We start from the raw sequence: 114,161 nt of genomic DNA on the forward strand, positions 1-114,161 counted from the left end.
CGCTCACGGGCGCTACGGGGTTCTTTAAAACATCGTTAACCGTGAAAGCGCGAAGCAGAGCTTACCGCGTGCGACACTGCGGATCCAACGCTAGGCTTGGATAGTTCCCCAATCAGCCAGTCACGTTGCACGATTCCCCGCCGGCAGGATTTACTATGCTTCCAGTCATCCTTGTCCTTACCCTCATTGCCGTCGTCGTCTACGCGTACGGGTCCGGGCTCTTCAGCCGAGATCTGGTGCTTCGCAAGTTGACGCGCATCCCGGTCCTAATAACCGCTTTTGCCGTTCTGGCGCTCTCGACGGTTTATGGGTTCCGTGATGATCCGGAGATCGCGGACCTTCAAACATCCGCGCTAAATCATGCGGCTGATGTCGAAGCGACGGCAGCGATCCCACAGCCGGTTCTGCCGGAGCCGCTCCATCCGAAAGAAGCTGCCACAGCTTGCGTTGAGCATGCTCTCAACGAAGCACGCACTACGGATGACCTCGTCGCCGAAAGCTGGTTGTCGTCGGTTGAAGGCTTCCTTGAGACGGCTCCGGGAGAGGTTACCGTTCAATTCGCCGTTGGACCAAGAGTTGGTTCTTCGAAGGGCCGTCAATGCAGATCCGAGGCACGCCTTACCTGTGCCGTCACCGGCCGGGATGTTAGACCGATTACGCCCGTACACATGACGGGAGCCCAAATCGCCTGCTGAGCGATACGTCCCGAAGGCAAGCCGAAAAGATGCGAAGCACGAAGGGGGCGTCGCGTTGCGACAGTCCCGCGAGATGTGCAGGGATGCGCGCCACGAACACTCTCATGACGTGATGAAGATTACGAAGTCGCCCGGAATCGTTCAAAAGCCGTAAGCCGCTGAGTGTAGGGCTCCACGTCCCGGCGATAGATCTCCTGCCGCAGGAACTTCATCTCCGCCTCATACGCGTCTTCGCCAATCTCGATGAACCAGGACTTGGGGCGACCGTCTTTGCCATCGCACCAGCGGTACCCGCGCTTCTTGAGCGCATCCTTCATCTCGAAGGGAGAGCCTTCCGCCCAGACTCGTACCAGCGTCTTGCGGGCAGAGGTTAGCAGATGGGACATGGCACAACCTGCATCATCCGTGAGGGGAGAGGCCAGCACCTCCAGAAGGGCATGGCAGTCCTCGACGGCGCGATGACCCTGATGAAACCAGCCGCACTGAGACAGGAGGTAGCCGAGTTTCGAGCCCTCAAAGCCGAAGTCCGACCAGGACACCTCCGCATGCGAGCAGGCCCATGCCTTCAGCGAAAAGCCCTGCGCCAGGCCCTCACAGAAGGGGCGGTCGAAGCGGGCGTTGTGGGCGATCACCAGATGGGCCGGTCGGATGAACGTTTCGACGGCTTCGAGATCGATCATCTGGCCGTTCACCATGTCAGGCGTGATCCCGGTCAGACGCGTGATCTCGGGCGTGATCGGGATTGAGGGTTCGCGCAAGGCGTTGAAGGTGCCGACGACGTCGCCGATGCGACCGTCTTCATCATACGAGAACGCCACCATGCCGATCTCGATAACCTCGTCCCGGGTGTGGTCGAGACCCGTGGTTTCAGTGTCGACGATGACAGCGAGCTTTTCGCCTGGGACCGCGATGCGGGACGTGACTACAGGACGAGGCAGAAGGCGGCGCAGGACACGGTACTGCCCGCTTGCCTCCAGGGCATCGGCGGCCGCCTCAAAGTTGGCAGGCTTCAGGCAAAAGGCCCGCTTTTGTCCGTGAGGCTTTACCTGGATACCGGAGGTGGCTGGCTTCTGGAATGGCAGCGCCGTCTCATCCGATCCAAGAAACAGATCCGCCTGTCCTTGCATTCAGTCCCACTCCTGCAGCACCCGTTGTGCTGTGATTTTGATGAATGCTGGAAACCGTAGAATGGAACTGGTCTCCGTTAGGTTAAGGAGGCCAAACGAGACCTGCCAACATGAACGGAGAGCTGCTCGGATGATTGGGATCGGGTGTCTGGCGCCTCTGGTATTGTTCGTGCTGGGAGCGCTTGTCGGTCATTTTGCGAAGGGCTCTTCTGGTGCGCCCCGGGGCGCTGGCATCGGATTCGCTTCGGGAGTGGCGGTGTTGGGTTTCTTCGGGTGGCTTCTTGGCAAGACGAGGAAGCGGTGAGCCGCTCATGCTGTGCATCAACGCGATCTTATGCAGTTCACCTGCATGGACGTTGCCGGTACAGCACTGATGGCGCTTCACACGAGGTGCTGATCCAGGATGTCCACTTGGCGAGACGAGAAGAACCGAAAGGCACGCGCCCGGCTTGAGAGACGTCTCTCCGAGTTATTCCCGGCGTGTGCCGTCTCACACGCTCCGGCAGCCGCTGATGCCACAAACACAGCGCAGGGCTGTCGAGTCGTATTGGCGGCACCGCCCGCTCTTGGCAGACCGGCTGGCGCGGGCCGTTGCTGCGAGAAGCGGACAGCCCGCAGGGTGCAGCGGCGTCTCGGGACCGACAATGACACCGGTTTTGCCGCTGTCCTTCCGGGTGCCGCCGGCGCCCTACAGAGGGGCCGCCTATGCGCGTGGGCCCAGCCGTTTCTGTGTCTGTGGGCAGCCTGTCCATCGGCCCGGCTGGCACTGCAAGGCTGGCAAACACCGACCCGGTTCACCCTATTCTCTGCCTCCAAGAAGACAGGAAGCCTGCCCTAGCCACACCCATCGGTTATTAGAGGTTGCCCAAAGCGAAAAATGGCCTCGGCATCGGGACGCCGAATTGGTGACATGGGGGTGACACGGAGCCAAGCCTTGGAGCGCGTCTTTTAGAATGTCTAACAATTTCAGTGGATTAGATTGGATGAGGGCCTGGATTCGAACCAAGACTAACGGAGTCAGAGTCGGCCGGTCTAGCTCCCATGCACGGCTTTGGCAGTGTTCCCATTGCCCTTGTAGTGGCCTATTCGAAACGGGCCAGTAGCTATCGTCGGTACAGCGCGATGGCTGCGTTACCCGATTGTTGCCCGAAATGAAAAAACCGCCCCATTTTGAGGCGGTTTTTCGAAGCTTTTCAAAGATTTGCTGAAAGCCGTTACTTAATCTTGGCTTCCTTGAACTCGACGTGCTTCTTCGCGACCGGATCGTACTTCTTGAGCGACAGCTTGTCGGTCATCGTGCGGGAGTTCTTCTTGGTGACGTAGAAATAGCCCGTGTCGGCGGTGGAGACGAGCTTCACTTTGATCGTTGCGGCTTTGGCCATAGGTTGAGACCTCTTGTTCGGTTTGAACGCGCTCGGTTGGCCCTATGGCGTGGCCGAAACGCAAAGGCCGGGCGAACCCGGCCGGAAAATCGTGATGTTCCCATGCCCGATTACGCCGGTTTCGTCAAGGGTTTCAGAGGACAGGGATGACATCTTTTCCGTCATGGTCCGGCTTGTCCCGGCCATCCACGTCCCAGGCCGTCGGTCGAAAGACGTGGATCCCCGGATCAAAGTCCGGGGATGACGCCGCAGCTAAAGAAGCTCCCGCACGAAATGGCCGCGCTTCTGGTAGAAGAAGGGCACCGGAAGCATAGGGCTGAAACCGGCTGCAATCCGGGCTTCCAGCTCGCCCAGGAGCACTCCCGTAATGGGCGGCAGGTCCAGCTTCCTGGCCTCGGCGACGGTGACCCAGGCGAGCTCCACGAGCTCGGAATCAGGCCCCACGACACCTTCGACCTCATGGGCGATGGCAGTGCGATCGACGGCAAAGAACCGGGTGTCGAAGCGCTTCACGCGCTTCGGGGGCGTGATGGCCCGGCCGATGAAGTGCAGAACCTCAAGGTCGGGAAACACGCCATGCTCCCGAAAGGCCTCCCAGGGAGTGCCGGCGGGTACCAAATCCGGGCTGCCATAATCCTTGGTGCCGAGCATCAGGCCGGTTTCCTCGAAAGTCTCGCGGATGGCGGCGAGGGCCAATGCGCGGCTGCGCTGGACGGAGGGGCGGGTAACCCGGGTCATGAGGGCCTGTTCCGCGCGCGGATGCAGGGAGCCGGCCGCCGTCATCGAGCGATCTCCTGCCTCGATCCGACCGCCGGGAAACACGAACTTGCCGGGCATGAACTTGTGTCCCTCATGGCGCATGCCCATGAGGACCTTCGGGTGCTTAGCCCTCCGGTCGATGATGATGAGGGTCGAAGCGTCGACAGGACGAAGGGCGGGGGCGCTCGCCTTACGCTCCCCGGCGACCAGCGTATCCATCCTGGACAGTGTTTGAGCGTCCGTCACCCGCGTTCTCCGTCTCTGCTTTTTTCTTCTCTCGGGCTGCGCCGAAGCCGTGCATTCCTAGCGCGTATTGAAGCCCCACGACAGCGCCTTTGACCGGTTGGAGCAAAGCCAGAGATAAGACCAGGGTCAGGAGAGGCCAGATCGCCAAATGTGCCCAGAGCGGCATCTCCATCTTCGTCTCGGTCATCAGGATTCCGTAGCCAATCAAATGGCCGACAATCGTGATCACGATATAAGGCGGAAGGTCATCGGCCCGGTGATGGTAGAGTTCCGTGCCGCAAGCGTCGCAGCGATCCACGACCTTGAGGTATCGCCCGAAGAGGCGGCCCTTGTCGCAAGCCGGGCAATGACCGAGGAAGCCTCGCTTCACGGCAGGCAGAGTGGTCACTTCCTCCGCTTTCGCCGGAGAGGCCGTTCGCATCGTCAGGGGCATTTTCGTTTCCTATCAGCCGCGGCTGCGGCGCTTCACCTTCACACGCGTGGGAGCACGACGGTCCGACGCCGCCTTGGCGGCCTTCTTGGCACCGCGCGGCGGACGCTTTGTTCCCTTCTTTCCGCCACCAGCCTTGCCGGTGAAGCGGCCCTTGGTGAGCAGCTCGAACCGCAGCGCACCTGCGACGGGGGCGGCCTCGACCAGCTTCACCTCCACCTTGTCGCCGAGGCGGTAGGTTTCGCCCGTGTAGTCGCCGCGCATGGAATGGGTCTTCTCATCGAAGCGATAGAAATCGTCGCCGATGGTCGCCGCCGGAACGAAACCATCCGCGCCGGTCTCGTTCAGTTTGATGAAGAGACCCGCCTTCGTTACTCCCGAAATCTGTCCATCGAATGTGGCCCCGATCCGGTCTGCGAGGAAGTGCGCGATCAGGCGGTCGATTGTCTCACGCTCGGCCGCCATCGCGCGCCGCTCGGCTGCCGAGATCTTGGCGCTGATCTCGATGAGCTCCGCGCGGGTGGTGTCGGGCGAAAGCCCGTCCTTCCCAAGCTTCAGGGCAGTAATGAGCGCGCGATGGACGATGAGATCCGCGTAGCGGCGGATGGGAGACGTGAAGTGGGCATAGCGTTTCAGGTTCAAGCCGAAATGCCCGTAATTCTCCGCCGAGTATTCCGCCTGCGACTGCGAGCGCAGCACCACCTCGTTGATGAAGAGCTGATGCTCGGTGCCATCGACGCTGCGAAGGATCCGATTGAACAGTTCCGGCTTCAGCGCTCCTTGCGTCGGCAACTTCAGGCCGATGGAGGCGAGCACTTCGCTTAAAGCGCGCATCTTCTCGAGCGAGGGCTCGTCATGGACGCGGTAGATCAGGTCGGATTGCGCTTTCTCCAGCGCTTCCGCCGCCGCCACATTGGCGAGGATCATGAACTCCTCGATGAGCCTGTGCGCCTCGAGCCGCTCCGGCACGAACACACGGTCCACGGTGCCGTCGGGTTTCAGCACGATTTTGCGCTCAGGAAGATCGAGATAGAGCGGCTCGCGGATATCGCGCGCCTTCTTCACGCAGGCATAGGCCGCCCAGAGAGGCTTCAGGATCGAGTCGAGGATCGGGGCGGTCACATCATCGGTGCGGCCGTCGATGGCGGTCTGAGCTTGGCTGTAGGAGAGTTTCGCCGCCGAGCGCATCATGACCCGGTGGAAGGAGTGGCTCTTCTTTCGGCCGTCAGGGCCGATCACCATCCGAACGGCGAGGGCAGGGCGGGGCACATGCGGACGCAGCGAGCAGAGATCGTTCGAGATCTTTTCCGGCAGCATGGGCACGACACGGTCGGGGAAATAGACCGAGTTGCCGCGCTCCTGCGCCTCGCGGTCCATGGCGGAGTCGGGGCGCACATAGGCCGCCACATCCGCGATCGCCACGGTGATGATGAAGCCGCCTTCATTGCCCGGATTCTCGTCCCTCACCGCATGGACGGCATCGTCGTGATCCTTGGCGTCCGGCGGGTCGATGGTGACGAGAGGCACCTCGCGCCAATCCTCGCGGCCCACCATGGAGGCATGTTCCGCCCGCTCCGCCTCGTCGATCACGGGTTTGGGGAATTCCTTCGGGATATTGTGGGTGTGGATCGCGATCAGGCTCACGGCCTTCTCGGATTTGACGGAGCCCAACCGCTCCTTCACCTTCGCATGAGGCAGACCGAAACGCCCGTGTTTGACGATGGATGCCGCGATCAGGTCGCCATCCTGCGCCCCGGCCTCGTCGCCGGGATTGATCTGGAGCTCCTGCTCGCGGGCCTTCTTGTCAACAGGGATCAGGCGTCCGCCGCCGTCGGGCAGGGGGCGGAAGATGCCGAGCACCTGGGCCTGCTTCTTGGCGAGGATCTTCGTCACCCGGCCCACATAGCGATGAATATCACCGGCTTTGAGGGGATCGACCCGCAGCAGCGCCCGGTCGCCGACGCCCGCCACCGGCATGCCAGGGCGCGGCTTGCGGGCGGGCAGGATGATGATGGTGGGGATCGCGCCGTGCTCTTCCTCGTCCCATTCAGTCGGAACGGCAATCAGCTCGCCGTCACGGTCGCGCTTGATGATGTCGGCCATCACCATCGGCGGCAGCTGACCTGCCTTGTGGACGCGCTTGCCCCTGCGGTCAACGACGCCCTCGATCTCCAAGTCTTTCAGCATCTGCTTGAGCCAGATGCGGTCGCCGCCTTTGATGTTGAAGGCCTGCGCGATCTCGCGCTTGCCCACCTTGCCGGGGGACTTGGCGATGAAGGCGACAAGATCCTCCCGGGACGGGAGAGCGGAGGATGTCTGAGCTTTGGAACGTTTGGCCAAGGGAAAAACTCGTTGAGTTCGTCAGGTCTTGTCGCATGCAAGCTTGGCCGCGGCTAGTCCGGGCAGCCCGCCTGTGGAATGACGCTTGAGGCGCGGCATTGATCCATCGAAACGGTAGGAGCCGTTCCGGGCAAAAAAAAAGGCTCCATTGCGGAGCCTTGTGAGGGACCGGCCCGTGGGGGCAGAATGGGCCGGTGATGCCTATCAACGGCTGGGTTCGAGGTTGGTTCCCAACTTTTTTGAAAAATTTTCAAAAAAAGTTCATGGGGCACGGCGGGGGATTTTGACGAGGGCCGGCCTTGAGGCACCTGCGCAGCAGGGTGGCTGAGATGGCGATGGCTATAAGGGTTTCAGCGATAGTGGTGGGATGCTCATAGCTGCGAACAAGGCGGCAATTCCTGACGATCCAGGTGAAGGTCCTCTCGACGACCCACAGGCCCGCGCAGCACCTATAAAGCGTCGGCTCTTGATCCGGCGCTTCATGACGCACGACAAGAACACGAAGAAGCAGCTTGGCGGATGCTGGTGATGCAGTCGTCGAGGGGTTTTTATTTTTCAATAACAGATGTCGGCTTGAATGACCAACTGACGAGAATAGTATTCGCCCCCGATCGGATCGTTTCTTGGCCGCTGATGGAACCTGACGCGGAGATCGGTTTGTTGGAGAAATCAAGATCGGATTTGTCGTTGCTCGCCAGAATCTTGATCCTGCCGTTATCGCGAGCTGATGGGCCAGATAGACCGGACATTTTCAAAGTAGTGTTAACTTCAGATAAGAAGCGAATATGGATATCGTAAGTTTCTTTCTTCGTGTTGATGGTTACCTTCGTGCCGCAAAAGTCGTTGTTTTCGTATGTTTTCTTCTGGATAGGTAAGTCGACGTCTGCAGTCACTTCACCACGGATATCGTACCAGCCTTTAACCGAATCCAATTCTCTGCCGTTGAACCGGTCTCGAACCTGAATGTGGCCGGCTTTGACGCAGCCATGTTGATTCTGCACATCGGCAGTAACGGGCGTGTTCAATTGAACGAACCTGGTGAGTTCGGGCTTCACGGCAATTGCTGGCTGCTTGTAGTTTCGGCCGTTGTTCGCCAAGGCGGCCGAGGTCGCGCAATCCTGCATCTGCTGCTCGCATTCTGGCTTGTCGCCACAGGATTCAAATTTCTTGGCGCAGACCATGACGGCATTGCCGATATTGCTCATGTCGGCTTTGCTCAGGCCGCTTTGCTTCATCATTGCGTCAGCGGCTTCATTCTGCGCTTTGACATCTTCGTTCAACATGCCGTCGTATTCGATCCCGGTTAAGGGAATTTCGACATGTGCTTCGCGATTGTAATCGTGGTCCCGCCAAGTGGGTTGGTATTTGCCCTGCGGGACTTTTCTAGGATCGTCATAATGCCCGGTAACCTTGACCGTTACCTCCAAAATCCCTGCCTTCGGCCAGTCTTTGGCCGTGGCGGACACAGAAACGAAGCTGATGAAAGCGACACTCAGAATAGCCGGGACCGCACGCCGCATAAGCTTTCCTTCATGGAATGACAGGCACAACCAAGGCTGAGCAATCTAAATGAAATAACATATTATTCAATGTTTTTCGCTTTAGGGCATGCAGGGCGCTACAGCCTGGAATAATCCGCAGGCGTCAATCGCACTTCGCTGCGTCCTCACGAACGAAACCACTGGCGAAAGCCAGTGATGACAAACTACCTGTTGGGAAGCGCGCCAATAAAAAATGGCGCCGAGAAGCTCCGCGCCATTGGTATCCATCCTGTTGGGAAGTAAGCTTCAGATATCCAGGTCCGCCTCGTCGGCGAAGACGGCACGTTCCTGGATGAAGGCGAAGCGGGCTTCGGGCTTGTTGCCCATCAGGCGCTCCACGGCATCGTTTGCCTCAGGTTTGTCGTCCGCCTCCACGATGACCTTCAGAAGCAGACGCTTCTTCGGGTCCATCGTGGTTTCCTTCAACTGGCCCGGCAGCATTTCGCCAAGACCTTTGAAGCGGCTGATCTCGACCTTGCCGCTACCCTTGAACACCGTCTTTTGCAGCCGATCGCGATCCGCCTCGTCGCGGGCATAGGCGGACTTTGCGCCCTGTGACAGCCGATAGAGCGGCGGCACGGCGAGATAGAGGTGCCCGCCGTCAATGAGCTTCGGCATCTGTCGGTAGAAGAAGGTGATGAGGAGTGTCGCGATGTGTGCGCCGTCCACGTCCGCGTCGGTCATGATGATGATCTTCTCATAGCGAAGATCGGCATCACGATACTGCGAACCCGTGCCACAGCCGAGGGCCTGGACGAGATCGGAAATCTGCTGGTTCTGGTGCAGCTTGTCGCGACCGGCGGAGGCCACGTTCAGGATTTTTCCTCGCAACGGAAGCACGGCTTGCGTGGCGCGATCACGCGCCTGCTTCGCCGAGCCGCCGGCCGAGTCACCCTCCACGAGGAAGAGCTCGGAGCCTTTGGCACCGGCATTTGAGCAATCCGCCAGCTTTCCGGGCAGGCGCAGCTTGCGGGTCGCCGTCTTGCGGGCGACTTCCTTTTCCTGGCGGCGGCGCAGGCGCTCCTCGGCGCGGTCGATCACCCAGTCGAGCAGCTTGTTGGCCTGTTGCGGGGAGGCGGCGAGCCAGTGGTCGAAGGTGTCGCGGATGCCGTTTTCAACGATGCGGCCAGCCTCGACGGTGGCGAGCTTGTCCTTGGTCTGGCCCTGGAATTCCGGCTCGCGAATGAAGACCGAGAGCATGGAGGCGCAGGTGGCCATCACGTCGTCGGTGGTAACCGCCGACATGCGCTTTGACTGACCCACGCGCTCGGCATGGTCGCGAAGACCACGCAGCAGCGCGATGCGCAAGCCGTTCTCGTGCGTACCGCCTTCCGGCGTCGGCACAGTGTTACAATACGAGGTAGAGAACCCGTCCTCGTTCGCCATCCAGGCGACCGCCCATTCCAGCGAGCCGTGGCTGCCGGGCTTGGTGATCTTGCCGGAGAAGATCTGGTCCGTGACCAGCTCCTTCCCGTCGATATCGTGGAGCAGGTAATCCTTCAGGCCGTTCGGGAACTTGAAGGTCGCCTCGGCCGGAACGTTCTCGATGCCCTCGATGAGCGAAGGCGCGCATTTCCAACGGATTTCGACGCCGCCGAACAGATAGGCCTTCGAGCGCGCCATCTTGAACAGGCGGCGAGGCTGGAAATGGGCATCCTTGCCGAAGATCTGATGATCGGGCTTGAAGCGCACCTTGGTGCCGCGCCGGTTGAGCACGCGGCCCACGGTCTCGAGCTTGCCCTGTGGGATGCCTCGGGAGAAGACCTGCCGATAGAGCTGCTGGCCGCGCGCGACCTCGACCTCAAGCGTTTCGGACAGCGCGTTCACCACCGACACGCCGACGCCGTGCAGGCCGCCGGAGGTCTCGTAGACCTTCGAGTCGAACTTACCGCCCGCGTGCAGGGTGGTCATGATGACTTCGAGCGCCGACTTCTTCGGAAACTTCGGATGAGGATCGACCGGAATACCGCGGCCGTTGTCGGTCACGGACAACCAGCCGCCTTCCTCCAGCTCCACCTCGATGAAGGTCGCGTGGCCCGCGACCGCCTCGTCCATGGAGTTGTCGATCACCTCGGCAAAGAGGTGATGCAGGGCCTTCTCGTCCGTGCCGCCGATATACATGCCCGGACGGCGGCGGACAGGCTCCAGCCCCTCCAGCACCTCGATGGCGGACGCGTCATAGCCGGCTTCGCCCGGCGTGCCTTGCTGCGGGGCAGGCGCGGCGCGGGAGGCTTTCACGGCAGCCGTTCTGGCCGTAGCAGGCGCCGCACGCTTGGCAGCCGCGCCCCCGAAGAGATCGTCATTATCCATTGGGACCTTGGTCCGTTTCGATGATTCGCGCTTGTTTACACTATTTCTCATTCCGTTTTTATACGAGAACAAAACGGAAACGTGAAGGCGGCTTGGGGTCACAAGCCACGAAAAGTGAGGCCAGGAAACCCCCGTTTGGACAGTATCCAAACTGTCTCTAAAGGATGTCTTTCTTCTGTCATCAGGAACTGTTTAATTCCCATTCACGTTGGCTGGTTAAGCATAAGCTTAACGGAGATCGAGGGCGACGATGCGCACGACTTTAGGACCGGCACGGAAACTCCACCTGGACCGCGCGGCGCGCACTGCCGGAGAAGCCTTCGCCTTCGACGAGCCCGACACCACCCCGGCCGTGAAGAGTGGCACCTTCGGGTCGAGCCTGCTGTGGCTCTCCATCGCTGCCGTCGCCATCCTGGGTCTCGGTTTCGCCTTCTAACTATCCTCGTCCCGCACAGTCTTGGGCTTGCCCGAAAACAGGCGGATCAGCTTGTCTTCGAGCACTCTGCCAAAGGTCAGAAGGACGAGGGTCATGACAGTGCCCGCGATGGTGATGAACCAAGCGCCGAGACCTGCGGTCACACCGAGAGCCGCCGCAATCCAGACCGTCGAGGCGGTGGTCAGCCCCTGAACCTCCATCCCGTCCTTCCCACGCAGGATCGCTCCCGCGCCGAGAAAGCCAAGACCGGTGAGTATGCCCTGGACCACGCGGCTGACCGCATCCTGCGCGAAGTGAAGCCCCTCATAGACCGAGCCTGAGAGGATCACGATGGCCGAGCCGAGGGCTACGAGGCCCAGCGTGCGCATGCCGATGGGCTTGTTGTGGATGTCCCGGTTGAGCCCGACCGCCATGCCCGCGATCGCCGCCACGCAGAGGCGCACGGCAATCTCAACCTGATCGGCATGGTCAATCAGGATCCAGGACAGCCACTCTCCCATTTATTCGGCCGCCTTTGCAGCCTTCTTGGCCGTAGTCTTAGCGGCTGCCTTCTTGGCGGCAGGCTTCTTTGCCGCCGTCTTCTTGGCAACCGTCTTGGTTGCGGCCTTCGCAGGGGCCTTTTTCGTGGCGGCCTTCTTGGCCGGAGCCTTGCGGCCGCGGGCGGACTTCTTCGACGGAGCGGCCGCGCGACGGGCTTTCAGCAGCTCGATGGCCTCATCCAGCGTCACCGCTTCCGCAGCCATGTTGCGTGGCAGGGTGGCGTTGGTCTCGCCGTCGGTCACATAGGGCCCGAAACGTCCCGCCTTCACCACGATGGGCTTGCCCGATTCCGGATCGTCGCCCAGCGGGCGTCCCGGATCGGCTGCGCCTCGACGCGCGCCCCCGCCGCCGCTTTCCTTCGTGACGATGAGATCAATGGCGCGGTTCGCGCCGATCTCCAGCACATCGTCACCCGGGCCGAGATTGGCGTAGGTCTTACCGTGCTGGACGTAGGGTCCGTAGCGACCGATGCTGGCGAAGATCGGCTCGCCGGTCTCCGGGTGCGTGGCTACCTGGCGTGGGAGCGAGAGGAGCTTGAGCGCCTTCTCGAGATCCACCTGCGCGGGTGTCAGACCTTTCGGCAGGGAGGAGCGCTTGGGCTTCTCGCCTTCGCCGAGCTGCACGAAGGGGCCGAAGCGGCCGTCGCGCAGGGTGACCTGCTCGCCCGTGTCGGGGTCGACGCCCAGCACCTTCACGCCAGGCTGGCCACCGTTCTCGGATGAGCCTTCACCGTCGCCCTCGGCGCCGGTCGCGGCGAGCTGGCGGGTGTATTTGCACTCAGGATAGTTCGAGCAGCCGATGAACGCACCGAACTTGCCGAGCTTGAGCGAGAGCTGGCCCGTACCGCAGGTCGGGCAGGTGCGCGGATTCGAGCCGTCGCCCTTGTCTGGGAAGATGTGGGGCCCAAGCAGCTCGTTGAGCCCTTCCAGAACTTCAGCCGTGCGCAGCTCCTTCGTCTCGCCGATAGCGGCGGAGAAGTCGCGCCAGAAATCGCGCATCACCTGCTTCCAGTCGATCTCGTTGTTCGAGACGCGGTCGAGCTGCTCTTCGAGGTCCGCCGTGAAATCGTATTCCACGTAGCGGCGAAAGAAGCTCTCCAGGAACGCCGTGACGATGCGGCCCTTGTCCTCGGGAACAAGACGCTTCTTCTCGATGCGCACGTATTCGCGATCGCGCAGCGTCTGCAGCACGGCGGCATAGGTTGAAGGGCGTCCGATGCCGAGTTCTTCCATGCGCTTCACGAGCGAGGCTTCCGAATAGCGCGGCGGCGGCTCGGTGAAGTGCTGAGACGCGTTGATGCGGCGGCGCTCGAGCGGGTCGCCAGCCTTCATGGGGGGCAGGCGGCCCTCGTCCTCGTCAGCCTCGTCGTCCTTGCCCTCGTTGTAGAGCGTGAGGAAGCCGTCGAACTTGATCACCTGACCGGTGGCGCGAAGGTCGAGCTTGCGCGGGCCGACCTGGGCAGTGATGTCGGCGGTGGTACGCTCGAGCTCGGCCGATTCCATCTGGCTCGCCACGGTACGGGTCCAGATGAGGTCGTAGAGACGGGCCTGCTCGGGCTCCAGATACTTCGCCACGTATTTCGGCAGGCGGCTCATATCCGTGGGGCGGATGGCCTCGTGCGCTTCCTGCGCGTTCTTCGCCTTGGTCGAATATTTGCGCGGAACGGACGGGACATATTGGTCACCGTATTCCTTGCCGATCACGCGGCGGGCGGCCTGCACGGCTTCGGGCGCCATGTCGACGCCGTCAGTACGCATATAGGTGATGAGACCCACCGTCTCGCCACCGATATCGACGCCTTCATAGAGACGCTGTGCGATGCGCATGGTCTGCGCGGGCGCGAGGCCCAGCTTGCGCGAGGCCTCCTGCTGCAGGGTCGAGGTGGTGAAGGGCGGATAGGGGTGGCGCTTGGCGGGCTTCGCCTCAATGTTCGCCACCGAGAAGGTCGCCAGCTCCAGGTCCTTCTTGAAGGCCTCGGCGTCCTTGCCATTGCCGATGTCGAGACGCTGGATCTTCTTGCCGTCTGCGCCAACGAGGCGCGCGTCGAACACCGCGCCGCTCTTCGTCGCGAGCGTCGCGATGAGCGACCAGTATTCGCGCGGCTTGAAGGTTTCGATCTCAAGCTCGCGGTCGCAGACGAGGCGAAGCGCCACCGACTGCACGCGGCCGGCCGAGCGCGCGCCGGGGAGTTTCCGCCAGAGAACGGGAGAAAGGGTGAAGCCCACGAGATAGTCGAGGGCGCGGCGGGCCATGTAGGCATCGACCAGCGCTTGGTCGATCTCGCGCGGCTGGCGCAAAGCCGTCTGCACCGCATCCTTGGTGATGGCGTTGAAAGTCACGCGCTCGACGGGCAGGTCCTTCAGGGCGCGCTTTTCACGCAAAGCCTCGACGACGTGCCAGGAAATCGCCTCGCCCTCGCGATCCGGGTCGGTGGCAAGGATCAGCTTTTCGGCTCCCTTGATCGCCTTGGCGATCTCGGAGACCCGCTTCGATCCCTTGTCCTCGAGCGTCCAAATCATGCGGAAATCGGCATCCGGGTCGACCGAGCCGTCCTTGGCGGGCAGATCGCGGATATGCCCGAAGGAGGCCAGGACCTCGTAATCCTTGCCGAGATATTTGTTGATCGTCTTGGCCTTCGCAGGCGACTCGACGACGACGACTTTCATGAGCGACTTTCCCGTAGATGGCCGCGAGCAGATGCTCTTAATGTCAAGGTAGGAGGCGGTCAGCCCCTCTGACAGCCAAGGCGCGATAAGTGGTGGATCACGGCGGACAAGTCAAATCGGTTGTTCCGCCTAGACCGTTATATGGTGACGAAAGCCCTATCCAGCAAGGGCTTCAGGGCGTCACCCAGATCGTTTGCCCCGATGATCCGGGCTGGCTGGGCCAGCCGGGTGCGGGCGTAGATTTCAGTGATTTGGGGCGGCGCAGAGCAGGCGAGCGCCGCTGCCGCCGCCAGGGTAAACAGGCATTCGGCGATGAATCGGGCCTTGGCTTCTGCCTCGGGAGACTGGAGGGCGAGAACGATGTCCCTGGCCGCCTCTGAGGCTCCCGGCAGGTCGCCTGCATCGGCCATCAGACGCTCCAGGACCGAGGCCGCCAGCTCCGGCTCCCGACTTTCCACCCGCAGGAGATCGAGGGCGATCACGTTGCCCGAGCCCTCCCAGATCGCGTTGACCGGTGCTTCCCGGTAAAGCCGGGGCAGAGGGCTCTCCTCGACATAGCCGTTGCCGCCGAGGCTCTCCAAGGCCTCATAGAGAAGCCGGGGGGCGGCTTTGCAGATGCCGAACTTGGCAGCAGGCGTCATCAGTCGGGCATAGGCCGCCTCTTGCACATCTTGGGAAGCCAAGTCGAAGCTGCGAGCGGTGCGTAGAGCCAGCGCCGTCATAGCCTCGTTTTCGAGAGCGAGATCGGCCAGCACCATCCGCATGGCGGGCTGATCGATGAGCTTCTTCTGAAAGACGCTGCGGTGATGGGCGTGATGCATGGCAAGCGTCAGCCCCATCCGCACGAGCCCGGCGGAGGCCACCGCGCAATCAAGGCGGGTGAGCTGCACCATATTGATGATGGTACGAACCCCGGCTCCTTCCTCACCGATCCGCCAACTGAGGGCCTCCACGAATTCGACCTCGGAGGAAGCATTGGAGCGATTGCCCAGCTTGTCCTTCAGTCGCTGCAGGCGGAGCCCGTTGAGGGAGCCGTCAGGCCGGAAGCGGGGTACGAGAAAGCAGGTGAGACCACCCGGCGCCTGGGCGAGGACCAGGAAGGCGTCGCACATGGGGGCGGACATGAACCATTTGTGTCCTGTGAGCGCATACTCATCTCCGCCTGTCGGCACAGCGCGGGTGCTGTTGGCACGCACATCCGTCCCGCCCTGCTTTTCCGTCATCCCCATGCCGAGGGTGACGGAGCATTTCTCCCAAGACGGAAGAAAACGGGAATCGTAATCCCGCCAGCGGATCTTCGGCAGCCACTCCTTCAGCCGGTTGGGCGAGGTTGCGAGCGCTGCCACCGAGGCGTGCGTCATCGTGATGGGGCAGACATGGCCACTTTCGACGCCTGCCACGGTGTAGACCCGGGCAGCGCGCGCCACATGCTCATGACCTGATTTCGGCTCGTCCCATGTCGAGCAATGAAGGCCGTCCGCCATGCTGGCCCGCATGAGCGCATGATAGGCGGGGTGGAATTCCACCGCGTCGATTCGATAGCCCCGCGCATCGTGCGTACGCAGCGTCGGCGGGTTCTCGTTGGCGAGCCGCCCGAGATCGAGCCGCTCCGCGCTGCCCCAGGCCTCGCCGAAGGCGAGCAGCCCTTCGGCCTCGGGATCCACGCCGTTGCTCTTAAGAGCATCCAACAGAGGCTGGTCGCCCGCGATCAGGTTCACATCGCCGAAGGGGGGCGTCTGATTGAAGATCTCATGGGTCTGGAATGCGGTCATGACCATCGACCCCCGGCAGTTCATCTTAAGCCTTAAATCTAGGGTGAAAATGCATCTCGCGAAGAGAGGCAGCTTGCTGCCCCTCGGCAGACCGCCTATAGCGATGGCTTTAAGATGACAGAAACCCCCCGATCCGTTTTTCCCCACCGGCATCTCCTCGGAATCGAGGGGCTGTCTCCTTTGGATATTCAGGCGCTGCTCGACCTCGCTGATCAGCAGGTCGAGGTGAGCCGCCAGATCGAGAAGCGCAAGACGACCCTCCGGGGACGCACGCAGATCAATCTCTTCTTCGAGCCCTCCACCCGCACACAGTCGTCCTTCGAGATCGCCGGCAAGCGCCTTGGTGCCGATGTGATGAACATGGCGGTGGCGTCCTCGTCGGTGAAAAAGGGCGAGACGCTCATCGACACGGCGGCGACGCTGAACGCCATGCGCCCCGATATCATCGTCGTGCGCCACCACGCTGCGGGCGCGGTCCACCTCCTCGCGCAGAAGGTCGATTGCGCAGTGGTGAACGCGGGTGACGGTGCGCACGAGCATCCGACCCAGGCGCTTCTCGATGCGCTCACCATCCGCCGCAACAAGGGACGGATCGAGGGCCTCACCGTCGCGATCTGCGGTGACATCCTGCATTCGCGGGTGGCCCGCTCCAACATGATCCTGCTTGCCGCCATGGGCGCGCAGGTGCGTCTCGTCGCGCCGACGAATCTCCTGCCGCCGGGCATCGCACGCCTTGGCTTTCCGACTTTCACCGATATGCGCAAAGGTCTGGAGGGGGCGGATATCGTGATGATGTTGCGCCTGCAGCGCGAGCGCATGAACGGCTCCTTCGTGCCCTCCGTGAAGGAGTATTTCCGGTTTTATGGTCTCGATCAGGAAAAGCTCTCTTACGCCAAGCCGGATGCGCTCGTGATGCATCCGGGTCCGATGAACCGCGGCGTGGAGATTTCTTCCGACGTGGCGGATGGGGCGCAATCGCTGATCCGTGAGCAGGTCGAGATGGGCGTGGCCGTCCGCATGGCGGTTCTCGAGGCTCTCGCGAGCCATCTGCCGAACGGGTGAGACGCGCGATGAGCACGAAACCTCTTCTCTTCAAGAACGCACGCCTCGTCGATCCCGATACGGGGCGCGAGGACAAGGGCGGCCTTCTGGTCCGCGACGGCGTGATCCAGGATCTCGGCCCGCAGCTGACGCAGGCCGTCGATGCAGACATCATCGATTGCGGCGGGCAGGTGCTCGCTCCTGGCCTCATCGACATGCGCGCCTTCATCGGCGAGCCCGGCGGGCCCTATCGCGAGACGCTGAAAAGCGCCGGTGAGGCGGCGGCCGCCGGCGGCGTGACGACTGTCGTCTCCATGCCGGATACGAGCCCGGTTCTCGACGATCCGGCGGTCATCGACTTCATCGTGCGCCGGGCACGCGACACCTCCATTGTCAACATCCTTCCCGCTGCCGCTCTCACCAAGGGGCTGAAGGGCGAGGAGATGGCTGAGATCGGGCGGCTGAAGGAGGCTGGCGCGATTGCCTTCACCGATGGCGTGCGCTCCGTCACCAATGCGCAGGTGATGCGCCGTACGCTCACCTATGCCCGCGATTTCGATGCGCTGATCGTCCATCACGTGGAAGACCCTGACCTCGTCGGTCAGGGCGTGATGAATGAAGGTGAGTTCGCCTCGCGCCTCGGGCTTTCCGGCATTCCGCGCGAGGCCGAGACGATCATGCTGGAGCGCGACATGCGCCTCGTGCGTCTGACGGGCGGGCGCTACCACGCTGCCATGATCTCCTGCGCCGATTCGGCGGAGATCGTGCGGAGCGCAAAGGCCAAGGGGCTTCCGGTCACCTGCGGCGTCTCCATCAATCACTTGTCGCTCAACGAGAACGACATCGGCGATTACCGCACATTCCTGAAGCTCTCGCCACCGTTGCGGCACGAGGACGACCGGCAGGCGATGATCGAGGCACTGAATGACGGGACCGTCGACGTGATCGTTTCGGATCACAATCCACAGGATGTGGAGAACAAGCGGCTGCCCTTCGCGGAGGCCGCTGACGGGGCGGTTGGGCTCGAAACGCTGCTCTCGGCAGCTATGCGTCTCGTTCATTCGGACCGCGTTTCACTGCCGAAGCTCCTGCGCGCCCTGTCCATGAAACCCGCGGAAATCCTGGGGTTGCCGGCCGGGCGGCTGAAAATCGGCGCGCCTGCCGACCTGGTTCTGTTCGATCCAGATGCGCCTTACGTGCTCGACAAGCGCCAGCTGAAATCCCTGTCCAAGAACACACCTTTCGATGAAGCCCGTCTGGAAGGACAGGTGACGATCACGATGGTTGCGGGCAGGATCGTGTTCGACCGCCGTTCGATGTGACGAGAAGCGAATGCCTGAAGAAATGAACCTGCTCTATCTGCTCGGAGCCCTGGCCTTCGGCTATCTCCTGGGCTCCATCCCCTTCGGCGTGATCTTCACCCGCATGGCGGGCTTGGGCGACATTCGTAATGTCGGCTCCGGCAATATCGGCGCGACCAACGTTTTGCGCACCGGTCGCAAGGGACTCGCCGCTGCGACCCTTCTGGGCGATGCGCTCAAAGGGACCGCTGCCGTCCTCATCGCGGCCCGCTGGGGCGATCAGTTCGCGATACTCGCCGCACTCGGCGCCTTCCTCGGCCATCTCTTCCCGATCTGGCTCAAGTTCAAGGGCGGCAAAGGTGTTGCCACCTTCATCGGCGTGCTGATCGGCCTGAAGTGGATTGCTGCGCTGATTTTTGCCGCCATTTGGCTCGGCAGCGCCTTCGCCACCCGCTACTCGTCTCTCTCGGCCCTGATCGCCAGCGCCGCGACACCGGTGGTCCTGTGGCTCCTGGGTGAGCCGGAGATGGCTGCCATGGTTGTGATCCTCGTGGCGCTGCTCTGGTGGAAGCACAGTGCCAATATCAGCCGCCTGCTTGCCGGAACCGAAGGCAAGATCGGCCAGAAGGGCTAAGGCAGTGAACCTGACGGACGAGCAGCGTCTCGACTGGCTCCGGCTGATTCGTTCGGAGAATGTGGGACCGCGCACGTTCCGCGCTCTCATCAACCAGTTCGGCGGTGCGTCTGCGGCCCTTGAGGCCTTGCCCGATCTCGCTCGCCGTGGTGGTCGCCTGATGCTCAAGGTCACGAGCCGCGCGGAGGCCGAGAAGGAAATGGCCGCCGCTGCGCGCCTCGGCGTGCGCTTCATCGCCATGGGCGAGCCGGACTACCCGAAGACCCTGCAGGCCATTGACACCGCGCCGCCGCTGATCGCGGTGCGCGGCTCCACGGAGGTGCTGGCACGGCCTGCCATCGCCATGGTCGGCTCCCGCAATGCTTCCGCAGCTGGACTTACCTTCACCGAGCGCCTGTCGCGTCAGCTGGGCGAGGCAGGTTATGTGGTGGTTTCGGGGCTTGCCCGAGGCATCGATACCCGTGCCCACAAGGCCACGCTGGAGACAGGCACAATCGCTGTTCTCGCAGGCGGCCACGACAAGGTCTACCCCTCCGAGAACGAACCCCTGCTGCGCACCATCGTCGAGCAGGGCGGGGCCGTGATCTCCGAAATGCCCATGGGCTGGGAGCCGCGTGGGCGCGATTTTCCGCGCCGCAACCGCATCGTCTCCGGTCTGTCCTATGGTGTCGTTGTCGTGGAGGCTGCGCGCCGCTCCGGCTCGCTGATCACCGCGCGCTTTGCTCTGGAGCAGGGGCGGGAGGTCTTTGCCGTTCCAGGCTCGCCGCTCGATCCTCGGGCCGAGGGTACGAACGATCTCATTCGCGAGGGCGCAACGCTCTGTGCAGGCTTGGAGCATGTGACAAGCGTGCTGGAGCCGCTGATTGCCTCTGGTCCTCGCCTCGACACGGGAGCGGAGGAACCTCAGCACCTGTTAGGCACCGAGGAGCTGTGGGACGAGCTGGACCTGCCGGAGGTTCCCCGAGCGCCCTTGGGCTCTGTTCTGCCGAGTGCAGGCATCGATGACGAGCGGATGGATTCCGCGTCTGGCCTGATTGAGCTTCTTGGGCCATCCCCGATCGCGATAAACGATCTGGTGCGCCAGTCCGGCCTGTCGATCCGCGCCGTGCAGATGACCCTGCTCGAACTTGAGATCGCTGGGCGACTGGAGCGCCACGGTGGTAATGCCGTGTCCTTGATCTCAGGGCGCTGATCAGCGCTTGCGTTGTTTGGCCTGCAGAACGCGCGCCGCCTCGAGACGGGCCATATCGAGAAGGTAGGCCAAGAGATCGAGCCTCGTCTGCCGGGCGAGATAGGACAGCTCCGCCGTAAACTCAGCGATATATTGCGCTGCCTCGGTCGCGCTCATGCCTTTTTTGTCCGAGTTGGAAGCCTGATCGGCAACCTCCTGGTCGTTGGGCGATAGAGCGGAGAGCACGCGGCGCGGGGCTTTGGACATGAAGATGAAGCTGTGTCTCTGTTTCAATAGAGACTAATTAGCAGTGCAACCAAAAATAAAACAAGAGCAGATTGGCTAACCTTAGGTTGTAAATTCCCGCAAGACCATCAACCCAAAAGGGTGATCAGGAGTGGCATGGAGCCCAGAGCGAGCAGCGTCTGGAGGGTGAGAATCTCGGCCATGAGAGACGCATTGCCGCCCATCTGGCGCGCCAGCACGTAAGCCGCAGCGGCCGAGGGGACGGAGGACGCAATGATCGTGACGATCAGGTCGTCGCCGCTCACGCCCGCAAAGCTCGCAAAGAGCATGGCCATGACGGGCATCAGGAAGAGCTTGAGCCCGGCCGTCAGCACATGAGGCAATCCGGGCCTGGCGAGGCGGCGGATATCGAGGCCCGCTCCTACGATCAGGAGACCTGCTGCAAGGGCGGCGCGCCCCATGAGCTCGATATAGGCGGAGATCGGCTTAGGAAGAGGCGGAACGATCAGGTTGAGCACCAGACCAATGGCACAGGACCAGATGAAGGGATTGGTCCCGAAGGAACGCAGGATTTCCTTCGGGCTCTGCCGCGGCCTGCCTGCAAAGCGGATGAATACGTAGAAGGCGAGCAGGTTCAGAAGCGGCACCATGGCTGCAATGGCCACTGCGATCAGGGCGATGCCGCGCTGCCCGAAGAGGCTTCCCGCCACGGCAAGGGCAACGAAAGTGTTCCAGCGCGTCGCTCCTTGAAAGATCGAGGTGAAGCTCGGGCCGTCGATCCCGGCATAGCGCACAAGCAGGGGCCTGAGCGCCAGCATGAGACCTGCCATGAGCAGGATGGATCCGACGAGCGCACCTCCGACGCCGAGAACCGGCACGGATGCGAGATCCGCGCGGGCGAGTGTGTCGATGATCAATGCCGGAAAGAAGAGCACGTAAGTCGCTCGCTCAAGTCCGGTCCATTGCTGCTCGCTCACGAAGTTCGTGGTGCGACACAGCCAACCGGTCGCGATGATCAAGAAGGTCGGGATAAGGCTGGCGAAGACGGCGGACATGCGAGGTGCGCTTGATGGGCCGGCTTCAAACCCGGCAAAAGGAAGGGTACAAGCCGCTTAAGGCTTCTCGCCAAGGTCGACAAGCGCCGGATATGCTCGCATGGACATGGAGCGCTCACGCTCCACTTAATCTTTCCCGTCCTGCCCGAGGCCCCATGATCCAAGTGACGAACAGCATCGCGCTCGATGAAACGGAGCTTCAGGAGAGCTTCATTCGCGCCTCGGGGCCTGGCGGACAAAATGTCAACAAGGTGGAGTCCGCCGTTCAGCTGCGCTTCGACGTGCGCAACTCGCCGTCTCTGCCGGAGGATGTGAAGGCGCGGCTGGAGCGGATTGCAGGCAAGCGGCTGACGAACGAGGGCGTGCTCATCATCACGGCGCAACGCTTCCGCACGCAGGAGCGCAATCGCGAGGATGCAGTGACCCGGCTCATCGAGCTGATCCGTCAGGCCACCGAGCGTCCGAAGCCCCGTAGGCCGACGCGCCCGACGCTCGCCTCGAAGAAGCGCAGGCTGGAGGCGAAGGGCCGGCGCTCGGAGATCAAGAAGGGACGCAGCGCGAAGCCCGGCTTCGACTAAGATCGGATTCTGCCCTCAGCCCTGCAGGACGATGCCGCGAAAACCAAGCAGGTCGGCAAAGATCGCAAGAATGACGCCTGAGCCGACGAGGATCAGGCCCGTCATGAAGATCCAGATGGAACGATTGTAGCGCTTGAGCTGCAAAGAGGAGACCAGCAGCAGATCCGCCAGGGACTTGATCTGCAGGGCCAGCCCTAATGTGATCAGGATGACGGAAACGAGGTCCGAGGGGGTCCATTCTCCAGGCAGTGCGGACCAGCGGCTGAAAAAGCCCAACGAGAAGCCGACAACGACACCAATGGCGGTAATCGAGCCGTTCCGGAACGTGGCTTCGATGAGCTCCCGCTCATCCGCCTTCGAGACTTCTAACGGGTCACTGGCCATGCCTAAGCCTGCCTCTCGCCAGAGACAGCACTCTGACGCTGGATTAAGGCATAGTTTGTGTGAGGCTCGTGAACTCTTTTGGGCGGCCCCTAAGCCTCAGGCGGGTAGGTGTGTTCGCCGCCACGGAAGTCCGAAATCGTATAGCAGCCGCCTCGCTCACTGACTGTGTCAGGAGCGATGACTGCTTTGCCATAGCCTCCCGGAATGTCGAGCACATAGGTCGGCTGGCAAAGCCCCGAGATGCGTCCCCGCAGACCCGCTACGAGCGTGCGACCTTCCTCAAGAGACACGCGGAAATGGCTCGTTCCGGGGGCGAGGTCCGGGTGGTGCAGGTAATAGGGTTTGATGCGCGTTTCGACCAAGGCGCGCATGAGGGCGGCCAGCGTCTCCGGATCATCGTTGATGCCCTTCAGCAGCACCGATTGGCCAAGCATCACGATCCCTGAATCCACAAGCCGCGCGCATGCTTTACGCGCCACAGGAGTCAGCTCGCGCGGATGGTTGGCGTGGAGGGCCACGTAAGTGGTCTTGCCGCTCGCCTTCAGAGCGGCGATCAGCGACCCGTCGATCCGCTCCGGCTCCACCACGGGAACGCGCGTATGGAAGCGGACGATCTTCACGTGATCGATGACGGCAAGGCGCTGCATCAGCTCGGAGAGGCGGCGGGGAGAGAGCACCAACGGATCGCCTCCGGTGAGGATCACCTCCCAGATCTCCGAATGCTCGGCGATATAGGCAAAGGCCCTGTCGAGGGCATCAGGTGTGAGCGTGCCGAGGCCCTGGGGTCCCACCATCTCGCGGCGGAAACAGAAGCGGCAATAGACCGGGCAGACATGCACGGCCTTCAGCAGCACCCGGTCGGGATAGCGATGCACGATACCCTCGACCGGCGAATGCGCCAGATCGCCGATAGGGTCCTCGCGTTCCTGGGGCGTGGTCGCCAATTCGGCCGTTTGGGGCACGAATTGCAGAGCAATCGGATCGCTGGGATCGGCCTTGTCGATGAGATCAGCCATAGCGGGGCTGATCGCGATGGCATAGCGCCCGGCGACGCGCTCGATTCCAGCCAAGCCCTCAGGGGCGATCAGCCCGTTGTCGACGAGCTCCCTCGGGGTACGAAGCGTGCTCAATGGCCTGTCTCCGGCACGGGAGCCCAGATCACCTGATCGATGCGCGATGCCCCTGTGGCGAGCATGACGAGGCGGTCGAAGCCCAACGCAATGCCGCTGGCCTCGGGCATGCGCGCGAGCGCTGCCAGAAAATCCTCGTCCAGGGGATAGCTTTCTCCATAAACACGCATCTTTTCCGCCATTTCCGCCCCGAACCGGCGGCGTTGTTCCTGAGCGTCGGTCAACTCGCCGAAGGCGTTCGCCAGCTCCACGCCGCAGGCATAGAGCTCGAACCGCTCGGCCACTCGCGGATCGCGGGCCGTTGGCCGGGCGAGCGCTGCCTCGGCCACCGGGTATTCGTCGAGGATCGTGGCACGCCCGAGGCCGAGACGCGGCTCGACCCGTTCCACGATGACGCGGCTGAATAGGTCGGACCAGGTGTCGTCCTCAGCCACCCGCATGCCGGCTTGGCGAAGGCTCTCGGCCAGATGATCCCGGTCCGTTTCGCCGCTCCGGTCGATGGCGGCGAGAAGATCAATGCCTGCGAAGCGCTGAAAGGCCTCCGCCACGCTCAGGCGCTCCGGCTCCTGGAAGGGATCGGTCTGCCGGTCGCGATAGGTGAGGGTCTTCGTACCTGCCGTCTCGGCGGCAAGCGCCAGCAGAGCGGCGCAGTCCTTCATCAGGGTCTCGTAGCTTTCCCCAACCCGGTACCATTCGAGCATCGTGAATTCCGGGTGGTGCAGGGGGCCGCGCTCCCTGTTGCGGTAGACGTGGGCAAAGCAGGCAATCCGGGTTTCGCCCGCGGCCAAGAGCTTCTTGCAGGCGAATTCCGGGGAGGTGTGAAGGTAAAGCGGAGTCCGCGTCCCGCCGAGACCAATCGCCTCGGTGGTAAAGGCGTGCAGGTGCGCCTCGTTGCCGGGGGAAGTCTGGAGCGTGGCGGTATCCACCTCCACGAAGTCATGTCCCGCGAAGAAGCTCCGGAAAGCCGCTTGGATCCGGTTGCGGCCTAGCAGAAAAGGCCGCCGGTCGGCATGGACATGCGGCGTCCACCAGGGCGAGGGGGCGGGCATGGTGTTTTCCATTCCAAAAGCTTCCTGACAGGTGAGACTGGCGATTTGCGCCAAGATAGGCTAGTTGCGGCAGCGAAACCGAATTTCGGCGTCGCCGGGGCTGGGCTGCCTGGCCCTCGCGACGCGTCCTATCTGTCACAAGGAACGCTTCCCGTGAAGGTCATCGCCTCTACGCTCCGCAAAGGCAATGTCGTCGACATCGACGGCAAGCTCTATGTCGTGCTCACAGCCCAGAATATCCACCCCGGCAAGGGCACACCGGTCACCCAGCTCGACATGCGCCGCATCTCGGACGGCGTGAAGGTCTCCGAGCGCTACCGCACGACCGAGCAGGTCGAGCGCGCCTTCGTGGAAGACCGCGAGCACACCTTCCTCTACGAGGATGGCGAGGGCTTCCACTTCATGAACCCCGAGACCTACGAGCAGGTCGCGGTTCCGGAAGACATCATCGGTGACCAGAAGGCCTACCTGCAGGAAGGCATGGCCGTGATGCTCTCGACCCACAACGGCGTTCCGATCGCCATCGAGCTGCCTGCCCGCGTCACCCTGGAGATCACCGAGACCGAGCCGGTGGTGAAGGGCCAGACGGCCTCCTCCTCCTACAAGCCCGCCATGCTCTCCAATGGAGTGCGCACCTTGGTGCCCCCGCACATCACGGCCGGCACGCGCGTCGTGATCATGACTGAGGACGGCTCTTACGTGGAGCGCGCGAAGGACTAAGGTCCTCTGAATAGTACGCACCAGCCCTCATCCTGAGGAGGCCTTCAGGCCGTCTTGGAGGATGAGGGGATCTCCAGCGCTCTCTGGACCCGCCTTCGAGACGCAGCCGCCGGCTGCTCCTCAGGATAGGTCGAGTCTCTCAAGTGCCGCAGGGATGCGAACACCCCTTGATGGGCAGGGAATTTCGGTGGAGGCTCACCGCATTCCCTGCCTTTTCCTTATCCGGAGCAGAATCGTCTCATGAGCAGCGGCCCCGTCAACCCCATCAATCCCCTCGTCGCTGATGTCGGCAGCCCTCCGATCCCGGAGGCGCAGAGCTGGACCAAGCGCTATGACGGAGCTTATGGGCCGCTGATCAATCTCTCCCAGGCCGTTCCGGGCAATGCTCCGCATGCGAGTTTCCTGGAGCGTCTCGCTTCCGTGGCGGGTGAGGCCACGACCTCCCAGTACGGTCCCATCAGCGGCGATGCCACTTTGCGGCAGTCCTATGCGGAGGAGATGTCGCGCCTCTACGAAGGCCGGATCGAGGCCGCCGACACGGCGATCACCGCCGGATGCAACATGGCCTTCTTCGCCGCCATGATGTTGCTCGCCCATCGCGGCGAGGCGGTGCTGCTGTCGACCCCCTGGTATTTCAATCACCAGATGACCCTCGACATGCTGGGCATCGAGCCGCGCCCGCTGCCGTGCCGGTCGGAGAATGGATTCGTGCCGCGCATCGAGGATGCGGCGACGCTGATCGACGAGAAGGTGCGCGCCATCGTTCTCGTGACGCCGAACAACCCGACCGGCGCGGTCTATCCGGCTCATGTCATCGAAGGTTTTGCGGATCTGTGCCGTAAACGCGGCATTTACCTCGTGATCGACGAGACTTACCGGGACTTCCTGCCGCAGGGCATGAACCGCGCGCACGGACTTTTTACGGGCGAAGAGTGGCGCAAGAACGTGATTCAGCTCTACTCCTTCTCGAAATCCTATGCGATTCCGGGGCATCGCATGGGAGCCATCACGGCGGATGCGGGTCTCATCGAGCAGATCGCGAAGATTCTCGACTGTATTCAGATCTGTGCGCCACGCACCGCTCAAGCTGTTCTACCCTGGGCCATCGAGGCCCTCCGCGACTGGCGGGAGGAGAACCGCGCCGAGATCAACCGGCGTGCACAGGTTTTTCAAGCGGCGCTGGCGCCGCTCCCTGAGTGGCGTATCGAGTCGATCGGCGCCTATTTCGCCTATCTGCGACATCCTTTCGCGGGGGCAAAGGCACAGGCTGTCGCCGAGAAATTGGCGACTGGGCGTGGTGTTTTGTGCTTGCCCGGCAGCTATTTCGGCCCTGGTCAGGAAGGGCATCTGCGCGTGGCTGTCGCCAATGTGGGCGCCGATGTTCTGGCGATGCTCACAGAGAGGCTGAAGGGCGTGACGCTCTAATGCTTCTGTAGGGCTATCCTCATAATCTGCGCTGCAACCCTTGGCAGAAGCAGGGAGCGGTTGTTACTCTAAACGTAACACCGGCATTCTGCGAGAATGCCCAAGGATTTAAGTTTTGACCGTGAAAGCCGATGCGACGACCGAAGTGAGAGATCGACGCGCGGACCCATCCCCTGGGGCCGGGGGCGGCTCGTCTTGGCTTTCCGGAAATACCGATACATTGCCGCGAAAGGACGTGAAGCGCCGCGCAACGCGGAGCTACGCGGCGCTCGATCTCGGCACCAACAATTGCCGGCTTCTGATCGCGGAGCCTGCGCATCACGGCTTTCGCGTCACCGATGCGTTCTCGCGGATCGTTCGCCTCGGTGAAGGTCTCGGTCTCGGCAATTCCCTGAGCGACGATGCCATCGAACGCACAATCGATGCGCTTCGCGTATGCCGCGACAAGATGATCGCCAAGGATGTGATCCGCGCACGGCTCGTCGCAACCGAAGCCTGTCGGCTGGCCAAGAACGGACCCTCCTTCATCGAGCGTGTGCGCAGCGATCTCGACCTCGACCTTGAAATCGTCGACCGCAAGACGGAAGCCTATCTGGCGGTGACAGGCTGCGCGGCGCTCGCGGACCCTAAAGCCCAATCCGTGATCGTGTTCGATATCGGCGGCGGCTCCACGGAGATCGCCTGGCTCGACGGCCAGGCTCCGCACGCCTTCGCCGATCCCTGCAAGCGCATCCGCGCCTGGGATTCACTGCCCGTGGGCGTCGTGACCCTGGCCGAGCGCCATGGCGGCGTGAATGTGACGCCCGAGAGCTTCCAGGGCATGGTCGAAGAAGTGTCCGAACTCCTCATGGATTTCGCCCTTATGGCGGCTGAGGCTGGCAGAGCGAACCATTTCCATCTGCTCGGCACCTCGGGAACCGTGACCACGGTCGGCGGCATTCACTTGGGTCTGGCCCGCTACGACCGCCGCAGGGTCGATGGGATGTGGATGCGCAACGGTGAGATCTCGACAGTGATGCATCGCCTGCTGCATTCCAATTTTCAGCAGCGGGCGGAAAATCCGTGCATCGGCAAGGAACGGGCCGATCTGGTCCTGGCCGGCTGCGCCATTCTCGAAGCGATCCGCCGGGCTTTCCCCTCGGATCGCCTGCGTATCGCGGACCGGGGTCTGCGCGAAGGAATTCTGATGAACATGATGAGAGAGGACAGCGTGTGGCGGGAGGGAAGCCAACGGTGAGCACCAAGTCCGGCTCGGGCGTCCGCAACCTCAAGCAGCGCGTGAAAACGGCCAACAAGCGGTCCCTCTCTTCACAGAAATGGCTTGAGCGCCAGCTCAACGATCCTTACGTGGCCCGGGCCAAGCGCGAAGGCTATCGCTCCCGCGCGGCCTTCAAACTGCTCGAGATCGACGAGAAATACCACATCCTCAAGCCCGGCCAGCGTATCGTGGACCTGGGCGCCGCCCCTGGCGGCTGGTCTCAGATCGCGGCCAAGAAGGTGGGGCCGAAAGGCAAGGTCGTCGGCATCGATCTTCTCCCCATCGATCCCATGGCGGGCGTGGAGTTCATCCAGCTCGACTTCTTGGACGAGAGCGCCCCAGGCAAGCTCATCGAGATGCTCGGCGGGCCCGCAGATGTGGTGATGTCCGACATGGCGGCCAACACGACCGGCCACAAGAAGACCGACCACTTACGCATCATCGGCCTCGCGGAAGCGGCGATCTACTTCGCCCGCGAGATCTTGGCCCCGGGCGGCGTTTTCGTCGCCAAGGTGTTCCAGGGCGGCACGGAGAACCAGCTTCTCAACGATCTCAAGCGCGACTTCGCCGTGGTGCGCCATGTGAAGCCTGCGGCAAGCCGGGCCGACTCAGCGGAACTCTATGTGCTGGCGACCGGTTTTCGGGGTGCGACAGACCGGACATCTTAAGTGCCACGCGCGCGGCGTGGCCTTTGCACCATTGAAAGACCACGCCCATGACCCCGCACAAGATCGGTATTATCGGCCTCGGCAAGATAGCGCAGGATCAGCACCTGCCGGTGATCCGGGCCAATTCCAATTTCGAGCTTCTGGCGGTCTCGAGCCAGCGTGGCATCGCACCAGAAGACGCAAGATACAGCTTCCAGGATTACCGCGATCTCCTGGGGCTCAAGGATGTCGAAGCGGTGGCGATCTGCACGCCGCCGCAGGTGCGCCATCATATTGCTCGCGAGGCGCTGCTGGCCGGAAAGAGCGTGCTTCTGGAAAAGCCACCTGCAGCCACGTTGAGCGAGTTGGAGGACCTGCGCCAGCTTGCGCACAAAGTGGGCAAAACGCTCTTCACTACTTGGCATTCGCAATACAACAAGGCCGTCGAGGAGGCGAAGAAGGCGCTCGCCGGCTGGTCGATCAAGCGCCTTCAGGTGACCTGGAAGGAAGACGTGCGCCATTGGCATCCAGGCCAGCAGTGGATCTGGGCGGCTGGCGGCTTCGGAGTGTTCGATCCAGGCATCAATGCGCTCTCCATCGTCACGCGCATCATGCCGGAGCCTGTCTTCATCAAGGCGGCCAATCTGGAGTTCCCCGCGAATAGGGATGCGCCGATTGCAGCCACCCTGCAGTTCCAAACCGGTCACACGGACGGCAACCTCCAGGCCGTCTTCGACTGGCGTCAGACGGGTCCGCAGAGCTGGGACATCGAGGTGGAGACCGAGGCAGGCTTTGCCCTCAAGCTCGCGCACGGCGGCTCTTGCCTCGAAATCGACGGACGCCTCGTGGTGAAGGAGGAGCCCGCCGAGTACCAAGGCATCTACCGCCGGTTCGACGCGCTCCTCACCATCGGCCGCTCCGAGGTCGACGACGCCCCGTTCCGCCTTGTGGCGGATGCCTTCATGGTCGGCAAGCGTGTGCAGGTGGAGGCGTTCGAGGAGTAATCCCAGCGTCATCCCGGACGAGGCGCAGCGAAGATCCGGGATCGTTCTGCTTTCTCGCTCCGCCCGTCATCACCGGCCTTGTGCCGGTGATCCACGCCTTTGTGGCTCGACGGTTGCAAAGACGTGGATGGCCAGGTCAGATCCCCGGATCACGTCCGGGGACGGCCATGACGTAGAGAATGGTCATTAGGCCAAGTGCTTCTTCAAAAAGCCCACCGTTCGGCTCCAGGCGAGATCAGCGGCCTCCTTGTCATAGCGAGCGGCGTTCGTATCGTTGTTGAAAGCGTGGTTGGCGCCCTCGTAGACATGAATCTCGTATGTCTTGCCTGCCTGCTTCAGGGCCGCCTCATAGGCCGGAATGCCGGCGTTGATGCGCTCATCGAGCCCGCCGTAATGCAGCATGAGCGCGGCCTGGATCTTGGGCGCATCCTCAGCCTTCGGCTGGCCGCCGTAATAGGCGACGCCCGCGTTGAGGTTGGGTTCGTTGACCGCGAGGTTGTTCACCGCGCCGCCACCCCAGCAGAAGCCCACCGCGCCGACCTTGCCGTTGCTGTCGGGGCGGCCCTTCAGATAAGCCACGGCCGCCTTGCCGTAGGAGATCACATCGGGCTGCTTCAGCTGGCCGATCATCTCGCGGCCCTTGTCCTCGTCGGTGGGCGTGCCGCCCATGGGCGAGAGATAGTCGAGGCCGAGCGCCAGGAAGCCTTCCGTGGCCATGCGGCGTGTGACATCCTTGATGTGCGGGTTGAGACCCCGGTTCTCGTGAATGACGATCACCGTCGGCAGCTTGCCGGACGTATCCTTCGGCTTCACGAGATAGCCCTTGAGACCCTGCGCGCCGGGAATGTCGACGGTTTCCGCCGTGATCCGCGGGTCGCTCTCCTGCACCGTCTGCGCCATGGCGTAGTTGTTCTGCAGGATCGGCAGAAGGGCGCTTGCGGCGGCCGTGCTTCCGGCAAGCGCGGCGAGCTTGTCGAGGAAGGAGCGGCGGCTCATGCCTCCATGAGTAAAGTCGTCGTAGAGGTCGATGATGCGTTGATCCATGGTGGCCTCCTGGTCCGAAGCCTAGAATGGTAACGCAGTCCTATCGGCGTTCTACCTCTTCACCGAGATTTGTAGTCCCGTCGCCCAAGCCTGTGGAGGGAGGTTTCTTTTCTACCGCCTGATGCCCTGACATTTCAGCGCCTGCACTCGGCTCGAGTCTCGCGAAGATAAAACCCGAGAGGGCGGAGACGATGGCCACGGCCCAGAAGGCAGGGCCGAAATCCCCGGCATCGACGGCGGTTCGGCCGTTCCAATGGGCTGCCGCTTCCACCACGTAGGCGCCGAAGGCCACGCCCATGCTGAGTGCCACCTGCTGGGCTGCGCTCGACAGGCTCGTCGCATGGCTCATGTCACGCTTTGAGACCTCCGCATAGGCGATGGCGGCGAGGCTCGTGAACTGGAGAGAGCGGAAGCAGCCGCCGATCAGCAGAATGAGCATGATCAGCCAATGAGGCGTCGAGGGCGTGAAGAACCCGTTGAAGCCCACGAAGGCCGCTCCGATGAAGGCATTGACCACGAGCACCCTTCGGAAACCGAACCGCTCCAGGATACGCTTGGCCATGGTCTTCATGAACAGCGCGCCGACAGCCGCGATGAAGGTGAGAGACCCTGATGCGACGGGACTGAGACCAAAGCCGATCTGGAGCATCAGCGGCAGGAGGAAGGGGATCGCGCCGATGCCGATCCGGAAGAGAGAACCGCCGAGAACGCTGATGCGGAAGGTCGGCGCTTTGAGGAGATTGAGCTGCAGTACCGGATGGGGCGTCCGCCGCGCATGCCAGACATAAGCCGCCACGCAGAGGGTGCCGATGACGACGCAGCCGAGGGAGACCTCTTCCGGGATGAGATGGCGCCCGCCTGAGGCTAGGCCAAGCATGAGGAGGGCGAGCCCGATGCCCGACAACAGGAAACCGGCGATGTCGAGGGGCGGGGTGTCTTCTTCCCGAATGTTCGGGATGAAGATCGTGGCAAGCACGATGCCGAGAATGCCGAACGGGATGTTGATGAAGAAGATCCAGCGCCAGTGAAAATAGGTGGTGATGAAGCCGCCGAGCGGCGGGCCGACCACCGGACCGATGAGGGCCGGGATGGTCAGGGTCGCAAGCGCCTGGACCACTTCGTTACGGGGCACGCTGCGCAAGAGCACGAGACGCCCGACCGGCACCATCATGGCCCCGCCCATGCCCTGCACGAAGCGGGCGATCACGAAGCCTTCGAGCGAGTTCGCCCCGGCGCAGGCCAGAGAGCCTCCCATGAACACGCCGATGGCGGCGGTGAAGATGGTGCGCGAGCCGTATTTGTCCGCCACCCAGCCGGAGATCGGGATGAAGATGGCAAGGCTCACCAGATAGGAGGTCAGGGCAAGCTTCAGCGCGATGGGGTCGGTCCTCAAGTCCTGCGCGATCATCGGAAGCGAGGTCGAAATAACCGTCGAATCCATGTTCTCCATGAAAAGAGCGGTGGCGATGATGAGGGGGAGAAGGCGGACCTGGCGCATGACCGGTGGGACTTAGCGCCGTCCCTTGCCATTAGCAAAATATTTTGCCCTCACAAGCAGGAGAGGGGCTAAGCCCTGCCTTTCCAATTGCACCACCGATTTTTCCTCCCCTATGGGGAGGAGGGTGTGCGTCGGCGCTCATTGCACGGCACATCTTCTGTGAATGCGCCTCTCGCCCCTTTGCGAAAGCGAAAGCCCGTGCTACGGACCCGTGCCAACTCGACAAAGCGTTATCGCTTCATCCGCCGCGCACACCTGAAGGAGTTGGCCATGGCCTCAATCGTTACGGATCGAATCATCGAAGGACTGACCTTCGACGACGTGTTGCTGCGGCCCGGACGTTCCGAGGTTCTGCCCGGCGATGTGGATGTCGCCACCCGGCTGACCCGCACCATCCATCTGAACATGCCGATCATCGCTTCCGCCATGGACACGGTAACGGAAGCACGCATGGCCATCGCCATGGCCCAGAACGGCGGCCTCGGCGTGATTCACCGCAATCTCGAGCCCGAGGCCCAGGCCGAGCAGGTGCGGCTCGTGAAGCGCTATGAATCGGGCATGGTGATGAACCCCATCACCATCTATCCGGACGAGACGCTGGCCGATGCGCTGGCCATGATGAAGCATCATGGCATCTCCGGCATTCCGGTGGTCGAGCGCGGACCCAACAACACCAAGGGCAAGCTCGTCGGCATCCTGACCAATCGTGACGTGCGCTTTGCCAATAATCCAAACCAGCTCGTCTCCGAGCTGATGACGAAGGACCGGCTCATCACCGTCCGCGAGGGTGTGAGCCAGGACGAGGCTCGGCGCCTGCTCCATCAATTCCGCATCGAGAAGCTCCTGGTCGTCGATGACCACTTCCGCTGCATCGGCCTCATCACCGTGAAGGACATCGAGAAGCAGGTGGCCTATCCGAATGCGGCCAAGGACGCTCAGGGCCGTCTTCTCGCCGCCGCCGCCACCACGACCGGCGAGAGTGGCTTCGAGCGCGCTGAACGCCTCATCGATGCCGGCTGCGACGTGGTCGTGGTCGATACCGCTCACGGCCATTCCGTGAAGGTTCTGGAGAGCGTTACCCGCGTGAAGAAGCTCTCGAATGCCGTCCAGGTCGTCGCCGGTAACGTGGCAACCCGTGAAGGCGCCCAGGCGCTCATCGATGCCGGCGCGGATGCAGTGAAGGTCGGTATCGGCCCAGGTTCCATCTGCACCACCCGCATCGTTGCGGGCGTCGGCGTGCCCCAGCTCACGGCCATCATGGAGGCGGTCGAGGCGGCGCATGCGGCGGACATTCCGGTGATCGCCGACGGCGGCATCAAGTTCTCGGGCGATCTCGCCAAGGCGCTGGCCGCCGGCGCTTCCTGCGCCATGGTGGGCTCGCTGCTCGCGGGCACCGACGAGACCCCCGGCGAGGTGTTCCTCTACCAGGGTCGTTCCTACAAGGCCTATCGCGGCATGGGCTCGGTGGGTGCCATGGCCCGCGGCTCGGCGGACCGCTACTTCCAGGCGGAAGTGCGCGATACCCTCAAACTCGTGCCGGAGGGCGTCGAGGGCCAAGTGGCCTATAAGGGCTCGGTCTCGGGCGTGCTCCACCAGCTCACCGGTGGCCTTCGTGCCTCCATGGGCTATGTGGGTGGGGCGAATCTGCAGGAGTTCCGCGAGAAGGCCCAGTTCATCCGCATCTCCAGCGCAGGTCTTCGCGAGAGCCACGTCCATGACGTGGCGATCACCCGCGAGAGCCCTAACTACCCGACACGTAGTTAAGGTTCGCACGAGTTCTCGCCCATGAGTATCGCTGCCGTTCTCGTGCCCGTCTTCGTGCAAGTCGGGGTCACCTTCGTTCTGCTTCTTATGATGGGGCGCTCGCGGATCGCGAGCCTTCGTTCAGGCGAGGTGAGAATGGGCGATATCGCTCTGGGCGAGCGCAACTGGCCCAAGCGCACTCTGCAGTTCCAGAACGCGTTTCACAACCAGTCCGAAGTGCCGGTGTTGTTCTATGTGCTGGTGGTTCTGGCGCTCATCACCCGCAAGGCCGATATGCTCTTCGTCGTGATGTCCTGGATGTTCGTGACGAGCCGCTTGGTTCACGCGGCCATCCACACGACATCCAATAAGGTGATCTGGCGCTTTCAGGCGTTCGCCGTCGGCGTGCTGATCCTCGCCGTCATGTGGATCATCTTCGGTATTCGCGTCTTCTCTTCGGAAGTGGGTATCTAAAGGCGGGAGGGGCGCACTCGCCCATTCCGCTCTTTTCGATTAGTACTTCTTGCCGCTTTCGAGCTGGGTCTTGGCGTCAGTCATCTTGCGCGGGGGCGGGGCCGGGTCGGCAGCCGGGGCCGTGGCGCAAGCGGCAATGGCGAGGGTGAGGCTGAGGGCCACGAGGCGAGGGAGAATCGACATTGTTCTGGAAGCTCCAAGGGAAGAATCGTGCGGAACTGCACGCGCTTCTCGAATCCACTTCCGAACGAGTCGGAAAATAGGAAAAAATGCGCCGTTTCTGCGGCCAAGCTTAAGTGTGCTTTTTCGATGACACCTGCAGCCCGCATCTCCGCCGCCATCGAGGTCCTCGGTGACATCGAAGCCCGCCGTCGCCCGGCTGCGGACGCCCTCAAGGATTGGGGGCTCTCGCACCGCTTTGCCGGCTCGAAGGACCGGGCTGCCATCGCGAGCCTCGTCTATGATGCCCTGCGCCGCAAAGCCTCCGCCACCTGGATCATGGGAGAGGTAACGCCCCGCGCCACGGTGCTTGGTATGCTGCGGCTCCAGCGCGGCATGACGCCTGATGCCATCGCGGCTCTCTGCTCGGGCGAGCGCTTTGCACCTGAGCCTCTGTCGGATACCGAGCGTCAGAGGCTGGAAGCTGCCAGTCTCGATGGGGCTCCCGCCCATGTGGACGGTGATTTTCCGGAATGGATCGAGCCTTCGCTTCAGCGGGTCTTCGGCGATGATCTGACGCCTGAGATGCAGGCACTCACGACCCGCGCGCCGCTGGATCTGCGGGTGAACACCCTGAAGGTGTCCTCTCGCGAGGAGGCGCACGATGCTCTGCCGCATCTCGGCGCTGTCGAGACGCCTCTCTCGCCCTTAGGCCTTCGCATCGCGCCTAGCGAGGACGGGCGCGGGCCTGCCGTTCAGTCCGAGCCCGAGTTTATCAAGGGCTGGATCGAGATCCAGGACGAGGGCTCGCAGCTGGCTGCACTTCTCTCGGCCGTAAAGCCCGGTGAGCAGGTGCTCGATCTCTGCGCAGGCGGCGGCGGCAAGACTCTGGCATTGGCTGCCATGATGGAGAACCACGGGCAAATCTATGCCACCGATGGCGATGCGCGGCGGCTTGCTCCCATCCATGATCGCCTGGCCCGTGCGGGCGTGCGCAATGTTCAGGTTCGCACCCCGCGCGGTGGGGCCGACGCGGTATCCGATCTCAAAGGGCGGATCGACTGCGTGCTGGTGGACGCGCCCTGCACCGGTGTTGGCACCTGGCGACGGAATCCTGATGCGAAATGGCGCCTGCGCCCTGGCAGCGTGGAGGTGCGCCGCAAGGAGCAGGCAACCGTTCTCGACCGTGCCGCAGCCTTGGTGAGGCCCGGCGGGCGCATCGTCTACATCACCTGTTCGATCCTGCCGGAGGAGAACGACGAGGCTATCGACGGCCTTCTCCAGCGCGATTCCGGCTTCGAGGTCGTGAAGGCGAATGAGCTGCTGGCCGCAGCGGGGCTGCCGAACTTGCGACCCTTCGTGCGCGTCACGAAGAACGGGCTTCAGCTGACACCGAAGACAACAGGCACGGACGGCTTCTTCGTCTCCTGCCTGAAGCGCCGTTAAATGCAAACCGTAGTTTGGGAGTAAAACCTAAAACCCGGCGTCCGCTGGCGCCGGCTGATGGGTCGGCTTACTGACGGCAGAAACAGGTGGAGCTGTCGTGTTCGAGACAGAAACCCGCATTCCGCCCGCCGTATCGAGGGCATTGATGGAGGCCGTGTGCCCTGAGTAAGCCTTGCGCAGGAAGGCCTCGTCCTCTTCAAGCGCGCCGCATCTTAAATGTTTGACTGCTCGCTTTACTTCTGCGGTTTTTAGCCTCTCCCGATTAACCCTGCTTTCCCAATGGGAACATCCGAGCTTTCGGGTGATGAATTCGCGGATCTCGGGGAGAGCGCCTTGGCTGAGCGCCTCAATCTTTTGCAAAGACAGTCCCTCAGAGATGCCCCCGCCTGGAAACAAGAGCCCAAGAATCGAGAAAAGAGCTATAAACGCATAACGCCCCATGGCAGCCCCATGAAAAGGCATGACACTTCGGCAGGGATGAGGGTAAAGCACCAGATACGATCCCGCACCGAGACATGCCCTCCTACTTGTAGTGATATAAAATGGCCCAGACGCACGACAAGATTCTGATCATCGATTTTGGTTCTCAAGTAACACAGCTGATAGCCCGTCGGGTTCGTGAGGACGGCGTCTATTCAGAGGTAGTTCCGTTTCAGAAGGCGGCTGAGGCCATCCGGACCATGAAGCCGAAGGGTGTGATCCTCTCCGGCGGCCCGGAATCGGTGACGACCGATACATCGCCTCGTGCTCCCAAAGAGCTGTTCGAGACAGACCTTCCGATCTTCGGCATCTGTTACGGCCAGCAGACCATGGCGGCACAGCTGGGCGGTGAGGTCGAGGGCGGGCATCATTCCGAGTTCGGTCGCGCGGAAATCGAGGTTTTCACCGAGAGCCCGCTCTTCCAGGGCGTGTGGCAGGTCGGCAAGAAATATCCCGTCTGGATGAGCCATGGCGATCGGGTCACCAGGCTCCCTGAAGGCTTCCAGGTGCTGGCGGCATCAGAGAATGCGCCCTTCGCCGTTGTCGCTGACGAGGAGCACAAGTTCTATGGCGTCCAGTTCCACCCGGAGGTGGTGCACACGCCTCAAGGCGCTCAGCTCATCCGCAATTTCGTTCGCGACATCGCGGGCTGCAAGGGCGACTGGACCATGAAGGCCTTCCGTGAAGAGGCCATCGAGCGCATCCGCGCCCAGGTGGGCACGGGCCGCGTGATCTGCGGCCTCTCCGGCGGCGTCGACTCCGCCGTCGCAGCGGTGCTCATCCACGAGGCCATCGGCGACCAGCTTACCTGCGTCTTCGTCGATCACGGCCTGCTGCGCGCCTCAGAGGCCGAGCAGGTGGTGACACTCTTCCGCGACCACTACAACATCCCGCTCGTTCATGTGCAGGCGCAGGATCTCTTCATCGGCGCGCTGGAAGGCGTGTCTGACCCGGAGGTGAAGCGCAAGACCATCGGCAAGCTCTTCATCGACGTGTTCGACGAGGAAGCGAAAAAAATCGGTGGCGCCGACTTCCTCGCTCAAGGCACGCTGTATCCCGACGTCATCGAGAGCGTGTCCTTCACCGGCGGACCTTCGGTCACCATCAAGAGCCATCACAACGTAGGCGGTCTGCCCGAGCGCATGAAGATGAAGCTCGTGGAACCCTTACGCGAGCTGTTCAAGGACGAGGTGCGCGTGCTCGGGCGCGAGCTTGGCCTGCCGGACGCTTTCGTCGGCCGCCATCCGTTCCCTGGTCCCGGCCTTGCGATCCGCGTGCCGGGCGAGATCACCCGTGAGAAGCTCGATATCCTGCGCAAGGCTGATGCGATCTATCTCGAAGAGATCCGCAACGCCGGTCTCTACGACGAGATCTGGCAGGCTTTCGCTGTGCTGCTCCCGGTCAAGACGGTCGGCGTCATGGGTGATGCTCGTACCTACGATCATGTCTGTGCGCTTCGCGCCGTCACCTCGATCGACGGCATGACGGCTGATTTCTATCCCTTCGATATGAAGTTCCTCGGCCGCGTTGCCACCCGCATCATCAATGAGGTGAAGGGCATCAACCGCGTGACCTACGACATCACGTCGAAGCCGCCGGGCACCATCGAGTGGGAGTGAGAGAATGGCGTCGAAGCCAGTTGCTACTCTCTACGGTATCAAGAACTGCGACACGATGAAGAAGGCGCGCGCTTGGCTCGATGCCAACGGCGTCGCCTACTCGTTTCACGACTACAAGACCCAAGGCATCGATCGCGCGCGGCTCGAGGGCTGGGCTCTCAATGTGGGTTGGGAGACGCTTCTCAACCGAGCCGGCATGACGTTCCGCAAGCTGCCGGAAGCGGACAGGATCCATCTCGACGAAGGCAAGGCTATCGCGCTCATGCTCGATCAGCCTTCGATGATCAAGCGTCCTGTCCTCGACCTCGATGGTCGTCTCATCGTCGGGTTCAAAGCGGATCAATACGAAGAGGCGGTTCGGTAAGGCCGAAAGCTCCAATACATTTGCGCTGCTTTGTCATGGCAGTCCCTGGACTTGATCCGGAGACCGCCGTCCACGCTTGTTCGCATCGCCAATGACACCCTCTCGCCATCCCTGGGCTCGTCCCGGGGATCCACGTCTTTTTGCAGCGATATTTCCAAGGCGTGGATGCCCGCAACGAGTGCAGGCATGACGGCAAGGGCGTCAGATACCCCACTCTCTCACTCCTCCGGTCTTCTGATCACGCCCTGGGTCACGCGGTCGTGCCCGATCAGTTCCGGCGGGTTGGTCCAGTCGATTTCTTGCGGCTTGCGGTCGTGCCGGTAGATCATCCAGTGGCCTTGTTCGTCCTGGTAGACGCCGTAGATCAGCTGGCCGCGCGAAGTGATCGCGAGGATCCGGGTCAGGCCGCGCACCACGATCCAGGTGACGCCGAGCACGGTTGCGGGAATGGCGACGAGCCAGAGGGCCTGGATGAGTTCGGGCCAAGTGTGAAATTTCGAGAGCCAATCGGCCACGATGCTGCAGGGCTGGTCCATCGCAACAACTCCCTTCGAGATGAAGCGACCACCAGCACTGCTGGTGGTCGGGGAGTTGAGAAGCCGTCAGGGACGACCGCGTTGCCCTTTAGGCTTTCGCCCTGGACATGCGGCAACACCTCCCCGACCATAACGGTAGGGAAGGCATCGTTTAGCGGCGGATGCTTGCGCCGCCCTGAAGGGGTTCTCACGCCCCGGAGCCGGATGCGTCCGGCTCCGGTGATAAGATAACACGTGAAGGCGGTGCAGGGTCAATGCACTTGCCGCGTTCGAGCCGCATCCTCCACCGTCATGCCCGCACTCGTTGCGGGCATCCACGCCTTTGGAAGCGCTGTGTGTCCAAGACGTAGATCCCCGGCACAAGGCCGGGGAGACGGCGGGCGTGGCGGCTGAGGCAGCAGCTGAGCGAGAGCGCCTTCCGCACAAAACAAAAGGCGGGCCAAGGCCCGCCTTTCTCGTTTGTAGCATGATCCGCCTTACTGGATCTTCGGCGGGTCGCCGAAGTTCAGGTTGGGCAGGCCGCCGTCGCCAGGGCCGCCGAGGCCGGGGACGAGAAGCTCGTCGAGCTTCTTCTGCACCGCAGCCGGATCAACGGCCGGGCCAGCGGCCTTGTAGTGCATCACGATGTTCGGGAAGAGCACGACGATGGCCACCATGATCAGCTGGATCACCACGAAGGGAATGGCGCCCCAGTAGATCTGACCCGTGGTCACCGGCTCCATCCTCTTGCCCGTCACGCGGTCGGTATAGGCCGTTTTTGGAGCCACCGAGCGCAGGAAGAATAGGGCAAAGCCGAAGGGCGGGTGCATGAACGAGGTCTGCATGTTCACGCCCAGGATCACGCCGAACCAGATCAGGTCGATGCCCAGCTTCTCCGCCGCGGGGCCGAGCAGCGGCACCACGATGAAGGCCAGCTCGAAGAAGTCGAGGAAGAAGGCCAGCAGGAAGACCAGGATATTCACAACAATCAGGAAGCCCACCTGACCGCCGGGAAGCGAGGTCAGCAGGTGCTCCACCCACACGTGCCCGTTCACGCCGTAGAAGGTGAGCGAGAACACGCGCGCGCCGATCAGGATGAAGAGAACGAAGGCGGAGAGTTTCGCCGTCGCTTCCGTCGCCTGGCGGACGATGGTGAAGTTGAAGCGGTTCGGGTTGTTGTCGAGCTTGCGCTTGATCGCGGCAAGGATCACCGAGCCGAGCGCGCCCATGGCGCCGCCTTCCGTCGGAGTCGCAAGGCCGATGAAGATGGTGCCGAGCACGAGGAAGATGAGCAGCAGCGGAGGCACCATGACGAAGGTAACCTGCTGCGCCATGTTGGACATGAGGCGAAGGCCCGTGAAGCGCTCCACGATGCCGACGACCAGCGCGTAGACCGCACCGGCGAGGACCATTTCCATCGTCAACGCGAGGCCCTCGTAGCCCTGCTGGTGAAGGATGACGTAGAGGCCGATGAGCACGGCAACGAGAACCGCCGAGATCACGATGCGCTTGGCGCCGAGCATCTTGTTCATGAGGGCGCAGATGAGGGCCACGACGGTCGCCACGCAGATTGTGAGAATGACGAAGTCCGCACCGCCCTTCGTGTCCGTCTGCGACAGGACATAGTAGCCGACGAGACCGGAGAAGAGCACCAGGATGCCGAGCTGCCAGACACCGCGCGAGCCGTTGGGCTCACGATAGCCGATGGCGTCCAGCGGAAGGCCTGGAGCTGACTTCGGGTCGATGATCGACATCAGCAGCACGTAACCGGCATAGAGGCCGGAGAGGATAAGGCCTGGGAGGAACGCGCCCTCGTACATGTCGCCGACCGAGCGGCCAAGCTGGTCCGCCATGACGATGAGAACGAGCGACGGCGGGATGATCTGGGCCAGCGTACCCGAGGCCGCGATGACGCCCGAAGCCAGACGCCGGTCGTAGCCGTAGCGCAGCATGATCGGCAGGGAGATCAGGCCCATCGAGATCACTGACGCGGCCACGACGCCGGTGGTGGCGGCGAGCAGTGCGCCCACGAAGATCACCGCATAGGCCAGACCCCCGCGAATGGGGCCGAAGAGCTGGCCGATGGTATCGAGAAGGTCTTCCGCCATTCCCGACCGTTCAAGGACGTAGCCCATAAAGGTGAAGAACGGAATCGCGAGCAGCACCTCGTTCGACATGGTGCCGTAGATACGGTCCGGCAGCGCCTGCAGCAGGGGCCAGGAGAGATTGATGTTCTCAGGAGCCAGAGGAGCAAGCTCTACCGCAATAAAGAAGAACAGCAGGCCGTTCGCCGCCAGCGAGAAGGCGACCGGGTAACCGAGGAGAAGGAAGACAACCAGCGCCGCGAACATGATCGGCGCGAGGTTCTGGGCAATCAATGCAGCCATGGACGAAGAACTCCGAAAATCAGATCAGGGCGAGAGGCTTAGCGGATGCCGTCGCCAGGGGGCTCGCCGCCCTTGGTGGTGCTTGTATCGGCCAGCTCTGCGATCAGACGCTCCGCTTCAACCTCGGCCGCACCATGCGCACCGACGTGATCATGCTCGTCGGCCAACTGGCCCTGCATGATGGCCACGCGCTTGATGAGTTCGCTCAGCCATTGGAAGGCCAGGGAGATGAAGCCCAACAGGATCAGGCCCTTCGCCGGCCAGATCAGCAGGCCGCCGGCATTGGAGGAGACCTCGCCGGACGCATAGGACTTCTCGAAGTAGGGAACGGAGAGCCACAGCATCAGCGCCACGAACGGGAAGAGGAAGAGCAGGTGGCCCATCAGGTCGATCCGATCACGCCCGCGCTTCGTCAGGCGGCTGGAGATGATGTCGATCCGGATATGCTCGTTGGCCCTCAGCGTCCAGGCAGCGCAAAGCATGAACACGGCACCGAACAGGTACCATTGCAGCTCGAGCCAGGCATTGGACGAGACGCCGAAGATACGGCGGATGATGGCATTGACGGCGGAGACGACGATGGCCACCACGATGGCCCAGGCCGCGACTTTGCCGATGCGTTCGTTGATCGAGTCGATGACACGAGATAGCTTGATGAGCGCCGTCACCTGTCCGTCTCCCCCTTGAAAACCGTTGTTGGTCGGATCTGACGGCTAGCTACCGAGTTTCAAAACCCTTCGCCATGCCGCCTTAGTCTATAGCGACGTTTGCCTGGGTCACTACCCGGGAAATTTTCGTGCTGCAAGATACCGCAATGTTAAAAGTTTAGGCAGTTCAGGCTCTTGCCAACAGTCTGAAACTTGCCGCATGGGAAGCCGAGCTTCGAGGTGCCGTTCCATCCTTTCGACCGGCCTCCGAGTGGCCAGCGAGGAGATGCGTAGCTATAGTTTCCTATTTCCTTGGGAGAATGAACGTGACGCTGCTTGTTCTGGGCCTGATCCTGTTTCTCGGAATCCATTCCTTCACCATGGCGCGCAAAAGCCGCTCAGGGCTCATCGGACGGATCGGCGAGGGGCCCTACAAAGGACTCTATTCGCTTCTGTCGCTTGCCGGAATCGCGTTGATCTCCATCGGCTACGGACAGTACCGGGCCAATGGCTATATCCCTGTCTGGGATCCGCCGGTCTGGACCCGGCATATCTCGCTTCTTCTCGTGCTCATCGCCTTCATCTGCGTCGTGGCGGCTTATCTCCCGGGGCACATCAAGTATCGCCTGAAGCATCCCATGCTGGCGGGCGTGAAGATCTGGGCCTTCGCGCATCTGATCGCCAATGGGGATCTCGGCTCCATCCTGCTCTTCGGCTCAATCCTTGCTTGGGCGGTGGTCGCGCGCATCAGCGTGAAGCGCCGGGACGTGGCGGCCCAGCATGGCGGGACGGCCGCGCCTGCAGGCTGGCGCAACGACATCCTGGCCGTGGTGATCGGCACTGCTGTCTACCTAGCCTTCGTTTTCTGGCTCCATCCGCTGCTGATCGGCGTATCCGTCCTGCCCACAAGAGCGTGAAACCTCTCGCCTTAGGCGGGGGGGTATGCTAGGCGACCCACTTCTATTGAAGGAGGCGGCCCACGGGCCGCATGAGGGACGATGGCCACGAACCAGAACGACGAGTTCATTCGCGAAGTCGATGAGGAATACCGCCGCGACCAGCTGGCGAAGATTTGGGCCCGGTATAATGGCCTCATCATTGCCGTCGTCGTCCTCATCGTCGGTGGCATTGGCGGCTGGCGCTATTGGGAACACGTGCAGGAGACCCGCGCACAGGCTGCCGCCGCGCGCTACGAGGCGGCTCTGAAGCTCTCCGACGAAAACAAGACCCAGGAGGCCGACGCTGCCCTTGAGGCTCTCGCTAAGGAAGGTGACACCGGCTACAGCCTGCTCGCCCGCTTCCGTGTCGCTGCCGAGCGCGGCCAGCAGAATGCGGAGCAGGGTGCTGCGGCCTATGATGCCCTGGCGAACGATTCCGGGATTGCGCCGCTCTGGCGCGACTTGGCCCGTCTGCGCGCCGCATGGCTGCGCCTCGACACCGTCGATCCCGCCAAGATCCGCCAAGCCCTCGAACCCATGGCCGCACCCTCGAATGCATGGCGCCATTCGGCTCGGGAACTCTTGGGGTTGTCGGGCCTTAAGGCAGGCGACATGGATTATGCCGGGCGCTGGTTCGACCAGATCGCGGCTGACCGTGAGACGCCTCCCGCCCTGAGGCAGCGGCTTGCCGTTTACACCGCTCTCGTGGCGGGCGGGCCTGTTCAAGTCACTCAGTAAAGGCGGAGCACCAGGGACATGACGCCTACCGTCGCCATTGTCGGGCGGCCGAATGTCGGCAAGTCGACTCTCTTCAATCGTCTCGTAGGCAAGAAGCTCGCCCTCGTCGACGACCGTCCGGGCGTGACCCGCGACCGGCGCGAAGGCGAGGCGCGTCTCGGCGATCTTGAGTTTCGCATCATCGACACCGCAGGACTGGAGGAGGCGACGGAAGAGTCGCTGCTCGGCCGGATGCGCGCGCAGACGGAAGCGGCCATTGAGGATGCGGATGTCATCCTCTTCGTGGTCGATGCCCGCGTAGGCGTATTGCCTGCCGACCGGCCCTTCGCCGAGATGGTGCGCCGCTCCGGCAAGCCCGTGATCCTCATTGCCAACAAGGCCGAGGGCGGTGCGGGCATGGCCGGCGCCTATGACGCCTTCTCGCTTGGCCTCGGCGAGCCGGTTCCGCTCTCCGCCGAGCACGGCGAGGGCATGGCCGATCTCTTTGAGGCCCTGATGCCTCTCTTCCCCGAGCCTGATGAGGAAGAGGAGGAGGAAGACCTCAACAAGCCGCTTCAGGTCGCCATCGTCGGCCGTCCGAACGCAGGCAAGTCGACGCTGATCAACCGCATGGTGGGTGAGGATCGCCTGCTCACGGGGCCTGAAGCCGGTATCACCCGCGACTCGATCTCCCTCGACTGGGATTGGCGCGGCCGCCCGGTGAAGCTGTTCGACACGGCGGGCCTGCGCAAGCGCGCCCGTGTTGAGGACAAGCTCGAAAAGCTCTCCGTCGCGGACGCCCTCCGCGCCGTGCGCTTTGCCGAAGTGGTGGTGGTGCTGCTCGATGCCACGATCCCGTTCGAGAAACAGGACCTCTCCATCGTCGATCTGGTGGAGCAGGAGGGCCGCGCCCTCGTGATCGGCCTCAACAAGTGGGATCTGGTGGCCGACAAGCCTGGCCTGCTGTCCGAGTTGAAGGAAAAGGCGTCCCGCCTGCTGCCGCAGGTGAAGGGCGCGCCCGTGGTGCCGCTCTCAGGTCTTGCCGGCAGCGGCATCGATCCGCTCATGAAGGCGGTGTTCCAGGTCTATGAAACCTGGAACCGGCGCATCTCGACCGCGAAGCTCAACCAGTGGCTTCAGGAAGCGATTGATGCCAACCCGCCACCCGCCGTCTCTGGCCGCCGCATCAAGATCCGCTACATGACCCAGGTGAAATCGCGCCCGCCGCATTTCGCCATCTTCGGCAACCAGCTCGACGCACTGCCGAAGAGCTACACTCGCTACCTCATCAATAACATTCGCGAGGCCTTCGACCTGCCCGGCGTCCCGATCCGCGTGTCGCTGCGCATGGGACAGAACCCGTACGACAAGGAACGGAAGTAGGGCGCTTCTTTCCGGTGATCTTCACGTCATGGCCGCACTTGTTGCGGCCGTCCACATCCTCATCCCTTCATGCACCAAAGGCGTGGATTCCCGAGACGAGCCCGGTCATGACGCGCTACCAGGCATTCAAGCCGCCGTTTCCATTTCGAACACCGTGTCATGGAACTGCATGAGCGTCGAGCGGTGGCCGATGCTGAGGATAGTGGGTTTCCACTCGGCTTCCCGCAGAAGCGTATAGACCTGCCGCTCGGTGTCTTCGTCGAGCGCGGAGGTCGCCTCGTCGAGGAAGATCGTGCGGGGTTTGGCCAGTAGCACGCGGGCAAAGCCGAGGCGCTGCTGCTCACCGCCGGAGAGGCGCTGGCTCCATTGGTCGAGCTCGTCGAGACGCTCGACGAGATGGCCGAGGCGCACCGCTTCGAGAACACGGACGATCTCCGCATCGCCTGTCGAGGGTGCTGCCGGATAGAACGCCGCCTGACGCAGAGTGCCGAGAGGGATGTAAGGCTTTTGTGGCACGAAGAGCACTTCACCTTCAGGGAAGGAGACCTGGCCTTTCGCGTGAGGCCAGATGCCTGCCACGGCGCGCAGCATGGTGCTCTTGCCGGCACCTGACGGTCCCTTGATGAGAACTGCTTCGCCGGAGGCTGCCTCCATGTGCAGATTGGTCGTGATTATGCGCTGATTGGGAAGTGAGAGTTCGAGATCGCGCACGATGAAAGCCTCGCCCTTGCGCTCTGCCTCGATGGAGGAGATGGCCGTTGCCTTCAGAGCATCGAGCTGATTGCGGAAGCTCTTGAGGCGCTCAGTCGTTGCGCGCCATTGCGCGATCTGCCCATAGCTCGTGATGAAGAAGTTCAGGCAGGCCTGCACGGCTCCGCAAGCCGCTGCGATCTGCATCACTTGCGCAAACCCGATCTGTCCGTAGAAATAGCGGGGTGATGCAAGCAGAAATGGCAGGATAATGCTGAACTGGCTATGTGCATGGGCAAAGAGGCCAATAGCGCGCTCGCGGCGCATGATGCCCCAGAAGTTCTGCACCACCTTTGCCCAACGCTCGTCGATGACCGCCGCTTCACGCTCCTCGCCACGATAGAACGCGATGGTCTCCGCATTCTCGCGCAGACGCACGAGGCTGTAGCGGAAATCGCTTTCCAGGTTCTGGTTCCTGGTATGGTGCTTCGCGAGCGGATGGCCGATGAGATGCGTGAACCAGCTCGCGAGAAACGTGTAACCGAACACTGCAAAGACCATGTAACCGGCAATCGAGTGACCCGCGATAGTGACCGTGCCGCTCAACGACCAGAGAATGGTGGCGAAGGCGACAAGGCTCACCGCCACATCGAGGAAGCCGACGACGAGATTGATCGTCTGCCCGGCGAAAAGGCCGAGATCTTCCACGATCCGCTGATCGGGATTGGTGGCTGGCGCATCACCGATCTGCAGGCGGTAATAGGCACGGTTATCAAGCCAGTCCTTGGTATAGCGGCGTACGAGCCAGTCGCGCCACCGCAGTTTCAGGCTCTCCGCAACCCAGTGGGAATAGACGAGCGTGGTGACGAAGCTGCCGGCGATCAGAGCGAAGATGCCGACCTGCCTGAAGAACTCCCTTATTTCATGATGCTCGATGGCGGAATAAAAGCTCGCATACCAGTTGTTCTGCTGCACGCAGATCCAGATGGTGGTGAACTTGATGGCGAGCAGCAGTGCGAACATGCGCCGCGCGTAAGATTTTTCTTCCGATTGCCAATAGGGACGGGCGATCTTCCAGACATCACGGAAGAAGGCGTTACGCCCCGTTAGGTGAAAAAGGAGAGCAGCCAGCCGCCCTCGTTGCGCCGCAGGTGCCGACGCTACCGCTTGGATAAACATGGTCTGCCCCGCGCAACCCGCAGCGCCAGAACTCTTTTAGGCCCCGTCCGCGGCGTGTTGCTTCAGACCTTATCCGGACGCCGCATTTGCGTGGTTGCCCAGACAAGGCTTTGTATGTTCTTTGAATATAGTCCTGTCATAAGAAGTCGTTCTTTCAAGAATTCGCCGGCGAGACAAAGTCTTGATGAAGAAGACCACTATCGTTTCCAATATGAACTTCTGCTGAAGCGGCTAGTGTAATATTGCAACACGTGCTTGGCTTGCGGAGTAAAATGGCGTTTTTAGCATTGTCCGGGCATGATGCGGATGCGAGCCGGAGGCCGAAAGGAGGGCAAATGAAGCTGCTTCTTGTGGGGGCGACAGGACTCGTGGGTCGCAACGTTCTTAATCGGGCGCTCGCCGATCCACGCATTTACGGTGTTGTCACCCCTGTGCGGCGCCGTCTGCCAGAGCATCCGAAACTGATCGCACCGATCGTCAATTTCGAGCATTTACCTGAAGGTGCAGAATGGTGGCGAGTTGATGCTGTTATCTGCACTCTTGGGACGACCATAAGGATGGCCAGGTCCCAAGAGGCATTCCGGCGTGTCGATCACGATTATCCGCTCGCCGTCGCTCGTCTGGCCAAGCAACACGGCACGCCGACTTTCGTTCTTAACTCGGCGATGGGGGCGGATGCCTCTTCGCGCTTTTTCTACAATCGCGTGAAGGGCGAAGTGGAGCGGGACCTCGCCACTATCGGCTTCCAGTCCCTGACCTTCGTGCGTCCGGGACTGATCGGCGGGAAACGAGACGAATTTCGCCTCGGTGAAAAGCTGGCTTCGGTTGCTCTCGGGATCCTGAAACCGGTTCTGCCGCGTAGTCTGCGCATCAATCCGGCCACGAAGATTGCCGAGGCTTTGGTGGAAGCTGCCGTCGTGCCGCGTCCTGGCACGCACGTCGTAACCTCTGCAGAACTCGCGTAACCCTCAGCAAGCGTCCTCGACCAGAGGCAGCTCTCCTTAGGCTGGCGGCTGCGGCTCGATGATCTTGCCGTCCTGCGTGAAGTCGTAGATCTTGCCCGTCTCGGTCCACGAGGGCAAGGCGAGCTTGACGATATGAGGCGCGAGATCCTCGGGCGTCTTCAGTGTCAGCGGATCCTCGCCCGGCATGGCGGCGCGGCGCATGGAGGTGCGCAGAGGCCCGGGGTTGATGAGCATGGCCCGGATCGGTGTGGTCACCGTCTCGGCGGCATAAGTACGCACGAGCGCTTCGAGGGCAGCCTTCGATACAGAATAGACACCCCAATAGGCCTTGTGCTTATGAGCCGCGCCGGAGGTCACGAAGATCGCGCGTCCGGCATCGGAGGCGCGCAGCAGCGGGTCGAAAGAGCGAAGCAGGCGGTAATTCGCCGTCACGTTAACGGTCATCACCTCGTCCCAGACCGGCTGATCGATGTGGGCGATCGGCGCGAGCTCGCCGAGCTGGCCCGCATTGCCGAGGAGGATGTCGAGCTTGCCCCAGCGCTCGTAGATCGCAGCTCCCAGGCGGTCGATAGCGTCGAGGTCCTTGAGGTTCACCGGCACGAGGGTTGCGGACGAGCCCTTGGCACGGATCTCGTCATCCAGGCTCTCAAGCGCACCCTGCGTACGGGCGAGCGCTATGATGTGCGCGCCTGCTTCCGCGAGGGCCAAAGCCGCCGCTCGGCCAATGCCGCGCGATGCACCGGTAACGACCGCGACGCGGTTGAGAAGGGGCTTGTCCATGAGGCGTCCTTAGTCGGCTTCGGCCAGCAGGGCGAGGCGACGCGGCGTGGCAACGGAAAGATCCGTCAGCGGTGTCGGGTAATCGCCCGTGAAGCAATGGTCTGTGAATTGCGGCTGAGCCGGGTTGCGGCCCTTCTCGCCCATGGCGCGGTAGACGCCTTCGATGGAGAGAAAGGCCAGCGAATCCGCGCCGATGTACTGGCGCATCTGCTCCAAGTCGTGGGTCGCGGCGAGCAGCTTCTCCTTCTCCGGCGTGTCGATGCCGTAGAAGTCGGGATGGGTGATCGGCGGGCTGGAGATGCGGAAATGCACCTCCTTCGCCCCGGCCTCGCGCATCATGCGCACGATCTTCACCGAGGTGGTGCCACGCACGAGGCTGTCGTCCACGAGCACGATCCGCTTGCCGGCAATCGCAGAACGGTTGGCAGAGTGCTTCATGCGTACGCCGAGCTCGCGCACCGACTGCGTCGGCTGGATGAAGGTACGGCCGACATAATGGTTGCGGATGATGCCGAGCTCATAGGGAAGCCCGCAGGTCTGCGCGAAGCCGAGCGCAGCCGGGACGCCGGAATCCGGCACGGGAATGACCACATCCGCATCGGCGGGCGACTCCAGGGCAAGCTCGCGCCCCATGCCTTTGCGGACCTCGTAGACGCTGCGGCCGTTCACGACGGAATCGGGACGGGCGAAGTAGATGTATTCGAAGATGTCGGGGCGGGGAGACTGCTCCGGCGCGAACCGGAAGGATTCGATGCCCTCGTCCGAGATCACCACGCATTCGCCGTTCTCGATGTCACGGACGAAACGGGCGCCGATGATATCCAGCGCGCAGGTCTCGGAGGCGAGAATGTAGCGGCCGTCGAGCTCGCCCAGCACCAGCGGGCGGATGCCCAGCGGGTCGCGGGCGCCGATCAGCTTCTTGTTGGTTAGCGCCACGAGCGCATAGGCGCCTTCGATCTTCTGGATGGCCTCCACGAAGCGATCCACCACCTTATCCTTGCGGCTGCGGGCCACGAGGTGGACGATCACTTCCGTATCCGTGGTGGACTGGCAGATCGCGCCGTCACGGATCAGGTTGCGGCGAAGGGTGAGGCCGTTGGTCAGGTTGCCGTTATGGGCCACCGCGAAGCCGCCGCCGTCGAGTTCAGCGAACAGGGGCTGCACGTTGCGCAACACGGTCTCGCCGGTGGTCGAGTAGCGCACATGGCCGATGGCGGAGAGGCCTTCGAGACGCTCGATGGTTGCACGGTCGGAGAAGCTGTCGCCCACGAGGCCCAGTTTGCGCTCGGAATGGAACACATCGCCATTGAAGGACACGATGCCTGCGGCCTCCTGGCCGCGGTGCTGCAGGGCGTGGAGCCCCAGGGCAGTAATAGCAGCTGCATCCGGATGACCGTAGATGCCGAAGACACCGCATTCTTCACGCAGGGTATCGCCGTCGAGGTCGAGGTCCACCTTCTTAGGGGTGACCTGCCACGTCTCAGACCTGGAAGACATCATGATTTCCTTGGGATCCGCGCCCCCACCGGCGCTGGCCCTATGTAATCGCCTTAAGGCTAAACGCCAATGGGTTTTCCTGTCGCTCTTCGAAAGTGTGAACAGGAGGGAGGATCAGCCCCGACGCTGCGGGGGCTGCGGCTGCGGGGCAGGGGCGGCCGGAGCCGGAGTTGTGCCGCCGCGCTGCGGATCGGGCTCGGCCGGCTCGGCGGGCTCGCCCTCCGGTGTGGGCTTCTTGAGCTTCTGAATGAGCGCCTCGGCATTCTCCGGCAGCATGGCGATGATGCTGTCGCGGGTATTCTCCATGGCCGGGCGGGTGCGGGAGGCGGTCGCCCATTCGGGCTCCTTGCCCTGGAGCAGCCAGCCCAGGAAGGCCCAGCCGATCACGCATATCAGGAAGCCGCGGGCCGCACCGAAGAACAGGCCCAGCGTCCGATCGAGGGCGCCGATGCGGGAATCGAGGATCAGGTCGGAGATCTGGACCGTAATGATCGACACGATGATCAGGGTGATGACGAAAATGCCGCCGATGGCGGCGACCAGCGCCACCGTGCCGCTGCTGATATATTGCTGCGCGATGGGCAGGGCAGTAGGGTGCAGATACCACGCCGCAGCGGCGGCCACGACCCAGGCCACGATGGCCAGAACCTCGCGGGTGAAGCCGCGTACGGCAGCCAGGAGGGCCGAGATCAGGACGATTCCGATGACAACGAGGTCCAGGACAGAAAAGGGCATGAGCCGAGCCTACGCAGAAACAGGGACAGGGGCCGCATTCGCGGATTGAGGCCAGGCTGTATAGCCTTAAGAGACGCTCTCGTCACCCCTGCCTGAAGAGCCGTGAAGATGGTGCTGAGGAGCGGCTAATAAAAAACCCCGGCGAATGCCGCCGGGGCCGAGGGAGAGACAGGAGCTCTCTTCTTTAGATGAAGACGAAGTCGTCAGCCTGGACGTAGGTGCCCGGCTTCAGCTTGGCGATCGCAAAGCCCTTGCTGCCGCCCGAGCCGTCGAGGTCGAGATACACGAACCCGGTCTTGCTGTCGTAGGTGACAAAGTCATAGGTGTCCTTGGCATGCCCTTTGGCGAAGAACTTGCTCTCCATCTTGCCCTTGTCGAACACCTTGTCGAGGCTGAAGAAGCCCTTCTGCTTGCCGGCACGGGTGCCTTCGAGCGACTCGTAGACCTCTTCCTTGGCGACCTTAACCTTGTAGGCCTTGAGGGCCAACAGGCTGATCTGGATGGTGTCATCGACCGAGGTGAAGTCGGCAATGTGGTCGAAATGGCCCTTCTTGATAGGGTTATCGAACACGAAGGTGTCCTGGCCGGCACCGCCGTGAAGGAAGTCCTTGCCATAGCCGCCGGCGAGCACGTCATTGCCGCCCATGCCGTAGAGCCTGTCGTTGCCGGAGAAGCCTTTGATCATGTCGGCGCCGGCCTTGCCGACAAGCCTGTCGTTCTTTGCCGTGCCGTTCACCAACTCGGACGCATCGGCGACATTGATGGTCAGGGTCTCCTGGAAAACGTTGTTGTCCGAATCTTTGACCTCAATGGTGACCTGATGCGAGCTCGCCGTCAGATAGTCCAGCAGGGCGCCGTCCTTCACCACGAGCCTGCCGTCGACGATCTCGAAACGCCTCCGGCGTCATCGGTGAGCGTGAAGGTGAAAGTCTCATTCAGATCAGAATCGATTGCGGAAAGCACGCCGATTTCCGCGCCTGCCGCAGCATGCTCGATAACGGAGGCGTTCGACAGGGAGATGTCGGTCGGGGCCGTGTTGTCGGTGACCGAGATCGTGAAGGAGGCGTCGCTGATGACCGTTCCCACGTCTCCCGTTGCGGAGATCGAGAGCGCGAATTCCTTGAGCTCGGCGGTCTCGAAGTCGAAAAGGGTGTTGCCGCCGGTCTTCACAACCAGCTCATGGAGGCCCGTGGTCGTGTTGAGCCTGATCTCGAAGCGCTCGCTCAGGCTGTCGGCCAGGGTGAAGGTGAAGGTCTCGTTCTCCGTGCCCCCATCAACGCTCAGTGTGCCAATGACCGTACCGGCTGATGCGTTCTCAATGACAGTCAAGTTCGAGAGTAGGATCGTTGCCATTTATTCCTCTGTGGATTCGAGGGCCAATCGCCGCATCTACCGATGAGGTACACCGATAGAGCTATGGCATAGGTGGTATAAGATAACCCGCAGAGATCAATTAGGCTGGACGGTCTAGGTGGCTTGGCCGAGGGTGGAGGTTCGTTAAGAGGCCTTGCGTCGACGCGCGGCGATTCCCGCAACAAGATCAGTGATATGGCCGATCGAAGAGGTCGCCAGAGGGAGCTTCTCCGGCTTGTTCTTGTCCAGGCGCGGGGCTGGGGAGACGGCACTGGAAAAGCCGAGTTTTGCTGCTTCCTTTAGGCGTGCTTGCTCCTGAGCCACGGGACGTATCGCGCCGGAGAGACCCATTTCGCCGAAATAGACCGTATCGGGCGGAAGCGGATTGCCGGACAGGGACGAGACGAGCGCCGCAGCTGCTGCTAGATCGGCGGCGGGTTCCGTAATTCGTAAGCCACCAGCCACATTCAGATAGACGTCATGCATGCCGAGTTTCAGGCCGCCATGGGCCTCCAGCACGGCGAGCACCATGGACAGGCGATTCTGGTCCCAGCCCACCACGGCGCGGCGCGGCGTGCCGAGAGACGAGGGGGCAACGAGCGCCTGGATTTCCACGAGAAGCGGGCGCGTGCCTTCCATGCCGGCAAAGACCGCCGTCCCAGGTGTCGCCATATCGCGTCCCGCAAGGAAAAGCTCGGAGGGGTTCGGAACCTCGCGCAAGCCTTGGTCCGACATCTCGAACACGCCGATCTCGTCGGTGGGACCGAAGCGGTTTTTCACCGCGCGCAGGATGCGGAAGTGGTGGCCCGTGTCGCCCTCGAAGGACACGACCGCATCGACCATGTGCTCGACGACGCGCGGGCCTGCGATCTGCCCGTCCTTAGTGACGTGGCCGACGAGAATGACGGCAGTGCCGGTCGTCTTCGCGAAACGGATCAGCGCCTGTGCCGAGCCGCGCACCTGCGTGACCGTGCCGGGCGCCGATTCCACCGTCTCGGTCCACATGGTCTGGATCGAGTCGATGATGGCGAGCGCCGGCGGGCGTCCCTGGCTCAAGGTCGCGATGATGTCTTCCACATTCGTCTCGGAGGCGAGTTCCACTGGAGCCTGGCCGAGGCCAAGACGTTCCGCGCGCAGACGCACCTGCGCCACCGCCTCTTCACCCGAGATATAGACCACGCGCTCGCCGCGATTGGCGAGCGCGGCGGAGGCCTGCATCAGAAGCGTCGACTTGCCGATGCCGGGATCTCCGCCGAGCAGGATGATGGAGCCGCGCACGAAACCGCCGCCGGTGACACGGTCCAATTCTGTGATGCCGGAGGGGGTGCGCGGAGCCTCCTTGGTTTCGCCGGAGAGACCTTCGAGCGGGAAGATGCGGCCCTTCGCACGGGATGGGCGCGTGGCGACAGGGCCCGACATGGGGCTTGCGGAGCCTGCTTCCTCGACGATGCTGTTCCAGCCGCCGCACGCCTCGCACTTCCCTTTCCAGCGATTATAGACCGCGCCGCATTCCTGGCAGACGAAAGAGGGGTGACGCTTGGCCATCAGCCCTGCTTTCCGCGATAGCTGCGCGCATAACGCCGGCCCAGATTGGTGAGGATCTCGTAGCCGATGGTGCCGGCCCGGCGACCGACTTCATCAAGGTCAAGAGAGCCGCCGATCATCGTCACGGTGTCGCCGCGCTGGATGTCCTTTTCTGGCACATCGGTGACGTCCACGGTGATCAGGTCCATCGAGACGTTGCCCGCAAACGGGCAGAGGCGTCCGGCCACCACAACCATGCCGGCCAGTAGCTCCTCGCCGCTCTTGCCACGCGCGCTTGCGGAGCGCGGATAGCCATCCGCGTAGCCGACGGAGAGTGTAGCGATGCGGCGACGTCCGAGCGCGAGCCAGCGCGCGTTGTAGCCGACTGTGCCATTCTCCTCGACCCAACGCAGCTGCACGATACGCGCTTCAAGGTTCACGACAGCGCTCATCGGGTTGTCATGATCGGGCGTCGGGTTGCCGCCATAGAGCGCGTAACCTGGACGTACGAGATCGAAATGCGGCTTCTCCTTCAGGAAGATCCCGGAGGAGTTGGCGAGCGATGCACGCACGCCGGGAAGCGTCTCGCGAACGGCCTTGAAGGATTCGATCTGGCGGATGTTGAGCGGGTTGTCGCTTTCTTCCGCGCTCACGAAATGGCTCATGAGAAGCGCGACTTCGAAATCCGTACATTCCGCACGATCCTTCAGCGTCAGACCGTGCGCGACGGTGAGACCGAGGCGGTTCATGCCGGTATCGACATGGATGGCAGCCTCACGCTTCTGGCCTTGAGAGCGGCAGAACGCCGCCCATTCCTCGATCTCTTCGAAGGAGCCGAGAACGGGGCGCAGCTTATGCTCCACGTAAACCGGAGAAGTGCCGGGAAACAGACCGTTGAGCACGTAGATCGTGGCATCGGGCCCAACAGCGCGCACGCGGATCGCTTCGCTCAAATGCGCAACGAAGAACGTGCGGCATCCAGCCCGCGCCAAAGCAGGCACGGCCTGCTCGATGCCGGTGCCGTAGGCATCCGCCTTGACGACGGCGGCGGCTTCCGCGCCGCCTGCGTTGTCGCGCAACGTGCGCCAGTTGGAGGCGAGCGCCGAGAGGTCGATGTGGAGGAGGCCGCCGGCCGTCTCCTTAGGAATACGGCTGGCGGTGCTGGTCTGTTCAGTCTTGGTCAATCGCCGATCCGATCGGGAAGTTTGTCTTCGTCTGCGAGGTTGGTGAAGCGGGTGATGTCGGCCTGGAAGGCCAGCTGCACGGTGCCCGTGGGACCGTGACGCTGCTTGCCGATGATGACCTCGGCCTTGCCGTGGACCTGATCCATTTCCGCCTGCCACTTGAAGTATTCTTCGGTGCCGGGTTTCGGCTCCTTGTTCTTTAGATAATACTCCTCGCGGTAAACGAACATAACCACGTCGGCGTCCTGCTCGATCGAGCCCGATTCACGAAGGTCGGCGAGCTGCGGCCTCTTGTCGTCGCGCGCTTCCACCTGACGGGAAAGCTGGGAAAGCGCGATCAGCGGAACCGCAAGCTCCTTAGCGAGCGCCTTCAAGCCGGTGGTGATCTCTGTCAGCTCCTGCACGCGATTCTCGCCCTTTTTCGACGAGCCGGAGAGCAGCTGCAGGTAGTCGACGATGAGAAGGTCGAGGCCGCGCTGGCGCTTGAGACGCCGTGCGCGGGCGGTGAGCTGCGCGATGGAGATGCCGCCGGTCTGGTCGATATAGAAAGGAATCGACTGCATCTCGCGGGCAGCTTCGGTGATCTTGTAGAAATCGTCCTCGCGCATATCGCCGCGACGGATCTTGTAAGAAGGGACGCCCGCTTGCTCCGCGATGACACGGGTGGCGAGCTGCTCCGCCGACATTTCCAGCGAGAAGAAGCCGACGATACCACCGTTCACGGTTTTCAACGAACCGTCCTGCTGCTTCTCCGCCTTGTAGGCCTTGGCGATGTTGAATGCGATGTTCGTCACGAGAGAGGTCTTACCCATCGCCGGTCGGCCCGCGAGGATGATCAAGTCGGAGGGCTGAAGGCCACCGAGAGACTTGTCGAGATCGATGAGTCCCGTCGAGATGCCTGACAGCGCGCCCTCACGCTTGTAGGCGGCGGCGGCCATGTCGATGGCGGCAGTGAGCGCATCGGAAAAGCGTTGGAAGCCCCCATCGGTGCGGCCCGTCTCGGCAATGGCGTAAAGACGCCGCTCCGCCTCCTCGATCTGGTCGCGCGGCGAGCTATCGACAGGGGCGTCGAAGGCGGTGTTGACGAGGTCCTCGCCGATATTGATGAGGCTGCGACGGATCGCGAGGTCGTAGATTGTGCGGCCGTAATCCTCGGCGTTGATGACCGTGGTGGCCTCAGCCGCGAGGCGGGCGAGATATTGCGAGACAGTGACGCCGCCCAGGTCCTGGTCGCCCAGGAAGGTCTTCATCGTGATCGGGGTCGCGACCTTGCCGGCTTTGATGAGACTGGTGGCGACCTCATAGATGCGGCGGTGGAGATCCTCAATGAAGTGCTCCGGCTCGAGGAAGTCGGAGACACGGTAATAGGCGTCGTTGTTGACCAGGATCGCACCCAGCAAGGCTTGCTCGGCCTCAAGGTTGCTGGGAGGAGTACGAAACTGCGGCTCGGCACTCTCGAGGCGGGCGATCAGGGCATTGGCGGTGGCCATCTGGCGCTCCGGGAACTAGATTGAGGTTTAGAGGCTCTTAGACCGCAATTGGTGTCCTAACCGTTGCTGATCAGGGACAGGCTGAGACTTCGAGCCGGCTGTCCTCGCTGTCCTCGATTCTCACAAGCCGATGTCTTTTCGCCGTCTCCTCGGCTTGACTCCTGGACAAGTCGAAAGGCCAACGAGAAAGCGCTCCCCATCGAATCGATGGGGAGCGCCCATTTTGGAACAAAACATGAACCGGAGCAAGGCTCAGGTTCGCGCTAAGTCTTAGAGCTCCACGTCGCCGGCGTCGGCCAGAGCAGCGCCGACTTCAAGGCCGAGGTCATCAAGGCTGGTCTCTTCGCGGGCGGTGACCGCTTCGCCGCGAGCCTGACGCTCAGCTTCCTCAGGGCTGCGGGCGATGTTGGCCGTCACCGTGACCTCGACCTCCGGATGGAGGGCGACCGGCACGGTGTGCAGGCCGAGGGTCTTGATCGGAGCGTTGAGAACGATCTGGTTGCGATCAACCGTGAAGCCACCCTGGGTCATGACTTCGGCGAGGTCGCGGGTCGAGACCGAACCGTAGAGCACGCCCGTCTCGCCAGACTGGCGGAGGAGAACGAAGCTCTGGCCGTTCAGCTTCTCGGCCACGGCCTCGGCTTCCTTGCGGCGCTCAAGGTTGCGGGCCTCGAGCTGGGCGCGCTGCTGCTCGAAGTGCTTCTTGTTGCCCTCGGTGGCGCGCAGAGCCTTGCCGCGCGGCAGGAGGAAGTTGCGGGCATAGCCCGAGCGAACCTTAACGGTTTCGCCCATCTGGCCGAGCTTTGCGACGCGCTCGAGAAGGATCACTTCCATCGGTTTTCTCCTTTAATGTTCGTGATCAGGTTGAAGGGGTTGGCGGTTGGTTCGACCTGTTGCCGCCAAAGCGTCGGCGAAGGCCAAAAATCGTGTCGGCAAGACCGAACAGGGACAGGGCCGCGACCATGATGCCCTGTGTCAGGAAGAGCAGCACGTAAAGACCTGCCAGAATGAAGCCGCGCCCCGGCTTGCCCTGGGTGCGCTCATGAATGGCGGCGAGGCCCTGCAGGGTGAACGCCATGAGGAAGGCGCCGAAGATCGCGTAGCCGAGGGCGCCGATGAAGCCGTCGAACTGGACAAGGACGAAAGCCAGAACCGGAGCCAGCAGAGCGGAGCGCGGCATCGCGAGTTCCGGCATCGGAGGCCAGGGGCGCGGCAGGCGCTTGGAAATGGAGACGACCTTCGCCGCGAGCCAGAGATAAAAGGCCAGGAACATCGTGAAGCCGAACGCGGACAACGCAGGCGTGGCAGTAGCGAAGGTATCTATCATGGCTTCGCGGGCCTCTTGGCTGGCTTGCTCGGGGGCTTCGAAGAACATATCCACAAAGGCTTCCGAGATCTGGCGCGCCTTGGCCTGGAAGGCGCTGTAATCGCCGTCGGACGAGATGATGCCAGTAGCCACGATGGTGAGAGCAGCTGTAGCCGCAACCCAGGCCAGGAGACTTCCGACCGGGTACCATTCCATCGTGCCTTCAGCCGTCGGGCGTCCCAGCAAGGCGAGATAAGCGAGCCACCAGGCGGGCAGGCCGGTGATGACCGCAAAGCCAAGGGCGCTGACAGGCGAGGTGGTGAAGACTGCGATCGCAAGCGCGCCGACGAGTGTGGCCACGAGCCCGGAACGATGGTTCCAGCCGAGCGAGACGATCAGGACGGGGACGGGAGCGAGCATGTACAGCACGGCAGCAAGCGGCGTCGCCTTGACGACTACCACTGTCAAAAGGGCCGATACGAGGCCCGCGCCGATGCCTGTCGCAATGAAGTTCATGGTTCTCGCTGTCCCGCTGCTCGCTGGCAGGGTTAGGGGCCCTTTGCCCCAACTGACCCGGCGGGGTTTCACCGCTGGGCGAAAAGTGGAAAAGCGGGCTGCACGAGGCAGCCCGCTGAAGGCTTATTAGCGGATCACGTAGGGCAGCAGGCCCAGGAAGCGGGCGCGCTTGATCGCCTGGGCGAGCTCACGCTGCTTCTTGGCCGACACGGCCGTGATGCGCGAGGGAACGATCTTGCCGCGCTCCGAGATGTAGCGGGACAGGAGCTTCGTGTCCTTGTAGTCGATCTTCGGCGCGTTCGGGCCCGAGAACGGACAGGTCTTACGACGACGGAAGAAGGGACGACGGCCGCCGCCAGCGCCACCAGTAGCACCAAATGCCATGATTAGATCTCCTCGCCTTCGCCGCCTTCGAAGCCGCCATCGCGCTCACGGCGCTCGCGGTCCTTGCGCTCGTCACGGTCGCGCTTCTGCATCATCACGGACGGCTCGGTCTCGAGCTCGTCGACCTTGATGGTCATGAAGCGAAGGATGTCTTCGTTGATGCGCATCTGACGTTCCATCTCGGCCACCGCAGCAGCGGGAGCGTTGAGGTTGAACATCGTGAAGTGCGCCTTGCGGTTCTTCTTGATGCGGTAGGCGAGGGACTTCACGCCCCACATCTCGGTCTTCTCGACGTTGCCGCCGTTCTGCTCGATAACGCCCTTGTACTGGTCGACCATTGCTTCGACCTGCTGGGGCGTCACGTCCTGGCGAGCCAGGAAGATATGCTCGTAGAGAGGCATAGTGGGCCTTTCTCAGGTTTGAGGTTCGGGCCTAAGCACGACGATATGAAGTGTTCAGGCCGGTTTCGCGCGTCCGATCGGCGCCAAGCCCTTCGAGCCTGCAAGGCCCGAGCGGTTGTCGAAGGCGGAGACACGGGACGACGGGTCCGAAAACCCAATGCGGCGAGCCGCACCGTCCGTTCAGCCCCCGGCCGGAGCGAACGCGAAGCGGGGGCTATAGTCGATTTGTTCGCAAAATGCAAACGGGTTGATCGTATCTCTTCGTCGTCCTCGGGCCCTCCGCGTCATGGCTGGCCTTGTGCCGGGCATCCACGCCTTCCGGCGCTGCGTTTCCAAGATGTGGATGGCCCGGTCAAGCCCGGCCATGACGAAAGAAAACGAGTGCGGTCATGACGAGGTGTGTCTTTACCGTTGATAGCCTCTCCGAGCGTCCGCGGGACACTGGTCAATGGGCCAGTCTAAGCTAAAACAGGCTTATGAAAGCACCTCCTCTTCGCCTTGGCGTCAATATCGATCACGTCGCAACCGTCCGAAACGCTCGGGGCGGGGTCCATCCGGACCCGATCCGGGCCGCCCATATGGCCGTGCTGGCAGGCGCGGACGGGATCACGGCCCATCTTCGCGAGGACCGGCGGCATATTCGCGACCAGGATATGGAACGCCTCAAGCGCCAGCTCTTCGTGCCGCTCAATTTCGAGATGGCAGCGACGCCGGAGATGATCGAGATCGCCACCCGGATCCACCCCCATGCTTGTTGCCTCGTGCCGGAAAAGCGCGAGGAGCGGACCACCGAAGGGGGGCTCGACATCATTGGTGGCGCTTCCCATCTGCGTCCGATGATCCAGCAACTGAAAGGTCAGGGCATCCGGGTGTCCCTCTTTGTCGAGCCGGAGATCGAGGTCATGGACGCCGCCTGCGATCTGGGCGCACCCGTGGTCGAGCTCCACACCGGCACCTATTGCGAGGCCGTCGCCGCAGGCGATGAGGCCAAGGTCGCTTACGAACTGGAGCGCCTGTGCCGCGCCGCTGCCCATGGAGCGGGTATCGGCCTGGAGATCCATGCGGGTCATGGGCTTGCCCTCGACTCCGTTCGCCCTGTCGCGGCCATTCCGCAGGTCGTGGAGCTGAATATCGGCCATTCTCTGATCGGCGACGCCATCTTCATGGGGCTCGACGAGGCCGTCCGTGCCATGCGCGCCGCCATGGACGAGGGCAGGGCACAGGTGGCGGTATGATACTCGGAATCGGATCGGATCTCTGCGACATTCGCCGGATCGAGCGCTCTCTTGAACGCTTCGGCGACCGCTTTACCCACCGCGTCTATACGGAGGGCGAGCGGGTCCGCAGTGATCGCCGCGCCGCCCGAGCGCCTTCTTACGCCCGGCGTTTCGCCGCCAAGGAAGCCTGCGCGAAAGCCCTCGGAACAGGGCTGAGCCAAGGTGTATTCTGGCGGGACATGGAGGTGGTCAATCTGCCGAGCGGCCGCCCGACGATGCGGCTGACCGGCGGGGCCCTGGAGCGGCTGCGGAAGATGACGCCAGACGGGTACGAGCCGTTCGTCCATGTCTCCCTGACCGATGATCCGCCCTTGGCCCAGGCCTTCGTGATTATCGAAGCCCTCTCCGTTGCGGAGGCGTCTGCGTTGCGGCAAGCCCCGCCATAGGCTAGAGCATGGCCCGGAGCGAAGGGCAGGCGCCGGAGGCCGGTGCCTGGCTGATCGAATTCTCGAGAACGGTTTGCACTTGGGGCACTGAAGTGCAAACCGTTCTCGATTTTGGACAACATAGGCGGCCTCAAGCCGCCACGTTCCTCAAGCATAGGTCGATCGACGTGAGCGACAACGCCAAGCAAACCATGGGTAGCACCGTGAAGAAGAAGGAAGAAGAAGGCCTTTGGGAAACCATCAAGGTCATCATCCAAGCGCTTTTAATCGCGGTGGTGGTCCGCACCGTCCTGTTCCAACCCTTCAATATTCCCTCGGGCTCTCTGATCCCGACCCTGCTGATCGGCGACTACCTTTTCGTCTCCAAGTATGCCTACGGTTATTCGAAGCACTCGATGCCCTTCAGCCCGCCTGTCTTCTCAGGCCGCATCTTCGGTTCCGAGCCGAAGCGCGGCGACATCGCGGTGTTCAAGCTGCCGAAGGACAATTCGACCGACTACATCAAGCGCGTGGTGGGTCTGCCGGGTGATCGCATTCAAGTGATCGCTGGCGTTTTGCATATCAATGGCCAGCCGGTTCAGCGCGAGCGTGTCGAGGATTACAAGACGACCGACGAATATGGTCGTTCCACCGCCGTTCCTCGCTACAAGGAAACCTTCCCTGACGGTTCGAGCCACTTCGTGATCGAGCTGAAGGGTGACCGCGCCTATTGGGACAATACGGATGTCTACACGGTGAAGCCCGGTCATTACTTCATGATGGGCGACAACCGGGACAACTCCACCGATTCCCGCGACGAGGCGAATGTGGGTCAGGTGCCAGCCGAGAACCTCGTTGGCCGAGCGGAGATCATCTTCTTCTCCATCGACGAAGGCGCGTCCCTGTTCCGATTCTGGGAATGGCCGCAGCGCATTCGCTGGGATCGCATGTTCGAGCGGATCCGTTAAGCCGTGGTCCGTCGCAAGCCGAACTATGACGAGTTGCTGGAGAAGCTGGAATACCAGTTTCAGAAGCCCGAACTTCTCGATGAGGCGCTCACCCATGTGAGCGCCCCCAAGGCCAGCGGAAAGAGCTATCAGCGTCTCGAGTTCTTGGGCGACCGGGTGCTGGGCCTTGCGATTGCCGAGACGCTCTACAAGACGTTTCCGAACGCCCCTGAAGGCGAGCTCTCACGCCGCCTCGCGGAGCTGGTGCGTCGTGAGAGCTGTGCCGAGATCGCCATCGCCTGGGATGTCGGGCCCTATCTGAAGCTCGGCGCGGGCGAGGCGCACTCGGGCGGGAGGCGCAATCAGACCATCCTGGCGGATGTGTGCGAAGCGATTATCGGGGCCGTATTCCTCGACGGCGGCTATGAGGTTGCAAAAGCTCTAGTGGAACGCTCGTTCAAGGCGCTGCTCGAAACTCCGCGCCGTCCCCTGCGCGATCCCAAGAGCGCGTTGCAGGAATGGGCGCAAGGACGAGGCCTGCCGCCTCCGACCTACACTATCGCGGAGCAAACCGGCCCCGATCACGCGCCCAAGTTCCGCGTGATGGTGAAGGTCAAAGGCACGGAAACCGAGTTCGGGCTCGGCACATCGAAGCGTATTGCGGAACAGGCTGCCGCGCGTAGTCTTCTCCTCAGAGAGGGCATCTGGACGGAGGACGAGCATGGAACAAACTGAGCCGGCCAACACCAAGGCGGGTTTCGTCGCGCTCATCGGTGCACCCAATGCGGGCAAGTCGACGCTGCTCAATGCGCTTGTGGGCTCCAAGGTCTCCATAGTCTCGCGCAAGGTTCAGACGACGCGCGCTTTGGTGCGCGGCATCGCGATGGAAGGCGATACGCAGATCGTGTTCGTGGACACACCCGGCATCTTCAAGCCGAAGCGCCGCCTCGACCGCGCCATGGTCACCTCGGCCTGGGGCGGAGCAGGGGACGCTGATGTCGTCGCGCTGCTGCTCGACGTGCGCAAAGGCGTCGACGATGAGGCCGAGGCTATCCTTAACAAATTGCCCGAGTTGAAGCAGCCGAAGGTACTGATCCTCAACAAGATCGACCTGATCGAGCGGTCGAAGCTCCTGGAACTTGCCGCTAAGCTCAACGAGAAGGTGCCCTTCGCCCACACCTTCATGATCTCGGCCCTGAACGGCGATGGCATCAACACTCTAAGAAGCCAGCTCGCCGCCATGATGCCCGCGGGTCCCTGGCTCTATCCGGAGGATCAGATCTCCGACGCGCCGTTGCGCATGCTTGCCGCCGAGATCACCCGCGAGAAGATCTACGAGCGCCTGCACGAGGAGCTGCCGTACCAGTCGACCGTCGAAACAGACCAGTGGCAGCAGCGCCCGGATGGCTCCGTGCGTATCGAGCAGACGGTGTTCGTGGAGCGCGACAGTCAGCGCAAGATCGTGCTCGGCAAGGGCGGCCAGACCATCAAGGCCATCGGCCAGGCGGCGCGCAAGGAGATCGCCGAGATCGCGGAGGCTCCCGTGCACCTCTTTATCTTCGTGAAGGTGCGCGAGAACTGGAGCGACGATCCCGAGCGCTACCGCGAGATGGGACTGGAATTCCCGAAGGGCTAATTCGTTTGATGCTTATCGCGCTCTTATCAAGCGCGATAAGCCGTTCTCAAGCCGCCCCAATGACGTCCGAGGATGCGGATCGGCACGTCCACTTCCTGCATCATCACGATCTTCCCGCCGCCCATGTCACGGGCATAGGCCTGCACGATGAAGGGACGTGTCGAGCGGGCAGCCGTGATGCCGGCGCGATCGTCGAAGATTCTCTTGTTTCGGCAATTGGCGGCGTTCCAGACGGGATCGTTCGCGCGCTGCGGCTGGGAGTAGATCCGGTTGTGAACCGGGATGTAGCCGTTGCGGTCGATGGGAAGGCAAAATGCCATCGTGGTGTCGGAGGCCAGCACGTGTTCGAGCACGGACGGCAGGATTTTCTCGAACACGGGAAGGTAGACCGTGCTGTACTGCGCGGGATCGGTGCCGGGGAGGAGCTTGTAATCCGTATCGAAGACGGCATCGCGCGAGACGCTTCCATCCTTCACAGCTTGCTCGATCAGCGCCTCGACCCGGCGTGCGGTTTCCTGCGCCAGCAGGATGCGCGGCTTATAGGCTGCTTCGACTTGTCCGATGAAGCTCTCGATACGGCTGCGGGTCTCAGTGGCGGGATGATCGAAGGCGCAATGAAGACCCATGGGGCTTGCCGCGACGATCAGAACGCCAACGCGGCCCATTTCCTGCGTCTCGATCTCAGCACGCTGTCCGGGGGCCATGCGCACCGTGTCGGTCGCTGCCAGAAGCATGCCACCGGTGCTGATGTCGATCAGTCGTGAGGTCGCGCTGTTTGCGCCGATGCGGATCGTGACGGGACGTTCGACAGGGAAGCGATCTGATTGCCGCCTGTCACCGAGTTCGCTCTGGCGAATGACGGTGACGAAACGCTGCCCCAGGGCCTTGGCCAAACCATCCGCCGTCTTCGTGGCCTGATCGGCTTGGTGTGCACGTTGGCTCGCATCGAGAGAGATGGTGTCCACGTCGCTCGCGCGGTCGCTGACCCTGCCCACGCTGCTCGACGTGACGCTTGCGAGGCGCGAGACTTCATCGATGGCTGCATTCTGCTCGCCGACCGCTTGGCGCACCGTATCGAAGACAGGGCGAACACCCTGCACGACATCGACGACCGATGTCACGGCACTCGTGGAAGCCTCCGCCGTTTCGCGCAAATGGTCGATACGCTGGCGGATGTTGTCGGCGGCCCTGGCGGTTTCTGTCGAGAGAGTTTTCACCTCGCTGGCGACGACGGCAAAGCCGCGTCCAGCCTCGCCTGCGCGTGCCGCCTCAATGGTCGCGTTGAGTGCGAGAAGATTGGTCTGGCGGGCAACGGCGGAGATCGTATCGACGATGCCGACGATCTCCGCGGTCGCTGCGGAAAGCTGCGTAATGAGAGCGCTCGCTCTTTTCGCGGCCTGAACCGCACTGTCGATCTGCTCGCTCGCGTGATCCATCGCCCGGCCGATCTCGGAGGCCGTCGTGGCGAGTTCTTCAGTCGAGGAGGCCAGCGAGAGCGTTTCGCTCGAAGCCGTGCGTCCTGAAGCTGCGAGCTCGTCAGCATGCGTGCGGATCTCGGCCAGATCCTTCTCCACCGCCGCTACGTCGGCTGCGGCCACGGCAATGGCTTGGGTGACCCCTTGGATCGCTTTCAGCACATCCGCTTCCAGCGAGTTCACGACCTCTACATCCCGCGTCCTGTCGCTCAGGGGCGGGGGAGTGGCCGCAGCCAACGGCTCGGAGGCCGCAGCGTCTTGAGGGGCTTCTTGAGGCGTGTGGCGTCGCAGAAGACCGAGCATTGTCCCGCTCTTATGATTGTTGATTCCCTAACGTCATTGTGGTGACGGAAGCCTGCGCGAAGCTGGTGGCATACAAACACAATCACCCGGCGATGAGGTCACATCGCCGGGTGATTGTGTTTCAAGAACTCCAACCGCGCGTGTTACTGCTGGTTCTGACCCTGCAGCAGCGGCGTGATGCGGCGGAGAGTGACGCGGCGGTTCTCCTGTTCGGGGCCCTGCGTGTCCACCTTCAGATACTGCTCGCCGTAGCCCTGCGTGGTCAGGTTCTCGGCGGGGATCTGGAATTGCTGCGTCAGGATGGTTGCAACCGTTTCCGCACGGCGATCGGAGAGGGTAAGGTTGTCCTCGTCCGAGCCGACCGCATCGGTGTGACCTTCCACGAGGAAGATCTCGTTCGGGTTGCGGGAGATGGCCTGACGCAGACCTTCGGCGATGACACTGAGAGCGTTCACCTGATCCGGCGGCAACTCCCAGGAACCGAACTCAAAGTTGATCGTGTCAAGGTCCACGCGGCGCATCCGCTCACGTAGCGGCTGGCTGCGGCGGATCTCGTCGAGGGTATAGGCGCGTTCGATGCGCTCCACCGGCGGGGCGGTGAAGGCTTCCACGATCTGTCTCGGGGAGGCGCGTTCCGTTTCCACGATGTACTCCTCGCGCGGGATGCGCACCGTGGGCGGCGGCAGCCGGAGCACTTCTTCTTCCACGTAGCCGTAGCCCGGACGGACATTAACGCCGCCGCGACGATTCTCGATGAGGACGACCTCACGACCGGCAGGCTCGCGCCTCACGCGACGAATGAGATTGCCATATTCGTCGCGCACCGAAATGATTTCCGAGCCGTCAGGCCGACGAACGATGGTGACCTCCTCATTGCCGCCGCGACGTTCCACGCGAACATCATCGGCACCGTAGATGCGGCGGAAGCGTTCCGACTCATCGTGACGGATGATGACCTCGTTGCCCTCCCGGACGATCGTGCGGTTGCCAGGCTCCTCGATGATGACGCGGGTTCCCTCCCTGCGCTCACGCCGTTGGGTGCGCAGATCCTCGATGCGTACACGCGATGCGTCGAGCGGCTGTTGGGCCGCCTGGGGTGCCGCAGGGGCCGGGGCAGCGGCTGCCGGCGGCTGGGCACGGGGAGCCCCAGGTGCCGCCGGAGCCGGCGCCGTCTGAGCCGGAGCAGGCGGAGTCGGCGCAGGCTGTGTGCGGGGTGCCGGAGCCTGCGTCGGAGCCGGGGCTGGCGGTGCAGGCTCGGTTCGCGGCTGGGTTGCCGCGGGCGGAGTGCGGCGCGGCTCACGTTCGGGCTGTGGAACGTCGCGGGGGCTCGGCACGGTCCGAGGCTGAGCCGGTGCCGGCGGGGTCGCAGGCTGCGCGGCCGGAGGCGCTGCAGGACGTACCGGTGTTTCCGGTTCCTGCTGGCGTTGACGCGGGCGCTCCGCCGGACGCTGGTCACGCTCCTGAGTGCTGGGACGAGCAGGGCGTTCCGGCGTCTCGGCTGGCGGACGAACCCGCTCGGCAGGAGTTTGCCCAGGGCGGGTCGGGGTAGCCGGTTCTGCGCCGGAAGGCGGTGTCGCACGCTCAGGGCGCTGCTCTTGGCGTTCGGCCGGCTGGCGCTGCTCGCGGCCCGGGCGCTGAGCCGGGCGCGTTTCTTCATCGGGGCTCGTGGCACGGGGCGGGCGAGGGGCCTCGGGGGCTGCTCCCTGACTACCACCGCGCTGGGGACGCTGGCCGTCCTCATCCGCTCCGCGCCGCTCCTGTCGGCGCTGCTGACCGGGAGGGGCCTGTTCATCCTGTCCCTGCGGTCTTTGACGGGCTCTCGGAGGCAATTGGGGCTGGTCGCCGGGCTCGGCCTGGGCCAGGGTGACAGGGGCCGAGGTCTGCGGCTGGAGCGCAGAAGCGTTCGCCGACAGCATCATCAGCGGGAGAGCTGTGCTCGCAAGAAACAGGTTGGTGATCTTCATGATACTCAATTCACTTTCGGGGATTCAAGCTGATCGTGAATGCTAAGCTGCCCCGTTGGTTCCATTTCGGGTCGATCTTCGGTCTTGGAGAATATCTTAACAATTTCGCCCAATGCTGTTGGAAAATATGGCAAAAAGCCTGCTGAATGCTTACATCACGGCTTCAGCCGATTGAGCCTGAAGAAAGCACCCGCACCCGATGCACTGGACCGATGAAGGCGTCGTTCTCGGCGTCCGTAAACATGGCGAGACGAGCGTCATCCTCGAGCTGATGACGCGCGAGCACGGCCGCCATTCGGGCCTCGTCCATGGCGGGCGCTCAAAGGCCCTTCAGGCCGTGCTCCAGCCGGGCAATACCGTGCAGGCCACATGGCGGGCGCGGCTCGATGAGCATCTCGGCAACTTCCAGGTCGAGGGGTTGAGCCTGCGAGCCTCTCGTCTCATGAACTCGTCCATGGCGCTCTATGGCCTTGCCGCCCTGGCGAACCTGCTGCGCTTCGTACCCGAACGCGATCCGCATTTCGCTCTCTACGAAACCTTGACCGTTCTGGTGGATCATCTGGACGACCCGGACCTTGCCCCGGCGCTCTTCGTGCGGTTCGAGCTCGCCATGCTATCCGAGCTCGGTTTCGGGTTGGACCTATCCTCCTGTGCAGCGACAGGCACTGAGAGGGATCTCATCTATGTGTCCCCGAGAAGCGGGCGGGCAGTGAGCGCGGCGGCGGGGGAGCCCTACAAGGATCGCCTTCTCAAACTCCCCGGCTTCCTGATTGGTCAGACGAAAGCTAACCGCCCGAGCGAGAGCGAGATCCGAGCCGGATTTGCACTCACGGACTTCTTCCTGCATCAGAACGTCTTCGACCCTCAGGGGCAGCAGGCACCGGAGGAACGGGCGCGTTTCGTCGCACTCGCGACAGCTGGGGACGAATGAGGTATGTTTCTGTTATGTTCTCATTTCAGGTGATAAAGAAGCGATTCGCTATTGAGGAATTCAGGTAATGGGTAAGCCGGTCAATCCACCGTCTGGCGGCGAGATCGAGAACATCAATCTCAAGGACGCCCTGGAGGAGCGCTATCTGGCCTATGCGCTCTCCACCATCATGCACCGTGCGCTGCCGGACGCGCGAGACGGGTTGAAGCCCGTCCACCGCCGCATCCTGCATGCCATGCGGCTGTTGAAGCTCGACCCGAAATCCGCGCCGAAGAAATGCGCCCGCATCGTCGGCGACGTGATGGGTCAGTACCACCCGCACGGCGACCAATCGATCTATGACGCCCTGGTGCGCATGGCGCAGGATTTCGCCCAGCGCTATCCGCTGGCGGACGGGCAGGGTAATTTCGGCAATATCGATGGCGATGGTGCCGCCGCCATGCGCTACACCGAAGCCAAGCTGACGGAGGTCGCGCGCCTGCTTCTGGAAGGCATCGATGAGGATGCCGTCGATTTCCGCGAAACCTACGATCAGGCAAACGAAGAGCCGGTGGTGCTGCCCGCCGCCTTCCCGAATCTGCTCGCCAATGGCTCACAGGGCATCGCGGTCGGCATGGCCACCTCCATTCCGCCGCATAATGCGGCGGAGCTGTGCGACGCAGCGCTGCATCTCATCTCGAAGCCGAATGCGACCTCCGAGCAACTGATGCAGTTCGTGCCGGGGCCGGATCTTCCGACCGGCGGCATCATCGTCGACACGCTGGCTTCCATGGCTGAGACCTACAGCACGGGCCGGGGTTCGTTCCGCGTGCGCGCCCGTTGGCACAAGGAGGATCTCGGGCGTGGCAACTGGCAGATCGTCGTCACCGAAATCCCGTACGCGGTGCCGAAGTCCCGCCTGATCGAGAAGATCGCGGAGCTGCTGCAGGAAAAAAAGCTGCCGCTGCTTGCGGACGTTCGCGATGAATCGGCTGAGGATATTCGCGTGGTTCTTGAGCCCCGCGCGAAGACCGTTGATCCGATCATCCTCATGGAGTCGCTCTTCAAGCTCACCGAGTTAGAGAGCCGCATTCCGATGAACGTGAACGTGCTCGCCGGCGGCAAGGTGCCGAAGGTGTTGAGCCTTGCGGAATGCCTGCGCGAATGGCTCGACCATCGCCGCGAGGTGCTGATCCGCCGCTCCAAGTTCCGCCTCGCTGCCATCGACAGGCGCTTGGAGATCTTGGGTGGCCTGCTCATCGTCTATCTCGACCTCGACAGGGTGATCAAAATCATCCGCGAGGAGGACGAGCCGAAGGCGGAGCTGATGCGCGTCTTCAAGCTCACCGAGGTTCAAGCCAACGCCATTCTGGACACGCGCCTGCGCTCACTTCGCAAGCTCGAGGAGATGGAGCTCAAGCGCGAGCAGAAGAACCTGCAGGACGAGAAAGCCAAGATCGAGGAGCTGCTCGGCTCCGAGAAGATTCAGTGGAAGGCCGTTGCCACTGATATCAAGGAGGTTCGCAAGACCTTCGGTCCTGACACGACTCTCGGCAAGCGCCGTACCACCTTCGCCGAGGCGCCGGACACCTCCGACATCGACTTCGCGGAGGCCATGATCGAGCGCGAGCCGATTACGGTCATCGTCTCCGAGAAGGGCTGGGTCCGCGCCATGAAGGGGCATCAGGAGGATCTCTCCTCATTGCAGTTCAGAGGCGACGACAAGCTCAAGACCGCCTTCTTCGCCGAAACCACGTCCAAGATCATCGTGGCGGCGAACAACGGCCGCTTCTTCACGCTGGATGCGTCGAAGCTCCCCGGCGGTCGCGGTTTCGGCGATCCGATCCGCCTGATGGTGGATCTGGAAGAAGGTGCGGACTTCATTGCCGCCTTCCCGTACAAGGCGGGCTCGAAGCTGCTTGTCGTGAGCTCCGATGGACGCGGCTTCATCGTGCCCACCGACGAGGTCACGGCGAATACACGTAAGGGCAAGCAGATCCTCAACCTTGACGCGCCGGCGAACATGGTCGTCTGCACCGATGCTAAGGGCGATCACGTCGCAGTCATCGGCGAGAACCGCAAGCTCCTGATCTTCCCCGCAAAGCAGGTGCCGGAGATGACGCGCGGCAAGGGCGTGCGCCTCCAGCGCTACAAGGACGGCGGCGTCTCCGACGCCAAGGTCTTCACGTTGAAGGAAGGCCTGACCTGGAAGGATACGTCCGGCCGCACCTGGACGGTAGCCAAGGAAGACCTGCGCGACTGGATGGGTGACCGCACCGAAGCCGGCCGCCTGCCGCCGAAAGGCTTCCCGAAATCGAACAAGTTCGGGGAGTGAGCGGCATTCCTGCGTCTCTTTCTGAAGGTCAGCAATGAGCCATCCCGGACGGCGTGCGCCGATCCGGGATCGGATGACTGACATTCTCCACGTCACGGCCGGGCTTGTCCCGGTCATCTCGGTTTAGAAGAGTGCTGCGCTTCTCGTAATCGAGATCACCGGCACAAGGCCGGTGATGACGTATCCTAGCCCTGATCGGCCGTTCCGCCGATCGTCTCCGTCGGGTTCTGCATATCTGCCGGCACAGGGCCGCTCTCGCCGGCGCCGCGTTCGAGTTTCGAGGCGATTTCCGCCACGTGGCGTCCCTGGAAGCGTGCGCCGCCTAGTTCGTTCTCGCTCGGCTGACGCGAGCCGTCGCCACCTGCGAGCGTCGTCGCGGCATAAGGCGTGCCCCTGAGAATTCATCCATCTTGGTCTGGCCCGGATAGGAATAGGGCGGTCCCACGATGACTATGCCGTGATGCAAGAGCGTGGTGTGGAACGAGGTGGTCCTGGTTTCCCGGCCGCCGTGCCGGGTGCCCGTGGAGGCGAACACGCTGCCGACCCTCCCGACAAACGCGCCCTTCACCCAAAGTCCGCCGGTCTGATCAAGGAAGTTGCGCATCTGTGTCGCCATGTTGCCGTAGCGGGTGGGTGTGCCGAAGATGATGGCTTCGTAGTCGGCGAGCTCGTTCGGGCTTGCAATGGGCGCATCCTGCATCCTGGTCGATCTTCATGCCGGATTGCGCGCGATCTCCTCGGGGACGAGTTCCGGAACACGCTTGACGAAGACCTCGGTGCCGGGCACCGAGCGTGTGCCTTCCGCAATGGCCTGAGCCATCGTCTCAACATGACCGTAGGAGGAGTAGTAGAGGACCAAGATCCTGGCCATGGAGCACCTGTACTTGCGTATGAAGGCTACGGGAGCAACAAACGAGGCGCGGGCAGGGTTGTCTCGATGCTCTCACGAATTGACCTGCCTATTCGAGCGATGTCGTGACGAACTCGGGCGTGGCCCCCACACGTTCCGAGAAGACCGCAAAGGCGGGGAAGTCCTAGGCCGAGGCACTTGTATGATGCGCAAGTCTGAGCCGTTTAAGATATATTGCGTCGTATCCTCTCTATTCGGGGGGCTCAATCGCAGATGGATTCCTTTAAGGAAGGTGCTTAGCCGCAAGGCGCAGAATCCGCTCACACGTGTTCCTGTGCTTAAAGGCCGAACACGTTCTCGCGAAAGGGTGATCTGATGATCGTTCGTTCTTTGTTGCTTGCTGGAGCTGCGAGCGGATCGCTGATTGCCGTCTCTCCGGCCATGGCTCAGTATGTGCCCCTTGGCTCGCTCATGAATGCAGTGCACGCCTCTCAGCCGGCTCCGCAACCTGGAATGCAAGCCCAGCAGCCCCAGGTCCAGGCCAAGAAGCCGACGCGGGCCCGAGGAGAAAAACCAGGCGGTAAGTCGAAAGTCGGCGCGCCACCACCGCAGTACGACGTGCCGCGCAACAATCGCCCTCGCTACCACGGCGGACCCTCGGACGATAACGGCTGAGACAGCTCCCGCCATCGATTCTTCGTAGCGGGTGGCTTAGTCCACCCGCACCCAGCCGTGACTTCCTAAGCGCTCTTGCGGGGTGAAGCGGGCCTTGTAGCCCATCTTCTTCGAACCTTCGACCCAGTAGCCGAGATAGAGATAGGGCAAGCCCATCATCCGCGCGCGGCGGATATGATCAAGAATCATAAAGGTGCCGAGGCTTCGATCCTGATGGTCCGGGTCATAGAAGGAATAGACCATCGACAGGCCATCGCTCATCACGTCCATCAGGCTGACGGCGATGAGATCGCCTTCGCCTCTGCCCGTGATGGCGCTGTCGATGCCACGCCGACGATACTCGATGAGCTTCGTGTCCACATGGCTGTCCTCGACCATCATGGAGTAGTCGAGCACCGACATGTCCGCCATACCGCCATCAGCGTGGCGCGCGTCCACGTAGTGGCGGAAGAGCGCGTATTGCTCCGAGGATGGGCGGTTAGGAATCTCGTACCCGATAAGGTCGGCATTGTTTTTCAGAACACGCTTCAGATTCCCCGACGGCTCGAATTCATCCACGAGAACCCGAACCGACACGCAGGCGCGGCAGGTGTCGCAGGCGGGGCGATAGGCGATCGTCTGCGAACGACGGAATCCACCTTGCGTGAGGATCTCGTTCAGCTCGCGGCCGCGCCGGCCGACGATATGCGTGAAGACCTTCCGCTCCTCCTTGCCCGGCAGATAAGGGCACGCCGAGGGCGAGGTGAGATAGAATTGCGGTGCGTCGCGGGAGTGACTCGTCAAGCCGGAAAGCCTTGTGGAGAAACCTTGAGCGCTGATTCAACGCTCAAAGAATAACATTGGTGCCCGCCCCGTCCAGGAAAAGAGGAGGGATGTCGCAGTCTCCTTAGTCGACGCGAATGATCATCATGCCCGTGAGCAGATCACGGATGAAGCGCCCGTCATTGCGCAGGAAGCCGACGAGCACGTCGCAGAGCCAGAGCAGGAAGGTCGAGATCGCGACGTAGAAGAACAGGGCGTGCACAGCCGCGGCAAGCATGGAGACGCCTCGTCCCGTCGCTGGATCGATGACACGAAGACCCATGGTGCGCATTCCCACCGTCGCCTGATTGGGACTGCCGATGGTCACCGCGTTGTAGACGATGAAGATGAGCGCAGTGAGGGGCAGGGCGAAGAACAATCCCCATCCGAGTCCCAGGGTGATGAGCCCGAGGAAGAAGATGCCGATTGAAATCAGCACCACCCAGAGCGCGATCACGAACAGGTCGATGAGATAGGCCCAGAAACGGCGCGCGATGACGCCTTCCGTCAGGCGGGTATCAACCTGATAAGTGTTGTACTCGACAGTCGGCGGGTAGGGCCGATTGACCATTGTCTTAAATCCTCAATAGGCGGTCTCCGACAGACAGCGGGAGTCGATCCGCTGCGGAGCGAGCCCCTCCGCCTTCAGGGCATCGAACACCTCCAATGTATGTTGCCTGTCGCGAGTTTCGATAGTGATGTCGATCGAAACACCCTTCGCAGGCACATCAAGGAAGAGACGGCCATGCGAAACCTCGAGGATGTTCGCGCCGAGGCTGCCGAGGAGGCTCGCGACGCGGCCGAGCAGTCCTGGCCTGTCATGGGAGGTGATGCGGAAGGAGGCGATACGGTCGTCGCGCTCCAGCTCGCGCACCATGACGGAAGCGAGGATGCGCGCATCGATATTGCCGCCGCAAAGCACGAGACCCACCCGCTTGCCCTCGAAGCGCTTGGGCTCGGCAAGCATCGCGGCAAGGCCCGCCGCGCCCGCGCCTTCGGCCATGGTCCGCTGCAAGGTAGCATAGGCGTTGACCGCGCGCTCGATCAGCGGCTCCTCGACGAGGATCATATCGGAGACGAGATCTCGCACGATGGGCAGAGGCAGCTGACCCACAGTTTTCACCGCGATGCCTTCAGCCAGCGTCGCGCCGCCGATGGGCCGGTTCTCGCCTCGGATCGCGTTGGTGAAGGACGGGTAGAGTGCCGCTTCCACGCCGACGATTTCGATGGAGGGCTTCAAGGCCTTTGCCGCGATGGTGATACCGGAGATCAGCCCACCGCCGCCGATCGGTACGACGATCTGGTCGAGATCGGGCGCATCCGCCAGCATCTCCATGGCGATGGTGCCCTGGCCCGCCATGACCTTCGGGTCGTCATACGGATGAACGAGGACGAGGCCTTCCGCCTCGATGATCTCGCGAACGCGGTGTGCGGATTCATAGAGTGTTTCGCCGTAAAGGATCACGCGCGCGCCATAAGAGCGGGTGTTCTCTGCCTTCACCAGGGGGGCGCTTTCCGGCATGACGATGGTGGCCGGGATGCCGAGGCGGCGAGCGTGGTAGGCCACAGCCTGAGCATGGTTGCCGGCCGACATGGCGATGACCCCGCGCTTGCGCTCGTCAGGAGTGAGGCTCTCAAGCTTGTTCACCGCGCCGCGCTCCTTGAAGGAGCCGGTGGGTTGCATGTTCTCGTGCTTCACGCAGACGTTGGCGCCGGTGATCTGGGACAGTCGCGGAGCGGGCACGAGCGGAGTGCGCAGAACCTGACCATGGATGGTGCTGGCTGCGCGCTCCACATCCTGCAGGTTGATGGCGTAATCGGCCAAGGTTTCCTCCAGATCCTTATTATAGCCCTTAAACGGGTCTTGGTGTTGGTTCTTGAAAGCCCAGCAGGCCGCCGGGCCGGAAGATGAGAAAGACGACAAGCGCGGCATAGAGAGCGATGTCACGGGCTTCGATAGGTAGATAAGCCGACCAGACGGTTTCGAACAATCCTATTATGAAACCTCCTAACAGGGCACCGGAAACCGAGCCTATGCCTCCAATGATCGCGCCGATGAGGGCTTTGAGTCCATATTGGAAGCCGCCGGCGAAACCCAGGCCTCCGTATTGCACCACGATCAGCATGCCGGAGAGACCGGCCATTCCGCCTGCCAGCGCTAGCGTCTTGGTGAGAAGGCGAGGACCGTTGACACCCATGAGGGCCGCGGCTTTGGCATCATCCGCATAGGCGCGCCACGCCCGCCCGAAGCCCGTTGCCTTCATCAGCCAAAGAAGGGTGAGTGCGGCTGCAAGGCCCAGACCCGATGTGAGGAGGCTGATCGGCGTAAGGCTGACTAGAAACTCCTCCGAGCGGGCAAGGGGCAGGGCTTCCGACCAGATCGGAGGCAGCCAGACCGTTACGGGGCTCTGCACAAGGCGCAGGTATTCCATCAGCGCGAGGGACAGGCCGACGGTGGCGATGAGGCTCGGCTGAGTGCTGGCACTGGTGATGCGGCTGATCGTGAAATGTCCGCCGACGGCACTGTGCATGGCGCCTGCAAACAATGCGCCGACGAAGCCGATTGCGATGCCAAGAAGCGGGGAGTTCAAGCCAGATGCCAGAACCAGAGAGGCTCCCGCGACCGTGGCCGCCGAACCGACGGCCGCCAACTCGCCAAACGCCAGATTGACTCGTCCACTCAGCCCGAAAACGAGAGCGAAAGCCACCGAGAGCAGGGCATAGATGGCGGTGCGCGGCAGACTGACCAGGATCTGCTGCATCCAGTAGGCAAGGCCGGGGGGAAGCTCGATCACATCCGCAGCAGGAGGGCTCCCGGGATCGGCAGCAACACCTTCCGGCGTATTGAGATAGTACTGTTTCAGGAGATAGAGGCTCGCGCCCGAGACCGGCCCTTCCTCTGTGGCAAGGCCGGTCAGCTCCGATTTGTTGAGCGACAGTCCCGCGGCGGCGAAGGTGCAGACGACAAAGCGGTCGAGCGGCGGGCGATCCGGATATTGGGCCGTGTAAAGGACCCTCAAGCTCCGCGGCGTGGGGCCCTCCTGAAGGCGGTGCACGATGATCGCTGCACCCGGATTGAGCGCAGGCAAGGCGGACCGGCACACGCGCGCCTGATCCGCATCGATGGACAAGCCGCAGGCCGAAAGCAGGCTCAGGCCCCCAAGACAGGCAATCAGTCGCCATGCCTTAAGAAAGCGTACCCCCTTCATGCAGCGGCCTTGCCGGCGATCAGGCTTGAGCCTTCAGCTTCTCCGCCACCCGCGGCGCGAAATAGGTGAGGATGCCGTCGGCGCCAGCACGCTTGAAGGCGAGCAGGCTCTCTATCATGGCGCGCTCCCCGTCGATCCAACCGTTCTGGGCAGCTGCCTGGATCATCGCGTACTCGCCGGAGACCTGATAGGCGAAGGTTGGGACCGCGAACGTCTCCTTCACCCGCTGCACGATGTCGAGATAGGGCATCCCCGGCTTGACCATGATCATGTCCGCGCCTTCCTCGAGATCCAGCGCCACTTCGCGCAGGGCCTCGTCCGTGTTGGCCGGGTCCATCTGATAGGTGCGCTTGTCGCCGATGAGCGTGGCATTGGTGCCAATGGCATCGCGGAACGGGCCATAGAAGGCCGAGGCGTATTTCGCCGCATAGGACATGATCTGCACGTCCTCGAAACCTGCATCGTCGAGCGCGGCGCGGATAGCGCCCACGCGCCCGTCCATCATGTCGGAGGGCGCGATGATGTCGGAGCCGGCTTCCGCCTGCAGAACGGCTTGCCTGGCAAGAAGCGCTACCGTCTCGTCATTGAGGATCTTCTCGCCCTCCAGAAGGCCGTCATGGCCGTGGCTGGTGTACGGATCGAGAGCGATGTCCGTGATCACGCCGATCCCAGGCGCAACGCGCTTGATCTCGCGCACCGCGCGATTGACGAGGTTTCGGGGGTTGAGGGACTCGGAGCCGGTATGATCGCGGAGCACTGGGTCGGTATAGGGGAAGAGCGCGATGGCGGGAATGTTGAGGCTTGCTGCCCGCTCGGCTTCCTTCGCCACCCCGGCGATGGTCAGGCGCTCCACACCCGGCATGGAGGCAACCGGCTGGCTGCCGCTCGTGCCCTCGACCACGAAAAGCGGCCAGATCAGATCACTCGTCGTCAGCACGTTCTCGCGCACCAGCCGCCTCGACCACTCGGCCTTGCGATTGCGTCGCGGGCGGTGGGTCAAGTTCAGGGAAGACGCGGCTTCCTGTGCGGAGGGGCGGGGGAACGGCGACAGTTTCGACATGATCCTCATCCGGCGTCGGCTTCGCTGCGCCGACGAGTGCGAAAAGAGGGGTAGCACATTTAAAACGCTCTAAAAAAGGGTTCGGCGTCGCATCAGGGACAATACGGAGGGAAAACCGGCTCAGGGCAGCCATGCATTGACGGTAACCTTGAGCCCTGTTTAATCCGGAGGCAGGCTTTAGAGAGACAGGCAAGGGGGCGCTCCATGGACGAGACCGCAGAAGTCATTTGCGAAAAGCAAGGCCAGGCTGGTGTCATCACCCTCAATCGTCCGCAGGCGCTCAATGCCCTGACCCTCACCATGGTTCGGGAGATGCACCAAGCTCTGGACGCCTGGGCCAAGGATCCGCAAGTCACGCGCGTGATCGTGCAGGGCGCGGGCGAGAAGGCTTTCTGCGCGGGTGGCGACATCCGCCGCCTAACCGATCTCCTGCAGGCGGGTGAGCGTGACGAGGCGCTCGCGTTCTGGCGCGAGGAGTACCAGCTCAACATACTCATCAAGCGCTACCCGAAGCCGTATATCTCCCTCATCGACGGCATCGTGATGGGCGGCGGCGTCGGCATATCCCTGCATGGTTCATACCGGGTCGCGGGTGAGCGCTATCTCTTCGCCATGCCCGAGGTCGGCATCGGCTTCTTCCCCGACGTGGGCGCGACTTACGCCCTGCCACGCCTTCCGGGCCAGACGGGCATGTATCTCGCGCTCACCGGCGAGCGGGTGAAGCGCGCCGATGCCGCGATTCTGGGGCTTGCCACCCATTCGGTCGCGAGCGAAGCCATTGGCTCTCTGCGTCAGGCGCTGATCGCCGGCGAGCCGGTTGACGAGGCGCTGGCGAAGGCCGCAAGCGATCCAGGTCCTGCGCCTCTGGACGAGCATCGCGCCGTCATCGATTCCTGCTTCTCCGCCGAGAGCGTGGCCGCCGTGCTTCAGCGCCTCGACGAGGAGGCGGGCAAGGGCTCGGAATTCGCTGCCAAGACGGCAGCGGGCATGCGCACGAAGTCGCCGACGAGCATGTGCATTGCCTTCGAGCAGGTGCGCCGGGGCGCGTCCCTCGATTTCGAGGAGGCCATGAAGACGGAGTTCCGCATCGTCTCCCGCATCGGTGACGGTAAGGACTTCTTCGAGGGCGTTCGCGCGGTTCTGCTCGACAAGGACAATCAGCCCCGCTGGGAGCCGGCCTCTCTCGATTCTGTGAAGCGTGAGACCATCGACCATCACTTCGGGAACCTTGGTCCGTACGAACTGGAGACCGCTTGATGCCCCGCAACGGCAACCATGGCGCACCGCACGACGCAGCCCGGGATTATCTCTCCGACAGGATCGAGGAACGCCCGTCGACTCCGGCCGCCATGCGCTGGAGCTTCATTCTCACTTGGTTCATGCGGGTGCTCGCGATCCTCTGGATCATGAAGGGGTTGAGTTCCTGGGCCGTGATCCTCGGCATCTGGACGCCCGTCGGCCAGTTCGAGGCCCGCTCCATGGGCTATCAGACCACCATCATCTATTTTGCCCTGATCGACCTCGTCGCAGCCATAGGCTTATGGATGGCGAGCACCTGGGGTGGGATCATGTGGCTGCTCGCCGTCATGAGCCACCTGATTCTCGCGGCCTTCTTTCCGACCATTGTCGCGAGCGGCTTTCTGACGATCCTGTTCTTCCTAACCCTGATCGCCATCTACATTGCGGTGTCCTGGCTGGCGGCTCAGGAAGAGTAGGAAATTTCTTAAGGATCAAGGTCTTGTTAGGGCGCGCAGAGATTTTTGTTGAGGCGCGGGCAGCTCTGCCATGCGCTTAAGGCCAAGCTCCTCACAGAGAAGTGTATCCTCAAGAACACAGTTCAGAGCTACATCCTCATTCAGCCCGGTTTCAGAGGCTGAAAAATGCAATCAAGAAACATTTTGCCACAAAACGGCCCCGATGTTCTTGGTTTTCGATACTGTTCGTTAATCCAATCCCGGCAGTTTCCGAAGCCGACCCACAACTAACCAGAAGAGCCTGCGCTCATGTTGTCCCGCCGTGCCCTCCTGACAGGATCGCTCGCCCTTATCCTGACCCCCGCCACCGTTACCATGGCGCAGACCCAGGCCGAGTGGTCGCAGAATTACGAGGCTGTCTCCCGCACCCGGGTGCAGCGGACCTCGACTCCGATGCTTTCGGCTGAATCTCTCGCCGCCACCGAGCAGATGATCGAGTACTACCGCAACATCGCCGCCCGCGGCGGATGGCAGCCGGTTCAGGGCGTGCAGGGCCTGCGCGTCGGCTCCAAGAGCCCCGCGGTCGTTGCTTTGCGTCAGCGCCTCATCATCACGGGTGACCTCGACCCGGCCGCCGGCGAGTCGCCGATTTTCGATTCGTATGTCGAGGCAGGTGTGCGCCGTTTCCAGGCCCGCCACGGAATCAGCTCTACCGGCACCATGACGGCGACCACGGTGACCGCCATGAACGTGCCGGTCGACATCCGTATCCGCCAGCTCGAGATCAACGTGGCGCGCCTGCGCAGCCTTGTGGCCGGCGGCATGCCGAACCGTTATGTGGTCGCCAACATCCCTGCCGCGCTCGTCGAGACGGTCGAGGGTGGCATGGTCCATACCCGCCACGCTGCCGGTGTCGGCAAGATCGACCGTCAGTCGCCGCTCCTGAACTCCAAGGTGGTCGAAGTCAACTTCAACCCGTTCTGGACCGTGCCTGCTTCGATCATCAAGAAGGACTTGATCCCGAAGATGCAGAAGGAGCCGAACTACCTGACGGACAACAAGATCCGCATCTTCAACGGCAATCAGGAACTCTCTCCGTCTCAAGTGAACTGGTTCTCGGACGAGGCGACCCGCTATCGCTTCCGCCAAGATCCGGGCGGCGAGCTGAACTCCATGGGCTTTGTGCGCATCAACATTCCGAACCAGCACGGCGTGTACATGCATGACACGCCCTCGAAGGGCATCTTCGGCGACGATTTCCGTTTCGTCTCCTCGGGCTGCATCCGCGTGCAGAACGTGCGCGACTACATCGAGTTTCTCCTGAAGGACACGCCCGGCTGGAGCCGCGAGCAGATCGACGCGGCCTTCAAGTCCGGCGAGCGGATCGATGCACGCCTGTCCCAGCCGGTTCCGATCCACTGGATCTACATGACCGCCTGGGCCACCCCGGACGGCCTCGTGCAGTTCCGCGACGACATCTACAACAAGGACGGTCTCGGCAGCTCCATTCCGGTGGCGAGCCGCACCCCGACCGAGCCGGATGAGGAAATGTTCCTCCAGAACTAACGCCACAGGCCTGTAACGACGGCAGCCCGCCCTCAAGGCGGGCTGTTGTCTTTGCAGAAGCTGGATCAACATGTCTCCAGAGCGGGTTGGCGTGCTTGGGGTGCGCATGATAAAGGCCAAGGCCATCGGGAACTGAGCGCCGGCCAGGCGGGGCTCACAGCAAGGCGAGAATGACCATGAGCGCGAGCGAAGCAGCAAAAAATCACCTGTCCAACAGCTTTTTCTCGGCCAGCCTCGCCGACAGCGATCCCGAGATCGCTCGCGCCATCGGACTCGAGCTTGGCCGCCAGCGCGACGAGATCGAGCTGATTGCCTCCGAAAACATTGTTTCCCGCGCCGTCCTCGAGGCTCAAGGCTCGGTGATGACGAACAAGTATGCGGAAGGCTATCCAGGCCGCCGCTACTACGGCGGTTGCCAGTTCGTGGATATGGCCGAGGAACTCGCCATCGAGCGCGCCAAGCGCCTCTTCGACTGCAAATTCGCGAACGTGCAGCCCAATTCCGGCTCCCAGGCCAACCAGGCCGTGTTCATGGCGCTCATGAAGCCGGGCGACACCTTCATGGGCCTGGACCTCGCCTGCGGCGGCCACCTGACCCACGGTTCGCCGGTCAACATGTCCGGCAAGTGGTTCAACGTCGTGAGCTACAGGGTCCGCGAGAGCGACCAGATCATCGACATGGATGAGGTCGCCCGCTTGGCTCGTGAGCACAAGCCGAAGGTGATCGTGGCCGGCGGCTCGGCCTATTCCCGCTTCTGGGACTTCGCCCGCTTCCGCGAGATCGCGGATGAGGTCGGTGCTTTCTTCATGGTCGACATCGCGCATTTCGCGGGCCTCGTGGCCGGTGGCGCGCATCCGTCTCCGTTCCCCCACGCTCACGTGGTCACCACCACCACTCACAAGACCCTTCGCGGTCCGCGCGGCGGCATGATCCTCACCAACGACGAGGACCTCGCCAAGAAGATCAACTCCGCGATCTTCCCCGGTCTCCAGGGCGGCCCGCTCATGCACGTGATCGCTGCGAAGGCCGTGGCCTTCGGCGAGGCGTTGCGCCCCGAGTTCAAGCTCTATGCCCGCTCCGTCGTCGAGAACGCCAAGGTGCTGGCCGACACGATGCTCGAAAACGGCTATGCCATTGTCGCCGGCGGCACGGATAACCACCTCATGCTTGTGGACCTGCGCCCGAAGAAGCTCACCGGCAAGGCTGCCGAGGCGGCTCTGGGCCGTGCCCACATCACCTGCAACAAGAACGGCGTGCCCTTCGATCCCGAGAAGCCGATGGTTACCTCCGGCATTCGCCTCGGCACTCCCGCCGCCACCTCACGCGGCTTCGGCGTGGCCGAGTTCCGGAAGGTCGGCGAGCTGATCGTCGAGACGCTCGATGGTCTCGCCAGGCATGGTGAAGAAGGTAATGCCGCGGTCGAGGAATCGGTGAAGACCCGTGTTCACGAGCTGACCCGCCGCTTCCCGATCTACGCTTAACACTCGGACTGATCGATGCGCTGTCCCTATTGCGGGAGTCTCGACACTCAGGTGAAGGACTCCCGGCCGACGGACGATTCTTCATCCATCCGCCGCCGCCGAATCTGCCCGGATTGCGGCGGTCGTTTCACGACGTTCGAGCGTGTGCAACTACGCGAGCTGACGGTGGTGAAGCGTTCGGGCCGCCGCGTGCCGTTCGACCGCGACAAGCTCCAGCAATCGGTGGAAGTGGCCCTGCGAAAGCGCTCGGTGGATCCCGAGCGCGTGGAGCGCATGATCAACGGCATTGTGCGCCAGCTTGAGAGCATGGGCGACGGCGAGGTGCCGAGTGAAACCGTGGGCGAACTCGTCATGGAAGGCCTGAAGGGCCTCGACGACGTGGCCTATGTCCGCTTCGCCTCGGTATATAAAAACTTCCGTGAGGCCAAGGACTTCGAGGAAATCCTTGGTAAGTTGGCGGAAGAGCCGGAACCGGAGGAAACTCCGCGCCTGAAGAAGAAGCCAGCGCAGTCCGAGCAATGAACGCCGACCGACCTCGCCAGGACGAGCGCTTCATGCGCCTCGCCGTTGCCCTCGGTGAGCGCAATCTCGGTCTGACTTGGCCCAACCCTTCCGTCGGCTCCGTCGTGGTCGACGAGAGCGGAGAGGCTCCCATCATCATCGCCCAAGGCGCGACACAGCCGGGAGGCCGTCCGCACGCCGAACGTGTCGCGCTCGCCGCAGCCGGAGAGCGCGCGAAGGGCGCGACGCTCTATGTCTCGCTGGAGCCATGCTCCCATCATGGCAGGACGCCACCCTGCGCCGATGCGGTGGTGGAGGCAGGCATTGCACGCGTCGTCTCCGCCATCGAAGACCCTGATGCGCGCGTTGCCGGCCTCGGCCATGCCCGCCTTCGTGCGGCTGGAATGGAAGTGGTGACGGGTTGCCTTCAGTCGCTGGCCCGTCGCGCCCATCGCGGGCACATCACCCGCGTGACGAAGGGGCGTCCCTTCGTCACCGTCAAGCTCGCCCGCACGACGGAGGGGCTCGCCGGTTCGCGCCAGGGACCGCGACTGATGATCACGGGCGAGATTGCGAACGCCAAAGTGCACCTGATGCGTGCGCATGCGGATGCCGTCATGGTGGGTGTCGGCACGGTTCTGGCCGACGATCCGCTGCTGAACGTGCGTCTGCCGGGCCTCGAAAGCCATTCGCCGATCCGCATCGTTCTCGACACGCATCTGCGCACGCCGCCAGTGTCTCGCCTTGTGACAGGCGCACGTGACATCCCGACCTGGATCGTCACGACTATCGAGGCGCCCATCGCGGCCGAGCATGCGCTGGTCGCGCAGGGTGTCGAGGTTCTGCGCGTCTCGGCGGATGAGGCGGGGCATGTGTCCTTGCCCCATACTCTTCAGCTACTCGGCACGCGAGGCCTGACCCGCGTGTTCTGTGAGGGCGGACCGGGGCTGGCGGATGCGCTGGCGCAAGCCGATCTCATCGACGAGCTGATCCTGATCACAGGTCGTTCCGCGCGGGGCCAGGGCGATGTGCCGGCCCTCGGGCTTGCGCTGCAGGATCGAATGGACGCTCTTGACCTTTATGCCGACGAGCAGGTCGGCCCCGATCTTTTCATGTTTTGGGAGAAGCCCTGATGTTTACGGGTATCATCACCGATATTGGCGAGGTCGTGTCCGCAGAGGGATCGCAGGGAGCCCTGAAGCGCCTGCGCATCCGCTCGTCCTACGATCCCGCGACGATCGCGCTCGGTGCTTCCATCGCCTGCGGTGGGCCCTGTCTCACGGTTGTTGCCGTTGGTCCGCGTGAGGGCGGTTGCTGGTTCGATGTGGATGCCGCCGCCGAAACGCTTGAGCGCACCACGGTCGGCGAGTGGGAGTCCGGCACGAAGATCAATTTGGAACGCTCACTCAAGATCGGCGATGAACTCGGCGGCCACATCGTCACCGGCCACGTGGATGGCTTGGCCACCATCGTGAAGGTGGAGGCGATCACGGCAGGCGACGATCCTTGGGGGCCGACTGCCCGTTTCACCATCAAGGCTCCGTCCAATCTGGCCCCCTTCATCGCCGAAAAGGGCTCCGTCTGCCTCGACGGCACGTCGCTGACCGTGAACTCCGTCGATGGCGATCTCTTCTCGGTGCTCATCATCCCCCACACGCTGGCCGTGACCACCTGGGGCGAGCGCAAGGAGGGAGACAAGCTGAACATCGAGGTCGATCTCATGGCCCGCTACGCCGCACGCCTTGCGGATGCTCGCCGGCCGGGGTAGGGAACGCCCAACATCTTCCCGGATCAGCCCGCAGCCCTCATCCTGAGGAGGCCTGAAAGGCCGTCTCGAAGGATCGAGACGTCTCCCGTGCTCTCCGGACCCTCCTTCGAGACGCAGCCTAATGGCTGATCCTCAGGATGAGGGGTGACACTGATAAAAGGTCCTGAGAACTCCCATGGTCTCGCATTCCGCTAAGCCGCAAAGCTCCCGCCCGCCGGTTCCCGGCGCACGCATCCTCGTCGTCGAGGCTCGGTTCTATGACGATATCGCCAACGAACTGTTGCGGGGGGTGCAAGCCGCCGTCGAGGCCGCCCAGGCGACCATGGAGGTTCTGACTCTGGACGGCGCCCTCGAAATCCCGGCAACCATCGCCATCGCCCTCGATGCCGCCGAGAAGGCGGGCAGGCCCTATGACGCCGTCGTGGCGCTTGGCTGCGTGATCCGTGGCGAGACGGGGCATTACGACATCGTGGCGGGCGAGAGCGCCCGCGCCCTCATGGATCTGTCGGTCGCCCGCAAGATCCCGCTCGCCAACGGCATCCTGACCGTAGAGAATGAGCAGCAGGCCTGGACCCGGGCGAGCGTGAATGAATTGAATAAGGGCGGGGGTGCGGTGGAAGCGGCGCTCGCCGTTCTGCACATCAAGAAGAAGCTGGAGGCCTGATCATCATGGCAAAGCCTGCAGAGCGCTCCGCCGCTCGTCTTGCCGCCGTCCAGGCCCTCTACCAGATGGATCTCTCCGGCAAGACCGTCGTCGATGCGTTGGCCGAGTTCGAAGCCTTCTGGATCGGCCGCGAGGTCGAGGGCGTCGAGTTCAAGCCGTCCGACATCGAGTTCTTCCGCAATGTGATCTCCGGCGTGGTGCAGAATCAACGCGCCATCGACGTGAAGATCGACAAGGCTCTCGCCGAAGGCTGGCCCCTGCGCCGCGTCGAGGCCGTGCTGCGTGCCATCCTGCGCGCCGGCGGCTATGAACTGATGTTCCGCAAGGACGTGCCCGCCCGCGTCGTCATTACCGAGTATGTGGACGTGACCCACGGCTTCTACGGCGAGGACGAGCCGGGTCTCGTGAACGCCGTTCTCGATACGCTCACCCGCGACGTTCGCCCTGGCGAACTGGAGAAGAAGGCGGCTGGGCAGGCGAAGCGCTGAGCCTTCACATGGTAGGGATCGCCAGGCCATGACCTCCCGGGAGCGTCCCAATGAGGACGGGCTTATTGCCCGTTTCTTCGCGCCTCTGGCGGGCGAGGGCGCATTTGGCCTGAAGGACGACGTCGCCTGCGTGTCTCCCAAACCGGGGCATGATCTTTTGCTCACGACGGACGCGCTGGTCGAGACGGTTCATTTTCTGCCCGAGGATTTGCCTGCCTCCATCGCCCGGAAGGCGCTGGGCGTTAATGTCTCGGATCTTGCGGCCAAAGGCGCCGATCCGGCAGGTTTTCTCTTAAGCCTCGCACTTCCCGAAACCTGGACCGAGGAATGGCTGGCTGCGTTCGCTGCTGGTCTCGGAGAGGCAGCGCGCGATTTTGCCTGTCCGCTGCTCGGGGGCGATACCGTGAAGGCGAGGGGGGCTCTCACGCTTTGCGTGACGGCCATCGGCGAAGTGCCGACAGGACGCATGGTTCGCCGCACCACGGCACAAGTCGGAGACGTCATCTGCGTCACCGGCACCATCGGCGATGCGGCGTTGGGCCTAAAGCTTCGCAAGGCTCCCGCTTGGGCTGAGAGCCTGTCGCCGGGGGAAAGGGCGCATCTCGCCGACCGCTATCTCCATCCCCAGCCGCGTCATCACCTTGCTCGCGCGTTGAGAACCCATGCTCATGCAGCCATGGACGTCTCCGACGGGCTTGCGGGCGATCTCGCCAAGATGGTGCGGGTGAATGGCGTGTCGGCTGTTGTAGAGGCCGACACGGTGCCGCTCTCTCCAGGGGTTCAGAAAGCCATCAAGGTCGATCCAGGCCTCTACGATCTGGCTGTCACGGGCGGCGACGATTACGAGATTCTCTGCACGGTTCCGGAAAAGAAGCTCGACAGCTTCATGAAAGAGGCCGATAGCGTGGGCGTAATGTTGTCCGCCATAGGCCGAATCGTTCAAGGGCACGAGATCCCGGTCTTTCGGATGCGCGGTTCTGAAAGACGCTACGATGCAGGTTCATTCTCACACTTCTGACGGTCTCGCCAAGCGCAATGCACTCGTGCTCGCCTGCGCCCAGGCGCTCGGAGGATCGAGCCCGGCCATCGTGGTGTCGCTCGGCGGTCTCGTCGGACAGAACCTCGCCGAAAACAAAGAACTCGCCACGCTTCCTGTCAGCCTTCTCAATCTGGGACTGGCGCTCGGCACCATTCCCGCCGCCATGCTGATGCGTCGGGCGGGCCGGCGTATCGGCTACATCGTGGGTGCCGGGGTCGGTCTGCTGGGTGGGTGCCTCGCGGCGTTGGGCATCGCCTCTTTCAGCTTCGTGCTCTTCTGCCTCGGCACCACGATCATCGGTATGTACGGCTCGTTCAACCAGAGCTATCGCTTCGCCGCGACCGATGCGGCCTCCGATTCCTTCAAGCCACGGGCGATTGCCTGGGTCATGACCGGCGGTCTCGTGGCGGGCGTCCTGGGCCCTCAGACGGTGATCTGGCTGCGGGATGCGGTTCAGACTGCGCCGTTCTCCGGCGCCTTTCTGGGACAGGCGGCCCTGGCTCTGATGTCCATGGTGGTCGTCTCGTTCTTGAGGCCCGTGCCGGTCGGCATCGCGCCGAAGGCTGGTAGCGGCAGGCCGCTCAGCGAAATCGTCCGGCAGCCCCGCTTCATCGTCGCTGCGGTGGCCGGCCTCGTTTCCTACGCCCTCATGAGCTTCCTCATGACTGCCGCTCCCATGGCTATGGTCGGCTGCGGCCTGCCTATCGAGGCGGCGGCGCTCGGCATTCAATGGCATATCCTGGCCATGTTCGGCCCGAGCTTCTTCACCGGCCGCCTGATCACCCGGTTCGGCAAGGAGCAGGTGGCGGCTGCGGGGTTGTTCCTGATCGCGCTCTCATCGGCGGTCGGTTTGTCCGGCATCGAGATTGCCCATTTCTGGGCGACTCTCATCCTCCTCGGCATCGGCTGGAACTTTGGCTTCATCGGCGCAACCGCCATGGTCATCGATTGCTACCGTCCCGAGGAGCGCACAAAGGTTCAGGCAGCCAACGACTTCCTGGTCTTCGGCTCGGTCGCCGCTGCATCCTTCTCTTCCGGCAAGCTCCTCAATGCGGGCGGTTGGGACACCGTGAACTGGACGGTCTTCCCGCCGGTCGTCATCGCTCTACTTCTGCTAGCTTGGCAGCATAAGGCACGAGCAACTGTACCCGCTTAAAGTCTTACAGGGTTCCTGTGAGTAAAAAGGCAGGTATCGTTGCGAACTGCCTCCTTTTTTGCCACCAAATATAAAGTTCGCAGGGGGTGGAGGCCGTTCAAGGCTAAAATTCAGGCTTTGAGAACCGGCTTTCTGCCTTCCCATAACAAGGATGGCATGATGGCACTCACCCTAATTATCTTGGGCGGGCTTCTCTCGATTGCGTATGGCCTCTGGGCCATCAGCGACGTGATGAAGCGGGACGCCGGTTCTCAGCGCATGCAGGAAATTGCAGGCGCGGTCGCTGAGGGCGCGAAAGCCTATCTCCGCAGGCAATATACAACGATCGCGATTGTGGGCGTGGTGCTCTTTGCCATCATCGCCTACTTCCTCGGGATCCGCGTCGCGATCGGCTTCGCCATCGGCGCGATCCTTTCGGCCGCTGCAGGCTTCATCGGCATGAACGTTTCCGTTCGGGCCAATGTCCGCACCGCTCAGGCCGCCACGCAATCGCTCGGCGGCGGCCTCGACGTGGCTTTCAAGGCAGGCGCCGTCACGGGCATGCTGGTGGCGGGGCTCGCGCTTCTCGGTGTTGCGCTCTACTTCGGTTATCTCACCCGCATCGCTGGCCTCAACTCCGCCGACCGCGTGGTGATCGACAGCCTCGTGGCTCTCGGCTTCGGCGCTTCGCTCATTTCGATTTTCGCCCGTCTCGGCGGCGGCATCTTCACCAAGGGTGCGGATGTCGGCGGTGATCTCGTGGGCAAGGTGGAGGCGGGCATTCCGGAGGACGATCCGCGCAATCCCGCAACGATTGCTGACAACGTGGGCGACAATGTCGGCGACTGCGCCGGCATGGCCGCCGACCTCTTCGAGACCTATGCGGTGACCGTGGTCGCCACCATGGTGTTGGCTGCGATCTTCTTCGCCGGTCAGCCGGTCCTGGATTCGATGCTGCTCTACCCGCTCGGCATCGGCGCGGTCTGCATTCTCACCTCGATCATCGGCACCTTCTTCGTGAAGCTCGGTCAGAACGAGTCCATCATGGGCGCGCTCTACAAGGGCCTCATCGTGACGGGCATTCTCTCCATCATCGCCATCGGCGTCGTGACCTGGCAGATGATCGGCTTCGGCCCAATTGCGGGCACCGAATACACGGGCCAGTCGCTGTTCTGGTGTGCCGTCATCGGTCTCGCGGTCACGGCGTTCATCGTCGTGATCACCGAGTACTATACCGGTGTCGGTTTCCGTCCCGTGCGCTCCATCGCCCAGTCCTCCGTGACGGGGCATGGCACGAACGTGATCCAGGGCCTCGCGGTGTCGCTCGAATCGACGGCGCTGCCGACCATCGTGATCATCGCGGGGATCATCGTGGCCTTTAAGCTCGCGGGCCTCTTCGGCATCGCGATTGCGGTGACCGCCATGCTGGCGCTCGCAGGCATGATCGTGGCGCTCGATGCTTTCGGTCCGGTGACCGATAATGCGGGTGGCATCGCCGAAATGGCGGGTCTTCCGAAGGAAGTGCGCAAGTCCACGGACGCGCTCGATGCTGTCGGCAACACCACGAAGGCCGTTACCAAAGGCTATGCCATCGGCTCCGCAGGCCTTGGCGCTCTCGTGCTCTTCGCGGCCTACACCTCCGACCTCAACCACTTCACGCAGAATGCGGCCCAGTATCCGTACTTCCAAGACGTGAAGCCGGACTTCTCTCTGGCGAATCCGTACGTGGTCGTTGGCCTCCTCTTCGGCGGCCTGATCCCATTTCTATTCGGTGGCATCGCCATGACGGCGGTGGGCCGTGCGGCAGGCTCCGTCGTGGAAGAGGTGCGCCGTCAGTTCCGCGAGAAGCCGGGCATCATGCAGGGCACCGACCGTCCCGATTACGGTCGCGCGGTGGACATGCTCACCCGCGCCGCGATCAAGGAAATGATCGTGCCGTCGCTCCTGCCAGTGCTGGCGCCGATCGTAACTTACTTCGTGGTCTTCTGGATCGCCGGCAAGTCGCAGGCCTTCTCGGCCGTGGGCGCGATGCTCCTCGGCGTGATCGTGACGGGTCTCTTCGTCGCGATCTCCATGACCTCCGGCGGCGGCGCCTGGGACAACGCGAAGAAGTCCTTCGAGGACGGCTTCACGGATGCTTCCGGAACGACGCACCACAAAGGTTCCGAGGCTCACAAGGCATCCGTAACGGGCGACACCGTCGGCGATCCCTACAAGGATACGGCAGGCCCTGCCGTGAACCCCGCGATCAAGATCACCAACATTATCGCTCTGCTGCTGCTGGCGATCCTGGCGCATTCGTAACGCTGCAAAAAGCGAACCCCTCCAAACCCGCGGCTTACGCTGCGGGTTTTTGTGAATGGGACGGAAAAAGGAAAAGGCCGGGACATGTCCCGGCCTTTTCCTGTCGGGATGGAAAGTTTTCTTACGAACCGAACGGATTGAAGTTGTTCGTACCGCGCAGGATTTGTCCGAGGAAGCTCGTCTCCTGGCCGCCGGACGGGGTGGTGCGGCTGATGAAGTCGAACACCTGACCGTCCTGGAGACCGTAGAGGGCCACGCGCTCGACACGCAGGTTGTTGTCGAAATAGACCGCGGTGACCCGCTGATCCACGACTGTTTCGCCCATGAACCGGAGGGGGCGGCGGGATTTCTGGCTGATGTAGTACCAGTTCTTGTTGCCGACCGTTGACACCGTCGAGGGCGTGCCGAGGGTCTGGAGGACCTGCTCGCCGCTCATGCCCTTCTTGACCTGGGCCACGGCGTTCTCGTCCAGCTGGTATCCGCGGGCATACTCCTCGCCCATGGTGCAGGCGGCAACGGAGGTGGCCAGGAAAGTCGCAGTAGCCAGGCGTACCAAAAGGGTATGATATCGACGCATCGTACGGTTCTTCCAGGAATGCGGCGCGGATACTTGCGCCTGTGGATCGGGATGGCGTAACCCGAAGGTTCGAATTTGACAAGCTTTAGAAGGGAAAGGCTGTGATCTTCAGTCTCTTCCGCAAGGATCCCCGGCGCACGGCCATCGCGACTCTCTATGCGAGAATCGCCAATGCCTCCCGCCATCCGGGTCTCTACGCGGCACTCGGCATCCCGGATACTCTTGAGGGGCGGTTCGAATCCCTCTCTCTCCACATGATCATTGCCTTGCGGGCTCTGAGGCAACTTCCGCCCCCTGCGGATGATGTTGCCAAGGACCTGACGGATGCCTTTTTCCGGGATATGGACGCCTCTTTGAGGGAAATGGGCGTCGGCGACACGGTTGTGCCTAAGCGCATGAAGAAGGTGGCTGCGGCGTTCTATGGTCGGGCCCAGGCCTATGATCCGGCCCTCAATGCCGGGGACGAGAGCGCATTGGCCGAGGCACTCGGACGGAACGCCTTAGGGGGCGATGCACCTGCCGCTTCTCTGGCGCGTTATGCCCTGGCGGCGGACAAGGGTCTTAAGGCCGTCACGCTTGACGTGTTACTCGAATCCGGGCCCGCTTTCCCCGTGCCCGAGGCCTTCACAGAGGAGGGAAGCCGATGACCCCTGAAACCGTAGGTCCCCTGTCGCGCCTCGTGGACGTCATGAACATTCCGCCTCGGGGGCAGGAGGTCCATGTAGAGGCGAGCGGCGAGGAGCGCGCCGCTTTGGCCAAGGATTTTGGGCTTCCCGGCATTCAGGCTCTCTCTGGTGACTTCAAGCTGACCACTTCGGCCAAGGGCATCCACGTGACGGGCCTGGTGAAGGCCTCGATCACCCAGGTCTGTGTCGTGACCCTGGATTCGTTCGATTCCGACATCGAGGAGGAGGTCGAGGTGGACTTCGCGGAGTCCTCAGGGATGCCCGCGGAACCGCCGACCGATATCAACGAATACGAGCCGCCGGACGAGATCATCAACGGCCAGATCGACCTGGGAACACTCACCGCCGAGTTCCTGGCCCTCGGTCTCGACCCGTATCCGCGCAAGCCGGGGGTCGATTTCGATTACCGCGATCCGCGGGACGAGAAGGATTCGCCCTTCGCTGCTCTGGGCAAGCTGAGGACGGACAAGTAAAACGATCTCTCGGAAATGATGGGTTTCAGAGGCTCCCAGCCTCTGAGCCCTGTTGTGCTGAGGGCTACAGAATTCGGTTGCGATGCCAACGCAAACCGGTATTTTCCGCCCCCTGTTCAAGCCGAAAGAAAGAAAAAGCGGTTATGTCGAAGCCAGTGCGTATTTCGCTCGATGCGATGGGGGGGGATCATGGCCCGTCCATCGTCATCCCTGGTGCGGCCCTGGCCCTCGAGCGGCATCCCCATATCCGTTTTCTCATGTTCGGCAACGAGGCGGTCATCACGCCTCTCCTGAATGCCCATCCCAAGCTGAAGGCAGCGACCGAGCTTCGTCACACCGACATCGCCATTGCCATGGACGAGAAGCCGAGCCAGGCGATCCGCATGGGCCGCGGCAAATCATCCATGTGGAAGGCGGTGCAGGCCGTCCGGGACGGGGAGGCGGATGCCTGCGTCTCCGCGGGCAATACCGGTGCCCTCATGGCGACGGCCAAGATCTGTCTAAAGACCATGGCCCATATCGAGCGCCCGGCGATTGCCGCCATGTGGCCGACCATGCGGAGCGAGAGTATCGTGCTCGATGTCGGCGCCACCATCGGTGCGGATGCGGGGCACCTCGTCGATATGGCCATCATGGGCGCCGCCATGGCTCGCATCGTGTTCGATCTGGAGCGCCCCACCGTGGGTCTGCTCAATGTGGGCACGGAAGAAATTAAGGGGATCGAGGCCGTCAAGGAAGCTGGCCGCATTCTGAAGGACATGGATGCTCCTTATCTGGATTATCGCGGCTTCGTGGAGGGCGACGATATCGGCAAGGGAACCGTCGACGTGGTGGTGACCGAAGGCTTTACGGGCAACATTGCCTTGAAGACCGCCGAGGGCACGGCCAAGCAAATCGGCCAGTACCTGCGCTCCGCCATGAGCCGCACGCTGATGGCTAAGATCGGCTATCTGTTCGCGAAACAAGCCTTTAACGCTCTCAAGGACAAGATGGACCCGCGCAAGGTCAATGGCGGTGTCTTTCTTGGACTCGAAGGCGTGGTCGTGAAGAGCCACGGCGGCACGGACGATCTAGGCTTCGCCAGTGCCATCGACGTGGCCTACGACATGGCGCATTTTGAATTGATGAACACAATTCGGGGCATGCTGGAGCATGATCCGGTCGGGCACTCGGCCTGAGGAAAGTATTACCTTGAAACGTATCCGTTCCATCGTACGCGGCATCGGGTCCTACCTGCCGAAGCGAAAGCTGACCAACCAGGAGCTCGAGAAGATCGTGGACACCACGCACGAGTGGATCGTGCAGCGGACCGGCATCGAGCAGCGCTACATCGCGGATGACAGTGAGACCACATCGGTCCTCGGCATCAGGGCTGCCGAAGCCGCGCTCGCCGATGCGGGGCTGACGGCGCAGGATATCGACCTCATCGTCTGCGCCACTTCGACGCCGGACCATACCTTCCCGTCCACCGCGACGATGATTCAGAATGGTCTAGGGATCACGCACGGCGCGGCGTTTGACCTGCAGGCGGTCTGCACCGGCTTTGTCTATGCGGTCGCCACCGCTGACAAGTTCCTCCAGTCCGGCTCGCACAAGCGCGCGCTCGTGATCGGCGCGGAGACCTTTTCGCGCATCCTCGACTGGAACGATCGCACCACCTGCGTTCTCTTCGGCGACGGCGCCGGTGCACTCGTTCTCGAAGCCCAGGAAGGCGAGGGAAACTCTGCCGACCGGGGCATTCTGACCTCGCAGCTGCGCTCGGACGGCCGCTACCGCGAGAAGCTTTATGTCGATGGCGGCCCGGGCTCCACGAAGACCACCGGTATCCTGAAGATGGAGGGCAGGGAGGTCTTCAAGTTCGCCGTCGGTATGGTCACCGATGTTGTGCAGGACGCCTTCAAGGCCAGCGGCACGACGCCCGAAGAGCTGAAGTGGTTCGTGCCGCATCAGGCCAACAAGCGCATCATCACCGCCAGTGCCGACAAGCTCGGCATTGCGCCCGAGAAGGTGGTGATCACCGTCGACAGGCACGGCAATACCTCGGCGGCCTCGATTCCACTGGCTCTCGATGTCGCCCGCAAGGACGGGCGGATCAAGGATGGCGACCTCGTCATGATCGAGGCCATCGGCGGAGGCTTCACGTGGGGCAGTGCGCTCATTCGCTGGTAGGAATATAGACCATCTGGCCTAAATGGTAACCGCTTGACGACAACTCTAAGGTTGACCATACGGAGCCATCTGCATAGCGTCTTAACCGATTGAAAGACCAAAGAACTCATTCTTGCTGGGGAGCTCAATGGCTGGCAAAACTGTGACGAGAGCGGATCTGAGCGAGGCCGTCTACCAGAAGGTGGGCCTCTCAAGGACCGAATCAGCCGAGCTGGTCGAGAGGGTCCTGGCGGAGATCTGCGACAGCTTGGCCGCCGGTGAGACCGTCAAGCTCTCGTCCTTCGGCTCTTTCGTCGTGCGCAGCAAAGGCGAGCGCGTCGGCCGCAACCCGAAGACGGGGGTCGAGGTGCCGATCGATCCACGCCGGGTCATGGTCTTCAAGCCGTCCAACGTGCTGAAGGCCTATATCAACGGCGAAACCGTCGAGGGTGAGGATTAAGGCCTCGTGGCGGGCGGCTCCATGGACAAGAGCCCTGACGCGTTCCGCACCATCAGCGAGGTGGCCGAGGATCTTGACCTGCCGCAGCATGTGCTGCGGTTCTGGGAAACCCGCTTCACCCATATCAAGCCTCTGAAACGCGGCGGCGGGCGTCGCTATTACCGCCCGGATGACGTCGATCTTCTCAAGGGCATCCGCCATCTCCTCTATGGCGAGGGCTACACCATCAAGGGCGTGCAGCGCATCCTCAAGGAGGAGGGTGTCCGCTTTGTCCAGGCTGTCGGGCGTGGCGAGGAGAGCGTGGCAGCGCCCCGTTCGGAGCCCGGGGAGACGGTTGCCGAGGACGATGAGGAGTTTCTCGCTCCTGAGAGTTCTGGTCCCGTTATCGTAGCCTCCGAATCTCTCCTGTCGGACGATACCTTGCGGAAGCTGCGAGCGGCCCTGGATGAATTGGTCGAATGCGATCGTGTTCTGAGATCCCTGAAGGTCTCGACTGAAACGCTCGGGTCTGAATAGGCCAGGGCTCTTTTTCGTGCCTGACTTCGCTAAGGAGTCGGAAGGCTTGGATGCATCGTGCAGGTTTTTGTCATCGAGCCAAAAATGCGTGCAGGGAACGCTTGACAGGGGGCAGGGCGGCCCTTAAACCGCACCCCACGCACCGCTTCGGCGGTCCGATGCGCGGGCGTAGCTCAGTCGGTTAGAGTGCCGGCCTGTCACGCCGGAGGTCGCGGGTTCGAGCCCCGTCGCCCGCGCCACTTCTCCCCACGACAATTCGATCAAAACGAACGTTCCGAGCCTCAGCTCAAGGCGGTTGCTCTGCATCTGCATTGCCGCCCAAGGGCCCGAAGCGTGGCACTTTTGTGGGCTTTGAGCATTTCCCCAGAGTTTCTGGCCGCTCATAACCTGAGCCATTCGGAGAAAGTGCAGGGCAGGGTCGCATTGATGATCTCAAGGCATTTTACGAGCTTTTCCAACTGGGTGGCGCAGGTCTCCGGGCGCCCGACGACCTTCGCCATCAGCCTCATCGTCATTCTTCTCTGGGCCTTGAGTGGTCCGATCTTTGGATTTTCCGATACGTGGCAGCTCGTGGTGAATACCGGGACCACGATCGTGACCTTCCTGATGGTGTTCCTGATTCAGAACACCCAGAACAGGGACGGGGCGGCGATCCAGGCCAAGCTCGACGAACTGATCCGGGCGAGCGCTGCCCAAAACGTGTTCATCGGGATTGAACAGCTGACCCAGGAGGAACTCGACGAGATTCGGGCCAAATGCATGGCCAAGGCCAAGGCTGAAACCGCCGCAAATCAGGCAGAACACAGGGCTAACCGCAAGGCGGCCCAGGCTGCGGAACAAGCCACATCTTAGTTTGGAATGGTTCTTTTTACGGCACCGCAAACACTTGTCAGGGAAGGGGATCTCGGATAAGCCTCCCGCCACAACCGCCGTTTGTCGCAGGACCTTTATTCAGGCCTTTCTGTGGCTTAAATGCGTGGCATGTCGCCGGCCTTCCGGCCGCGCTCCGTTCCTTCTGGGTGTCGTATGACGAATCTCCTCGCCGACTACCTGCCTCTCGTGATCTTCATCGGCGTGTCGCTCCTGATCGGGGTGGCGCTGCTCGTGGCGCCGTTCATCGTCGCCTACAGCAAGCCCGATACGGAAAAGCTGTCCGCTTACGAGTGCGGGTTCAATGCCTTCGATGACGCACGCATGAAATTCGACGTGCGGTTCTATCTGGTCGCCATTCTCTTCATCATTTTCGACCTGGAAGTCGCCTTCCTGTTCCCCTGGGCCATCGTGTTCGGGAATCTGGGCTGGTTCGGCTTCGTCTCGATGATGATCTTCCTCGGCGTCCTGACTGTCGGCTTCGTCTATGAGTGGAAGAAGGGAGCCCTGGAATGGGATTGATCTCCGATAACCAGTCCACCCTGGTGGCCCCCGCCCCACGCGGCATCATCGATCCCAATACCGGCAAGCCGGTGGGTTCGACCGATCCCTATTTCGTCTCCATCAACGACGAGCTGTCTGACAAGGGTTTCCTTGTGACATCGACCGAGGACCTCATCACCTGGGCGCGCACCGGCTCGCTCATGTGGATGACCTTCGGCCTGGCCTGCTGCGCCGTCGAGATGATGCAGATGTCCATGCCTCGGTACGATGCCGAGCGCTTCGGATTCGCGCCCCGCGCCTCACCGCGCCAGTCGGACGTGATGATCGTCGCCGGTACGCTCACCAACAAGATGGCCCCCGCCCTCCGTAAGGTCTACGACCAGATGCCGGAGCCGCGTTACGTCATCTCCATGGGCTCCTGTGCCAATGGTGGCGGCTACTATCATTATTCCTACTCGGTGGTTCGTGGCTGCGACCGTATCGTGCCGGTCGACATCTACGTGCCTGGCTGCCCCCCGACTGCGGAGGCGCTCCTTTACGGCGTTCTGCTTCTCCAGAAGAAGATCCGCCGCACCGGCACCATCGAGCGCTGAGCAAAGGTCATCTTCATGAATGCTGAGCTCCAAGCCCTGAGCGACCACATCGCCTCGTCCCTCGGCGAGGCGATCGGGGATCGCGCCGTCGCTTACAACGAGCTGACGATCGTCGCCCGCCGCGAGGACATCGTGCGTGTGGTGACGTTCCTGCGAGACGATCCGCAATGCCGCTTCGTCTGCTTCGTTGACATCTGCGGCGTGGATTATCCAGCCCGCGAGAAGCGTTTCGACGTGGTCTACCACCTCCTGTCGCCATATCAGAACCGCCGCATCCGTGTGAAAGTGGAGACGGACGAGGTGACCCCGGTTCCCTCGCTGGTCGAGGTGTTCCCGGCAGCGAACTGGTTCGAGCGCGAGGCCTATGACCTCTATGGCATCCTGTTCTCGGGCCATCCGGACCTGCGCCGTATTCTGACCGATTACGGTTTCGAGGGTCATCCGCTCCGCAAGGACTTCCCGCTCACGGGCTATGTCGAGGTTCGCTACGACGATGGCCAGGGCCGCGTGGTCTACGAGCCGGTGAAGCTCAGCCAGGAATTCCGCAACTTCGACTTCCTCTCTCCCTGGGAGGGCACGGACTACGTGCTGCCCGGCGACGAGAAGGCCAAGGCATAAAGGCGGAAGGGGCCACCCATGGGCGAGCATAATATCCGCAACTTCACGATCAACTTCGGTCCTCAGCACCCGGCTGCGCACGGCGTGCTCCGCCTCGTGCTGGAGCTCGATGGCGAGGTAGTCGAGCGTGTCGATCCGCATATCGGGCTGCTCCATCGCGGCACCGAGAAGCTGATCGAGTACAAGACCTACGTTCAGGCCAATCCGTATTTCGACCGGCTCGACTACGTTGCGCCTCTGAATCAGGAACACGCCTATTGCATGGCTGTCGAGAAGCTGCTCGGCATCCAGGTGCCGCGCCGCGCCGAGTTGATCCGCGTCCTCTATTCCGAGATCGGGCGTTTGCTCTCTCACCTCCTCAACGTGACCACGCAGGCCATGGACGTCGGAGCGCTCACGCCGCCCCTCTGGGGCTTCGAGGAGCGCGAAAAGCTCATGATCTTCTACGAGCGGATTTCCGGCTCGCGCATGCACGCCAACTATTTCCGGCCGGGCGGCGTGAACATGGATATCCAGCCCGAGCTGATCGACGACATCGAAGCCTTCTGCGATCCGTTCCTGAAGGTGCTCGACGATCTCGATACGCTCGTCATGGGCAGCCGCATCTTCAAGCAGCGTAACGTGGACATCGGTGTCCTGACGCTTGACGATTGCTGGAAGTGGGGCTTCTCGGGCCCTCTGGTTCGCAGCTGCGGCGTCGCCTGGGACCTGCGCAAGGCGCAGCCCTATTCGCTCTACGAGGAGATGGAATTCGATATCCCTGTGGGCAAGAACGGCGACAACTATGACCGTCAGATCATCCGCATGGAAGAGATGCGCCAGTCTGTGCGCATCATGCGTCAGTGCCTGAACAAGCTGCGGGCTCCGGACGGGCAGGGACCTGTCGCGACCCTTGACGGCAAGGTCGCTCCGCCCTCGCGCAAGGACATGAAGCGCTCCATGGAAGCGCTGATCCATCACTTCAAGCTGTATACGGAAGGCTTCCACGTCCCCGCGGGCGAGGTCTATGTCGCCGTGGAGGCTCCGAAGGGAGAGTTCGGCGTCTATCTCGTGTCGGATGGCACCAACAAGCCGTATCGCTGCAAGGTGCGCGCTCCCGGATACGCCCACCTTCAGGGCATGGATTTCATGTGCCGCGGTCACATGCTGGCCGACGTCGCAGGCGTTCTCGGTTCCATCGACATCGTGTTCGGTGAAGTGGACCGGTAAGTAAAAATCCGGACTCGATTTCGGGCCCGGCGCCACGCTCTGAAAAAGCGTGATGGAAGAGTTCAAGTCGTGAATGGCCGGGTTCAAGCCCGGCCATGACGATGAGGAGAAGAGTCAAAATGGCCGTTCGTAAGCTCGCGCCTGAAGAATTGCAGCCCGAGAGCTTCGTGTTCTCGCCCGACACGGAAGCTTTTGCTGAGCAGCAGATCGCCAAGTATCCGCCCGGCCGCCAGGCCTCGGCGGTAATCCCGCTGCTGTGGAAGGCGCAGGAACAGGCCGGTGGCTGGCTGCCGCGCAAGGCCATCGAGGCCGTGGCCACCCGGCTCGACATGCCTTTCATCCGCGTGATGGAAGTGGCGACCTTCTACACGATGTTCAACCTAGAGCCCGTTGGAAAGTATTTCATCCAATTCTGCGGCACCACGCCTTGCGTGCTGCGGGGGGCTGGCGACATCAGACAAGTGCTTGAGAAGCGCATCGGCGACCAGAACCACGTCACCGCCGACGGGAATTTCTCCTGGCTCGAGGTCGAGTGCTTGGGCGCGTGCTGCAACGCCCCGATGGTGCAGATCAACGACGACTATTACGAAGACCTGACCCCTGAAAACTTCGAGAAGCTTCTCGACGATCTCGCGGCAGGCCGCCCGGTGAAGAAGGGGTCCCAGATCGGCCGCAACACCTCCGAACCGTTCGAGGCTGTCAACACCCTGCAGGATCCCTCGCTCTACGACGGCTCCCAGATCGGCACTTGGCGCAAACGCTTCGAGGAGCAGGCTCAGCCTGCCGGCACGGGCGAGGCTGCGGCTGCCGTCGCATCCGTTCCGCAGGAAGCCAAGGCCGCGAAGCCCACGGCTGGTCGCCCTATCGAGAGCGAGGTAGCCGATACGCCGGCTGAGCGCGCCAAGAAAGGCGAGGCGCCCGTGAATCCGGTCGACCAGAAGGAAGCAGCCGACCCGTCTCGCGCGACCAAGGTCGAGCCGCGCACGGAAGACGCCGCCAAGCCTGCTCCGCAGAGCGGCAAGTCCTATGTGGCCTCGCCGGGCGGGGGCGCGACACCGACAAGCCCCACGACGCCGAATGCTGGTACGCCTCCGGGCCAGTCCGAGACGCGTCGCGACGGCAGCGAAAGCAAGCCGGGTGTTGTCGTCGACAAAGACAACAAAACGTCCTGAGGGGGAGTGAACTGAGATGCTTCACGATAGAGATCGCATTTTCACCAACCTCTACGGCTTCCATTCGGCGAGCCTCGACGCTGCGAAGATGCGCGGTGCGTGGGACGGAACCAAGTTCCTCCTCGAGAAGGGTCGCGACTGGATCGTCGACGAGATGAAGGCCTCGGGGCTGCGTGGCCGCGGCGGCGCAGGCTTCCCCACGGGCCTGAAATGGTCCTTCATGCCCAAGCAGTCGGATGGGCGTCCGCACTATCTCGTCGTCAATGCCGACGAGTCGGAGCCGGGCACCTGTAAGGACCGTGAGATCATGCGGAACGATCCGCATCTTCTCATCGAAGGCTGCCTTATCGCCTCCTTCGCCATGGGCGCGCACGCGGCCTACATCTACATCCGCGGCGAGTACGTCGCCGAGAAGCATGCGCTTCAGCGCGCGGTGGATGAGGCCTATGCCGCAAAGCTCATCGGCAAGGACAACGCCCACGGCTATCCCTTCGACGTCTACGTCCACCACGGCGCAGGTGCTTACATCTGTGGTGAGGAGACGGCGCTCATCGAGAGCCTGGAAGGCAAGAAGGGCATGCCGCGCCTGAAGCCTCCGTTCCCGGCCAATATGGGCCTCTATGGTTGCCCGACCACGGTGAACAACGTGGAGTCGATTGCGGTCGCCGGCACGATCCTGCGTCGCGGCGCGTCCTGGTTTTCCAGCATCGGCCGTCCGAACAACGTTGGCACGAAGCTCTTCTGCGTGTCCGGCCACGTGAACAAGCCCTGCAATGTGGAAGAGGCCATGGGCCTCACCTTCCGCGAACTGATCGACACGCATTGCGGCGGCATTCGTGGCGGCTGGGACAACCTGCTCGCCGTGATCCCCGGCGGCTCGTCCGTTCCGGTCGTGCCAGCCGATCAGATCATCGACGCGCCGATGGACTTCGATACCCTGCGCGGCCTGCGCTCGGGTCTCGGCACTGCCGCCGTGATCGTCATGGACAAGTCCACCGACATCGTCCGCGCCATCGCCCGCATCTCTTACTTCTACAAGCATGAGAGCTGCGGCCAGTGCACGCCGTGCCGCGAGGGCACCGGTTGGATGTGGCGCGTGCTCAACCGCATGGCCGAGGGCCGCGCCCAGAAACGCGAAATCGACATGCTGCTCGAAGTCTCGACCCAGATCGAAGGTCACACCATCTGCGCGCTCGGCGACGCGGCGGCCTGGCCGGTTCAGGGTCTGATCCGTCACTTCCGTCATGAGATCGAGAAGCGGATCGACGACTACGCGGCGAACCCGCATTCAGAATCCGTCATGATCGCGGCGGAGTGAGAACTTAAGATGGCTAAAATCATCGTTGATGGCGTCGAAGTCGACGTCCCCGCCGAATACACGCTGCTCCAGGCCGCCGAGGCCGCGGGTGCGGAAGTTCCGCGCTTCTGCTTCCACGAGCGGCTCTCGATCGCCGGCAACTGCCGCATGTGCCTCGTTGAGGTGAAGGGCGCGCCGAAGCCGGTCGCCTCCTGTGCCTGGGGCGTGCGCGATTGCCGCCCGGGCCCGAACGGGGAGCCGCCGGAAATTTCGACCAAGTCGCCGACCGTCAAGAAGGCGCGCGAGGGTGTGATGGAGTTCCTCCTGATCAACCACCCGCTCGATTGCCCAATCTGCGACCAGGGTGGCCAGTGCGACCTGCAGGACCAGGCGATGGCCTACGGCGTCGACACCAGCCGCTTCCACGAGAACAAGCGCGCGGTCACCGACAAGTATCTCGGCCCGCTCGTTCGCACCTCCATGAACCGCTGCATTCACTGCACCCGCTGCGTGCGCTTCACCGCCGAGGTGGCGGGCGTGCCGGACATGGGGGCTCTGTGGCGCGGCGAGGACATGGAGATCACGAGCTATCTCGAAAAGGCGCTCGGCTCCGAGCTGCAGGCCAACATCGCGGATCTCTGCCCGGTTGGCGCACTCACCCATAAGCCTGAGTCCTTCCACTTCCGTCCGTGGGAGCTCACCAAGACCGATTCCGTCGACGTGATGGATGCGGTCGGCTCCTCGATCCGCGTTGATTCCCGTGGCCGCGAGGTCATGCGCATCCTGCCGCGCGTGAACGAAGCGGTGAACGAGGAATGGATCTCCGACAAGACCCGCCAGATCGTCGACGGCCTGCGCCTGCAGCGCCTCGACCGGCCGTTCGTTCGGGAAAGCGGCCGCCTGCGTCCGGCTTCCTGGCAGGAGGCTTTCGCCACCATTGCTGCCAAGGTAAAGGACACGGACGTCAAGAAGATCGGCGCCATCATCGGCGATCTTGCAGCCGTCGAAGAGATGTTTGCGCTCAAGCTCCTCATGCAGAGCCTCGGCGTCACGAACATCGACGCCCGTCAGGACGGCACGGTGCTGTCGCCGGCTTATGGCCGCGGCTCGTATCTCTTCAACACCACTATCGCTGGCATTGAAGATGCGGACGCGATCCTGATCGTGGGCTCCAACCCACGCATCGAGGCTTCGCTCGTCAACGTGCGTATCCGCAAGCGCTGGCGCGTGGCTCCGCCGCCGATCGCTATCATCGGTGAGAACGCGGACCTGACCTATCCTTACGAATACCTCGGCGCAGGTCCCGACACCCTCGCCGAGTTGGCCGCGGGCCGGAACAGCTTCATCGAGAAGCTCCGCAGCGCCGAGCGTCCGCTGATCATCGTGGGGCAGGGCGCACTCTCGCGTCCGGACGGTCTCGCGATTCTCTCCGCCGTCGCCCAGCTTGCCCGCGACGTCGGTGCAGTGAAGGACGGCTGGAACGGCTTCTCTGTTCTGCACACTGCAGCTTCGCGCGTTGGTGCGCTCGATCTTGGCCTCGTGCCGGGCGAGGGCGGCCTGACAGCCGAGCAGATGGCCCAGGGCGGTGTCGAGGTGCTATTCAACCTCGGCGCCGACGAGATCGATATCGCCCCTGGCGCCTTCGTCATCTATCAGGGCACCCACGGCGATCGTGGCGCGCACCGCGCCGACGTGATCCTGCCGGCGGCCACCTACACGGAAAAGTCCGGAACGTACGTGAACACGGAAGGCCGGGTGCAGATGGCGAACCGCGCGGCCTTCGCGCCCGGCGAGGCCCGTGAGGATTGGGCGATCCTGCGCGCTCTGTCCGACGTGCTGGGCCACCGCCTGCCGTTCGACTCGCTCAACGCGCTGCGCGCCAAGCTCTATGCGGCTTACCCGCATTTTGCGGCTATCGAGACCGTGCAGCCTGCTGACAGCGCTGCTGCTATCCAGGCGCTCGTCGGCATCGGCGGCACAGCCGGCCGCGAGGCTTTCGTGAGCCCCGTGAAGGATTTCTACCTGACGAATCCGATCGCCCGCGCCTCCGGCGTCATGGCCGAGTGCTCCGCGCTCGCCCGTGAGCTGAAGCTCGAAGCGGCCGAGTAAGAGAGGAGAGAACCATGGAATTTGGAGATATCCTCCTCGCCGTCGCGATCATGCTGGGCAAGAGCCTGCTCATGCTCGTCGCGCTTCTCATCTTCATCGCCTATGCGCTCTATGCCGACCGCAAGGTCTGGGCCGCGGTTCAGCTGCGGCGCGGTCCGAACGTCGTCGGCCCCTGGGGCCTGCTGCAGTCCTTCGCCGACCTGCTCAAGTTCGTGCTGAAGGAGCCGGTGATCCCGTCCTCGGCCAACAAGGGCATGTTCCTGCTGGCGCCGCTGGTGATGTGCACGCTCTCGCTCGCGGCCTGGGCGGTCATTCCGCTCAACGCCGGCTGGGCGATCGCGGACATTAACGTCGGCATCCTCTACATCTTCGCGATCTCGTCGCTCGGCGTTTACGGCGTCATCATGGGCGGCTGGGCCTCCAACTCGAAGTATCCGTTCCTCGGCGCGTTGCGCTCGGCGGCGCAGATGGTGTCATACGAGGTCTCCATCGGCTTCGTCATCGTGACGGTGCTCATGTGCGCCGGCAGCCTGAACCTCTCGCAGATCGTCGAGGCGCAGAACACCAGCCTCGGCATCCTCGGCTGGTACTGGCTGCCGCTGTTCCCGATGTTCGTGGTGTTCTTCATCTCGGCCATGGCCGAGACGAACCGCCCGCCCTTCGACCTGCCGGAAGCCGAGTCGGAGCTTGTGGCCGGCTACATGGTGGAATACTCCTCCACCCCGTACCTGCTGTTCATGCTCGGCGAATACGTGGCCATCATGACCATGTGCGCGTTCGGCACGATCCTGTTCCTCGGCGGTTGGCTTTCCCCGATCCCGTTCGCGCCCTTCACCTGGGTGCCCGGCGTGATCTGGTTCGTGCTGAAGGCGAGCTTCCTCTTCATTCTCATCGCCATGGTGAAGGCCCTGGTGCCGCGCTATCGCTACGATCAGCTCATGCGCCTGGGCTGGAAGGTCTTCCTTCCGCTGTCTCTCGCCATGGTCGTCATCGTGGCGGGCGTACTGATGGCAACCGGCCTCGCGCCGGGCATGCGCTAAAGGAGTTCGGCGACATGAAGATCGCTCAGTTCTTCAACGCCCTTCTGCTGAAGGAATTCGTGGCCGGCTTCATCCTGACCACGAGGTACTTCTTCAAGCCGAAGGCAACGCTCAACTACCCGTTCGAGATGGGCCACCGCGGTCCGCGCTTCCGTGGTGAGCACGCGCTTCGCCGCTACCCCAACGGGGAAGAGCGCTGCATCGCCTGCAAGCTCTGTGAGGCGATCTGCCCGGCCCAGGCCATCACCATTGAGGCAGGTCCGCGCCGCAACGACGGCACCCGCCGCACGACGCGCTACGACATCGACATGGTGAAGTGCATCTATTGCGGCATGTGCCAGGAAGCCTGTCCGGTGGACGCCATCGTGGAAGGCCCGAACTTCGAGTTCTCGGTGGAGACCCGCGAGGAGCTTCTCTACGACAAGGCCAAGCTGCTCGCGAACGGCGAGCGTTGGGAGCGGGAAATCGCGCGCAACATCGCGAAGACCGCGCCTTACCGCTGACAATCGCTTCCTGCCCGGAAAGGGCAGGGGGCAAGCATGTCCGGCGGGTTGTTCCTGTCGGGTTCGGAATTTATAGACAGGCCACTGGATTCTCCGGGGCCACGTCGGAAGGGGCCGCTCTTGGGGCGGCTTGTGTTTGAGCATGACGGTTACCGCCGCCTTCTTCTATCTGTTCGCGACGATTACGATCGCATCCGGTTTCATGGTGATCGCCTCGCGCAATCCCGTGCAGTCGGTGCTCTTCCTCATCCTGGCCTTCGTCAATGCGGCGGGCCTGTTCCTGATGATGGGAGCCGAATTCCTCGCGATGATCCTGGTCATCGTCTATGTGGGCGCGGTCGCGGTGCTCTTCCTCTTCGTCGTCATGATGCTCGACGTGGACTTCGCGGCGCTCCGCCAGGGCTTCCTGCAGTATCTGCCCTTCGGCGCCCTGATCGGCATCGTGCTCCTGATCGAGTTGATCTTCGTGGTGAGTGCTTACGTGATCGACCCGGGCCTTGTCCGCGCGCCGGCCGTTCCAATTCCGGCCGCTGACGTGATGACCAACACCGAGGCGCTCGGTCAGGTGCTCTACACCCGCTACTTCTACTTCTTCCAGGCCGCCGGCCTGATCCTGCTGGTGGCCATGATCGGCGCTATCGTGCTGACGCTTCGCGAACGCGTCGGCGTACGCCGCCAGGACATCTCGAAGCAGAACGCCCGCACACAGGAAACCGCCGTCGAGGTTCGGAAGGTTCCCTTCCGCCAGGGCATCTAAGGAGACACGCGATGGTTATCGGACTGGGCCACTATCTCACCGTCGCCGCTGTGCTCTTCACGCTCGGCGTGTTCGGCATCTTCATCAATCGGAAGAACGTCATCGTCATCCTGATGTCCATCGAACTCATCCTGCTCTCGGTGAACATCAACATGGTGGCTTTCTCGACCCATCTGAACGACATCGTGGGCCAGGTCTTCGCGCTGCTGATCCTCACGGTCGCCGCAGCGGAGGCGGCCATCGGCCTTGCCATTCTGGTGGTCTTCTTCCGCAACCGCGGCTCCATCGCGGTTGAAGACGTGAACATGATGAAGGGCTAAGCCCTAACGGCAAAGTAGACGACAATGTACCACGCAATCGTTTTCCTGCCGCTCGTCGGCTTCCTCATCGCAGGCCTCCTAGGACGCGTCATCGGCGCCCGTCCGAGCGAGATCATCACCACGGCTCTGCTATTCGTGTCGGCGGTTCTCTCCTGGGTGGCCTTCATCCATGTTGGCTTCGGCGAAGAGCCGATGATCCGTGTGCAGGTGGCCCAGTGGATGTCCGTCGGTGACCTTCAGGTCGATTGGGCGTTCCGGATCGACACGCTCACCGCCATGATGCTTGTGGTGGTCAACACTGTATCGGCGCTCGTGCACCTCTACTCCATCGGCTACATGCACGAGGATCCGCACCGTCCGCGCTTCTTTGCCTATCTGTCGCTCTTCACCTTCGCCATGCTCATGCTGGTGACGGCGGACAACCTGGTCCAGATGTTCTTCGGCTGGGAAGGCGTGGGCCTGGCGAGCTATCTGCTCATCGGCTTCTGGTACAAGAAGGACTCGGCCAACGCGGCGGCCATGAAGGCCTTCATCGTCAACCGCGTCGGTGACTTCGGGTTCCTGCTCGGCATCTTCACGATCTTCGTACTGTTCAACGGCGTCACTTTCGATGCTATCTTCCCGCGCGTTGGCGAGTTCGCCAATGCCCGCTTCACCTTCCTCGGCATCGAGTGGCACGCTCTGACGATCACCTGCCTGCTGCTCTTCATGGGCGCCATGGGTAAGTCGGCGCAGTTCCTGCTGCACACTTGGCTGCCGGACGCGATGGAAGGCCCGACGCCGGTCTCCGCACTCATCCACGCTGCCACCATGGTGACCGCCGGCGTATTCATGGTCGCGCGCCTGTCACCGGTCTTCGAATATGCGCCTGCCGCCCTGACGGTCGTGACCGTGATCGGCGGCATCACGGCCTTTTTCGCCGCGACTGTGGGTCTCGTGCAGAACGACATCAAGCGCGTGATCGCGTATTCGACCTGCTCGCAGCTCGGCTACATGTTCGTGGCGCTCGGCGTCGGCGCGTACAGCGCCGGTATGTTCCATCTCTTCACACACGCCTTCTTCAAGGCGCTTCTCTTCTTGGGCGCGGGCTCGGTGATCCATGCCATGCACCACGAGCAGGACATGAGGAACATGGGCAACCTGCGCCGCTACATCCCGCTCACCACGGCGATGATGGCGATCGGTACGCTCGCGCTCACCGGCTTCCCGTTCACGGCAGGCTACTACTCCAAGGACGCGATCATCGAAGCGGCTTACGCCTCCCATAGCGCGGCCGGCTCCTTCGCCTTCCTGGCGACGGTGATCGCAGCCTTCATGACCTCGTTCTATTCCTGGCGCCTGTTCTTCATGACCTTTGAGGGCAATGCGCGTTGGGGTGCCTCGCATCATCATGCTCCGAGCGACCACGAGGGCGTTGAGCACGACGAGCGCGGCCATGACGTGGAGCCCGCCGGCCACGCGGATCACGAGCACGGCCACCACGGCCATGGGGCTCACACCCCCCACGAGAGCCCGCTGGTGATGGTGCTGCCGCTCATCGTGCTGGCTATCGGTGCCGTCGTTGCCGGTATCGTCTTCCACGATGCGTTCCTAGGCGAGGGCCATCAGGAGTTCTGGAAGGGTGCGCTCTTCACGGGCCCGAACAACCACATCCTCGAGGAGATGCATCATCTGCCGGGCTGGGTGCCGTTGCTCCCGACCGTGATGATGATCCTCGGCTTCGTGCTCGCGTATTACATGTACATCGTCGACGCCAAGCAGCCGGCGCGTCTCGCGGCGGATCATCCGATCCTGTACCGCTTCCTGCTCAACAAGTGGTACTTCGACGAACTCTACGACGCGATCTTCGTGCGTCCCGCCATGGCCATCGGCCGCTTCTTCTGGCGCACGGGCGATCAGAAGATCATCGACGGGCTGGGGCCTGACGGGATCTCGGCCCGGGTGCTCGACGTGACGCGCGGCGCAGTGCGGTTGCAGTCCGGCTACGTCTATCACTACGCGTTCGCAATGCTGATCGGCGTTGCGGCTCTCGTGACCTTCTATCTCTTCAGGGGAGCCCACTAATGCTCGGCTTCGGCATCCTCTCCGGTCTTCTCATCCTCCCGCTGGTCGGTGCGGCCTTTATCCTGACGCTGCGCGGCGACAGCGAGGCGACCCGCTCCAACGCACGCTGGGCGGCGCTTGCCACCACGCTCGCGACCTTCGTCCTCTCGCTCGTGGCCTGGGGCCGCTTCGACACGGCGACCGCCAGCTTCCAGCTGGTCGAGAGCCACGCCTGGCTGACGGAAACCATCCGCTACAAGCTCGGCGTCGACGGCTTCTCCATGCCGCTCATCCTGCTCACCACGTTCCTGATGCCGTTCTGCATCCTCGCTTCGTGGGAATCCATCGGGCACCGGGTGAAGGAATACTACGTCGCTTTCCTCGTCCTCGAGACCACTATGATCGGCGTGTTCTGCGCGCTCGATCTCGTGCTCTTCTACCTGTTCTTCGAGGCGGGCCTCATTCCGATGTTCCTCATCATCGGCATCTGGGGCGGCAAGCGGCGCATCTACGCCAGCTTCAAGTTCTTCCTCTATACGCTGCTCGGCTCCGTGCTGATGCTGCTCGCCATCATGGCCATGTACTGGCAGGCGGGCACCACGGACATCCCGACGCTGCTCGCGTTCAAGTTCCCGTACAACCTGCAGATCTGGCTGTGGCTGGCCTTCTTCGCCTCCTTCGCAGTGAAGATGCCCATGTGGCCGGTCCATACCTGGCTGCCTGACGCGCACGTGGAAGCGCCGACGGCCGGTTCCGTGATCCTGGCAGGCGTGCTCCTGAAGATGGGCGGCTACGGCTTCATCCGAGTGTCGCTGCCGATGTTCCCCGACGCCTCGGTGTATTTCTCAGCCCTGGTCTTCGCCCTCTCGATCATCGCGATCGTCTATACCTCGCTGGTCGCCCTGATGCAGGAGGACATCAAGAAGCTCATCGCCTATTCGTCGGTGGCGCATATGGGCTTCGTGACCATGGGTCTGTTCAGTATGAACGAGCAGGGCATCCAGGGCGCCATGTTCACTATGATCTCCCACGGCCTGGTCTCCGGCGCGCTGTTCCTTGGCGTCGGCGTGATTTACGACCGGATGCACACCCGTGAGATCAAGGCCTATGGCGGCCTCGTGAACCGCATGCCCATGTATGCGGTGGTGTTCATGATCCTCACCATGGCCAATGTGGCGCTTCCGGGCACTTCGGGCTTCATCGGCGAGTTCCTGACCCTCATGGGCGCGTTCCGCTCCAACACCTGGGTGGCGTTCTTCGCCGCTACGGGCGTGATCCTCTCGGCGGCCTATGCGCTCTGGCTCTACCGCCGCGTCGTCTACGGAGAGCTGGACAAGCCCGCGCTCCAGACCATTACGGATCTGAACCGTCGCGAGATGATCATCTTCGCGCCGCTCATCCTGCTGATCATCTATTATGGCGTGCAGCCCGGCCCGATCCTCGACGCCTTCGCGGTGCCGACGGATCAGCTCCTGAAGGGCGTCCAAGCCGCGCTCTCCACCGTTAAAACGGCGGCTCTCACCGCACACTGAGGTCATGATGAACCCCGTCCTCACCATTCCCGCTTTCGGCCCCGTGCTGCCGGAGATCATCCTGGCAGCGGGCGCTCTCGTCCTGGTTCTCTTCGGTGCGATCCGCGGAGAGCGCTCCGGGGAGGGCATGAACATCATCGCCCTCGCGCTTCTGGCTGTCGCCTTCGTGGCGGTGCTGATGCTGCCCGGCGAGCGCGTCGAGACCATGAACGGCTCCTTCGTGATCGACGGCTTCGCCAAATTCATGAAGTCGCTTACCCTTGTCGCCTCGGCAGGTGGTGTCATCCTCTCCATGGATTACATGCGCCGCGAGGGCATCAGCCGCTTCGAGTACCCGATCCTGATCGTGCTCTCGACACTCGGCATGCTGATGGTGATCTCGGCGAACGACCTGATCGCCCTCTATCTCGGCCTCGAGTTGCTCAGCCTCTCGTCGTACGTGATCGCAGCCTTCGACCGCGACAACGTGCGTTCGACGGAAGCGGGCCTGAAGTATTTCGTGCTGGGCTCGCTGTCCTCGGGCATGCTGCTCTATGGTGCGTCGCTGGTCTATGGCTTCACCGGCAACGTGTCGTTCCCGGCGATTGCCGGCGTGCTGCAGGGTCAAGTAGGCATTGGCGCAGTCATCGGCATTGTGTTCGTCGCTGCCGGTATCGCGTTCAAGATCTCTGCCGTGCCGTTCCACATGTGGACGCCGGACGTGTACGAAGGCTCGCCGACCCCGGTGACCGCCTTCTTCGCCGCCGCTCCCAAGATGGCCGGCATGGCCATGGCCACCCGCGTGTTCATCGATGCCTTCCCGAACATCGTCGGCCAGTGGCAGCAGATCATCGTCTTCATCTCCATCGCCTCAATGGCGCTGGGTTCGTTCGCCGCCATCGGCCAGCGCAACCTCAAGCGACTGATGGCCTATTCGTCCATCGGCAACGTGGGCTATGCGCTGATCGGCCTTGCCGCTGGAACGGTCGAGGGAATTCAGGGCGTCGTCGTCTATATGGCGATCTATCTCGCCATGACGCTCGGCGCCTTTGCCGTCATCCTCGGCCTTCGCCGCGGCAAGGTGATGTTCGAGAACATCGAGGATCTGTCGGGCCTTGCCCGCACGCATCCGGTCCTGGCCTTCTGCCTCGCGATGATGATGTTCTCGCTCGCGGGCATTCCGCCCCTCGCCGGCTTCTTCGCGAAGTTCGCGGTGTTCAACGCGGCCATCAACGCCAACCTCGTGGCGCTTGCCATCATCGGCGTCGTGACCAGCGTGATCGGCGCTTACTATTACCTTCGCATTGTGAAGGTCATGTACTTCGATGAGCCCGCTGCGGCCTATGACACGATGCCTGCCGGAGTGAAGCTGGTGCTGGCCCTCTCCAGCATCTTCGTGGTGCTGTTCGGCATCGTTCCGGCTCCGCTTGTTGCGGCTGCGGGCGCCGCTGCGCGCTCCCTCTTCTGATGGTGAATCTGTCGCCGGAAGCCGAGGCCGCCGGTTATCGGCTGATCGCGCTCGAGGCGACAGAATCGACCAACGACGACGCGCTCCGGGCTGCGCGCTCCGGCGATCCTGGGCAGCTTTGGATCGTGGCGGGGGAGCAGCACGCGGGCAGGGGGCGGCATGGCCGGCAATGGTCGTCGCCCCCGGGCAATCTCTACACCAGCCTTCTGCTGATCGACCCCTGCGAGCCGCAGCACGCGCCTCAGCTCGGCTTCGTCGCCGGGCTCGCCTTGCACGAGGCGATCGAGGCGGTGACGGGCGTGGGCGCACTGCGTCTTTCTCTCAAGTGGCCGAACGATCTGTTGCTCGACAGAGCAAAGGTGTCCGGCCTGCTCCTCGAAGGCCACAGGCTCCAGGGCAATGGGCCGCTTGCGATCATCATCGGCATGGGCGTGAACGTGGCCTTTGCCCCAACCGGCACGCCGTATCCGGCCAAAGCCTTGCAAAGCGTGAGGCCCGGATTGACACGTCAGCATGTGTTCCGGGCTCTGTCCGCAAGCTTTGCCCAAACCTTTTCTGCTTGGCGCAATGCGGCGCGCATGAACGCCGCCGACCCGTTTGGGCCCATCCGGCGGCTCTGGCTGGAGCGGGCGGCAGGGTTAGGGCAGGAGGTGACCCTTCGCCTTCCATCCGGCGAGAGGCGCGGTATCTTCGAAGGACTCGATCGGTTCGGCCGCCTGCAGCTGAAATCAGTCTCAGGCGTGGAACTCATCGATGCAGGCGACCTTTATTTTCCTCATTTGCTGCATGATATAGCCAAGCCCTAGAGCTGGCATGACAAGGTCTCAATCAGGTATGGCATCCTCCCAGGACGATTTGGTGTTTCTGCCCCTCGGCGGGCTCGGCGAAATCGGCATGAACGCCGCCCTCTACGGCTTCGGACCAGAGACGGACCGGCAGTGGATCCTTGTCGATTGCGGCATGGGCTTCGGCGGCGAGGAGCAGCTTCCAGGGATCGACCTCGTCTATCCCGACCTTCGCTTCATCGAGGAAGAGCGTCATAACCTGCTGGGCATCTTCATCACCCATGCGCATGAGGATCACATCGGCGCGCTGGTCGAGATGTGGCCGCGCCTGCGCGTGCCGGTCTATGCCACGAAGTTCGCCATCGGCCTTCTGGAAACCCGTCGCCTGTCTGAACCCGATGCGCCGAAGATCGAACTCAACGAGATCGCGCCCGGCCAGCGCCTGAAGCTCGGCGCCTTCGACATCGAGTACGTGCCCGTCGCCCACTCGATTCCGGAATCGAATGCGCTCGCCATCCGCACACCACACGGTCTCGTCGTGCACACCGGCGACTGGAAGCTCGATCCGACGCCCTATCTCGGCAGTCTCACCTCGGAAGAGACCTTCCGCAAGCTAGGTGAGGAGGGCGTCCTCGCCCTCGTCTGTGATTCCACCAACGTGGTGCGCGAGGGCACGAGCCCGAGCGAAGCCGATGTGGCCAGGAACCTCGCCGCTCTCATCAAGGACGCGCCGCATCGCGTCGCCATCACGACCTTCGCCTCCAACGTCGCCCGCATCCGCTCGGTGGCGGAAGCGGCGCGCGAGTGCGGGCGTGACGTGGTGGTGGTTGGCCGCGCCATGGATCGCGTCGTCGATGTGGCGCGTGAATGCGGCTATCTCGACGATCTGCCGGAATTCCATTCGGCTGAAAACTTCGGCTACATGCCCCGCGACAAGGTGGTGGCCGTTCTCACGGGCTCACAGGGCGAGCCGCGCGCAGCGCTCGCGCGGATTGCCTTCGACGAGCACCCGGACATTGCGTTGTCCGCGGGCGACCGCGTGATTTTCTCGTCCCGCGCCATTCCCGGCAACGAAAAGGCTGTCGGCTCCATCATCAACAGCCTGATCGAGCAGGGCATCGAGGTTATCACCGACCGCACGGAACTGGTTCATGTCTCGGGCCATCCGCGCCGAGGTGAGCTTGTCCAGATGTATGAATGGACAAGGCCGCGCATCGCTATCCCCGCCCATGGCGAGCCGCTGCATCTGGCCGAGCACGCCAAGTTCGCGCGCCAGCAGGGCGTGCCGGAAGTGGTGCGCGCGAAGAACGGCACTCTCGTGCGCCTGGCTCCCGGGAAGGCGGAGATCGTCGACAATATTCCGGCGGGCCGCGTCTACAAGGACGGCAACATCGTCATCCCGTCCGGCGAGCGCGCCTTGCCGGAGCGCCGCAAGCTCGCCTTCGCGGGTATCGTGACAGTGGCGATTGCCATTGATGACCGAGGCGAGATCGCGGGCGATCCTGTGGTGGATGCCATGGGGCTTCCTGAGAAGAACCGACAGGGCCGCGATCTGACCGATATCATTGCCGACACGGTGGCTAATACGCTCGATGGGCTCTCGAAAGCCAAGCGCCGCGATCCGGATGCTGTCGAGAACGCTGTCCACCGGGCCGTGCGCGCTGCCGTGAACCAGGAATGGGGCAAGAAGCCGGCCTGTCATGTCCTCGTGATCGAAGTATAAGGCGGCCAAGGTTAATTCCTTAGGAAAGGGGGCAACATGCTCGGTCGCTTGAACCACGTCGCCATTGCTGTCCGCGATATCGCGGCGGCCTCAAAGCTCTATCGCGGCACGCTCGGGGCCGAGGTGTCCGAGCCGGAGGCGCTTGCGGAGCACGGGGTAACGGTCGTGTTCATCACACTGCCAAACACCAAGATCGAGCTTCTGGAGCCCCTCGGCCCAGATTCGCCGATCGCCAAGTTCCTGGAGAAGAACCCCGACGGTGGCATCCATCATATCTGTTATGAGGTGGAGGATATTCTCGCTGCGCGGGACCGGCTTTTGAATTCCGGGGCCAGGGTGCTGGGTTCGGGCGCGCCAAAGATCGGGGCCCATGGCAAGCCGGTGCTTTTCCTTCATCCGAAGGACTTCAACGGAACCCTCATCGAACTTGAGCAAGCCTGAGGATCAACTGTTGATAAGACTTGTAAAAGCTCTCGCGGCCTCGTTCTGGTCCACGCTCGCCGTGGTGGTGGTCATTTCGGCCATTGCCGTCGCCATCGTCGTGAACGCCTTCGGCCTGCGCGTGACCGGAGGGCTCGCTATTTACTTCGTGATCTGGTGGATCCTGCTCTTCGCCGTGCTGCCCTTCGGCGTCCGCAGCCAAGTGGAAAGCGGGGAGGTGACCACCGGCACCGAGCCGGGTGCTCCCTCGGCCCCCGGCCTTCAGGAAAAGGCGATTTGGACCACCCTGGTTGCCTCCGTGGTCCTGGTGATCGTGGCGGCCGTGTTCCCGTTGGCGGGACTTTAAAAATTCCAGCTCTCAGGGTTTTCCTCGTCATGCCCGGGCCTGTCCCGGGCATCAACGCTTCTGGTGCATGATGGGAAGAGAACGTGAATGGCCGCAACAGGTGCGGTCATGACGGCATAGAGCCCTTGAAAAGGAGCGAAACAAAAAGAAAAAGCAAGGCTTTCGCCTTGCCTGAACTGCCTTTTGGCGTTGTTTAGATCCCTGGCTTTTTGGCGCCGGCTTGGCGCTAGGGGATCGCGT

The 114,161-nt window shown here is 62.6% G+C and carries 109 protein-coding genes, 1 tRNA gene and 1 pseudogene; 67 read left to right on the forward strand and 44 right to left on the reverse strand.

All coding sequences use genetic code 11. From position 1 onward, the window contains the following. The first annotated feature begins 155 nt into the window (after positions 1-155). Complete coding sequence (locus AA309_RS00840) at positions 156-695, forward strand: hypothetical protein (RefSeq protein WP_047187093.1); 540 nt, start codon at positions 156-158, stop codon at positions 693-695. 119 nt (positions 696-814) lie between these two features. Here the strand turns inward: AA309_RS00840 and AA309_RS00845 are convergent, their stop codons facing one another. From AA309_RS00845 to parE, 7 genes are all read right to left on the reverse strand, one after another. Then, positions 815-1,822, reverse strand: coding sequence for a 3'-5' exonuclease (locus tag AA309_RS00845; RefSeq protein WP_047187094.1), 1,008 nt, complete (start codon positions 1,820-1,822; stop codon positions 815-817). Between the two features lie 1,214 nt (positions 1,823-3,036). After that, positions 3,037-3,204 carry a 50S ribosomal protein L33 gene (gene rpmG / locus AA309_RS00850; protein ID WP_047187095.1) on the reverse strand — a complete coding sequence of 56 codons (168 nt, stop codon included), beginning with the start codon at positions 3,202-3,204 and terminating at the stop codon, positions 3,037-3,039. Between the two features lie 252 nt (positions 3,205-3,456). Further along, complete coding sequence (locus AA309_RS00855; RefSeq protein WP_047187096.1) at positions 3,457-4,182, reverse strand: NUDIX hydrolase; 726 nt, start codon at positions 4,180-4,182, stop codon at positions 3,457-3,459. Beyond that, positions 4,154-4,642 (reverse strand): DUF983 domain-containing protein, encoded by a 489-nt coding sequence (locus tag AA309_RS00860; RefSeq protein ID WP_052954413.1) that lies wholly within the window; start codon positions 4,640-4,642, stop codon positions 4,154-4,156. Before AA309_RS00860 ends, AA309_RS00855 begins: the two co-directional genes overlap by 29 nt. Before the next feature lie 12 nt (positions 4,643-4,654). Continuing rightward, a complete protein-coding gene (gene rnr, locus AA309_RS00865; protein ID WP_047187097.1) occupies positions 4,655-6,979 on the reverse strand; it encodes a ribonuclease R in 2,325 nt (774 codons plus the stop codon). Between the two features lie 548 nt (positions 6,980-7,527). Then, entirely contained in the window at positions 7,528-8,499 is a 972-nt protein-coding gene (locus tag AA309_RS00870) for a hypothetical protein (protein WP_047187098.1), read from the reverse strand. 267 nt (positions 8,500-8,766) lie between these two features. After that, positions 8,767-10,830, reverse strand: coding sequence for a DNA topoisomerase IV subunit B (gene parE / locus AA309_RS00875; RefSeq protein WP_047187099.1), 2,064 nt, complete (start codon positions 10,828-10,830; stop codon positions 8,767-8,769). Between the two features lie 250 nt (positions 10,831-11,080). Here parE and AA309_RS00880 point away from each other — a divergent pair, with 250 nt between their 5' ends. Further along, positions 11,081-11,266 carry a hypothetical protein gene (locus AA309_RS00880; RefSeq protein ID WP_047187100.1) on the forward strand — a complete coding sequence of 62 codons (186 nt, stop codon included), beginning with the start codon at positions 11,081-11,083 and terminating at the stop codon, positions 11,264-11,266. Here AA309_RS00880 and AA309_RS00885 read toward each other — a convergent pair. The 3 genes from AA309_RS00885 to AA309_RS00895 all read right to left on the reverse strand — a co-directional run bounded on the left by AA309_RS00885 (position 11,263) and on the right by AA309_RS00895 (position 16,250). Further along, a complete protein-coding gene (locus tag AA309_RS00885) occupies positions 11,263-11,766 on the reverse strand; it encodes an MgtC/SapB family protein (RefSeq protein ID WP_047187101.1) in 504 nt (167 codons plus the stop codon). The genes AA309_RS00880 and AA309_RS00885 overlap by 4 nt on opposite strands. Next, positions 11,767-14,472, reverse strand: a complete 2,706-nt coding sequence (gene topA, locus AA309_RS00890) for a type I DNA topoisomerase (protein ID WP_047187102.1) — start codon at positions 14,470-14,472, stop codon at positions 11,767-11,769. 137 nt (positions 14,473-14,609) lie between these two features. Further along, complete coding sequence (locus AA309_RS00895) at positions 14,610-16,250, reverse strand: isovaleryl-CoA dehydrogenase (RefSeq protein ID WP_047187103.1); 1,641 nt, start codon at positions 16,248-16,250, stop codon at positions 14,610-14,612. A 108-nt stretch (positions 16,251-16,358) separates the two neighbouring features. Here AA309_RS00895 and AA309_RS00900 point away from each other — a divergent pair, with 108 nt between their 5' ends. The 4 genes from AA309_RS00900 to dprA are packed head-to-tail and all read left to right on the forward strand — an operon-like array spanning position 16,359 to position 20,412. Further along, the gene (locus tag AA309_RS00900; RefSeq protein ID WP_047187104.1) at positions 16,359-17,306 is read left to right on the forward strand and encodes an aspartate carbamoyltransferase catalytic subunit; all 948 of its coding nucleotides are present in this window, start codon (positions 16,359-16,361) and stop codon (positions 17,304-17,306) included. Between the two features lie 8 nt (positions 17,307-17,314). Next, complete coding sequence (locus AA309_RS00905; RefSeq protein WP_047187105.1) at positions 17,315-18,607, forward strand: dihydroorotase; 1,293 nt, start codon at positions 17,315-17,317, stop codon at positions 18,605-18,607. A 10-nt stretch (positions 18,608-18,617) separates the two neighbouring features. Next, positions 18,618-19,220 carry a glycerol-3-phosphate 1-O-acyltransferase PlsY gene (gene plsY, locus AA309_RS00910; RefSeq protein ID WP_047187106.1) on the forward strand — a complete coding sequence of 201 codons (603 nt, stop codon included), beginning with the start codon at positions 18,618-18,620 and terminating at the stop codon, positions 19,218-19,220. 4 nt (positions 19,221-19,224) lie between these two features. Beyond that, positions 19,225-20,412, forward strand: a complete 1,188-nt coding sequence (dprA, locus tag AA309_RS00915) for a DNA-processing protein DprA (RefSeq protein ID WP_047187107.1) — start codon at positions 19,225-19,227, stop codon at positions 20,410-20,412. Here the strand turns inward: dprA and AA309_RS00920 are convergent, their stop codons facing one another. Continuing rightward, entirely contained in the window at positions 20,413-20,658 is a 246-nt protein-coding gene (locus AA309_RS00920) for a hypothetical protein (protein ID WP_047187108.1), read from the reverse strand. It lies immediately after the preceding gene. A 107-nt stretch (positions 20,659-20,765) separates the two neighbouring features. Continuing rightward, entirely contained in the window at positions 20,766-21,692 is a 927-nt protein-coding gene (locus AA309_RS00925; RefSeq protein ID WP_047187109.1) for an AEC family transporter, read from the reverse strand. A gap of 155 nt (positions 21,693-21,847) precedes the next feature. Here AA309_RS00925 and arfB point away from each other — a divergent pair, with 155 nt between their 5' ends. Next, the gene (gene arfB, locus AA309_RS00930; RefSeq protein ID WP_047187110.1) at positions 21,848-22,270 is read left to right on the forward strand and encodes an alternative ribosome rescue aminoacyl-tRNA hydrolase ArfB; all 423 of its coding nucleotides are present in this window, start codon (positions 21,848-21,850) and stop codon (positions 22,268-22,270) included. A gap of 15 nt (positions 22,271-22,285) precedes the next feature. Here arfB and AA309_RS00935 read toward each other — a convergent pair whose 3' ends face one another. The 3 genes from AA309_RS00935 to epmA form a co-directional block, all read right to left on the reverse strand. Further along, a complete protein-coding gene (locus AA309_RS00935) occupies positions 22,286-22,654 on the reverse strand; it encodes a hypothetical protein (protein WP_047187111.1) in 369 nt (122 codons plus the stop codon). An 89-nt stretch (positions 22,655-22,743) separates the two neighbouring features. Further along, positions 22,744-23,784 carry a lysine-2,3-aminomutase-like protein gene (locus AA309_RS00940; protein ID WP_047187112.1) on the reverse strand — a complete coding sequence of 347 codons (1,041 nt, stop codon included), beginning with the start codon at positions 23,782-23,784 and terminating at the stop codon, positions 22,744-22,746. Beyond that, a complete protein-coding gene (gene epmA, locus AA309_RS00945; protein WP_047187233.1) occupies positions 23,781-24,833 on the reverse strand; it encodes an EF-P lysine aminoacylase EpmA in 1,053 nt (350 codons plus the stop codon). Before epmA ends, AA309_RS00940 begins: the two co-directional genes overlap by 4 nt. Positions 24,834-24,986: 153 nt before the next feature. On the opposite strand from epmA, the gene efp reads away from it, so the two are divergent. The 5 genes from efp to AA309_RS00970 all read left to right on the forward strand — a co-directional run bounded on the left by efp (position 24,987) and on the right by AA309_RS00970 (position 29,887). Continuing rightward, positions 24,987-25,553, forward strand: coding sequence for an elongation factor P (gene efp / locus AA309_RS00950; protein ID WP_047187113.1), 567 nt, complete (start codon positions 24,987-24,989; stop codon positions 25,551-25,553). Positions 25,554-25,793: 240 nt separating this feature from the next. Beyond that, complete coding sequence (locus tag AA309_RS00955) at positions 25,794-26,978, forward strand: aminotransferase (RefSeq protein ID WP_047187114.1); 1,185 nt, start codon at positions 25,794-25,796, stop codon at positions 26,976-26,978. Positions 26,979-27,099: 121 nt separating this feature from the next. Continuing rightward, on the forward strand, positions 27,100-28,215 hold the full coding sequence (locus AA309_RS00960) for a Ppx/GppA phosphatase family protein (protein ID WP_425286842.1): 1,116 nt from the start codon (positions 27,100-27,102) through the stop codon (positions 28,213-28,215). Then, complete coding sequence (locus AA309_RS00965) at positions 28,212-28,904, forward strand: RlmE family RNA methyltransferase (RefSeq protein WP_047187115.1); 693 nt, start codon at positions 28,212-28,214, stop codon at positions 28,902-28,904. Before AA309_RS00960 ends, AA309_RS00965 begins: the two co-directional genes overlap by 4 nt. Before the next feature lie 47 nt (positions 28,905-28,951). Further along, positions 28,952-29,887, forward strand: coding sequence for a Gfo/Idh/MocA family protein (locus AA309_RS00970; RefSeq protein ID WP_047187116.1), 936 nt, complete (start codon positions 28,952-28,954; stop codon positions 29,885-29,887). Between the two features lie 186 nt (positions 29,888-30,073). Here AA309_RS00970 and AA309_RS00975 read toward each other — a convergent pair whose 3' ends face one another. Together AA309_RS00975 and AA309_RS00980 are read right to left on the reverse strand one after the other, a co-directional pair. After that, positions 30,074-30,931: a dienelactone hydrolase family protein gene (locus AA309_RS00975; RefSeq protein WP_047187117.1), complete on the reverse strand. Its 858-nt coding sequence runs from the start codon at positions 30,929-30,931 to the stop codon at positions 30,074-30,076. 40 nt (positions 30,932-30,971) lie between these two features. After that, positions 30,972-32,429 carry a DHA2 family efflux MFS transporter permease subunit gene (locus AA309_RS00980; protein ID WP_047187118.1) on the reverse strand — a complete coding sequence of 486 codons (1,458 nt, stop codon included), beginning with the start codon at positions 32,427-32,429 and terminating at the stop codon, positions 30,972-30,974. A gap of 270 nt (positions 32,430-32,699) precedes the next feature. Between AA309_RS00980 and guaB the strand changes: the two genes are divergently transcribed. Both guaB and AA309_RS00990 read left to right on the forward strand, forming a co-directional pair. Next, the gene (gene guaB, locus AA309_RS00985; RefSeq protein ID WP_047187119.1) at positions 32,700-34,193 is read left to right on the forward strand and encodes an IMP dehydrogenase; all 1,494 of its coding nucleotides are present in this window, start codon (positions 32,700-32,702) and stop codon (positions 34,191-34,193) included. 21 nt (positions 34,194-34,214) lie between these two features. Continuing rightward, positions 34,215-34,646 carry an MAPEG family protein gene (locus AA309_RS00990; RefSeq protein WP_047187120.1) on the forward strand — a complete coding sequence of 144 codons (432 nt, stop codon included), beginning with the start codon at positions 34,215-34,217 and terminating at the stop codon, positions 34,644-34,646. Positions 34,647-34,685: 39 nt separating this feature from the next. Here the strand turns inward: AA309_RS00990 and AA309_RS35705 are convergent, their stop codons facing one another. Beyond that, the gene (locus AA309_RS35705) at positions 34,686-34,829 is read right to left on the reverse strand and encodes a hypothetical protein (protein WP_200901916.1); all 144 of its coding nucleotides are present in this window, start codon (positions 34,827-34,829) and stop codon (positions 34,686-34,688) included. A 126-nt stretch (positions 34,830-34,955) separates the two neighbouring features. On the opposite strand from AA309_RS35705, the gene AA309_RS00995 reads away from it, so the two are divergent. Then, positions 34,956-36,251 (forward strand): RsmB/NOP family class I SAM-dependent RNA methyltransferase, encoded by a 1,296-nt coding sequence (locus tag AA309_RS00995; RefSeq protein WP_047187121.1) that lies wholly within the window; start codon positions 34,956-34,958, stop codon positions 36,249-36,251. A gap of 27 nt (positions 36,252-36,278) precedes the next feature. Here AA309_RS00995 and AA309_RS01000 read toward each other — a convergent pair whose 3' ends face one another. After that, positions 36,279-36,692 carry a hypothetical protein gene (locus AA309_RS01000; RefSeq protein WP_150117347.1) on the reverse strand — a complete coding sequence of 138 codons (414 nt, stop codon included), beginning with the start codon at positions 36,690-36,692 and terminating at the stop codon, positions 36,279-36,281. A 101-nt stretch (positions 36,693-36,793) separates the two neighbouring features. Here AA309_RS01000 and guaA point away from each other — a divergent pair, with 101 nt between their 5' ends. Further along, positions 36,794-38,350: a glutamine-hydrolyzing GMP synthase gene (gene guaA / locus AA309_RS01005; RefSeq protein WP_047187123.1), complete on the forward strand. Its 1,557-nt coding sequence runs from the start codon at positions 36,794-36,796 to the stop codon at positions 38,348-38,350. A 4-nt stretch (positions 38,351-38,354) separates the two neighbouring features. Next, complete coding sequence (locus AA309_RS01010; RefSeq protein ID WP_047187124.1) at positions 38,355-38,714, forward strand: ArsC family reductase; 360 nt, start codon at positions 38,355-38,357, stop codon at positions 38,712-38,714. A 218-nt stretch (positions 38,715-38,932) separates the two neighbouring features. Here AA309_RS01010 and AA309_RS01015 read toward each other — a convergent pair whose 3' ends face one another. From AA309_RS01015 to AA309_RS01025, 3 genes are all read right to left on the reverse strand, one after another. Beyond that, the gene (locus tag AA309_RS01015) at positions 38,933-39,250 is read right to left on the reverse strand and encodes a hypothetical protein (protein WP_047187125.1); all 318 of its coding nucleotides are present in this window, start codon (positions 39,248-39,250) and stop codon (positions 38,933-38,935) included. A gap of 476 nt (positions 39,251-39,726) precedes the next feature. Then, positions 39,727-41,616 (reverse strand): TRAP transporter large permease, encoded by a 1,890-nt coding sequence (locus tag AA309_RS01020; RefSeq protein ID WP_047187126.1) that lies wholly within the window; start codon positions 41,614-41,616, stop codon positions 39,727-39,729. Positions 41,617-41,654: 38 nt separating this feature from the next. Then, positions 41,655-42,284 (reverse strand): TRAP transporter small permease subunit, encoded by a 630-nt coding sequence (locus AA309_RS01025; RefSeq protein WP_047187127.1) that lies wholly within the window; start codon positions 42,282-42,284, stop codon positions 41,655-41,657. A 305-nt stretch (positions 42,285-42,589) separates the two neighbouring features. On the opposite strand from AA309_RS01025, the gene AA309_RS01030 reads away from it, so the two are divergent. From AA309_RS01030 to der, 3 genes are all read left to right on the forward strand, one after another. Beyond that, positions 42,590-43,180, forward strand: a complete 591-nt coding sequence (locus AA309_RS01030) for an NnrU family protein (RefSeq protein ID WP_047187235.1) — start codon at positions 42,590-42,592, stop codon at positions 43,178-43,180. 81 nt (positions 43,181-43,261) lie between these two features. Then, positions 43,262-43,939 (forward strand): tetratricopeptide repeat protein, encoded by a 678-nt coding sequence (locus AA309_RS01035; protein ID WP_047187128.1) that lies wholly within the window; start codon positions 43,262-43,264, stop codon positions 43,937-43,939. An 18-nt stretch (positions 43,940-43,957) separates the two neighbouring features. After that, on the forward strand, positions 43,958-45,301 hold the full coding sequence (gene der, locus AA309_RS01040) for a ribosome biogenesis GTPase Der (protein WP_047187129.1): 1,344 nt from the start codon (positions 43,958-43,960) through the stop codon (positions 45,299-45,301). 126 nt (positions 45,302-45,427) lie between these two features. On the opposite strand, the gene AA309_RS01045 is transcribed toward der, so the two are convergent. After that, positions 45,428-47,170 carry an ABC transporter ATP-binding protein/permease gene (locus AA309_RS01045; RefSeq protein ID WP_084730787.1) on the reverse strand — a complete coding sequence of 581 codons (1,743 nt, stop codon included), beginning with the start codon at positions 47,168-47,170 and terminating at the stop codon, positions 45,428-45,430. A 335-nt stretch (positions 47,171-47,505) separates the two neighbouring features. On the opposite strand from AA309_RS01045, the gene AA309_RS01050 reads away from it, so the two are divergent. Continuing rightward, positions 47,506-48,135, forward strand: coding sequence for a Rossmann-fold NAD(P)-binding domain-containing protein (locus AA309_RS01050; protein WP_047187130.1), 630 nt, complete (start codon positions 47,506-47,508; stop codon positions 48,133-48,135). Positions 48,136-48,171: 36 nt separating this feature from the next. Here the strand turns inward: AA309_RS01050 and AA309_RS01055 are convergent, their stop codons facing one another. From AA309_RS01055 to rpsF, 12 genes are all read right to left on the reverse strand, one after another. Further along, positions 48,172-48,915, reverse strand: coding sequence for an SDR family NAD(P)-dependent oxidoreductase (locus tag AA309_RS01055; RefSeq protein ID WP_047187131.1), 744 nt, complete (start codon positions 48,913-48,915; stop codon positions 48,172-48,174). A gap of 9 nt (positions 48,916-48,924) precedes the next feature. Next, complete coding sequence (gene purF / locus AA309_RS01060) at positions 48,925-50,412, reverse strand: amidophosphoribosyltransferase (protein WP_047187132.1); 1,488 nt, start codon at positions 50,410-50,412, stop codon at positions 48,925-48,927. 114 nt (positions 50,413-50,526) lie between these two features. Then, a complete protein-coding gene (locus AA309_RS01065) occupies positions 50,527-51,147 on the reverse strand; it encodes a CvpA family protein (RefSeq protein ID WP_047187133.1) in 621 nt (206 codons plus the stop codon). A gap of 184 nt (positions 51,148-51,331) precedes the next feature. Then, positions 51,332-52,012: a calcium-binding protein gene (locus AA309_RS37135; protein WP_160310377.1), complete on the reverse strand. Its 681-nt coding sequence runs from the start codon at positions 52,010-52,012 to the stop codon at positions 51,332-51,334. Beyond that, positions 52,009-52,500 carry a cadherin repeat domain-containing protein gene (locus AA309_RS01075; protein ID WP_047187135.1) on the reverse strand — a complete coding sequence of 164 codons (492 nt, stop codon included), beginning with the start codon at positions 52,498-52,500 and terminating at the stop codon, positions 52,009-52,011. The genes AA309_RS37135 and AA309_RS01075 overlap by 4 nt, the downstream gene beginning before the upstream one ends. 144 nt (positions 52,501-52,644) lie before the next feature. Further along, the gene (gene radA, locus AA309_RS01080; protein ID WP_047187136.1) at positions 52,645-54,045 is read right to left on the reverse strand and encodes a DNA repair protein RadA; all 1,401 of its coding nucleotides are present in this window, start codon (positions 54,043-54,045) and stop codon (positions 52,645-52,647) included. Next, positions 54,045-55,208 (reverse strand): alanine racemase, encoded by a 1,164-nt coding sequence (gene alr / locus AA309_RS01085; protein WP_244470212.1) that lies wholly within the window; start codon positions 55,206-55,208, stop codon positions 54,045-54,047. The genes radA and alr overlap by 1 nt, the downstream gene beginning before the upstream one ends. Beyond that, the gene (locus AA309_RS01090; protein WP_047187137.1) at positions 55,205-56,698 is read right to left on the reverse strand and encodes a replicative DNA helicase; all 1,494 of its coding nucleotides are present in this window, start codon (positions 56,696-56,698) and stop codon (positions 55,205-55,207) included. Before AA309_RS01090 ends, alr begins: the two co-directional genes overlap by 4 nt. Before the next feature lie 270 nt (positions 56,699-56,968). Next, positions 56,969-57,532 (reverse strand): 50S ribosomal protein L9, encoded by a 564-nt coding sequence (rplI, locus tag AA309_RS01095; RefSeq protein ID WP_047187138.1) that lies wholly within the window; start codon positions 57,530-57,532, stop codon positions 56,969-56,971. 25 nt (positions 57,533-57,557) lie between these two features. Further along, a complete protein-coding gene (locus AA309_RS01100) occupies positions 57,558-58,520 on the reverse strand; it encodes a DUF2232 domain-containing protein (RefSeq protein WP_047187139.1) in 963 nt (320 codons plus the stop codon). A 126-nt stretch (positions 58,521-58,646) separates the two neighbouring features. Beyond that, positions 58,647-58,904, reverse strand: a complete 258-nt coding sequence (rpsR, locus tag AA309_RS01105) for a 30S ribosomal protein S18 (RefSeq protein ID WP_047187140.1) — start codon at positions 58,902-58,904, stop codon at positions 58,647-58,649. 2 nt (positions 58,905-58,906) lie between these two features. Beyond that, on the reverse strand, positions 58,907-59,305 hold the full coding sequence (gene rpsF, locus AA309_RS01110; protein WP_047187141.1) for a 30S ribosomal protein S6: 399 nt from the start codon (positions 59,303-59,305) through the stop codon (positions 58,907-58,909). 476 nt (positions 59,306-59,781) lie between these two features. Between rpsF and AA309_RS01115 the strand changes: the two genes are divergently transcribed. The 5 genes from AA309_RS01115 (at position 59,782) to era (ending at position 63,530) form a co-directional block, all read left to right on the forward strand. Continuing rightward, entirely contained in the window at positions 59,782-60,540 is a 759-nt protein-coding gene (locus AA309_RS01115; protein ID WP_047187142.1) for a pyridoxine 5'-phosphate synthase, read from the forward strand. Beyond that, on the forward strand, positions 60,537-60,968 hold the full coding sequence (gene acpS, locus AA309_RS01120; protein ID WP_047187143.1) for a holo-ACP synthase: 432 nt from the start codon (positions 60,537-60,539) through the stop codon (positions 60,966-60,968). The genes AA309_RS01115 and acpS overlap by 4 nt, the downstream gene beginning before the upstream one ends. Positions 60,969-61,159: 191 nt before the next feature. After that, positions 61,160-61,915: a signal peptidase I gene (gene lepB, locus AA309_RS01125; RefSeq protein WP_047187238.1), complete on the forward strand. Its 756-nt coding sequence runs from the start codon at positions 61,160-61,162 to the stop codon at positions 61,913-61,915. A 3-nt stretch (positions 61,916-61,918) separates the two neighbouring features. Continuing rightward, positions 61,919-62,629, forward strand: a complete 711-nt coding sequence (rnc, locus tag AA309_RS01130) for a ribonuclease III (RefSeq protein ID WP_047187144.1) — start codon at positions 61,919-61,921, stop codon at positions 62,627-62,629. Then, on the forward strand, positions 62,616-63,530 hold the full coding sequence (era, locus tag AA309_RS01135; protein WP_047187145.1) for a GTPase Era: 915 nt from the start codon (positions 62,616-62,618) through the stop codon (positions 63,528-63,530). Before rnc ends, era begins: the two co-directional genes overlap by 14 nt. 26 nt (positions 63,531-63,556) lie before the next feature. Here the strand turns inward: era and AA309_RS01140 are convergent, their stop codons facing one another. Together AA309_RS01140 and AA309_RS36190 are read right to left on the reverse strand one after the other, a co-directional pair. Continuing rightward, the gene (locus tag AA309_RS01140) at positions 63,557-65,308 is read right to left on the reverse strand and encodes a methyl-accepting chemotaxis protein (RefSeq protein WP_052954414.1); all 1,752 of its coding nucleotides are present in this window, start codon (positions 65,306-65,308) and stop codon (positions 63,557-63,559) included. 143 nt (positions 65,309-65,451) lie between these two features. Further along, a complete protein-coding gene (locus AA309_RS36190) occupies positions 65,452-67,272 on the reverse strand; it encodes an OmpA family protein (RefSeq protein WP_047187146.1) in 1,821 nt (606 codons plus the stop codon). Between the two features lie 199 nt (positions 67,273-67,471). Here AA309_RS36190 and recO point away from each other — a divergent pair, with 199 nt between their 5' ends. Continuing rightward, positions 67,472-68,203: a DNA repair protein RecO gene (recO, locus tag AA309_RS01150; protein ID WP_047187147.1), complete on the forward strand. Its 732-nt coding sequence runs from the start codon at positions 67,472-67,474 to the stop codon at positions 68,201-68,203. Positions 68,204-68,270: 67 nt separating this feature from the next. Further along, entirely contained in the window at positions 68,271-70,517 is a 2,247-nt protein-coding gene (gene parC, locus AA309_RS01155; RefSeq protein WP_047187148.1) for a DNA topoisomerase IV subunit A, read from the forward strand. Positions 70,518-70,702: 185 nt separating this feature from the next. Here the strand turns inward: parC and wrbA are convergent. Beyond that, positions 70,703-71,388, reverse strand: a pseudogene (gene wrbA / locus AA309_RS01160) (NAD(P)H:quinone oxidoreductase). Between the two features lie 354 nt (positions 71,389-71,742). Between wrbA and AA309_RS33975 the strand changes: the two are divergent. Continuing rightward, complete coding sequence (locus tag AA309_RS33975) at positions 71,743-72,042, forward strand: hypothetical protein (protein WP_150117349.1); 300 nt, start codon at positions 71,743-71,745, stop codon at positions 72,040-72,042. A 36-nt stretch (positions 72,043-72,078) separates the two neighbouring features. Here AA309_RS33975 and AA309_RS01165 read toward each other — a convergent pair whose 3' ends face one another. The 5 genes from AA309_RS01165 to hemB all read right to left on the reverse strand — a co-directional run bounded on the left by AA309_RS01165 (position 72,079) and on the right by hemB (position 77,112). Continuing rightward, complete coding sequence (locus AA309_RS01165) at positions 72,079-72,825, reverse strand: arginyltransferase (protein ID WP_047187149.1); 747 nt, start codon at positions 72,823-72,825, stop codon at positions 72,079-72,081. Between the two features lie 103 nt (positions 72,826-72,928). Continuing rightward, on the reverse strand, positions 72,929-73,414 hold the full coding sequence (locus tag AA309_RS01170) for an RDD family protein (protein WP_047187150.1): 486 nt from the start codon (positions 73,412-73,414) through the stop codon (positions 72,929-72,931). A gap of 12 nt (positions 73,415-73,426) precedes the next feature. Beyond that, positions 73,427-74,668 carry a threonine ammonia-lyase gene (locus tag AA309_RS01175; protein WP_244470213.1) on the reverse strand — a complete coding sequence of 414 codons (1,242 nt, stop codon included), beginning with the start codon at positions 74,666-74,668 and terminating at the stop codon, positions 73,427-73,429. A gap of 28 nt (positions 74,669-74,696) precedes the next feature. After that, positions 74,697-76,052 carry a branched-chain amino acid ABC transporter permease gene (locus tag AA309_RS01180; RefSeq protein ID WP_047187151.1) on the reverse strand — a complete coding sequence of 452 codons (1,356 nt, stop codon included), beginning with the start codon at positions 76,050-76,052 and terminating at the stop codon, positions 74,697-74,699. Positions 76,053-76,071: 19 nt separating this feature from the next. Further along, positions 76,072-77,112, reverse strand: coding sequence for a porphobilinogen synthase (gene hemB, locus AA309_RS01185; RefSeq protein WP_047187152.1), 1,041 nt, complete (start codon positions 77,110-77,112; stop codon positions 76,072-76,074). 204 nt (positions 77,113-77,316) lie between these two features. On the opposite strand from hemB, the gene AA309_RS01190 reads away from it, so the two are divergent. The 12 genes from AA309_RS01190 (at position 77,317) to AA309_RS01245 (ending at position 89,752) form a co-directional block, all read left to right on the forward strand. After that, complete coding sequence (locus tag AA309_RS01190) at positions 77,317-78,369, forward strand: enoyl-CoA hydratase/isomerase family protein (protein WP_047187153.1); 1,053 nt, start codon at positions 77,317-77,319, stop codon at positions 78,367-78,369. Continuing rightward, entirely contained in the window at positions 78,369-78,827 is a 459-nt protein-coding gene (locus AA309_RS01195; RefSeq protein WP_047187154.1) for a DUF6163 family protein, read from the forward strand. The genes AA309_RS01190 and AA309_RS01195 overlap by 1 nt, the downstream gene beginning before the upstream one ends. A 288-nt stretch (positions 78,828-79,115) precedes the next feature. Continuing rightward, positions 79,116-80,372, forward strand: coding sequence for a L,D-transpeptidase family protein (locus AA309_RS01200; protein WP_047187155.1), 1,257 nt, complete (start codon positions 79,116-79,118; stop codon positions 80,370-80,372). A 176-nt stretch (positions 80,373-80,548) separates the two neighbouring features. Beyond that, on the forward strand, positions 80,549-81,853 hold the full coding sequence (gene glyA / locus AA309_RS01205; RefSeq protein WP_047187241.1) for a serine hydroxymethyltransferase: 1,305 nt from the start codon (positions 80,549-80,551) through the stop codon (positions 81,851-81,853). 15 nt (positions 81,854-81,868) lie between these two features. After that, positions 81,869-82,375: a transcriptional regulator NrdR gene (gene nrdR / locus AA309_RS01210; RefSeq protein WP_047187156.1), complete on the forward strand. Its 507-nt coding sequence runs from the start codon at positions 81,869-81,871 to the stop codon at positions 82,373-82,375. Further along, entirely contained in the window at positions 82,372-83,487 is a 1,116-nt protein-coding gene (ribD, locus tag AA309_RS01215) for a bifunctional diaminohydroxyphosphoribosylaminopyrimidine deaminase/5-amino-6-(5-phosphoribosylamino)uracil reductase RibD (RefSeq protein ID WP_047187157.1), read from the forward strand. The genes nrdR and ribD overlap by 4 nt, the downstream gene beginning before the upstream one ends. Beyond that, complete coding sequence (locus AA309_RS01220; protein WP_047187158.1) at positions 83,487-84,122, forward strand: riboflavin synthase; 636 nt, start codon at positions 83,487-83,489, stop codon at positions 84,120-84,122. Before ribD ends, AA309_RS01220 begins: the two co-directional genes overlap by 1 nt. A gap of 175 nt (positions 84,123-84,297) precedes the next feature. Further along, a complete protein-coding gene (ribH, locus tag AA309_RS01225; RefSeq protein ID WP_047187159.1) occupies positions 84,298-84,786 on the forward strand; it encodes a 6,7-dimethyl-8-ribityllumazine synthase in 489 nt (162 codons plus the stop codon). 5 nt (positions 84,787-84,791) lie between these two features. Continuing rightward, complete coding sequence (gene nusB / locus AA309_RS01230) at positions 84,792-85,274, forward strand: transcription antitermination factor NusB (RefSeq protein WP_047187160.1); 483 nt, start codon at positions 84,792-84,794, stop codon at positions 85,272-85,274. A gap of 28 nt (positions 85,275-85,302) precedes the next feature. Beyond that, positions 85,303-86,292 (forward strand): thiamine-phosphate kinase, encoded by a 990-nt coding sequence (gene thiL / locus AA309_RS01235; RefSeq protein WP_047187161.1) that lies wholly within the window; start codon positions 85,303-85,305, stop codon positions 86,290-86,292. Next, positions 86,267-87,469, forward strand: a complete 1,203-nt coding sequence (locus AA309_RS01240; protein ID WP_047187162.1) for an MFS transporter — start codon at positions 86,267-86,269, stop codon at positions 87,467-87,469. The genes thiL and AA309_RS01240 overlap by 26 nt, the downstream gene beginning before the upstream one ends. A 156-nt stretch (positions 87,470-87,625) precedes the next feature. Continuing rightward, positions 87,626-89,752, forward strand: coding sequence for a sodium-translocating pyrophosphatase (locus AA309_RS01245; protein WP_047187163.1), 2,127 nt, complete (start codon positions 87,626-87,628; stop codon positions 89,750-89,752). A gap of 121 nt (positions 89,753-89,873) precedes the next feature. Here AA309_RS01245 and AA309_RS01250 read toward each other — a convergent pair whose 3' ends face one another. Beyond that, positions 89,874-90,329: an outer membrane protein assembly factor BamE gene (locus AA309_RS01250; RefSeq protein WP_047187164.1), complete on the reverse strand. Its 456-nt coding sequence runs from the start codon at positions 90,327-90,329 to the stop codon at positions 89,874-89,876. Between the two features lie 101 nt (positions 90,330-90,430). Between AA309_RS01250 and AA309_RS01255 the strand changes: the two genes are divergently transcribed. The 26 genes from AA309_RS01255 (at position 90,431) to AA309_RS01380 (ending at position 113,921) form a co-directional block, all read left to right on the forward strand. Continuing rightward, on the forward strand, positions 90,431-90,976 hold the full coding sequence (locus tag AA309_RS01255; RefSeq protein WP_047187165.1) for a ubiquinol-cytochrome C chaperone family protein: 546 nt from the start codon (positions 90,431-90,433) through the stop codon (positions 90,974-90,976). Then, positions 90,973-91,488, forward strand: coding sequence for a YceD family protein (locus tag AA309_RS01260; RefSeq protein WP_047187166.1), 516 nt, complete (start codon positions 90,973-90,975; stop codon positions 91,486-91,488). The genes AA309_RS01255 and AA309_RS01260 overlap by 4 nt, the downstream gene beginning before the upstream one ends. Before the next feature lie 143 nt (positions 91,489-91,631). Further along, positions 91,632-92,666 carry a phosphate acyltransferase PlsX gene (gene plsX, locus AA309_RS01265; protein ID WP_047187167.1) on the forward strand — a complete coding sequence of 345 codons (1,035 nt, stop codon included), beginning with the start codon at positions 91,632-91,634 and terminating at the stop codon, positions 92,664-92,666. Next, positions 92,641-93,657 (forward strand): beta-ketoacyl-ACP synthase III, encoded by a 1,017-nt coding sequence (locus AA309_RS01270; RefSeq protein ID WP_200901917.1) that lies wholly within the window; start codon positions 92,641-92,643, stop codon positions 93,655-93,657. Before plsX ends, AA309_RS01270 begins: the two co-directional genes overlap by 26 nt. A 127-nt stretch (positions 93,658-93,784) precedes the next feature. After that, positions 93,785-94,096, forward strand: a complete 312-nt coding sequence (locus AA309_RS01275; RefSeq protein ID WP_047187169.1) for an integration host factor subunit alpha — start codon at positions 93,785-93,787, stop codon at positions 94,094-94,096. Positions 94,097-94,117: 21 nt separating this feature from the next. Further along, complete coding sequence (locus AA309_RS01280; RefSeq protein WP_047187242.1) at positions 94,118-94,612, forward strand: MerR family transcriptional regulator; 495 nt, start codon at positions 94,118-94,120, stop codon at positions 94,610-94,612. Between the two features lie 162 nt (positions 94,613-94,774). Beyond that, positions 94,775-94,851: transfer RNA gene (locus AA309_RS01285), tRNA-Asp, on the forward strand. Between the two features lie 187 nt (positions 94,852-95,038). Then, entirely contained in the window at positions 95,039-95,464 is a 426-nt protein-coding gene (locus tag AA309_RS01290; RefSeq protein ID WP_047187170.1) for a low affinity iron permease family protein, read from the forward strand. Positions 95,465-95,638: 174 nt separating this feature from the next. Next, the gene (locus AA309_RS01295; protein WP_047187243.1) at positions 95,639-96,004 is read left to right on the forward strand and encodes an NADH-quinone oxidoreductase subunit A; all 366 of its coding nucleotides are present in this window, start codon (positions 95,639-95,641) and stop codon (positions 96,002-96,004) included. Further along, on the forward strand, positions 95,995-96,579 hold the full coding sequence (locus AA309_RS01300) for a NuoB/complex I 20 kDa subunit family protein (protein ID WP_047187171.1): 585 nt from the start codon (positions 95,995-95,997) through the stop codon (positions 96,577-96,579). The genes AA309_RS01295 and AA309_RS01300 overlap by 10 nt, the downstream gene beginning before the upstream one ends. A gap of 15 nt (positions 96,580-96,594) precedes the next feature. Further along, positions 96,595-97,197: an NADH-quinone oxidoreductase subunit C gene (locus tag AA309_RS01305; RefSeq protein WP_047187172.1), complete on the forward strand. Its 603-nt coding sequence runs from the start codon at positions 96,595-96,597 to the stop codon at positions 97,195-97,197. 18 nt (positions 97,198-97,215) lie between these two features. Next, the gene (locus AA309_RS01310; RefSeq protein WP_047187173.1) at positions 97,216-98,406 is read left to right on the forward strand and encodes an NADH-quinone oxidoreductase subunit D; all 1,191 of its coding nucleotides are present in this window, start codon (positions 97,216-97,218) and stop codon (positions 98,404-98,406) included. A 119-nt stretch (positions 98,407-98,525) separates the two neighbouring features. Beyond that, positions 98,526-99,578, forward strand: a complete 1,053-nt coding sequence (gene nuoE, locus AA309_RS01315; protein ID WP_047187174.1) for an NADH-quinone oxidoreductase subunit NuoE — start codon at positions 98,526-98,528, stop codon at positions 99,576-99,578. 16 nt (positions 99,579-99,594) lie between these two features. Then, complete coding sequence (gene nuoF, locus AA309_RS01320; RefSeq protein ID WP_047187175.1) at positions 99,595-100,896, forward strand: NADH-quinone oxidoreductase subunit NuoF; 1,302 nt, start codon at positions 99,595-99,597, stop codon at positions 100,894-100,896. Positions 100,897-100,905: 9 nt separating this feature from the next. Further along, the gene (gene nuoG / locus AA309_RS01325; RefSeq protein WP_047187176.1) at positions 100,906-102,984 is read left to right on the forward strand and encodes an NADH-quinone oxidoreductase subunit NuoG; all 2,079 of its coding nucleotides are present in this window, start codon (positions 100,906-100,908) and stop codon (positions 102,982-102,984) included. A 14-nt stretch (positions 102,985-102,998) separates the two neighbouring features. Then, positions 102,999-104,024: an NADH-quinone oxidoreductase subunit NuoH gene (gene nuoH, locus AA309_RS01330; protein WP_047187177.1), complete on the forward strand. Its 1,026-nt coding sequence runs from the start codon at positions 102,999-103,001 to the stop codon at positions 104,022-104,024. 14 nt (positions 104,025-104,038) lie between these two features. Then, a complete protein-coding gene (nuoI, locus tag AA309_RS01335; protein ID WP_047187178.1) occupies positions 104,039-104,527 on the forward strand; it encodes an NADH-quinone oxidoreductase subunit NuoI in 489 nt (162 codons plus the stop codon). A gap of 142 nt (positions 104,528-104,669) precedes the next feature. Then, positions 104,670-105,284, forward strand: coding sequence for an NADH-quinone oxidoreductase subunit J (locus tag AA309_RS01340; RefSeq protein ID WP_047187179.1), 615 nt, complete (start codon positions 104,670-104,672; stop codon positions 105,282-105,284). 11 nt (positions 105,285-105,295) lie between these two features. Next, entirely contained in the window at positions 105,296-105,604 is a 309-nt protein-coding gene (gene nuoK, locus AA309_RS01345; protein WP_047187180.1) for an NADH-quinone oxidoreductase subunit NuoK, read from the forward strand. Positions 105,605-105,628: 24 nt separating this feature from the next. Continuing rightward, on the forward strand, positions 105,629-107,668 hold the full coding sequence (gene nuoL, locus AA309_RS01350; protein ID WP_047187181.1) for an NADH-quinone oxidoreductase subunit L: 2,040 nt from the start codon (positions 105,629-105,631) through the stop codon (positions 107,666-107,668). Beyond that, positions 107,668-109,179, forward strand: coding sequence for an NADH-quinone oxidoreductase subunit M (locus AA309_RS01355; protein ID WP_047187182.1), 1,512 nt, complete (start codon positions 107,668-107,670; stop codon positions 109,177-109,179). The genes nuoL and AA309_RS01355 overlap by 1 nt, the downstream gene beginning before the upstream one ends. A gap of 7 nt (positions 109,180-109,186) precedes the next feature. After that, positions 109,187-110,626, forward strand: a complete 1,440-nt coding sequence (gene nuoN, locus AA309_RS01360) for an NADH-quinone oxidoreductase subunit NuoN (RefSeq protein ID WP_047187183.1) — start codon at positions 109,187-109,189, stop codon at positions 110,624-110,626. Then, positions 110,626-111,432: a biotin--[acetyl-CoA-carboxylase] ligase gene (locus tag AA309_RS01365; RefSeq protein WP_047187184.1), complete on the forward strand. Its 807-nt coding sequence runs from the start codon at positions 110,626-110,628 to the stop codon at positions 111,430-111,432. Before nuoN ends, AA309_RS01365 begins: the two co-directional genes overlap by 1 nt. 28 nt (positions 111,433-111,460) lie before the next feature. Further along, positions 111,461-113,134: a ribonuclease J gene (locus AA309_RS01370; RefSeq protein WP_047187185.1), complete on the forward strand. Its 1,674-nt coding sequence runs from the start codon at positions 111,461-111,463 to the stop codon at positions 113,132-113,134. A gap of 36 nt (positions 113,135-113,170) precedes the next feature. Next, positions 113,171-113,575, forward strand: coding sequence for a methylmalonyl-CoA epimerase (mce, locus tag AA309_RS01375; RefSeq protein WP_047187186.1), 405 nt, complete (start codon positions 113,171-113,173; stop codon positions 113,573-113,575). 10 nt (positions 113,576-113,585) lie between these two features. After that, positions 113,586-113,921, forward strand: coding sequence for a DUF1467 family protein (locus AA309_RS01380; protein ID WP_047187187.1), 336 nt, complete (start codon positions 113,586-113,588; stop codon positions 113,919-113,921). The last annotated feature ends 240 nt before the right edge of the window (positions 113,922-114,161 follow it).

This window comes from Microvirga vignae (assembly GCF_001017175.1).
In the GTDB taxonomy this organism is placed as follows: Bacteria; Pseudomonadota; Alphaproteobacteria; order Rhizobiales; family Beijerinckiaceae; genus Microvirga; species Microvirga vignae.

Coding starts and splice junctions, on each gene's coding strand:
- purF (WP_047187132.1), bottom strand. CDS start 50,412: ATGTCTTCCAGGTCTGAGACGTGGCAGGTCACCCCTAAGAAGGTGGAC.
- AA309_RS01260 (WP_047187166.1), top strand. CDS start 90,973: ATGACCCCTGAAACCGTAGGTCCCCTGTCGCGCCTCGTGGACGTCATG.
- nuoF (WP_047187175.1), top strand. CDS start 99,595: ATGCTTCACGATAGAGATCGCATTTTCACCAACCTCTACGGCTTCCAT.
- AA309_RS01355 (WP_047187182.1), top strand. CDS start 107,668: ATGCTCGGCTTCGGCATCCTCTCCGGTCTTCTCATCCTCCCGCTGGTC.
- AA309_RS00855 (WP_047187096.1), bottom strand. CDS start 4,182: ATGGATACGCTGGTCGCCGGGGAGCGTAAGGCGAGCGCCCCCGCCCTT.
- AA309_RS01140 (WP_052954414.1), bottom strand. CDS start 65,308: ATGCTCGGTCTTCTGCGACGCCACACGCCTCAAGAAGCCCCTCAAGAC.
- AA309_RS01000 (WP_150117347.1), bottom strand. CDS start 36,692: ATGGGGCGTTATGCGTTTATAGCTCTTTTCTCGATTCTTGGGCTCTTG.
- parE (WP_047187099.1), bottom strand. CDS start 10,830: ATGGATAATGACGATCTCTTCGGGGGCGCGGCTGCCAAGCGTGCGGCG.
- AA309_RS01100 (WP_047187139.1), bottom strand. CDS start 58,520: ATGAACTTCATTGCGACAGGCATCGGCGCGGGCCTCGTATCGGCCCTT.
- AA309_RS01240 (WP_047187162.1), top strand. CDS start 86,267: ATGCAGGTTCATTCTCACACTTCTGACGGTCTCGCCAAGCGCAATGCA.
- AA309_RS01035 (WP_047187128.1), top strand. CDS start 43,262: ATGGCCACGAACCAGAACGACGAGTTCATTCGCGAAGTCGATGAGGAA.
- AA309_RS01300 (WP_047187171.1), top strand. CDS start 95,995: ATGGGATTGATCTCCGATAACCAGTCCACCCTGGTGGCCCCCGCCCCA.
- AA309_RS00925 (WP_047187109.1), bottom strand. CDS start 21,692: ATGTCCGCCGTCTTCGCCAGCCTTATCCCGACCTTCTTGATCATCGCG.
- AA309_RS00845 (WP_047187094.1), bottom strand. CDS start 1,822: ATGCAAGGACAGGCGGATCTGTTTCTTGGATCGGATGAGACGGCGCTG.
- nuoK (WP_047187180.1), top strand. CDS start 105,296: ATGGTTATCGGACTGGGCCACTATCTCACCGTCGCCGCTGTGCTCTTC.
- AA309_RS01020 (WP_047187126.1), bottom strand. CDS start 41,616: ATGGCTGCATTGATTGCCCAGAACCTCGCGCCGATCATGTTCGCGGCG.
- AA309_RS00970 (WP_047187116.1), top strand. CDS start 28,952: ATGACCCCGCACAAGATCGGTATTATCGGCCTCGGCAAGATAGCGCAG.
- AA309_RS00895 (WP_047187103.1), bottom strand. CDS start 16,250: ATGGTCATGACCGCATTCCAGACCCATGAGATCTTCAATCAGACGCCC.
- rpsR (WP_047187140.1), bottom strand. CDS start 58,904: ATGGCATTTGGTGCTACTGGTGGCGCTGGCGGCGGCCGTCGTCCCTTC.
- ribH (WP_047187159.1), top strand. CDS start 84,298: ATGGTCTCGCATTCCGCTAAGCCGCAAAGCTCCCGCCCGCCGGTTCCC.
- AA309_RS01010 (WP_047187124.1), top strand. CDS start 38,355: ATGGCGTCGAAGCCAGTTGCTACTCTCTACGGTATCAAGAACTGCGAC.
- rplI (WP_047187138.1), bottom strand. CDS start 57,532: ATGGAAGTGATCCTTCTCGAGCGCGTCGCAAAGCTCGGCCAGATGGGC.
- recO (WP_047187147.1), top strand. CDS start 67,472: ATGCACTGGACCGATGAAGGCGTCGTTCTCGGCGTCCGTAAACATGGC.
- AA309_RS00975 (WP_047187117.1), bottom strand. CDS start 30,931: ATGGATCAACGCATCATCGACCTCTACGACGACTTTACTCATGGAGGC.
- AA309_RS01050 (WP_047187130.1), top strand. CDS start 47,506: ATGAAGCTGCTTCTTGTGGGGGCGACAGGACTCGTGGGTCGCAACGTT.
- nuoH (WP_047187177.1), top strand. CDS start 102,999: ATGGAATTTGGAGATATCCTCCTCGCCGTCGCGATCATGCTGGGCAAG.
- der (WP_047187129.1), top strand. CDS start 43,958: ATGACGCCTACCGTCGCCATTGTCGGGCGGCCGAATGTCGGCAAGTCG.
- AA309_RS01270 (WP_200901917.1), top strand. CDS start 92,641: ATGATCCGGTCGGGCACTCGGCCTGAGGAAAGTATTACCTTGAAACGT.
- AA309_RS00840 (WP_047187093.1), top strand. CDS start 156: ATGCTTCCAGTCATCCTTGTCCTTACCCTCATTGCCGTCGTCGTCTAC.
- era (WP_047187145.1), top strand. CDS start 62,616: ATGGAACAAACTGAGCCGGCCAACACCAAGGCGGGTTTCGTCGCGCTC.
- nuoG (WP_047187176.1), top strand. CDS start 100,906: ATGGCTAAAATCATCGTTGATGGCGTCGAAGTCGACGTCCCCGCCGAA.
- AA309_RS01190 (WP_047187153.1), top strand. CDS start 77,317: ATGGACGAGACCGCAGAAGTCATTTGCGAAAAGCAAGGCCAGGCTGGT.
- AA309_RS00900 (WP_047187104.1), top strand. CDS start 16,359: ATGACAGAAACCCCCCGATCCGTTTTTCCCCACCGGCATCTCCTCGGA.
- AA309_RS33975 (WP_150117349.1), top strand. CDS start 71,743: ATGATCGTTCGTTCTTTGTTGCTTGCTGGAGCTGCGAGCGGATCGCTG.
- AA309_RS01220 (WP_047187158.1), top strand. CDS start 83,487: ATGTTTACGGGTATCATCACCGATATTGGCGAGGTCGTGTCCGCAGAG.
- lepB (WP_047187238.1), top strand. CDS start 61,160: ATGGGTAGCACCGTGAAGAAGAAGGAAGAAGAAGGCCTTTGGGAAACC.
- nuoN (WP_047187183.1), top strand. CDS start 109,187: ATGAACCCCGTCCTCACCATTCCCGCTTTCGGCCCCGTGCTGCCGGAG.
- AA309_RS00935 (WP_047187111.1), bottom strand. CDS start 22,654: ATGGCCAGTGACCCGTTAGAAGTCTCGAAGGCGGATGAGCGGGAGCTC.
- guaB (WP_047187119.1), top strand. CDS start 32,700: ATGGCCTCAATCGTTACGGATCGAATCATCGAAGGACTGACCTTCGAC.
- acpS (WP_047187143.1), top strand. CDS start 60,537: ATGATACTCGGAATCGGATCGGATCTCTGCGACATTCGCCGGATCGAG.
- epmA (WP_047187233.1), bottom strand. CDS start 24,833: ATGCCCGCCCCCTCGCCCTGGTGGACGCCGCATGTCCATGCCGACCGG.
- AA309_RS01365 (WP_047187184.1), top strand. CDS start 110,626: ATGGTGAATCTGTCGCCGGAAGCCGAGGCCGCCGGTTATCGGCTGATC.
- nusB (WP_047187160.1), top strand. CDS start 84,792: ATGGCAAAGCCTGCAGAGCGCTCCGCCGCTCGTCTTGCCGCCGTCCAG.
- AA309_RS01370 (WP_047187185.1), top strand. CDS start 111,461: ATGGCATCCTCCCAGGACGATTTGGTGTTTCTGCCCCTCGGCGGGCTC.
- glyA (WP_047187241.1), top strand. CDS start 80,549: ATGAGCGCGAGCGAAGCAGCAAAAAATCACCTGTCCAACAGCTTTTTC.
- AA309_RS00870 (WP_047187098.1), bottom strand. CDS start 8,499: ATGCGGCGTGCGGTCCCGGCTATTCTGAGTGTCGCTTTCATCAGCTTC.
- plsX (WP_047187167.1), top strand. CDS start 91,632: ATGTCGAAGCCAGTGCGTATTTCGCTCGATGCGATGGGGGGGGATCAT.
- AA309_RS00955 (WP_047187114.1), top strand. CDS start 25,794: ATGAGCAGCGGCCCCGTCAACCCCATCAATCCCCTCGTCGCTGATGTC.
- AA309_RS01090 (WP_047187137.1), bottom strand. CDS start 56,698: ATGGCCACCGCCAATGCCCTGATCGCCCGCCTCGAGAGTGCCGAGCCG.
- AA309_RS00860 (WP_052954413.1), bottom strand. CDS start 4,642: ATGCCCCTGACGATGCGAACGGCCTCTCCGGCGAAAGCGGAGGAAGTG.
- thiL (WP_047187161.1), top strand. CDS start 85,303: ATGACCTCCCGGGAGCGTCCCAATGAGGACGGGCTTATTGCCCGTTTC.
- guaA (WP_047187123.1), top strand. CDS start 36,794: ATGGCCCAGACGCACGACAAGATTCTGATCATCGATTTTGGTTCTCAA.
- AA309_RS01280 (WP_047187242.1), top strand. CDS start 94,118: ATGGACAAGAGCCCTGACGCGTTCCGCACCATCAGCGAGGTGGCCGAG.
- AA309_RS00920 (WP_047187108.1), bottom strand. CDS start 20,658: ATGTCCAAAGCCCCGCGCCGCGTGCTCTCCGCTCTATCGCCCAACGAC.
- AA309_RS01290 (WP_047187170.1), top strand. CDS start 95,039: ATGATCTCAAGGCATTTTACGAGCTTTTCCAACTGGGTGGCGCAGGTC.
- nuoI (WP_047187178.1), top strand. CDS start 104,039: ATGAAGATCGCTCAGTTCTTCAACGCCCTTCTGCTGAAGGAATTCGTG.
- AA309_RS00995 (WP_047187121.1), top strand. CDS start 34,956: ATGACACCTGCAGCCCGCATCTCCGCCGCCATCGAGGTCCTCGGTGAC.
- nuoE (WP_047187174.1), top strand. CDS start 98,526: ATGGCCGTTCGTAAGCTCGCGCCTGAAGAATTGCAGCCCGAGAGCTTC.
- parC (WP_047187148.1), top strand. CDS start 68,271: ATGGGTAAGCCGGTCAATCCACCGTCTGGCGGCGAGATCGAGAACATC.
- ribD (WP_047187157.1), top strand. CDS start 82,372: ATGAACGCCGACCGACCTCGCCAGGACGAGCGCTTCATGCGCCTCGCC.
- AA309_RS01195 (WP_047187154.1), top strand. CDS start 78,369: ATGCCCCGCAACGGCAACCATGGCGCACCGCACGACGCAGCCCGGGAT.
- AA309_RS00990 (WP_047187120.1), top strand. CDS start 34,215: ATGAGTATCGCTGCCGTTCTCGTGCCCGTCTTCGTGCAAGTCGGGGTC.
- nuoL (WP_047187181.1), top strand. CDS start 105,629: ATGTACCACGCAATCGTTTTCCTGCCGCTCGTCGGCTTCCTCATCGCA.
- plsY (WP_047187106.1), top strand. CDS start 18,618: ATGCCTGAAGAAATGAACCTGCTCTATCTGCTCGGAGCCCTGGCCTTC.
- AA309_RS01055 (WP_047187131.1), bottom strand. CDS start 48,915: ATGGACAAGCCCCTTCTCAACCGCGTCGCGGTCGTTACCGGTGCATCG.
- AA309_RS01250 (WP_047187164.1), bottom strand. CDS start 90,329: ATGCGTCGATATCATACCCTTTTGGTACGCCTGGCTACTGCGACTTTC.
- AA309_RS36190 (WP_047187146.1), bottom strand. CDS start 67,272: ATGAAGATCACCAACCTGTTTCTTGCGAGCACAGCTCTCCCGCTGATG.
- AA309_RS00905 (WP_047187105.1), top strand. CDS start 17,315: ATGAGCACGAAACCTCTTCTCTTCAAGAACGCACGCCTCGTCGATCCC.
- arfB (WP_047187110.1), top strand. CDS start 21,848: ATGATCCAAGTGACGAACAGCATCGCGCTCGATGAAACGGAGCTTCAG.
- AA309_RS01015 (WP_047187125.1), bottom strand. CDS start 39,250: ATGGACCAGCCCTGCAGCATCGTGGCCGATTGGCTCTCGAAATTTCAC.
- AA309_RS01200 (WP_047187155.1), top strand. CDS start 79,116: ATGTTGTCCCGCCGTGCCCTCCTGACAGGATCGCTCGCCCTTATCCTG.
- radA (WP_047187136.1), bottom strand. CDS start 54,045: ATGGCCAAGCGTCACCCCTCTTTCGTCTGCCAGGAATGCGGCGCGGTC.
- hemB (WP_047187152.1), bottom strand. CDS start 77,112: ATGTCGAAACTGTCGCCGTTCCCCCGCCCCTCCGCACAGGAAGCCGCG.
- AA309_RS00980 (WP_047187118.1), bottom strand. CDS start 32,429: ATGCGCCAGGTCCGCCTTCTCCCCCTCATCATCGCCACCGCTCTTTTC.
- rpsF (WP_047187141.1), bottom strand. CDS start 59,305: ATGCCTCTCTACGAGCATATCTTCCTGGCTCGCCAGGACGTGACGCCC.
- AA309_RS01295 (WP_047187243.1), top strand. CDS start 95,639: ATGACGAATCTCCTCGCCGACTACCTGCCTCTCGTGATCTTCATCGGC.
- AA309_RS01275 (WP_047187169.1), top strand. CDS start 93,785: ATGGCTGGCAAAACTGTGACGAGAGCGGATCTGAGCGAGGCCGTCTAC.
- AA309_RS01245 (WP_047187163.1), top strand. CDS start 87,626: ATGATGGCACTCACCCTAATTATCTTGGGCGGGCTTCTCTCGATTGCG.
- mce (WP_047187186.1), top strand. CDS start 113,171: ATGCTCGGTCGCTTGAACCACGTCGCCATTGCTGTCCGCGATATCGCG.
- AA309_RS01075 (WP_047187135.1), bottom strand. CDS start 52,500: ATGGCAACGATCCTACTCTCGAACTTGACTGTCATTGAGAACGCATCA.
- AA309_RS01045 (WP_084730787.1), bottom strand. CDS start 47,170: ATGTTTATCCAAGCGGTAGCGTCGGCACCTGCGGCGCAACGAGGGCGG.
- AA309_RS01115 (WP_047187142.1), top strand. CDS start 59,782: ATGAAAGCACCTCCTCTTCGCCTTGGCGTCAATATCGATCACGTCGCA.
- AA309_RS00880 (WP_047187100.1), top strand. CDS start 11,081: ATGCGCACGACTTTAGGACCGGCACGGAAACTCCACCTGGACCGCGCG.
- AA309_RS01065 (WP_047187133.1), bottom strand. CDS start 51,147: ATGCCCTTTTCTGTCCTGGACCTCGTTGTCATCGGAATCGTCCTGATC.
- AA309_RS01170 (WP_047187150.1), bottom strand. CDS start 73,414: ATGGTCAATCGGCCCTACCCGCCGACTGTCGAGTACAACACTTATCAG.
- AA309_RS01180 (WP_047187151.1), bottom strand. CDS start 76,052: ATGAAGGGGGTACGCTTTCTTAAGGCATGGCGACTGATTGCCTGTCTT.
- AA309_RS00885 (WP_047187101.1), bottom strand. CDS start 11,766: ATGGGAGAGTGGCTGTCCTGGATCCTGATTGACCATGCCGATCAGGTT.
- AA309_RS01340 (WP_047187179.1), top strand. CDS start 104,670: ATGACGGTTACCGCCGCCTTCTTCTATCTGTTCGCGACGATTACGATC.
- AA309_RS01310 (WP_047187173.1), top strand. CDS start 97,216: ATGGGCGAGCATAATATCCGCAACTTCACGATCAACTTCGGTCCTCAG.
- rpmG (WP_047187095.1), bottom strand. CDS start 3,204: ATGGCCAAAGCCGCAACGATCAAAGTGAAGCTCGTCTCCACCGCCGAC.
- nrdR (WP_047187156.1), top strand. CDS start 81,869: ATGCGCTGTCCCTATTGCGGGAGTCTCGACACTCAGGTGAAGGACTCC.
- topA (WP_047187102.1), bottom strand. CDS start 14,472: ATGAAAGTCGTCGTCGTCGAGTCGCCTGCGAAGGCCAAGACGATCAAC.
- AA309_RS35705 (WP_200901916.1), bottom strand. CDS start 34,829: ATGTCGATTCTCCCTCGCCTCGTGGCCCTCAGCCTCACCCTCGCCATT.
- AA309_RS01305 (WP_047187172.1), top strand. CDS start 96,595: ATGAATGCTGAGCTCCAAGCCCTGAGCGACCACATCGCCTCGTCCCTC.